Below are 115,343 nucleotides of genomic sequence, written 5' to 3'. Positions count from 1 at the left end.
TGACTTTAGAATATCAGCATGAATTTGAAGGTTACCCATGTGGTGGTACATGTAAGTATTTTGTGCTGCACCATCTATTGAAATTTTAAGATCTTTGTCATCCATACTACGGATAGTGATTCGCTGGTTCAGCGAGTGTGCACCACCGACATCAATGCCAGGAATAGAGCGCAGTAAATCAGAAATATGGTCTGCTTGTTTATCCGCAATTTCTTGTTCTTTTAAATACAGTGCAGAAGTTTTTACCGCAGTTGACCAAACTTCTATTCTTTCAATTTTACCTGCATCACCTGAGTCAGCCAAAGCTGGTGCTGATAGTACCCCCGCGAGTGCTAAAGCGAGGGTTGAAGGGCGAAAGCCTAACTGCTTAGTGCGAGAAACCAACATAAGTATCCTTTAAATTTTGATGTTAATACGAATCACTCGTAATATTGTACACTTTTACTTTTGTTGCATTTTGAATATTAGTTATGCAAAATCGTCAATCTATTATGCGTTTTAGAAAATTGTGGCACTTACTATGGAAGGGAATATTTCCAACGCTGAGCTCAACAACAAGTTGTTATTGGCGAGTGGATTAAACTGCCGTATCAACGGCTTTGATATTGAGCAACTTATTGCGATTGGTCGACTCTCTTTTTTGCCATTGAGCGATGATCTTCAACTTCATACCTGTCAATGTATCGAGCAGCAGCAAACTAGCAGCTGTGCAGAATTGCAACCAAGTGTGAACATTACCGTATTGCTTAAAGGTGTTGTGGAATTTAGAGTTGCGAATAAATATTACCGTTTCAGCGCTGAAAACGCACCTCAGGCATTTGTCAACCTCATCACTCAGCCCGAGCCTTTCACTCGCTATCTGCAAAAACACCAAGAAGTCGAAAAGGTCACACTGAGCGTCAGTCCTCGATGGCTCGTTGCGAGACTGTCGCAGCAATATCAATCTCTATTTACCACCACGAAAGTGATTGAGTTACCGCTACAAACAAAAGCAATTTCGCTGTCACAACAACTGCTTCAAACCCCAAAACAACCAAGCTTAGCTGAACGTTTGGAGTGTGAAGGTGTTGTGATGCAATGGTTGAGCTGCTTTCTTCCTCACTTGATAGACAGTAGTAACCAGAGCCACGTGATGTATAAACAGCCCTTTCACTCAGATATTGAAGTCAAAAAAAATAAGATCATCGATTTATTGTCGGAAGGAAAAAGTGTTGAGCAGGTCGCATTAGAGCTTGCTATGAGCTTAAGCAGCTTACAGCGTTTCTTTAAACGCAGCTTTAACACAACACCAAAACAGTACGTTAAACAAAGCAAGCTCAATAAGGCACGACATGCGTTGTTAGTTGAAGGCTTGTCGATTGGAGAAGCTGCATACTTGGCACATTATGACCATGTTGCCAACTTTATTGCTGCATTCAAAAAGCAATTCGGTGTCACTCCGATGCAGTTTGTAAAAGCGCATCGCAGCGACACTCTGGGAGCAACTTCAGGATAAAGTAACTAGTCGAGTTGCTTTAACCATGTTTTTTGATTTAATAGATAAATCCCTGCCACCAAGACTGCAACTGAAGCGATAGTCATTGCTAGATAAATAAAGAATAACTGAAACCCTAGACTGGCTATCATCGGTTCAAACAACACAGGGCTAATAAATTGCCCGGTAAAGTAACAGGTTGTCATAATCCCCATCGCTTTTCCTCGCATCGGTGGCGGAACAAATTCGAATAGCCAAACTACAAGGTTTGGTCGAATAAGGCCAAGACCCGCGCCGATTACAAAGCTAGCGCAAACAATGCTACTAAAAGTATTTACAAAACCAAGTAACGAAAATCCAGTTGCAACAATAAGCCAGCCAACTAAATGTGCTTGCTTAATATTCAAGTACTGTCTAACACGACCATAACCCATAGAGACGCATGACATCGCGAATAAAAAGCCCGCTATTACTAAGCCTATAGTGCTGGCTGATGCTTGCTGAGCAGACAAATAAAAAGGCAAATGAATCGTTAATCCATACAGTACAATAATTTCTACCAGTGCTAGTGTACAGCACAGCAAAAAGGTTCGGTTCATCCAACTACTTGGTAGTGATTGAGTTTGTGGTGGCAGGCTAACTGGCGGCACCTTTACCCAAAGCCATACCCCTGGTAGTACCAAAAGTGCGAGTGAGTAAATAGCAAAAACCCAAGTCCAATGCTGCTCTGCTAAAAAGCCTGCAAGCGCCAAGAATAGTACGCCACCAAAGCCACCAAAGGCAGCTTGCAATCCCATAAACTGAGAAAACTTGGGCCCTTCGAAGTATCGTCCTGCGATCGTTGTGCCACTCACCATAATAAAAGCAACGGCGACTCCCATCATCGCTCGACTACCAAGGATCAGCCACAACGAATCCTGCCAGTAATAACCTAGTCCACCACTAAGTACGAACAATATTAGTGCGTTCACTAGTAATTTTTGACTATTCCATTTGTCGACTAAACTTCCTGCAATTGGTGCACAAAGTGCTATCACGAGACCAGGTAATGCTAAGGTCATTTTGGTCCAAAATGCGGCATGTTCAATACCTGAGAAAGCCACTGTCATCGCTGGTAATGCTGGCGCTAGAGTCGCACTAGCAAGCACCGTCATGGTACTTGCTAACAGCAAAAACCAAGTCGCTAATCGCGTTTGATTCATGCTGGACCTCCAATACGCTTGCGAGCGCTCGCCACCGCTTTAAGGTAATCCTCAAAAAGCTCATGCTCATCAAACCGAGTGCTACGCCCTGCTTTCACCACTAAATCACCAGCCACCATTACCGAATCTACATCAAGACTTGACCCTGTAACAATAAAAGTTCTCAGTGGATGACCAGAAAGCTTGTATCGATAGTCATCATTGTTCACTAACACTAAATCTGCCTGCTTACCCACTTCAATCGAGCCAATTTGTTGCTCCCACCCCAACGCTCTTGCTGCATATAAAGACGCTGTTTTTAAGGCTAAGGTAGGTGGGCAGGCGGTATTACAATTTTGTGCTTCGTTGTGCCCAAGGTGTGCCCCCCGCATGGCTTCACACATACCACCAATAAACGAGATATCGCCATCGGTACTGCTAGAAACCCATACACCATCTTTTAAAAAACGCCCTATCTGCCCAGTTTCACTGATTGTTGCCTCACCAAGCATGCCGTAGTGCGCTGGTGAATGGCAGATATTAACACCCGTTTCAATAAGGCGTTGATACTCATCCTCGCTTGCATAAGCTGTGTGCACAGCTAATAGCTTGTCAGTAAGTAATCCCATGGCATCAAAGCGCGCGATAGGCGAGCGACCAAATACGCGTTCAACTTCAGCACGTTCATTTTTTAGCGGCGCTAGGTGTGTGGCATAGGGTACTTGGTATTGCTGGGCGATACTAGCCAGTGCTTCTAGCTGTTTGTCAGAACTACCAAAAGCCCCCATCACGGAAGGCATCGCCCCCACAAGCCCTGAGCTATGATTATCCCAAGTTTCGATAAGTGATAGCCAATCCGCTGTTTGTAGCTCGGTATCAGCGATGATAGTGGGTGTCGACTTATGCGCTTCCAGCATTATATCCGATCCCCAACGACTCACCCTTAACCGCATACCTAAATCAATCGCAGCAAGCGCCATTGCGTCAGCTTTATTTGCCGAACCAACATCCCCCAGCGCAGTTGTACCCGAACGCAGTTGCGTCCACATACTCCAACGGGCGATGGCTAGACCTTCCTCTAGCGTCAACTTATCTCCCACAGTGGAGATAAAGCCAAACATGGAACCTAGTGCTTGAATATTGCCACCATTTGAATACGCAGTGGCCTCTAAGTGGGTGTCATCAGGTGACTCAGCATTTGGCGCGACAAAACTTTCATGCCAATGAGGATTTATAAGCCCTGGCAGCATTAACTTACCTTGACCATCAATCCGTTGATCGAAGTTACTAGGTTGTTCTCCATCCTCACCCAGCGCTTCAATATATTTGCCGTGAACAAGTAACCAACCTTTTGGGTAAACAGTATCTCTTGTGTCTGCAGTGTAGATAAAAACATTATCAATTAGCGTGCGCAGTGCATTGTTCTGCGGCTTGTTACAAACCGCTTTTAAGTTTTCAAGTTCACCAACCTGAGCACTACCAAATGCAGCACTTCCTGAAGCGCCAGCAAGTGCTGCAAAGCGCTGTGTCGACAAGCAAGAACAAACCATTAGCTGGCATCCTGAGGATCAAAAAGGCCTGCTTCTTTCATCGCTATTAGTGATGCCTTAACTGCGGCTATTGTTTCGTTGATATGCGCTTCAGTATGTGCGCCACAAATAAAATTCACTTCACGGCGCATAAGCACACCACGTTTTGCCATTTCAGCTAGAAAAGGTACTGCAAACTTTACGTGCTCTTGCGGATCTTTGGCAAATAAGAACATCGGAATAGGGTCATAACCAACTACTTTGAGTGGCACACCTAACTGCAGTGAAACCTGATTAACCTCTGCTTTTAAAATTGCGCCAAGTCTTGCTATATGCTGAGTGAATTCAGTGCGTTGATATTCCTTTAATACAGCATCACACACTGCTAGCGAGAGCATTTCGCCACCAAAAGTAGTCGATACTTGCAGCTCATTGATCCGCGACATCAACTCACGCTTGCCTGCCACAGCAGATAAAGGCATCCCCGCCGCAATACCCTTAGACAAGGTCACTAAATCAGCCTGAATACCGAAGTATTCTTGCGCACCGCCGGGTGCTAATCTAAAGCCAGTTACCACTTCATCAAACACCAAGATCACACCGTGTTCACTGCAAGTATTTCGTAACTGTTCTAGGAATGGTCTTTCTAAGACGCGATTATATGGAACCGATAGCAACACCACCGCAAGTTCATCTTTTCTTGCAATGATCTTTTCAATGATTTTTGGTTCATCTGCAGGAGTAAATAATAGCATGCGATGAGTTAACCCAGCAATAACAGCCGGTACCCCGGGTGTGTCAAACATGTACTGATCATGCCAACCGTTATAACCTACCGTCATAATTTCATCTCGACCTGTCACGTGACGGGCGAGTCTTACCGCTGCAGAGTTAGCATCTGCACCCGTTTTAAAAAAGCGAACTTGTTCGGCATTTGGGATCACTTCAATTAAGGTTTTCGCCGTCTGCACTTCGATAGGTGTAGGCAACGAATGAATAATGCCGTTGTGCAAGTGCTCTGTAATTGTATTGACAACAACAGGGTGATTGTGACCTAAAGTATTGGCCGCTAAACCACAAATAAAGTCGATATATTGATTACCATCAACATCGGTGACAATGGCTCCCTCTCCCTTGCTCAGATAAACCGGGAAAGCCCCTGGTGCAAATTGCTCTGGCTTTTTCATCATTGATTGAGTAAAACCCGCGATCACTTGTTCACCTTCGGTTTGAAGTTGCTGAGATTGTGTCAAAGAAAGTGTTTGATTATTCATATATTCCTCGAAAATTAATGTCCTAGTGTCGCCCCACCATCAACCAACAGATTAGCCATGGTGATGTGTCGAGCTTGGTCACTGAGTAAAAACAAAATACTGTTTGCGATATCCGTCGCTGAGGCGATACGACCTAGTGGAATACCTAATTTGAATTGCGTTAAATCGCCTTGAATGGTTTGCTCAGCACCATTTTCATCGCGCCATAGCTGCTGCTGCATTTGAGTGTCGGTAGACCCCGGCGCAACTAGGTTACACCGAATGTTAAACGGTGCGACTTCTAGGGCTAGCGTTTTAATCATCGCACTCAAGGCCGCCTTTGAAGCGCAATAACTGCCCATATTCACTCTAGGTGTGCTAGCTGCATTACTGCTCACAGCAACGATGGCACCACGCTTTCTTATCCGCATCTTATTCGCCACCGCCTGACATAAATAAAATGGCCCATGGCAATTTACGGCAAACGTATCAAGCCACTGGGCATCGCTTTGTTCTAGCAGCGTTCCCATGTGCAAAATACCAGCGACACTGGCAACATACTCTATTGCACCGAGCTGGATTTCAATTTCCTCAACTACGGTTTGCACAAGGTTTTTGTTCGTAACATCAAGATGGATTTGGAAGTGATTAGCCGTTACTTCTTGGAGTTGACTCGCGGCAGTAGCAATATCTGCCGCAACTACAATCGCTCCGCGTGCTAATAGTTGCTCGACCAGTGCTTTACCTATGCCCTGATAAGCTCCCGTCACCAACGCGATACGCCCTGTAAATTCACATTCATTGGACATCTAGTACACCTCATCCATGATTTCATGTCGGCGTTCATGATAGGTTTCTTCATCCTGACCGCGACGCCAATATGGAATGGCATACAGTTGTTTTTTTGATAACCCAAAATCTTGAATAAGCTGCTTACGACACGCCAGTACTGCACCATTTTCGCCAGCAATAAAAGCACTGATAGAAGTCACACCTGAGGGTATTGCAACATTTGCAATTGCTCTTGCAAGTTGTTCACAGTCACCACTTTGACGCAGCAACCAATGAATATTGACACCTGATGGTGCAGTAATAGTATGCTTATCATCTAATGAATCTATTTCAATAAAGACTTCAGCTCGTCGCTCTGCCTCAAACCCCTCGAGCAGCGCGCTAATCGCCGGAACAGCTGTAAGGTCGCCTGCAAGCACGTGCCAATCCGCATCCGCTAGCAATGGATCTGGCCCACCGGGCCCTGCAACCCCAAGTTCAGCGCCAACGTCGGCATTGACCGCCCAGCCAGATGCTGGACTGTGGGAGCCGTGCACTACAAAATCAATATCCAATTCATTGCTGTCTGGTCGATAAGCTCGCACCGTGTAAGCCCTTGTCACCGGGCGATCCGTCGGCCAAACAATTTTACCGCTATCATCACGTGTTGGGAGTGATAATGTGCCGGTTGTTCTATTTGCGAAGAATAGCTTGATATGCGCACCATCATAACCGCTTGGGAAGCCATGTAACGCTTCGCCAGAAACGGTGATCCTCAACAAGTGTGGCGTGATATAGCGCTTAGCTACACAAAATACACGGCGAGGACCGCTAGGTGGAACTGGTTGTCGCTGCTTCATGACAACTCCTCTTTCGATTCAGAAAATTTAGCCTGTAATGTCTGCAGTCGTTTATACGCTTCAGGATGGTGTTCAATTTTTAGCAAGTTGCTGGTAAAGGCATAAATGAGGTAGCGCGCTAAGTCGGCCTTTACAAAAGACTGCAAACTCGCATCGTGTTGGAGACTTGCTGAGATAAAACTCTGATTGCTCGCAACCAATGTCGTCGCTTTTTGTGATTGCTGCGGCTGACTTGTAAAGAAACTTGCAATCGCTAGGTCTTCTTCATCTTGTGACTGTTCAAGAACAGCCAACCAGCTCAACAAAGATTCCACTTTGAAAACAAAACCAAAATCGATAAGCCATTGATACAATTCCGGTAACGACACTAAAGTTTGCGGTGTCACGTTAAAGACAGCCGCAGTAGTAGGCGTTAAAGTTTGTGCGCTGACAAATTTGGCAACTCTATCTACAGGCGTCCACGGCTCAGACACAGCAAGCTCAGGCAAACGATGAAACTTAAGTCCAGAGCGCAAGATGCGCCATACCAAGTCATTGTGGTTAATATAGCCACTTTGTTTGGCCCCCGTAACTCGTGCTAAGCGATATACTTGTGCTGCTACCCCCTGCTGGATCGCAATTTCAACCATCGCTTCCGCAACCCATTTTGATTGCTGATAACCATCGTGAAGGCCACTATGATAAGGAATAAACGCCTCATCAAGAGGCTCTCCGGACTGTGGTGCAACCGCAATAGTCGAGACGTGATTAAATGGCAAACTAAAATATTTCGCGAACATCAATAATTCAGCTGTCGCATCTGTATTTGCCACTTTTAAGCTACTGTAATCACGTAACACAGAGGTATGCGCTGCATTGTGTAATATTCGAGTCACGCGCATGCCCAGCTGTTGATAGTCAGCATCACTCAACCCAAGTTGTGACGCGGCAATATCTCCAAGTAACAGCGTTACCCGAGAACTATCTATTTCACCAAGGTTTTGCACGTCGAAGGCTTGCTGTAACCGTTCGAACCCATGCTCTATGTTATTAGCTCTTACACTACAAATTACACTTAGATCCGGCTTCGCAAGTAAATGCGCCAGTAACTGCGCACCAACAAATCCCGTTGCACCGGTCAGCAACACCGTTTCCTCACTAGTTTCAGTTAGTGTATGCGGTTGAACCTGCAACAGCTTATCTCTAAATTGAGCAAGGTCTGCTTTTATCGTTGTCGCGATATCCACGTTCGTCTTGTGTGCTAATTCATCACCAAGCTGAAGTGCATTGCACAAGTCGACGAGTTTAGGATGCGCAAATAAAAATGCGACATTCACCGTTTTATTAAGTAGTTGTGTTAGCCGCCCTGCAACTTGAATACATTGGAGTGACTGCCCCCCAATGCTGAAAAAGTTATCAGCTAATCGGACATTACTCACGCCCAGAACTTCCCGCCAAACGGCAGCTATCTGTGTTTCAAAGTCACTCATAACCTCAGCGTCACAGGCGGTATTTTGCTGCTCAGATAATCGCTTGCGATCGATTTTATTGGCCGGTGTTTTAGGTAAAGCTTCATATTGATAAAGCTGTGCAGGTAACATTGGAGCGGGTAACTGCTCACTCAGCACTGTGCGTAAATCATTTAACGCCCATGCGGTGGTACTCACTATATGCGCCGCCAAAGCAGTTGCACTACCTTGCGCATTCTTAACCACAGTCACCGCGGCTTCAAGAATGGCAGGAACACTCAATAGCACAGCTTCAATCTCACCAATTTCAATCCGGTAGCCACTGATTTTTAACTGGGCATCGACGCGGCCAAGATATTCAAGTTGCCCACTTTTATGCATCCGCACAATGTCTCCGGTACGGTAAGCCGCTATGCTCCGCATAGCTTGCGGATCCCAAAATGAAACAAACGCAGCAGCAGTTTGCTCGGTCAGACCCAAATAACCGCTCGATAAACCCACGCCCGTAAGCCAGAGCTCTCCGCGCTCGCCAAATTTTGCTATCTGGCCTTTTTCACGCATTACCACAGCACCGCGTCCGGGTAAGGGCAAACCAATTAAGCTTGGATTTGTTGTTTTACTGAGATCAATGGCAGTCGCAACGACTGTAGCTTCCGTTGGGCCGTAAGTGTTAAGTAAACGTACAGACTGTTTAAACTGCTCACGCCACGCTTCTACACGCTGACGATTAACCGCCTCTCCACCTATAATGATGGTATGAATTGACACAGGAAGCATACGGCGAGTCGCGCACAGGTGTCGACAAAGCTCATGCCAGTAAGCGGTAGGTAAATCGAGTATAGTAATACGTTGGTTTTCTAGTTCGGCAAGAAAATCCTCAAAAGACTCCAACATGGCGTCATTACGCAGTATCAACGTCGCACCGGCCGTCAAAGTAACAAAGACTTCTTCAATACAGGTATCAAAATGAAAGGGCGCAAACTGTAATACTCTATCTTGAGCGCCTACTTGGTAGGCCTGACGTGCGCCACTAACAAAACCTGCCAATGCGTCGTGGCTTATCTGCACCCCTTTAGGCTTACCCGTGGAACCTGAGGTATAGATTAAATAGGCTTGTTCTAGTAAAGGAAGTATTGATGGGGTGGCAGCCAACGCTTCAAGCTGGGCATTTGCAAGTTCGCTTGCAATATTAAGCTGTGTAACGCCAGCATCGCGGATCTCAGCTAACCCTTCACTACTATCATCCACTAATGCTAGGCATGGCTTAGCATCAGCGATAATACTACGATTACGCGCAGAAGGAGCCTCGTTATCAATAAAGACGAAGCGGTGCTGCGCAGCAAATACGGCCCACATTGCAATCACTGTATATTGGCTACGAGGCAGTACGAGTAATACGGTACCATCAACGACGGAAGCATTGACTCTAAGGCGTTTTGCTAACCATAGCACTTGCTGTACTAACCGCTCATAGCTAATAGCATGTCCATCTATCGTCTGAACCGCTATTGATTTAGGCGACTTCCTTGATAACTCCAACAAACAACTAAGTACGTCACTCTGCGCCACAGGTGCCGGAGTCTCACTTATCGCAAAGTCCCGATTGGTAACGCGTAATGGCATTTGCAAGTCCACAGCAACAGTATGGAGAAACTGCAACGTTTCACTTTGTATACTCAACAACTCAGCTTTACTATAGCCACTTTGGTTACCTTCAATCTCGAAACGAATACTGCCGTCCATTTGCTTGATAAAAATAAATGCAATGTCCTCAACAGGCCCAGCAGACACAGTATGACTTGTCACCGCTTCACCTTGGCAGGTTTCATGACGTTCAAAAGGTAAAATATTAACAACTGCACCAAACAATCTTGTTGGCAATTGCAAGATCGCAGCTTCAGCTTTTAAATCTTCATAACGATATCGAAAATGCCTTCTAGCTTGACGCAATTGCTCACTGACCTGACGGATTAAACCTTCAAAACTATCAACAAGCACAAAGTCCACTGGAACCGGTACAATATTCATATGCATGCAGGGCGTATTCGCGGCTTTTGATGCCATACGATTGGCAACAGGCATGCCCATGATCGTTTTCGCCACCCCAGTGCGTTGATAAACAATAGCGCTAACCGCGGTTAGTAATAGTTCAGACCAGTTGGCGTCGACCGAATTGGCTCGAGTCTCTAATTGATTGAGCAAGGTTGCTGATAATTGCGTCGTAACCTTTTCCTTGTCCGCCTCTGTATTTAACACTTGTGTTGTCAGGGCTGCGGCATTATCCAGACCTTGCAGCTGCTGTTGCCAATACAGCCTATCCTGCTGATACCACTTGCTTTGACGGTACTGACTATCTTCAGTGATGACAGCTTGATATTGAGTTTCATCAGCCGTAACTTGAGCCCCCTCATAGGCCTGAATCACTCGATTAGAAACCAGCGCAAAACTAAAGCCATCCATCGCAATATGATGCGCACCAAGTGCCCAATAGTAGTGGTTAGTGGCAAGTCGGATTAACACATGACGATATAAGTCGCCATTGGCTAAGTCATAAGGCTGAGTTTGCCACTTTATCAAAAGCTGCTGTGCTGCAAACGCTGCATCATCGCTTTCTGACAAGTCGATATAGTCGCCCAACTTTGCCACTCGCTCAGCTTCACTGAGTAATTGAGTTGTCGGCACGCCTTGATGTTCTATAAAGCGTACATTGATTGCCGTTGTACTTTGTAGCACTCTTGAAGCAGTTAACAGCCAATCTTCAGCATTTATTGGCACGTTTAACTCAACATACTCAGCAGTGTTATAGCGCGTACTAGTAGGCTGTTTTGCCTGCCCAAGCCAAATCCCAAGTTGCGCAGCGGTTAAAGGCCAATTACTCATGCAGGTTCCATCGCCAGCGGTGCTTTGCCCACTAGAATTTCATACCACTCATTAAGTGTGGTGCTTTCTGCAAGTTCAGCTAGCGTAATATCGATGCCTTGCGCCCGCCACTGATCAATCAATGTCATTACGCGAATGGAATCTAATCCGAGATAGAGTAAATTTTCTTCGGGATCAACCTCTTCAACATCAATGCAAAGCAATGCTGCAATCGCCTCCTGCATCGAGCCCAAAGATAACTTCTGTTGTGTATTTTGTGGTGTGCACGCAGCGATAACCTCGTCCAACAACTGCACCTGCCCACAACGAGACGAAACATACTCCATCGCATGGAGATGTTCTGCTTCACTAAAATCTGCGACAGCATCCGCAACAACGAATGCTTTTATGTCATACATAAAGGCGTCTAATGCCGTAGATAAGATACCGATATGGGCATAAATCCCACAGATAATAAGCTGGTCTCGACCTTGTGCCTGCATATCCTCAAGTAGGGTACTACGTTTAAATGCGCTGTAACGCCACTTGGTATAAACCTTATCATCGGCAGTTGGAGCAAGTGCAGGTAAAATGCTTGTGTCTTGCTCAGTCAGGCCAGTTCCCCAAAAATCGGTTAGCAGCGCTCTATCTTTCGGATCTTGATTTGCGGGCTGTGCAGTATACACAACTGGGACACCAGCAGCTTTGGCTGCCACGATTAAACTATTAATTTGTTGGATCAAAGACCGCATCGGTGCTTGCCTTGTATCATAGAAATTCACAAAATAAGATTGCATATCGTGAACCAATAGCACCGCTTTACTCGGGTTAATTTGCCACTCAGTGCGATTTTCCGGGCGGCTTGATGGTAATGGATATGAAGAAATACGTGGGATTGCCATGAGTTTATCCTATTGAGTATTATGCAGTTTGTGATGAGGTAAGTAGATTAGCGATATGCTCACGCAACGCGCGTTTGTCGATCTTTCCAACTTTCGTTTTTGGTAGTGACGCAATAAATTCAAAGCGGTCAGGATACTTGTAATCAGCGAGCCCACGACCTCGAACAAAGCGATTGAGCATTGCCCTTGTGAGTGGTTGGTCAAGCTCTTCTCGCGGCACGACAAATGCGCATATACGCTCACCCAGCAGAGGATCTGGCATTGCAACAACTGCACAATCATGAACCGCAGGATGTGCCAATACTTGGTTCTCGACTTCTTCTGCTGCGACCTTTTCGCCACCTTTATTGATTTGATCCTTATCGCGGCCCTCAACAATTATGTCGCCCGATGCAGTTTGTTTAACCACATCACCACTACAGTAAAAACCATCTTCAGTAAATGCAGCTAAGTTATGAAGTTCAGCGTTTAAATAACCACGAAATGTATAAGGTCCTTTAGTCGTTAATAACCCAGCCTCTCCTTGAGGTACTGGTTGATTATTCTCGTCGACGATACGGATTTCGTCAGCTGCACTCATTGGTCGACCTTGTGTATGATGTCGCGTCCATTCGTCATCATCGAGACGGGTATAGTTGACAAGCCCTTCCGCCATGCCAAATACCTGCTGCAACGTCACAACAAGCTCTTTTTCCATTCTGGCAGCGAGGGTGGCACTGAGCTTAGCTCCACCGACTTGGAGCACAGTCAACGAGCTTAGGTCATAGTGTTGTCGCTCTCGAGAATCGAGCCACAACGAAACCGCAGGGGGAACCAAAGCGGCCCAATTTGGTTTATGGGCCTCGATCAGCCTAAAACAGCTGCTTGGTGAGGGATCTGGAGCACAGATCACTGTACCACCAGCGTAAAACACTCCCAATGCGCCGGGTGAACTAAGCGGAAAATTGTGTGCGGCAGGTAGAGCGCAAAGGTATCGCGTTTGTTTATTCCATTGACACACTTCGACACTTTGGCGAACACTATAGTAATAATCATTGTGGGTACGAGGGATCAACTTAGGTGTACCTGTGCTTCCCCCCGACAATTGAAAGAATGCCACATTGTCCGCTTGATGCTTACGAAAAGGCAGAGAATCAAAATGCTCAAAGCATGCAGAAGCATGCAGCTTTTCACCAAGCTCTTTCGCCCAAGTACTTTGACCACGCAGCAGCACATACTGTAGCTGTGGTGTACACGCTTTTAACTGTTCAAAGAATTGACTATCACCAAACAGAGAATGCTTTGTGTCCGCAATAATCAACTTTGGCTGCAGAGCAGCTGCGTAATGTGTTAACTCGACTTGGTTATGATTCATCAAAGCATTAACAGGTAACACCGCCAGCTTTTGTAAAGCAAAAAATACCACATAGAATTCGTAACAATTAGGCAATTGCACAATCGCGGTGTCACCGGCACAAAGTCCTTGCGCAGCCAAATAACTCGCCAGTCTCGTCGCCTCTTTTTCCAAGCATGCATAGGACTTCTCGATATCGTTATCGATAACGGCAATTTGAGTCGGATTTTCTTGTACTTGACGCTCTAAGATCTGACTTAACTCTTCATCTATCCAATATCCAAGATTGCGATATCGCTCTGCATCCTCAACAGGCCAACTAACACAACTTTTTAACATAAATACAACCTTATGAAATTTCCTATGTGGGTTATTTCGTTATGCAAAATCCATTCGGCGTTTAGAAAAAATAATGAAATTAAAAATATCACTTAATTATCAAGATATTAAAAACAAACACCGAGAGCTAATTTGCCACTAGCCCCCTAATGACGATTGCCCCTAAGATTAATTTAGAAAAATTTAAAATAATTCTCATAACTGTTCATATTTTTACCTGCGCACCTTTTAATGACACAAACGTTACAAACAAGTAAATTAAAATTCGATTTAGCTATTGACAAAAACCCGATAAAAAACTTAGGATCTAATTGAGAATTATTTTCATTATTAATCGTAGAGGGATAAAATGGCAGCAGTGTTGCGCTCAGATAATACGGTAGATGTTCGTCGTTGGGCCGATATAATTGAAGTACAAAGGGAGAAATTGACTGCATATTTAACCTCAATTCTTCACTGCCAATACCTCGCAGAAGACGCTTTACAGGAAACGTATATTCGTCTGTCAAAAATGCCTGATGAACAAGAGCAAGCCATTAGCAATCATGTGGCTTACTGCTATCAAACAGCAAGAAATATCGCAATTGATATGGTAAGGAAAAAATCAAAGGAAAGCTGGGTTAGCTTAGACAGCGCACTGCCAGGACAATACACTGACAAGCAAGTCAGTGCTGAAGAAACCTTAATTGAGCAAAATCTAGATGGTCGTATGATGCAAGCGGTAAGCTCTCTATCAAAACGCCACCAGAACATTCTAAGCCTGTATAAACGTGGTGATTACAAGCAGAAGGATATTGCCAAGATATGTGCAATTTCACCGACGTTAGTGAATTTTATAATTCAAGAAGTGATTGTTACGTGTCAAACCGTATTAGCACACTAAGTATCTAAACCAGCTTGAACGCGTAATTTGGCAGCAATAAAATCAGGGTGAGCAACATAAAACAGCCCGGCTATTTTCCGAATGATATGGTCTTCATGGCTGTCGAGTACACCATCTGCATAAGCAACGTGCCACAATAGCTCAATGACCTCGATGCGCTCAATGTCGCTAGTGTGATTATTCACTTGCTTGGCAAAAGAATACATATCTACCGCCTGTTCCACCAATTGCTGTGCTTGCGTTATCAGTGCACTCACTTGTGGTTCAGGCAATTCACAACGTGTTTTGAGTAGCTCCGCAATTTTATCGAACTCCGACTGTTGTAGTTTGCCGTCCGCTCGCATCACTTCAACCAGTAATGCAGCAAGCGCGGTATTAAAGTCGATTTCTTGTTTCGGTGACGACTCCTGCAAGCTTTGAAATAGTTTTTTAAGTTGGTTAAGCAAGTGGCTAATCTCCCATGTGATATACTGTAAATGTAGCAGACTAAAAGGACAGTTATGCGTAAGTTATCATTGAGACTAAATTCATTAAAGCTAAGTTCCCTAGTCGTAGGTGCAACACTGCTCTCGGCATGCCAATATACACCGGTTCCACGAGGCGAACCTGAAAAGCTCTATGACTTTGACCACAAAGTACATTATGAGCAAACCACCTATAACGATGACCACTTTCGACTGGCAATTAAGCCAGATAGTTATGCGCATTTTAGGCAACAAAGCGTATTTTTGCTGCGCCATGCCAAACGCTTATGCCAAGGCAGTAACCCACAATTGACATTACTCGGTGGCGTCCAAGGCTTTGATAAGATGCCCCTAGAACCAAGACCTTACCAGAATGACTTAACAGTAGACGTAAAGTGTGTGGCCAAATAGCCACACATTTTTGTTAGCGCTATAAATCTTTTTCAGTAACCCGCTCTGGGTTTAGTCTTTATACCAGTTGTATTAAGTAAATGATCTATTTTGAAGCGGGGAAATAGTTTTAGTAGCTAGGCAAAAATTTTGCTATTTAGTTATTCTAAATGAGAAATTTTTAACGAAGCTAATATGCTATTTCACCCTTCAAATTGATTAGAGAATTAATTCAATTGGTATCGTATCCCCAAGGTGCTGCTGGTGCGGTTACCGGTTTTGTTAAATCAAAGTCCACTCGGAACTCTCGCCCTTCACGCACTAAACGATAGGTAAACTGCTCTGGATAGATATACATCTGCCATGTATTTCCGACTGACTGTGGGATCCCTTGCTGGACAAATAACTGTTTTGAGTATTCATCAGCAGGGAACGACTGCACGCTATTAAATCCCGCATCTAGGGTATGACCACCATACATAGTAGAAACATCGTCACTGCCATCTTCATGGCGGTGATCGTGCTTTAAGCTCAAACCACTCCCTGTTTTGGTGATGATCCAAGTTCTTGAAGCATCTTTTCCTACATGAAATGGGACTTGAAGTTCAGCGTCGCCACATTTACGAACGTGCATCACAAGACGCGCATCGCTAAAGCTGCTTGGACCTTGATTATCCACCGTTACTTTGCCTTCGTAGGCTTTACCACAGTGCGCTTTAATAGCGTCAAAAAATGCATCGTGGCTTGGGATGGAAACCAGCGGGGCAGGACGCGCGGAGGCTGCGCAGCTCAAGGTTGCGAGTAGCGCTAAAGTTAATTTTTTCATTGGAGACACCTAAAACAAATAAAGCCAGAGCTTAATCAGCTTCTGGCTTGGTGGCAAAATTATTCGACCAAATTTAGTAAACCGCTATTATTGCCAAGGTCTTGTCGTAGCAAGCTGCTGCTCAAAGGCATCAATTTGGGCATTTAATAATTCGGTCTCACCGATAAAGTCAAGGCCACTCAAGAGGCGTGCTTTGATGTCTTCTCGCACCTCAAAGTCAATTGGTGCAATACCCGCTCCGCTTATCTGCTGCGCTTCTAGGTCAATACTCAAATGCACTTGTGATTGTTGCTCACATGCATCGAAGAGCGTATCTAACGTGCTGGCTGATAACGCAATGCAAAGCATTTGGTTATTACCACAATTGTTAAAAAAGATATCGGCAAAGCTCTCGGCTAAGATCACGGTAAAACCATATTGTTTTAGTGCCCAAGGAGCATGCTCACGAGACGAGCCACAACCAAAGTTGTCACGCGTTAACAAGATTGACGCGCCCTGATATTGTCGATAGTTAAGCACAAAGTTCGGATCTGGCTGGCCATCTTCAAGATAGCGCCAATCATAAAACAGCGCTTTATCAAATCCATCGCGGCTGGTTGAAGTTAAAAACTGCTTGGGAATAATTTGGTCTGTATCAACATTGTTTTTGTCTAGTGGCGCAACTAGGCCCTGATGAAACACGCTCATGACGCCTCTCCTCGAATATCAGTAAAGTGACCTGCAATTGCCGCTGCGGCAGCCATTGCTGGACTCACCAAATGCGTACGACCACCTCGCCCTTGGCGCCCTTCAAAGTTCCGGTTTGAGGTCGATGCACAGCGTTTTTCTGCGCCAAGACGATCATCGTTCATCGCCAAGCACATAGAGCAGCCCGGTTCACGCCACTCAAACCCGGCAGCTTTGAAAATATCGGCTAAGCCCTCTTGTTCGGCTTGCTGCTTTACTAATCCAGATCCCGGGACGATTAGCGCTTCAACGCCTGCCGCTACGTGCTTGCCCGCCACCACTTGTGCCGCGGCACGCAAATCTTCAATACGGCTATTGGTGCAAGAGCCAATAAATACGGTGTCGACTTTGGCATCGCTTAGCCTTTGCCCTGCTGTGAGGCCCATATATTTCAGCGCGCTGCGCATCGCATCCGCTTTGACTAAATTAGGTTCATCGTCAGGGTTTGGTACTAAGTCATTAATACCAATGACTTGCTCTGGACTGGTTCCCCAAGTTACTTGAGGTTGCACACTATCAGCATCCAGCTCCACGACACGATCAAATACAGCATCCGGGTCGCTATGCAAGGTTTTCCAGTAGTGCACCGCAGCATCAAAGTCTTCGCCTTGAGGTGCAAATGGGCGACCACGTAAATACGCAAAAGTTTTCTCGTCAGGTGCGATCAAGCCAGCTTTCGCCCCCATTTCAATACTCATATTACAGAGCGTCATCCGCGCTTCCATCGACAGCGCTTCGATCCCCGTCCCGCAAAACTCAGCCACATAGCCAGTACCACCAGCTGTGCCTAATTGCCCAATCACAGCGAGGATCAAGTCTTTTGCAGTCACGGTCGGACGCAAAACGCCATTCACCTGAATTTTTAACGATTTGGCTTTTTTCTGCTGTAATGTTTGCGTGGCCAGCACATGTTCAACCTCTGATGTACCAATACCGTGAGCCAGCGCACCAAATGCACCATGCGTTGAGGTATGGCTATCGCCACATACAATCGTTGTACCTGGCAAAGTGATCCCTTGCTCAGGTCCCATTACGTGCACTATACCTTGGTTAATTGAATTCAAATCGTAGAGTACAATGCCGAACTCTTCACAATTTTGTGCCAACGCTTGTAGCTGGTTTTTGCTCACCTCACTGGCAGCATCAATCGAACGGCTCTTGGTCGAGACATTATGATCCATTGTCGCAAAGGTTTTTTCTGGACACCTTACCGGACGATTCTGCTCTCTTAAGCCCGCAAATGCCTGCGGTGAAGTGACCTCGTGTACTAGATGACGGTCAATGTACAAGAGATCGGTTTGCTCGTTTAATTTAGCAACCACATGGGATTGCCAAATTTTATCGTATAATGTTTTTGCCACTTGCTCTTACCTTTATTAAACCCTGTCGACGATCGCTTGCGCGACATCCATAGTAGTAAATCCTGCTTGAGGATAGATATCCGGTGTACCTACACCATCTTTCACCGCCTCTGCTACTGCCTTTTCAATTGCGCGTGCCGCTTCGTCTTGCCCCAATGAATAACGTAGCATCAGCGCGGCACTTAAGATTTGTGCGATTGGGTTTGCCACTCCTTTACCGGCGATATCTGGTGCTGAGCCGCCCGCTGGCTCATATAAGCCAAAGCCCGATTGATTTAGACTTGCCGATGGTAATAACCCCATGGAACCCGTGATCATTGCACATTCATCAGAAAGGATGTCACCGAACAGGTTGTCGCACAGTAGCACATCAAACTGGCTTGGTTGTTTTACCAACTGCATCGCAGCGTTGTCGATATAGATGTGATCAAGCGCCACATCTGGGTATTCTTTCGCGACTTCATTGACCACCTCACGCCACAGTACACTGGTTGCCAGCACGTTGGCTTTGTCTACAGACGTCACATGATTGCTTCTAAGTCTCGCTGCATCAAAAGCAAAACGGGCGATGCGTTCGATTTCTTTGCGCGAATAGGTTTGCGTATCAAACGCCGACTCGCTTTCGCCCTCACCTTGGCGACCTTTTTCGCCAAAATAAATCCCGCCAGTAAGCTCACGGACGCATAAAATATCAAAACCTTGCTGGCTAATGTCACTGCGTAGTGGAGAGGCGGCGCTCAATGCGGGCAATAGCTGCGCAGGACGCAGATTACAAAATAGCTGAAAGTGCTTTCTAAGCGGTAATAAGGATGCCCGCTCTGGTTGCTCATTTGGTGGTAAGTGCTCCCACTTAGGCCCACCCACAGAGCCAAACAGAATCGCATCAGCGGCTTCACACGCGGCTAATGTCGCTGCGGGTAAGGCTTCGCCAAATTGGTCTATGGCCGCACCACCAATCGCTTGTGGTGATTTTTCTAAAGCAAAGTTGAACTTAGTCGCCACTTTATCCAATACCAGCTCAGCGGCTTGCATCACTTCTGGACCAATTCCATCTCCAGCTAGTACTGCGATTTTGTAGTTTGTTTGACTCATCCTGCTTTCCTTTGTTGTTTTAGGCTAGATACTTTTTGTGCTCTATCAATTAGGTTATATACTCGGATCATCGCTCTCACTGACGCTTCAACAATGTCGGCTGCAAGTCCCACACCGTGATATTGCTTACCATCAAACTTGGCAATAATATCGACTTGGCCCAGTGAGCTTGCCCCCTTACCCGTCGCATCAAGGTTATATTCCACCACTTCCACCGCCATGCCAGTAATACGCTCGATAGCTAAAAACGCCGCTTCTACAGGACCGTTGCCGGTTGCTGCTTCTTGCTTAAGCTCACCATTCAAGGCAATCCCCACAGTCGCGCTCGCGATGGATTGAGAGTTAGAAGATGCATTGACGAACTGTAATTGGTAGCGCTCGTCTTTATCTTTTATTTGGTTGAAATAAATCATCGCTTCAAGGTCATAGTCGTAAACCGTGCCCTTTTGATCGGCTAATGCTAAGAAGCTTTCATACAGGCTATCCATATCATAATCCGATTTCTGATAGCCAAGCTCGGTAAGACGATGCTCGATAACATGCCGGCCAGAGCGTGAAGTCATATTTAACTGATTACTCGGCACGCCAACGGTTTCTGGTGCCATGATTTCATAGGTGTTTTGTGCTTTTAAGACGCCGTCTTGGTGAATACCCGAGCTATGTGCAAAGGCACTTTCACCCACAATTGCCTTGTTTGGCTGCACCGGCATATTGCAGATTTTAGCAACTTGGCGCGACGCGCGATAAATCTCTTCGCTACGAATATCGGTGTGTACTTTTAGGTGGTCTTGGCGCATCTTCATGATCATCGCCACTTCTTCTAGTGAGCAATTACCTGCACGCTCACCAATACCATTGATGGTACATTCGATTTGTCTTGCACCGGCTTGTACCGCCGCGATTGAATTTGCCACCGCAAGTCCTAAATCATTGTGACAATGGACACTTAATCTGGCTTTGTCGATGTTAGGCACATTATTTCGAATATGGTAAATCATCGCTGCATACTCGTCTGGTGTGACATACCCTACGGTATCAGGCAAATTAATCGTAGATGCACCGGCATCAATCGCCGCTTCAACAATACGACACAGATCAGAGTGTGGCGTACGGCCGGCGTCTTCACATGAAAACTCAACATCATCAGTGTACTTTCTGGCTTGAGTAATGGCCTTAATCGCCATGTTAGTCGCATCATCTAGACTCATTCTTAACTTATGTTCTAGGTGCAGAGGGCTGGTTGCGATAAAGGTGTGAATGCGGCGCTGTTCAGCGCCTTTAAGGGCTTCACCACACGCGTCGATATCTTTACTAACCGCACGCGCAAGGCCACAAATCGCCGGACCTTTTACCTCGGCAGCAATGCGTTGTACCGCACGAAAATCAGCCGGACTTGATACTGGAAAACCCACTTCCATAACATCCACATTGAGACGACTAATGGTATGCGCCAGCTGTATTTTATCTTCTTCTGTTAAGCTGGCTTTTAACGCCTGCTCACCGTCCCTTAATGTTGTATCGAAAATCCAGACTTTATCTTGCATACCCTTATCCTCAGCCAAAAAAAACCCCGCAAGTGCGGGGTGTCTACAGTAAATGTCGCTCAATTCGCGCAATTACACCCCACCCCTCTGGTTTACCAGTAGGAGGTTAAGAAGGAGTGAAATACGCGCAGTCATTTTCATTGAGCTAAGTGTTCCTGTTGATGAATTGGTTATGTTTTAACATGCTTTAAAAGCGACAATCAAGCATAAATTATCCCAAAAACAGAGTTCAAACCTCGACTTATTGGAAACTTAAATCACAATAACGCCAGTTTTAGAAAATATATTTCAAGATCAGAAGTGAACACAGATAGGATATGAAGTGAGCAGGGTTATTTTGAATTTTAATTACCAATAAAAAAATAGCCAATTTAGGCTATTTTTTTATTGGTTCTGGATGTTTTGCATAACCAGAGGCACCTTTTGCGATATACCGCAACTGCCACTTCAAACGCTCGGTCAGTTCAGCGCGCTGTGGGGGATCTTGATCCAAAGCCTCAGCACCAGAGCTAAATACTAAGGTGACCATTGCTTCAGCTTGCATGTGGGCGTGATGGGTATCTACTCCCGTTTCTGTTTCAAGGTAATGAGCAAGCTCTAAGATAAAATGTTTGATTTCTCTAGCAACGGCGGCACGAAACGCAGGCGAAGTACCCGAACGTTCACGCAGTAATAAACGAAACTGGTTGCTCGACTGCTCAATAAATTCCATGAAGGTGTGCACAGAAGTATTGATCACGCTACCACCTTTAGCGATGCGACGTCTTGCTTGGCGCATTAATTGTCGCAAGGTTAAACCCGCTTCATCTACCATAGTCAGCCCGAGCTCGTTCATATCCTTAAAATGACGATAAAACGAAGTAGGTGCGATACCCGCCTCTCGTGCGACTTCACGCAGGCTTAAATTCGAGAAACTATGCTCAGCACTTAGTTGATTAAATGCCGCTTCGATAAGCGCTTGACGGGTCTTCTGTTTTTGTTGGGCGCGTACACCAGCCATGGACTTTCCCCAATTCGCTTCGAAAAATAAGAACAATAAACCGCAGTCTAAACCTTGACGCAGCAAGAATGAAATACTATTTTAGCGTACAGTTGTACGCTGAAACTAGATTTTGAGATTAATTGATGAAAAAACCACCCATTTTATGGACCAATGTGCTGTTCTTTAGCTTATCGTTTTTAGCTGCGATCACTTTGGTGCCTTGGTATGGCTTTGAATACGGCTATACCACCAGCCATTGGGTAGCTTTTGTTGCCTGTATGTTTTACGCCGGTCTGTCGATCACCGCAGGGTATCACCGTTTATGGGCGCATAAAGCCTATGACGCCCATCCTGTGATTCAAGTTATTTTTGCGTTGGGTGGCGCATTCGCGTTACAAAACAGTATATTACATTGGAGTAGCGATCACCGCGTACACCACGGCCAAGTCGACGACCCAGTAAAAGATCCGTACGCCGCAACACGAGGCTTCTGGTATAGCCATATCGGTTGGATGCTGAGAGATTATCAAGGCGAGGCTTACGGTGATTATAATAACGCCAGAGACTTACAACGTAACCCTATCGTGATGTGGCAACACAAGCACTATATGAAATTGGTGTTACTTACGAATATCGGCATCCCGTTAGTGCTAGGCTTACTACTCGGTAATGTGTTTGGCATGTTGTTACTTGCGGGCGTACTCAGACTCGTACTCAGTCAACATTTTACTTTCTTTATCAATTCACTGGCGCACATTTGGGGTAGTCGTCCTTACACCGAAAAAAATACCGCGCGAGACAATGGTTTGCTAGCTCTTTTCACTTACGGTGAAGGCTACCATAACTTTCATCATATTTTTGCCAGCGACTACCGTAATGGCATTCGCTGGTATCACTATGACCCAACTAAATGGCTGATCCGTACTTTTGCAGCACTAGGCCTTGCCAGTAAGCTAAAACGCACTCCGGTTGAACGCATTGAAAAAGCCAAGGCGGAGACCTTGTTGAATAAGACTAAAGTCAGTCTCGCAAAATTGCCTTTGGCGCAAGATAAGCTTACATTGTTACAACAAGAGTATGATTTACTTCTTAAAAAGCTTCAAAACTACTGTACTGTGCAAAAGCAGGTACTCGAAGCGAAGAAAGAGGCAGTACTTGCACAGTGCGAACATTCCGCACTGATGCAACAATATAAAGAGCTAGAACAAGCTTGGGAAAGCCAAAAACAAGCTTGGATTGCACTAAATTCGAGGCTACTGAAAACGGCATAATGTTCAGCGGCCTCAATAACTAAAGGGGTGAGGCCGTGAGCAAAAAAGCTGCAGAAAAAACCGAAACTGTTCCACAATCCTATCAATACGATGCCATTATTATAGGCACCGGACCTGGCGGCGAAGGCGCCGCCATGAACCTCTCTAAAAGTGGTAAAAAAGTCGCGGTTATCGAACGCCAGCATGCGGTTGGCGGTGGCTGCGTTCACTGGGGCACCATTCCCTCAAAAGCGCTTCGTCATTCTGTCAGTCGTTTAATTGAGTATAAAGCGAATCCACTTTATCGTTTTACTGAGCGCCCGCAGCGCCATACCTTTCAAGATATTTTGCACCATGCCAGTGATGTGATCTCAAAACAGTCAACATTGCGTTCTAGCTTTTATGGTCGTAACCGCATTCACTTATTTCAAGGCGATGCCAGCTTTGTTGACGCGCATACAGTACAAGTCATTCACCAAGATGGTTCGCAAGAGCTACTCACCGCTAAAACCATTGTAATAGCCACAGGCTCGCGCCCATACCGCCCACCAGGCGTTGATTTTAACCACCCTCGCGTCTACGACAGCGACACTATTTTAAGCCTTGAGCATAATCCTCAGCGCGTATTGATATACGGCGCGGGGGTCATAGGCTGTGAATATGCCTCAATCTTTAAAGGACTGGGCGCAAAGGTAGACCTCATCAACACCCGCGACCGCTTATTGGCCTTTATGGATGCCGAGATCTCTGACGCACTCAGTTACCATTTTTGGAATAATGGTATTGTTATTCGCCATAACGAAGAGTTTGCGAAAGTAGAGACTCATGACAAAGGGGTTATTGTGCATCTACAGTCTGGCAAGAAAGTACGTGCTGACTGTATTTTATGGGCCAATGGCCGCTCGGGTAATACCGAAACACTCAACCTCGCTAGCGTAGGTCTAAAGGCTGATAGCCGCGGCCAGCTTAAAGTCAACGAACACTACCAAACTGAAGTGGATAATATTTTCGCTGTAGGAGATGTGATTGGCTATCCCAGCCTAGCCAGTGCAGCGTTCGATCAAGGGCGTATTGCGGCCAATGCAATTGTGCATGGTGCCTGTGATGATCGTTTGATCACTGACATCCCTACCGGCATTTATACCATTCCAGAAATGAGCTCTGTTGGTAAAACTGAGCAAGAACTCACCGCTGCGCGCATTCCCTATGAAGTGGGCCGTGCCCAGTTTAAACATTTGGCTCGTGCACAGATCACAGGCACTGAAGTCGGCAGCTTGAAAATTTTGTTCCATGCAGAAACCAAAGAGATATTAGGTATTCACTGCTTTGGTGAACGTGCATCCGAGATCATCCATATCGGCCAAGCCATTATGGAACAAAAAGGAACGGGTAATAATATCGAGTACTTTATCAATACTACCTTTAACTACCCAACAATGGCCGAAGCCTATCGCGTTGCAGCCTTAAACGGCATTAATCGTCTACTGGACTAACGTATCGTATGGCATGAATAAGCGTGACACCTTGGGCGTCACGTTTATTGTTATAAATTAAAACGATACTCCGCACTGAGTCGCCACACATTATCGCTTTGCTTGGTCTTTCCGTTAAAGGCCTCGCGGTTTGCAACTGTGGTTGTCAGACTCAAAAACTCACCGCCCACCAGCCAATTGCTATTAATTCGATACTTCACTGTAGCGGTCAGTGCATGGCCATCACTTTGGTTTGGGTCGAACTGCCAATCATCTTTGTCGATGACTTTGAACTGCTCCCCCCGCATGGAAAAGCGCCAGTCATCGCGCTGATGTGTGAGTAGCAAAAACCAACTATTAAAGTCATTATCAACGCCGCGATTGACACCCATGGCGGTATTACCCAGCATGCCTTGTGCGAGTATATGCGTCTGCGGTGTTAACTTGTAACGCCAAGCTACACTAATAAATTTAGTGTCCCACGCATACTGACCGGTTCGGTAGTTGATCTTACTTGGATCGCCATTATTATCGTACCAATAGACATTGATCTCACTACGGTTTGAAAAGTCGCGATGATACCCAACATAATAACCAAATCGCCCATCTACTTCCGAAAACGGTTCAACATGCTGTGCTTGATGTTGTAGCTGCGGTGTATTCAACGACTCTACAGCAGCAAAGGGGAGACTTTCGTTAAACACCGACTGCCTATCATGCACGGTAAAGCCTCGCCATGCGAGTAAAGTGCCAGCCGGATCATTCCCCTTAAAAACACCAAACACACCTTTGAATCCCTGACCTCGGCTACGGCGCGTCTGCGGCTGCTCAATCGCGACTTCACCGCCAAATACCCGCACTTCCTCACCTATCCAAGCGTTAATGGCCGAATACTGGTATGTATAGGGTGATGACCAGCCAATATCTGGGTTCTCAATAGAAAACTTCGGATAAAAGCCGCCCGCTCGAACAATAAAGCGGCGACCATTTTTAGGTAGTGTTCGATATTGCAAATACAGTTCTGTAAAGCCGAGCTTGTCATCTGGGTCTGGCACATACTGTGTTACCCCGTGCAAAGACCAAGCGCTAGCAAAATCTACACGCCAATCAATAGCGCCACGGCTAAGCGTAATATCTGACTCCCCTTTCCCAAAACGCGTAACGCCCCATCCAGGCTGATACCAAGCTTTACGATTATCATCATGCTGCCAGGTCGTTTGCAGTTGCCCTTGCCCAGAAATCTCGACGGCACCTGCTTGCCCTATCGCGAATAATGCCAGAGCGGCGCTTAGCTTAGTAATCATCGAAGCCATCGGAGAAATCCTGAAGTGGAGCAACCAGTGTTTGCTTAATTTGATAGGTAATTGCTTGAGTGTTGTTTACGACGGAGAGCGGATGCTGTTCTATTTTGTCTATATTTTCGAATCTTTCATGCCATACATTCAGCTTTAGTGCGCTGGCTTGCTGAGCACCTAGGTCGATTGATACTTTGCCGCTGCTATCCGTTACCGCAAATAATGGGCTATCTACAACCACGATATAACCCAGCATCCAATCGTGAATATTGCAGCCAAGCTCAACCACACCGGTTTGATCAAATAATACCTGTTTCGGGTCATCGCGATACAACTTAAGCTCGAACGGCTTTGCAGCAGAGAACGAATAGACGTGATGGAGAATGGGATCTAAATTTGGAAACGAGACTTGGGTGCCAGCTTGCACCATCAAGATATGGGGCACAAACGCTTTATCCTTTTGCTCCATTTTATAATCTAGCGTTGTTCTTTTGTTATCAAAGCCATTTCCTTGCAACCACACCGCGGCATTCGCGAGTGGCTGTTTATCAGCATCGACAATTTGCACTTCAAGGGCATTGACTAGACCGGCTTGTAGCATTGCCATCACAACAGCAATACGCCCAAAAATTGTTAGGTTTGGCATAAGCAGTTCAACCTATCCTTATTATTTTTCTTAGCTTGTCTACACTAGACCGAGCGGAATAATTATTACATTCATCGCATTTACAGCATGAATACGTATGCAACTTTTACGTGAACGTTAGCATACAACAGTAAGCTTAGCTGATGTGCAAAAGAACACGAATTTTCGTGCCGACAACAAGAAGGAAAAACTATGCGCCCCATGTCACTTTCCCTGATCGGATTAAGCTTGTTTACGACTACGAGCTTTGCCGCATCTTTAGCTGTGAGTTCGCCAGATGGCAAAATCACTTTTACCTTGAGTGATGATAATAGCCAGCCGACCTATCAAGTCAGCTTTAACGACAAAACCATTATTCAACCGTCTAAACTTGGTTTTGATTTCGCAACAGCTGCATCGATGCGCGATGGCTTAAGTATCACCACACATCAGCGTAATAGCGTCGATAGCAGTTGGCAACAGCCTTGGGGCGAAGCCCGAGTGATACAAGATAAGCACAATGAGCTTGCTGTCACCTTTGCTAAGCAGGCAGACAAATCGCCGCAATATACTGTGCGTGTAAAAGTATTTGATGACGGTGTCGGCTTTCGCTATGAGGTTGCTCAAAATCAAGCGCTTTATATCACCAGAGAATTAACCGAATTCGCCTTTGCACAAAGTGATAAAAGTACCGCGTGGTGGATCCCAGCTCGTGGCTGGAATCGCTATGAATATGTATACAACACCACACCACTGCACGATGCCCCACATGTGCACACCCCATTTACTTTAAAGAATCAAGACGGGGTTCATATCAGTGTGCATGAAGCGGCCCTAATTGACTATGCGGGCATGACCTTAAACCAGCGTCGCCCAGGAACATTTGTTGCCGATCTAACACCTTGGTCAGACGGCGTTGCTGTCAAAACCAATGGTAAGTTCAATACACCTTGGCGCACCCTGCAAATAGGCGATGAAGCCACCGACTTGTTGAACTCTCACCTTATTTTAAACCTCAACGAACCAAATAAGCTCGGTGATGTATCTTGGGTTGAGCCGGGTAAATACATCGGCATTTGGTGGGGCATGCACATCAACAAAAATACCTGGGGCAGCGGCGATAAGCATGGAGCGACTACGGCGCGTACTAAAGAATATTTGAGCTTTGCCGCTGACAATGGCTTTGATGGCGTATTGGTTGAAGGGTGGAACATAGGCTGGGACGGCGACTGGTTCTTCAACGGTGATGTCTTTAGCTTTACCGACGCCTATGCTGATTTTAATATTGATGAAATAGCCAAGCACGGAGAAAAAGTAGGTGCACGCCTAATAGGTCATCACGAGACGTCTGGTAACGTCAGCAACTATCGCAACCAAATGGAGGCGGCCTTCGCACTCTACGAAAAAGCAGGCGTTCGCCAAGTTAAAACCGGTTACGTAGCCGATGGCGGCAACATCAAACGCATTGATGCCGAGGGTAATGCCAGATTCGAATGGCACGACGGTCAATTTATGGCAAATGAGTACTTAGACAACGTCAAACTCGCGGCTAAACACAGGATCAGTATTAACACGCATGAACCAATCAAAGATACCGGCCTGCGTCGCACCTATCCAAACTGGATTGCGAGAGAAGGGGCAAGAGGGCAAGAGTTCAACGCATGGGGCACGCCACCAAACCCACCAGAGCATGTGCCAATGCTTGCCTTTACCCGCATGTTAGCAGGCCCAATGGACTTTACTCCGGGTATTTTTGACATGGGCTTTAACGGCCTTGGCGATAAAACCAACCGCCCACAAACCACTCTCGCCAAACAATTAGCGCTTTATGTTGTGCTTTATAGTCCAATTCAAATGGCGGCCGATTTGCCAGAAAATTACCTCGCTAAGCCAGACGCCTTCCAATTTATCAAAGACGTACCCACCGACTGGGAGCACAGTATCGCACTTGCAGGAGAAGTGGGTGACTATGTTGTCTTTGCCAGAAAGGAGCGCAAGCATAAACAATATAGTGGTAACGATTGGTTCTTAGGCGCAGTAACTGATGAGGAAGCGAGAGAAATTCCTATTACTTTAGATTTCCTTGAGTCAGGTAAAACCTTTGAAGCGCAAATCTACGCGGACGGTAATAAAGCCGAATGGAAACAAAACCCGTATGAAATGAATATTTACCGCAAAAAGGTAACAAGTGCCGACAAGCTGACATTAAAACTGGCTGCCGGCGGCGGCGTTGCTATTCGTTTTAAAGCGCTTTAAACATAAGGTGACTACCCAGCAGCTGGGTAGTCACCGCTTTGGGCTGTACATTTAGTAAACTATACAGTAGGGTAAAATAGTCTATTAAGACATTCTTATTTCAAAGGAAAATAATATGAAACTTACCCTAGCAAAGAAAAAACTAAAACAATTAGACTATCAACAAAGTAAACTTGCCGTAATACTCACACCGCAAGCAGCCGGTGGTAGAGGACCAGAAACCGGCGTTATGTGCGAAACGACTAATAACGATTACTGGTGTCAACGTCCAAGTTCACCGGCTGTTACCTGCAGCGTAATGGAACGCTGTTTATAAGCATTTCCCACCATATATAGGCTAGATATTATAAAAATATGTAGTTAGCCTATTTCTCAGTCAAACTCTCTATATGCTCAACAGCCAGCTTTCACTCGCCGCCGAGCTGAGTTATAAGTAATAATTTACTGACATTGATAGCTTGGTGTTACACCATTAGCAACTTCCCATTTCGCCGTTAATAGCGACGCAGGGCCATTACTGTCATGGGATAGCTCCCAATTCATAATGCCACCAGCATTGAGCTTAGCGTACTGCGTTTTTGCGCGGATCGTCGGGATACCATTGTAGTAGCTGCTACCATCACTATCGCGACAGGCATTGGCATGGTTCTCTTGTAGTAAGGTGCGATACGCTTTCCAAGTAGGTCTTGCATAAAATGGTACGCCTAATACGGTTTTTTCTTTACTGAGCCCACGACCTTGCCAGTAAGCTATTGAGTCTTTGGCGTATTGCATAGAAGCATGATCAGTATTGTTCGCGTCGTACGCCATCAAATTTAAAAAGTCGATATCTTGGAATACAGATTCCAACACGCCACCACCGGTATAGCCAAGCGCCACCACAGCTGCCGTCAAGAATTTACCTCTGGCGCGTAACTCAACGCTTAGTTCCTTCATCAGTAATGCATAGTTATTTGCTGAAGCACCGGGATCTGGATATTCCCAATCCATATCAACACCATCTAGATTATGCTGCTCTACAAACGCAATGACCTCTTGCACGAAACGGGCTCTACCTTGCTGTGAACTGGCGAATGTCTCGAATGCACTATCGTCCCCCCCGTTCCAGCCACCAATGGCAATCCCCACTTTCACATTGTTGGCATGAGCCGAATTTACTAGCGCTGTCATTTTGCTTAAATTTTCAAGCGGTCTCAGTGTGCCATCTGCATTGGGTAGTAAAAATGAGTAATTGATATGGGTGAGTTTATCAAACTGAATATCACTCACTGCACCTTGCCAACTTGGGAAGTAGCCGACAATTTTAAAATTAGGATCGCCAGGAGGAACCTCGTCAGACACGACACTGAAGTTCACCGCACTCGATTCACCTCGTGCCCCAGACACATCAGTTGCATAGACAGTTAATGCGCGATTACCTAGTCCCTGCGCTTGCCACATCACCTCATAAGGTGCACTGTTGTCAGAGGCGACAAGCGTGCCATCGAGATAGAATTCAACACTGTCGATTGCCGTGTCTTGCGGATGGCTTACTGCCGCCGCTAGGCTAACTGATGAGCCCACTAACACTCGTGCGTTACTGCTTGGGGAAGTGACCGAAACTAAAGGCAATGGCGTTACCGGATCGCAACTGCCATTGGCTTGCCAGACATCATAAGTACTGGAATTTTGCGCTGGGTTTTGGTTTTGTGTCCACCATTTCGCGGTGTATTTAGCTGACTGATAGGTGACTGCGTTGCCACCTGTATATACTTGCTGTGATTGCCATTGCGTTAAGTTGCTACAGTCAACCGCCAGTGCAACTTCCATCGCGCCCAAGAGCGGAAGTGCAATTAATAAATTTGTATATTTCATTACCTTTTTCCATGTTGTATGTCGGCTAAAGCAAGTCGTGCCGAGTTTAAATAAATGTTAACTTGCGATTCTTAGCCTACCAGCATGGACAAATTTCGTACAACGCAACTCACTACGACCTTAGTCTAATGAAAATAGAAAATACTTCTTTTCTTTACACCAATTATTCATCCGTGATTATGCTAGTTTATAAAATCTCCATACGATGATTTTTCTAACCAAGCTTTAAACTGTGCCAGTAGCGGTGCATTTTGTTGCTCTCTCGCCACCGGCTTTTCTTGCAGGCTCACGGCCTTTGTTGCGTTTTCAACTCGGTATAGCTTTTGAGTATGATTAAGCGTCCAACCTGCTTTTCCGGTTTTACCCCTTAGCCTGCATATCTGCGACTGCTTTCTCACGTGTGATCAACAACCAACAAAGGTGGCTGTTGCTTGCTACGCACGCAACTTAGTACGCTGATTATAAAATGTCTTGGCGTTGATCTCGTGCTGCAGGAGAAATTCGGTGACGGATAGTGTGCTTTCTGCTTGTAGCTCTATTAGCAGCTGCTCTGCTTGACGGTTTTGGTTTAGGCATTGTAAGCTCCAAATTGAGATTAGAGCGTTACTTTATGAGCCTGAAGCTTCAGCACTAGGTGTGGTTTGGGTGATGCTTACTTCTATATTATCCTTTGTTTAAGAAAAACACTGCCTTTCTTTATACTTGCTAGCTCTTTCTTGATATTGACACGTTTTAGCCATCGGTCATAACCATCATACTGAGCTTTAAAGTTACACCGACCGTGTAATATTCTATAGTTGTCGACAAAGGCTATATCACCCGCCTTAAGTGCGAGTCCAAAAGTATTCACCTCTAGATTGTTACAAAGAGAGTTAAGCGCATCGGCATACTCACCCTGAGCTTCATCCATAAAATAGCGATCAAGTCTGAGGAATGGTCTGCTCTTATCACCAAAGAAAGGAGCAAACTTGATCCCTTTGCTCATTTCTTCGTTAACTTTTTCCCGGGCTGCCTGTATTTCACCGTCATCAAAAAGACCGTTGTTATATTTTTCTAAATGTGAGTTATCAGGACGAATGATATATTCCTGATGAAACAACAACTCCCTATGCTCAGCCGAAAGTGCATCCAACTTAGGTTTTGAGAAGGTCGTATTTATTTCATTAGGATTACGAATACACATTAATCCGATAAAATCAGCTCTATGCTCATGAAAGGCATCTTCTATATGCAAAGTAATGACTTCGTCAGATCCTGAGCTGATCTGTTCCTGCTCATGTCCCTTTATCGGAAAAATATCATGAACAAACCTGCCATCTTGCTGAGTTGCCCAACCAAAAACATCCCCAATCGCAGCGCTTAATAAACAAAAAAGAAAGCACTCTTTTTTAGTCGAGACGTTAGGGTTGGTTTCAAGATCTAGGGGGGTGAGTCCTACCTTTTCCTGATCAATGGGAAAGCCGGAAATTACAAAAATCTCCTCACCTGTCCTTTGCTTAAAAGGGATTAATGCTTCCAGCACCCTTCCCGGCAATTTTGTCGCCAACTGCTGTGATTGCTCAAGAAATCTCGGGTCGCTTTCATTCTCATATAAATTTTCAATTTGATAAAGCAAGGTCTCAATAGTATCTATTTCACTACTTGTTAAAGTCACAACTTTAACCATTTCTTCTTTGTACATATTATTAATCCATTATTCCAAGTTTGTCAGCTACAAATACATCGGCTAAATCAACCAGGTTTTCTAAAGCTTCGATATACAACTCCATCAGCAAATCAATCTTCTGGACATCGATTAATCCATCCCAGTAATTCACTTCAGAAATAGCTTTTGAACCATCAACATTTACAGAAGTAAAAAAATCTATAGCATGATGAAATTTGTCACTTGCGTACTCGACATTTACATGATTCCTTTTATGATTCTTATCACCCATTTTGGAATGGTGAAATTGTACATAGTTAAAACATGCGTATGCACTTCTATCTCTGATACTGTTTAAAGGAAACAAGGCATTGCCATTGCTCTCAACATCAATTAACTTCGTTTGCAATAACTCCAAGGCAGGCAAAAGTTCTTCTTTCCCCATAGCGCAGTGCATAGGTACAAAATTCCAAAACAACCCTAATGCATGTACAGGATCAGATAGTCTTTCCGAGCGGCCTGAGGTAACGACATCTATGGTGATGAGATTTTGCTTTAACAAAGCGCTTAAGGCTTTGTAATAAGAGAATAAGAACAGAGTTTTGAGCTGTTTGTTATTAGCTTGCGCGAAAGATTTTAGTTTACTGAATAATGGACTATCGATAACTAAGCGTTTCGAGCAATAGACCAGAGGCTCTCTCCCAAATGTTACTCTAGGCATAGTTTCGGCTTGTTCATGTTGACCTCGCCAAAACTCTTGCTTCGCTTTTGATTGTGACGCTTCGACCTCCAGAGCCACACGCTCTTTGAAAACGTTGACAGCAGCATGCTGTAGTTGCAGCTTGTCACCGGTTTTTACCCTTTCATAACACTCAAACATCTCATTGATAAAACTGACAAAGCCCCAGCCATCATCAATCGCATGATGTGTTGAAATTAAGAACTTCCAGTCACTGTTACTCACTTTAAAGAGCCGATAGCGTACCATCAAACCTTTACCGTCAAAGGTGTAAGGACGTTTAGCATCTTCGGCAATAAACTCTTCCAAAAACGCTTGATGCTCATCTTTATTTTTTGATGTTAAATCGAATATTTCCAGAGGAAGTTCGACTTCACGATAAACAAATTGCAAATATTGCTGACTATCGGCACAAAAGCTGAAAGTAGTTCTTAATATTGGATGCTTCTGCATCAGAAACGTCAATGAGATTGCAAGCGCCTCAGGGTTAAACTCAGGATCACTAAAAGAAAAAAGCTGCTGGGGGGCATATACGCCACCATATTTTACCCCTTCAATATGCTTCTCTATCATCAAAGATTGCATTTGCGTAGCTGGATAAACATCTTCTATCTCTGAGGGGCAATCTGCCAGATAGTCCGATATTTTTCCTAACAGAGCAAGTGGCGCCGCATCGCCCTTTTTCCCCCGATCAGTCACATACGTTTGCAGGTGTTGCGCAAGTCCGCCAACGGTTTGATGGCGGAAAACATCTTGGGCACTAAAATGCATATCCACTTTGGCCGCGGCATGCACTAATTGCACGACCCTCATGGAATCCCCCCCTAAGCTAAAGAAGTTATCCGTGATACCAAGCTCTTCAAGCCCCAACACTTCTTGCCAGATCCGGCATAAGGTTTTTTCTGTCTCTGTACTTGGTGCGACATGCTCATCTCTTAATAATATATTCTCCGGCGCTGGCAGCGCCTTACGGTCAACCGTGCCGTTGGCCGTCAACGGAAAAGACTCCAACACCACAAAGGCCGAAGGCACCATATAATCCGGCAGCCCCGCCCGCATATGCTCGGCAAGCGCCGCCAACGAGCAGCTTTGCCCTGGTTCGAATAATAAATACCCCACCAACCGTTTGTGCTGCCCCTCGTCCTGCCGCGCTAACACTAGCGCCGCTTTTACCGCTTCCAGTGCCAACAATCTGCCTTCGACTTCTTTTACCTCAACCCTGAAGCCACGGATTTTTACCTGCTCATCATCCCTGCCGACAAAATGTAGACTGCCGTCCGCCCGCCGCACCGCCTGATCGCCGGTGCGGTATAAACCTTGCCCCACTTCCTCTGTAAAAGGATGTGCCAAAAACTTCTCTGCCGTTAACCCCGCACGTCCGGCATAACCTAATGCCAGTCCTTTACCGCCAACGCACAATTCCCCTGCAACACCATAAGGCTGCAATTGTTGTTGCTCGTTAAGCACATACAACCCGGTATTGGCCAGCGGCTGCCCCACTGGCACCGTGTCCGCATCCGCTAACACCAGCTCCGTGGCACGGCAGTAACTGGCATCTATCACCGATTCTGTCTGCCCGTAAAGGTTAAAACATTCTGTATTTTCCCCGATAACCCTTTTTAAACGCCGCAGATCCCGTCCGTACCAGGCCTCACAGCCCACTGAAATATACGCCATCGCATCCAGCTTTTGCCCGCTTTCAAGCAAATGATCCGTCAAAGCGCGGATCACCGCCGGAACAAAGTCGCCATAGGTGATCTCCCGGCTTTGGATCATCTGATACAGCTTATCCGGCGAAAGCAGTACCTCTTTCGGGCAAATCTCCAGCCGTCCGCCGCAGCCGAGGGCTTTCATCATATCGCCAAGCAGGATATCGACTGACAGTCCCGCCATTTGTAATACCACAGGCGGGCGCTTTTCCAAGTCAAACACCCGGTTCCAGCCATCCTGGCGCACAAGCATCGCCTGATGCTGCACCATGATCCCCTTAGGTTGCCCGGTAGAGCCCGAGGTATAGATAACATACGCCAGATGACGGGGCGCCAGTCCCAGCGAAGATACCGGCAGGTTATCCGCCGCCATCTTCGTCAGCGCCTCCTGCAGTGCACCATCGTCCAGGCACAACACCTGTCCGCAACAGTCAGGTAGTTGCTCCCGAACACTGTGCTGCGTCAGCACTAACGTGACGCCACTGTCGCTGAGCATATGCCTCAGCCGCGTTTGCGGGTAGCTGGGATCTAAAGGCACATAAGCGCCGCCAGCCTTGAGGATTGCCAAAATGGCAATCACCATGTCCACTGAACGTTCGACGCTAAGTCCCACTAAGGTATCCGGCTTCACCCCTTGTGCTTTCAGGTAATGGGCCAGCTGGTTGGCGCGGCGGTTCAACGTCTCATAACTGAGACTTGTCTCTTCACAGATCAGGGCGGTTTTCTTTGGATGGGTATCGACCTGACGTTCAAATAATTCATGCAGACACAGCTCCGAGCGGTACTTAGCTGCGGTATCGTTCCAGGTATCCAGTAACTGCTCACGCTCCTGTGGCGTCACTAATTCATGGGCATAAACATCCAATTCAGGGGACGTTAAAAGGGAGGACAACAAAACCTCAAAATGTCCCGCCATACGTTCGATGGTTTGAGCCTTAAAAAGTGCACTACTATATCCCCAAGACAGAAATAGACCTTCACTGCTTTCTTTAATATTTAGAGTCAGATCAAATTTAGCAGTGCCCTCTCCTTCTTCTTCGACCCCGGACAGGCTAAGCCCAGGTAAAGACAAGCGACTTTGGGCATTGTTTTGTAGCGCAATCATCACCTGAAATAATGGAGTGTGGCCTGGGCTGCGCCCGGGTCGCAAACGTTCGACGATTTGTTCAAACGGCACTTGCTGATGGGCATAAGCGTCAAGCAGCATGTTTTTACTTTGTTCTAACAGCGCATGAAAACTCGGGTTATCAGATAAGTTACTCCGCAGCACCAGAGTATTGACGAAGAAACCGATCAAACCGGCTACTTCCACCTGCTCCCGGTTTGCCACTGGCGTGCCGACAACGATATCCTGCTCATTGCTGTAGCGGGCTAATAACACAGAAAAAACGGCATGCAATCCCATAAACAACGTGGCGCCTCGTTCTTGGCATATGGCCATCAAGCGCTGGTGTGTCGCTTGTTCTATCCTTGAGACATGGAGATTACCGGCAAAGCTTTGCACTGCCGGTCTGGGGTTATCTAGCGGCAGGCTGTGCAGAACCGGCAAGTCGGCAAGCTGCTTTTCCCAGTAAGCCAGCTGTTCATTCAGCACAGCTCCCTGCAAGTAGTTGCGCTGCCAGTGGGCATAATCGCCGTACTGGATCGCCAGCGGCGGCAAAGGGTTGTCCAGCCCCTGAACATAAGCCGTATATAAACGGCTGAATTCATTCACCAGTATGCCCATAGACCAGCCATCGGAGGCGATATGATGCATGGTCGCCAACAAGATATGCTCCTGAGGGGCTAATTTAAGTAACTGCACTCGCAACATTACATCCCGGCCTAGATCAAAAGGCATGATTGCTTCTGTTGAAACGATTTCAGCTATACGCTCGTTCCGCCGATCTTGTGAAAGCTCGGATAGATCCGTTAAAGACACTTGAAAGTCAACACCTTCCCGGACCTGTTGGACCGGCTCGCCGTCGTCGCCGGCAACAAAACAGGTGCGCAGGCTTTCATGGCGTAACAGGATAGTGGCAAATGCCCGTTGCAAGGCGTCATTATCAAGGATGCCGCTAAGCTTTATAGCGCTGGGAATATTGTAGTGGGTACTACCACCGTCTATCTGATCTTGTAACCACAAGCTTCGCTGTGAAAAAGAAAGTTCAAGAACCTGCTCACCATTAATTTTCTTTATCTCAGGTACAGCACTCGCGCTTGTAGTTTTCGCCTGAATTAAATCAACAAGCGATGCTTTATGTTTTTTTAATAAGGTGATGAGTTCAGTGGAAAGCAGTTCCTTCCTTCCTTTAACGCTTAACTCCCCGGAAACATCAAGAGATAAATAAATCTCTTGAGATTTTAATTCTTTTAATAATTCTTTTAGGGATCCCATTAAAACGAGTCCAATTCATCCATAATTAATACTAAGTATCACAGATGATACTTCCATGAATTTACAACAAATCAACACCCGATAAACAATATAACAAGATTAAACATCAATCAAAAAAAATTTGCAAAAACTTTAATATTAATAAGCAAAAGCACTTTCAAGTTGATTGAAAAGCTCTTGAATATTTCCTTCCTCGAACCCTGTTTCTGTCTCCTCCCGCTGGATAAATTCGTACATCATGCCCGAATTTTTCTCTCGCTTGGTAAATATTTGCAACAAGCCTTTTCCTTTAATGATATTGGTCGAAAACTCTAACCCCTTTTTGGTTAATGCCCTGGCAACTTCTTCTATATCTTCAACCGTTATAGCGACATGCTGAACTCCCGGACCATATTCATCTATATATTTACAAACTTGAGATTCCGGCCCTGTTCCCTGAACCAAAACCACAGAAAAGTTACCCACGGTCAATTCAGCAGATTTCATTCCCGAGAAAGCACCTTTAATTTCTCTTCTTTCCAGAAGCTTAAAGTTTAATATTCCTTGATAAAAAAATAATGCTTCATCCATATTTTTTACCGCTATTGCAATGTGGTCTATTTTAGCCGCACATCCAAAAAGATCTTTCATTCAAACTCCCCTTCTTACATCTATTAAAAATTTAAAACACATATTCATCATTCAGGGCGTCGATTGCACTCGCCCCCAACAAGCGCATATTTACACTTAATTGTTCAAAAATCATTTCTTGCAGCTGCGCTAAGCCTCTTTCTCCATAAGCTGCCAAGGCATATAAAAACGGTCGCCCCAAAAAAGTAAAGCAAGCACCACAACTAATTGTTTTTATTATATCTTCACCACTTCTTAGTCCGGAATCCAACATAAGAAACTCTCGGTCAAACTCTTTGCTAAATACCTGGTTTAATAAAGTAATAGGAGCCGGTACCGAGTCCAATTGCCTACCACCATGATTGGAAATAATGACAGCATCCACTCCCATTTTTTTTGCGGTATGGGCATCACTCACCGACATAACTCCCTTTAAAATTAACTTTCCCTGCCACTTATCTCGGATCTCATCAATAACCGCCCAGTTCAACTCCCCCCCAGTTTGTATGGACATTAATTCAGAGAAGCTTAAATTGGGTTGGTCTTCAATTAGGTTTTGGTAAAGGGGGAAAGTCAGTTTCCCCGAGACCAGATGCCTAAACAGCCATGCAGGATGCGTGACTGAGTCAATAACATTTGAAGCCTTGAGCTGGTAGGGGATCCTCAGTCCATTATACCTGTCCCTTCGTCTTATACCCGGAACTGGCGCGTCGACTGTCACTACTAACACCGGGCATTGATGCTTTTGCGCATGGCTGATCAATACATCCGTCTGTGACTTTATTTTCGAAAGGTACAACTGAAACCAAGGTGAAACCCCAGACTCCTTTACTAGCACATCAAGAAAACTATTCGAAGCCGAGCTAACAATATAGGGAATATTGTATTTAGCCGCCGACTTCGCCAGCATCATTTCCGCTTTAGGATGAACCAGGCCACACAACCCCAATGAAGCAACTCCGTATGGTGCTGCATACGATAACCCCAAAATATCAGTATTTAACAACCCCGGTCTCGTTTGACTTCCCATACGGGGAATCAGCTGAATATTTTTAAACCCCGCAGTATTCCCTTGAAGGGTTTTCTCATCTCCCGCGCCACCATCAATAAAGTCCATAACAAATTTTGGCAGCTTCCTTCTGGCAGCCTTCCTGAAATCGGAGTAACAAGTATACTGATCTAGTTTCATATCATCTCAGTTAGCATGTTAAATTTCCTTGTACCATAAGACAGTATCATCAAATATGCCTCTAGAGTTTAAGTTCGATTTCATCTTCATGTGCTGACTCACCCCGGGAATAAAGCAAGTCGTCAATATATTGCTGGCTATCGAGGAAATCAGCGATAAGAGCCACGGTTTGCAATTTAAAGATTTCTTTTAGCGGCACTTCAATACCGGTTTTAGCTTTTGTTTTTGACAATACACGCATGGCCATTAAGGAATGTCCTCCTAACTCAAAAAAGTTATCCTGAATACCGACACGTTCAATTTCGAGAACATCCTGCCAGATTTCACACAGGATTTTTTCCATCTCGGTGCCGGGCGCTATATATTCAGCGCTTGATACCTCAGTGTCAGGATCTGGCAAGGCTTTGCGGTCAATCTTGCCGTTAATATTGAGCGGTAAGTTATCCAGTAACACAAATGCCGATGGCACCATATGCTCAGGCAAGCACTCAAGCAAATGCCGACGCACGACCGCAATAAGCTCTTCTTCCCCTTTAGATGCCACCAAATAAGCAATTAAGCACTTATCACCCTCACGTATATCCCTAGCAATCACCACAGAATCTTTAACCCCTGGACAGAGCGACAATGCATGCTCAACTTCTCCTAGCTCGATCCTGAATCCGCGGATTTTCACCTGATGATCGATGCGGCCGATAAACTCTAACTCACCGTCTGGTAACCATCGAACCAGATCTCCGGTACGGTATAAACGCTCGCTCGAGCGGAGATTTTGCGCATCAAAGTAAGGGTTAGTGACAAATTTTTCTGCTGTCAGTTCGTCCCGGTTTAAGTACCCCCGGGTAACTCCGGCCCCTCCAATATACAATTCTCCCGCCAGTAGTGGGGGACATAGCTGCTGCGCTTCATTTAGCACATAGAGGTTGGTATTTTGCAACCCGCGACCTATGACGGCACCCGTATGATTTAATGTTTCCGCAGACACCTCTTTATAAGTCGTTAATATGGTGGCTTCTGTTGGCCCGTAGAGTTCAATAACCTTAGCCCGGGAAAAAGACGCTTTAAGACGCTTGAGTAGACTTACAGGCACATAATCGCCACCGACAAACAATGCTCTGACATTTGCGAAGCTTTCATTGTTTTTATTTTTAAAATCAACAACCTCACTCATCAAACTAGGTACAGCATGTAACAAAGTACATTGTCCGGTGACCTGAGAAAATTGCTCCAGATTAAGTAAAACGTCTTTATCAACAAGAATAGTTTTTCCGCCACTTATCAGGGTCAGAAAAAGTTCAAAAAGTGAAATATCAAATGCAAAGGACGCGAAACAAGCAAAAGTATCTTCGGTTGAGACTTCAAAAGTTGAAATCAAACCAGCTAGCAGGTTAGATAAATTCCTGTGCTCGACCATAACTCCTTTTGGCTGCCCAGTTGAACCTGAGGTATATATCACATAGGCTAGGTGTTGCAACGACAAGCCCAATGAGGATAACGGCAAGTTATTATCCGGCATTGTCGCTAGCGCAGCCTGCATGCTTTCATCGTCCAGGCAAATAACCCGTACAGTGTCTACCGAAGAGGTGTTAGATATCTGTAGCTGGCTCAGGACAATTTTCACACTGCTGTCATTAAGCATATAACGCACGCGTGCCTCAGGATTAGCAGGGTCGATAGGAACATAGGCAGCCCCCGCTTTCAGCACCGCCAGTATACCTACAACCATATCCAAAGAATGTTCAATACAGAGTCCGACCAGGGTGTCCGGTTTAACACCTTGTGCTACCAGATAATGCGCCAGCTGGTTGGCGCGCTGGTTTAACTCCCGGTAACTGAGGCAAGTTCCGTTATATTCTAGGGCCTCTCTTTCGGGAGCTTGTGCCGCCCGAGCTTCAAATAATTCATGCATACACATATCTGATGGACACTGTGCTGCCGTTGCATTCCAGTCAACGAGTAACTGCCTGCTTTCCTGCTCGGTTACCATGCCTAGTGAAAAAACATTTTCATGGGGTGACTGTAACACGGCGGATAATAAGCTTTCAAAATGCCCCGCCATTTGTGCTATGGTTTCACTTTTAAATAAGGCGGTATTGTAGCCCCAGCCAAGCCCTAGTCCATTAGCACTTTCCACGATATTCAGGGTTAGATCAAATTTGGCGACCCCTTTATCTGGCATTTCTATCGCAGACAAGGTTAATCCAGGCAGAGACAAATGGCCTTGTTCATTGTTTTGCAACGACAACAAAACCTGGAATAAAGGATTATGGCTCAGGCTTCGCATCGGCTGCACTCGTTCGACGACCTGCTCAAAAGGAACTTGTTGGCGGGCATAGGCATCAAGTAGCTTAGCTTTACTGCCGGCCAGTACCTCAAGAAAACTCGGCTCGCCAGATAAGTCACTACGCAACACTAAGGTGTTGACAAAAAAACCTATCAAGTCAGATACTTCTGAAGGCTCCCGGTTGGCCACCGGGGTCCCCACCACAATATCACGTTCATTGCTGTAACGAGATAACAATATAGAGAAAACCGCATGCAGCCCCATAAATAAGCTCGCCCCTAGCGATTGGCACAGGGCTGCCAAATGCCCATAACTTACTTTATCGATTGTTGAGAAGTGTACGTCACCGTCAAAGCTCTGGATGGCCGGTCTCGGATAATCCAATGGTAGACTATGCACTTCAGGCAAGTCCGACAATTGTCGCTGCCAATAATCGAGTTGCTCGTCCAGCACAGCCCCTTGCAACCAGTCTCGCTGCCAATGGGCGTAATCGGCATACTGAATGGCAAGCGGTGCTAGAGGATCCGCTTCTCCGTTCACAAAAGCGCTGTATAGGCGGCTAAACTCCTTAACCAGTATTCCAGTTGACCAGCCGTCAGAAGCGATATGGTGCATAGTGAGCAGTAGAGCATGTTCTTGATCACTCAGTTTAAGTAATTGTACTCTCAACATTAGATCTCGGCTCAGATCAAAAGCCAGCCCCGCTTCTTTCGAAGCCTCTTCAGTAATTTTTCGCTCGCGCTCCTGTACTGACAGCTTGGATAAGTCGGTTATGGGAATAGTAAAGCTGACCTTTTGCTGGATCACTTGCAGAGGTTCGCCTTCATCTCCAGAGCAAAAGCAGGTACGTAAGCTTTCATGGCGCTCGACTATGCAGCTAAAGGACTGTTGCAGAGCCACCAGATCTATAGTGCCTGTCAGTTTTAAAGCCGCAAAAATATTGTAATGGCTACTGCCTTGTTCGAGTTGATCCAAAAGCCATAAACGCTGCTGCGAAAATGACATTGGATTTTCAATACCCTCAGCCCGAGGACTTATCTTGGGCAACTTAGTCTCTTTCACCTCTGGCTTGGACGCGACTTGTTTAAGGTAATCGATTATCGCTTGTTTCTGAACAATAATTGCAGACTTTAGCTCGTCAGGAAATTCACCCTTTTTAACTTTATATTTTAGGTTTTCCCCGTCCAGATAAAGGAAAACTCCACTATCCAGCGCTTGCTTAAAAATATTTTCAGCTAACAACTTATAAAACCCCTTCTTCTAATTCTTCTTCCTTATACGAGTCGATAAGGTTTTCATTTTCTTGTAGTTTCTGCTTTGAAAGCAATATATCTATACTAGCTGCCAGCTCGGCGACAGAAGATAATTCAAATACTTCCCTGATGGAGAACCCTGAATATTCGATGTCGAAGGCTTCTTTGATTTGTGTTACCAAACTAATCGCCATTAGTGAATGCCCACCTAAAGCAAAGAAATTGTCCATAACACCAACTCTATCGACTTCCAATACCTGCTGCCAAATAGAACACAACATGGCTTCAGTGTCTGTCTTGGGAGCAACATACTGTGCACTTGATACTGAGCTCTCGGGCTCTGGCAAAGCATCGCGGTCGAGCTTACCGTTGACCGTTAACGGCAAAGCCTCAAGAACAATAAAAGCCGCCGGCACCATATAATCAGGCAGCGCCTTACGCAGCTGTTCACGCACCGCCTCGATAAAGGCTGCTTCATCCTTCAGGCTCTTACCTGGGACCAGGTAGGCCACCAAGCGGTTGTCATTATTTCCTGCTTCGCGGGCAAGCACCGCTGCTTCCCTAACTCCTGCGTCTCCCACCAGGCACTGTTCTATTTCACCCAGCTCGATACGTAAACCGCGCACCTTCACCTGATGGTCGATACGGCCAATAAATTCCAACTCCCCATCTGCCCGCCAGCGCACTAAGTCGCCACTGCGGTATAAACGCTGGCAGCTGTTGCTGTCCTTAGCGTCAAAATAAGGGTTGGCCACAAATTTCTCCGCTGTCAGCTCATCTCTGTTCAGGTAGCCTCGGGCAACACCCGTACCCCCGATATAAAGCTCACCCACCACCCCAGTCGGCACCAGCTGCTGGCGACTGTCCATCACATAAAACTGGGTATTGGCCACAGGCTTGCCGATATGAGGCATCACTTCCCCGTCAATTACAGCATAAGAGGCATTAATGGTCGTTTCAGTCGGGCCGTATAGATTCAGCGCTTGGCGGTCATGACGAGCCCCGTAGGCCGCTACCCTGTCCCATAACGCTTTACCTAACGCTTCCCCGCCTATCATCAGGTGCAAATGGCCCCTATCTCCCTGCTCCAAGCAATCCAGCATCACCGGAACCAGTGCCGGTGTCAGGTTCAATACTTGAATATCATGTTGCGCCGTCAGAGCTAGCAGTTGCGACGGTTCCAAGGCTTCTCGCTCACTTGCAACCACTAGGGTATTGCCTGAGCACAGGGCTAGAATCCCTTTAACCGAGGCATCAAAAGCAAAGCTGCCGTGCCACAGCCAATTGCTATTTTGCGCACCCAGCTGTTCAAGTTGATGTTCAAAAACCTGACGGAAGTTCAGCAAATTCCTTTGCTCAATAACAACCCCTTTAGGCCGTCCAGTTGAACCTGAAGTATAAATCATATAAACAGCGCTATTCGGACCCAAATCACCAATAATCTCTGGATTGTCTTGTGCCTGCTCAGCAAAGATATCCTCTTTATCCAGATAAAGGGTCTCTACAGCCTGCTCTTGAGGCAGTGTCAGCCATGACTGGCTTAGAACCAGTTTGACGCCGCTGTCGCTAAGCATATAAGCCAGTCGTGCCTGCGGATAAGCCGGGTCAAGCGGCACATAGGCCCCACCAGCTTTGAGGATCCCCAGAATGCCGACCACCATATCCACCGAACGTTCAACACAAAGCCCGACTAATGTCTGTGCTTTCACCCCTTGTGCTTTCAGGTAATGGGCAAGCTGATTAGCGCGGCGGTTTAACTCACCATAACTGAGACTTGTACCGTCACAGATCAGGGCTGTTTTCTCTGGATAGTGGCTGGCCTGCTCCGCAAAGAGTTCATGGAGACAGAACTCCGATGGGACTTCTGCCGCGGTATCATTCCAGGTATGGAGTAATTGCTGACGTTCACTTTCCGGTAACAGCTCACGACTGTCGAGTATAGCGCTGGAGCTTTCTCTGAGCGCTTCAACCAGACCTTTCATTGCCCCCTGCATATACTCTATCACCCGCTCCGTCGCTATATCGGCAATACCTTTTACCGTGATATGAAAAGCATCACCGAAGTCATCCACCGATAAACTTAACGGGTAGTTGGTTCTTTCCTGTCTTTTCAAAAACTCTACCGTAAAAGATTGCGCCGGTAAGTCCGTTTTCCCCATTTCTATTCCGCCTGAGCCTGAATGTCGGTAGTTGAAAACCGAGCTAAACAAAGGCATGCCATTACTCAGACTTGAACAACGTTGCGCCATAGATAAACTTGCTTGTTCATAGGGTAAAGAGTCCAGCAAACTGGTTTGCACTTGTTGCACCAGGCTTTGGGCGTTTGTACAGGCAAGTTTTACTCTTATTGGCAAAGTATTAATGAACACGCCAAGCGCCTGCTCTGCCCCTGAGGTTCCCTGCAAGCGACCCGACATTACTGTACCAAAGACAACATCATCTTTACCGCTGCAAGCCGCCATAACCCTCGCCCAGCCAGCATGAAAAATTGCTGCAGGGCTGATCTGTATGTTTTTAGCTATTTCCCTAAGTTCTTCTCCTAGAAGCGTAGGAAAAGCTTGCGAGAACTCGGTAATATCATTGCCTTTACCTTGCACATTTATCAAATTAAACGGCAAGCTTGGTTCGCTGACATCCGACAGCATATTAGTGAAATATTGCTCGGCATCATTTTCCTTTTCCTGATGCAGACTATGGGCAATAAATTCTCGGTACGGTACCGGAGTCAGAAGTTGCTGTTGTAAACCCTGACTATATAATTTCAGCTCTTTTTGAATCACTTCAAAGGCAACATGATCGGAAATAATATGATGCCATTGCAATAATATATAACGCTCATCGCTATCACCCTGACTAGCAACGATAACACGCAATAATGGACCACTCTTGAGATCCATTTGACGCCCTTGTGACTCGCTGTATTCCTGAAGATAAACCAATGGGTTCTGCTGCTCTATTGTGGTTGTCAAAACAGCTAATTCGACCTGCTTTCTTACCACTTGTACCGGCTTTCTTACCCCTTCCCAGTGAATAGAAGTACGCAGTACGTCATGGCGCTTAATTAAGAAGTCTAATCCGTCAATAAAAGCCTGTACCTGATGTAAATCCGGAATCTTCAAAAATGCAGATAAGACATAAGGATCATTTTCCGGATCCAAGGTATGGTGAAACAATATGCCTTGTTGCAAGGGACCTAAGGGGTAAATGTCCTGTATGTTCCCAACGCCACCCGGAATTTGTGCAACCAACTGTTCTATTTCTCCCTCATTTAAGTTCACTAATGGCAGCATTTGAGGAGTTAATGCTACACAGTCCGCAGGTATCAGGTTAGGCGGAGCCTTAAATAAACGGGTATCATCTACAGATTCCTCCTCAATTAACTTTGCCAACGCTGCCAGAGAAGGGGTCGAAAAGAGTTGACTCGCACTCATCACCAGGTTTTGTTGCTGCAACCGGGAAATCACCCGCATAACGAGTAACGAATGTCCCCCCAGCTCAAAAAAGTTGTCCAGAATACCAACCTGTTCAACTCCTAGCACCTCCTGCCAGATCTCGCATAAGATTTTTTCCATCTCGGTTTGCGGTGCGATATAGTCGCCTGAAAATTCCCCTTCCGGCTCAGGTAGGGCATGGCGATCAACTTTACCGTTGGCAGTTAGCGGCAAAGAGTCCAGCACCATCAAGGTCGAAGGTACCATGTATTCAGGCAAAGCCTGTAGCAAATGATGACGGACCTTGTCGAGAAATTCGACTTCATCCTCTATCTCCTGATCTGTCACCAAATAGCCTGTCAGGTGTTTGTTGCTTTTACCTGTTTCTCGAGCGTTCACCACGGCTTCCCTAACTCCGCTGCACTCTGCCAAGGCATGTTCTATCTCACCTAGTTCAATACGAAATCCCCGAATCTTCACTTGGTGATCTATGCGGCCGATAAATTCCAGCCGCCCGTCTTCTAAGCGACGCACCAAGTCCCCTGTACGGTACAAACGCCGATAGCCGTTGCTGTCCTGCTTATTAAAATAAGGATTGGCAACAAATTTTTCTGCCGTCAATTGCTCATGGTTAAGGTAGCCTCGGGCCAGACCTGCACCGCCGATGCACAATTCCCCCGGCACACCGACTGGCGCCAAGGTGTTTTTATTCAGTACCAGCCCGTGGACATTGCCCAGCGGCAGCCCTATATTGGGTAAGTCTCCAGATATTCGGGTCCAGTGGGTGTTTACAGTACATTCCGTCGGGCCGTAAACATTCACCGCTTTACGCTGATATTGCTGCTGCCAGTCACATAACCTGCTCCACAAACCCGGGGAAATAGCCTCACCGCCAATAATCAAGTTAGGTAAACAGCTTTGCAGGCCTGAGTCAAACCAGGCTTCTACCATTAACGGGGTACAGTCAATCACGCCGCACTCAGCAAAGCTTTGTCCAATGATTTGCGGATCGAGGTTGGCATATTTAGGTAAAATGCGAAGTGGTATGCCAGACATCAGCTGGGATAAGCCCTTAACCGAGGAGTCAAAGGCATAGGAAGCATTTAAGCCCCAGCAAGTACCGGTCGGCACGATCTCCATGTCTTGTATTTCAGCTGCGAGATTAACTACTCCCTGGTGCTGCACCAGCACCCCTTTAGCCTGGCCAGTTGACCCTGAAGTATATATCACATAGGCCAGATGATGAGGAGCTAAACCCAATGAAGAGACCGGTAGATTATCCGATGACATGCTTGAGAGTCTGGCTCGAAGCGTTTCATCATCCAGGCACAGAGAGTGAGGCTCTAAAAAGGGTAATTCTGCCACTATTTTACTTTGAGTGACGACTATTGCCACAGCACTGTCTTTGATTATATAGGCCAAACGAGACTCGGGGTAAGTCGGATCCAGTGGCACATAAGCTCCGCCAGCTTTAAGGATCGCCAGTAAGCCTATAACCATGTCCATTGAACGATCCACACAGAGACCAACAAGGGTATCCGGCTTCACACCTTGCTGTTTCAGGTATCGGGCCAATTGATTGGCACGGCTGTTTAGCTGGTCATAACTAAGCTTGCCCGTTTCGGTGATCAGGGCCGTTTCCTGAGGGTGCGCTTTGGCATACCTTTCAAATAACTCATGAATACATGCCTCCTGCACACTACCTATGCGGGTTCTTTTTGTTGTGTCAAGCAATGCCCTACACTCTTCGTCCGGTAACAAAGACAGAGTATCAAGGATTACAGCGCTATCAGTTGACAGAGCTTGAACCAAGATCTCTATGGCTTTGTGCATATAGGCCATGACTTGCTGTGCAGAAATATCGTCAACAACTTTAATATTGAGGGTAAAACCCTCACCTAGATCATCAACGGATAAACTGACCGGATAGTTGGTTCTTTCCTGACCGGAGATTTCTTCAATACCAACGGATGAATCTTGCCCCTCTTTTGCCAAGGCTTCATCATCGACGTCTGTACGTACCTGGTGGCGATAGTTAAGGATTGAAGAAAATAAAGGGACATTGCTCTTAAGTCCTGAGCAGGCTTGCGCCATGGACAAGCTCGCCTGTTCATATGGCAACAAATCCAGCAGAGATGTCTGAACCTGCTGCACCAAAGTGGCGGCATCGGCTCCGGCGGATTTGACCCGCACCGGTAAGGTGTTAATGAAGACGCCGAGCATTTCCTCAGTCCCGAAAGTCCCTTGCAATCGTCCCGACATTACCGTACCAAAGACCACGTCACCTTTACCACTGCAAGTGGCAATTACCCTAGCCCAGCCAGCATGGAACAGTGCCGCCGGCGTGACTTGTATCTTTTTCGCAACCTCCCTTAGTTGGATAGACAAGTTTTGTGGCAGTGCCTGAGCCAGCTCAGTAACATTACTGCCTTTCCCTTGTATATTATGTAAGTTAAAGGGTAAGGTCGGCTCAGTGATATCACCTAAAGTCTGTGAAAAGTAAGCCTGGGCATCATTAACCTGCGCCAGGTGCAGAGCATGGGCGATGAACTCCCGATAAGGAACGGGCGGCTGTAACTGATCACTAATGCCGCCAAGGAAATAGGCCAATTCCTTTTCACAAATTTGCAGGGAAGTGGCATCTTCAATAATATGGTGAATTTGCAACAACACATGCCGCTCTGCCTCACCTTCGGCTGTAGCTACGGTGACATTTAATAATGGCGCCCGGCGAAGATCGACTTTTATCCTTTGGCTCGCACTGTATTCCTCTAGCGCATTTAACGGAGACTGGTCTTTACCTACGCGAATTCTGCCAACCGATAATTTTGCCTCACGCTGTACGATTTGTATCGGTTCACCTACGCCCTGCCACTGCATAGACGAGCGGAAAACATCGTGGCGGGCGATCAAAAACTCTAAGCCTTCAATAAAAGAATTAACCGCCGCCTCATCGTCTAGTTTAAACAATATCGGGGTTACATAGGGATCATTTTCCGGGTCTAGGGTATGGTGGAATAAAATCCCCTGCTGTAATGGCCCCAGTGGGTAAATATCCTGGATATTTTCCGCCCCGCCCGGGACCTGGGCCGTTAAATGCTCAATCTCCACTGGAGTTAAATCCACTAATGGCAACATCTCGGGAGTTAACTGCTGGCATTGGGCCGGGATTAGATTCTTCGGCGCCCTGAATACGGCAACGTCTTTTTCCTGGTGCTCGCTCATCGCCACCGCCAGTTCTTCCAGAGAGCGGGCCGCAAAAAGTTGCCGTGCCGCCATCGCCTTACCTTGTTGCTGCAGCCGTGAAATCACCTGCATCACAAGTAAAGAGTGACCGCCTAATTCAAAAAAGTTATCCCGAATGCCAACTTGTTCAACACCCAATACTTCCTGCCAGACAGTACACAAGATCTTTTCCATCTCGGTACGGGGAGCAAGATATTCTTTTCTCGAGAACAGCATATCCGGTTCAGGCATAGCATTGCGGTCGAGTTTGCCATTTGCGGTTAACGGCAGACTATCGAGTAACACAAAAAATGAAGGGAGCATATATTCAGGCAACTGGCGGCCCAAGTAATGGCGGATATCTTCGATAAAGGCGGCATCATCACTCCCTGCTTCGGGGGCAACGAGGTAACCAATCAAGCGGCTATCTCCTTGCACTAACTCTCGGGCCAGAACGACGGCTTCCTTAACGCCGGGATATGCCGCCAGCGCATGCTCTATTTCTCCCAATTCGATCCTAAAGCCACGTACTTTCACTTGATGGTCTATGCGCCCCAGGTATTCAAGCGTACCGTCCGCCAACCAACGCACCAGATCCCCGGTACGGTACAATTTTGGGCTGCTGCTCGGTTTGTGCTTATCGTAGAAAGGGTTCTCGACAAACTTTTCTGCCGTCAATTGCTCACGCTTGATATAACCCCGGGCTAAGCCAATTCCCCCGATATACAATTCCCCGGCAACACCCATTGGGGCAAGATGTTGTTGCTGATCCATCACATACAGCTGGGTATTGGCAATAGGTCGGCCGATAGGGATGCTCGCTGATAACGCTGTTTCCCTGCAATTCCAGAAGCTCACGTCTATGCTCGCTTCCGTTGGTCCATATAAATTATGTAACTCAACATTCGGACACTGCACCAAGACATCGTCGACATGATGTCTACTAAGGGCTTCTCCACTACAAAAGATTTGCTTTAACGAACGGCAATCCCCCAGCAGGCCAAAAGCCAGCATGCTTCCCAGCATAGAGGGAACAAAATGCACTTTGGTGATGTTTTCTTGTGCCATCAGCGAAGACAAATAGGCTGGATCTTTGTGTCCTTCAGGTTTAGCCAAAACCAAGCTTGCGCCTGTGGTAAGCGGCCAGATGAATTCCCAGACGGAGACATCAAAGCTAAAAGGCGTTTTTTGTAAAAATCTGTCCTGGGGAGTTGATGTATATTCCTGATCCATCCAGTAAATACGGTTCGACAAGGCTTGGTGTTCAACCATAACCCCTTTCGGCTTCCCGGTAGAACCCGAGGTATAGATCACATAGGCTAAGTGGTGAGGACATAAACCAAGTGACGAAACTGCCTGGTTATTCTGCGGCATGCTGGCTAACTCATCACGAACTTTGTCATCATCCAAACATAATGCCAGCGGCGCCAGTAAAGGTAATTCAGATAAAAACCTCTGCTGGGTGATCACGATTCCCATATCACCATCATCCAGCATATAGGCGATTCTGGCCTCAGGGTATGACGGCTCCAAAGGGACAAAGGCGGCTCCAGCTTTAAGAATCCCTAACAGGCCGATCACCATATCAAATGAACGTTCGATGCACAGACCAACCAGAGTATCTGGCTTGACACCTTGCGCCTTAAGGTAATGGGCTAGCTGATTAGCCCTGAGGTTTAACTCATCATAACTAAAAGCAACCCCTTGATACACTAGGGCTTCTTTTTGTGGGTTTTGCTCTGCCTGATGTTCGAATAGTTCGTGGATACAGGTTTGCGACGGAAAATCTGCCTGTGTATCATTCCAATCGCATAGGATCTGGCGGCGCTCCTCATCGCTAACTAGCTCCAGGGCAAAAACACTTTCTTCCGGCAAGCGCAATAACTCTGCAAGTAACAGGTTAAAGTGCTGGCTCATTCCCTCAATGCTTTCCCGCTTAAAGAGATCGGTATTATAGTGCCAGCCTAGGTGAAGACCGTCCTGACCTTCAAAAATATTCAAGGTCAGATCAAACTTGGCGACATTCATGCCTCCCTGGTGATCCAGATACTGCGCCGTTAACCCCGGCAGAGATAAATTGCCCTCATCATTATTTTGAAATTCTATCATCACCTGGAATAACGGGCTGTGACTCAAGCTGCGTTGGGGCTGCAGCCGTTCTACGATTTGTTCAAAAGGCACCTGTTGGTGGGCATAACCTTCCAGCAACATAGTTTTACTTTGCCTGAGCAGTTCATTGAAGCTCGGATTGCCGGACAGATTGCTGCGCAAAACTAAGGTATTAACAAAAAAGCCTATCAGCTCGGCAATTTCTGACTGCTCACGGTTGGCCACAGGGGTGCCCAATACTATGTCCTTTTCATTGCTGTAGCGGGATAATAATACCGAAAACGCCGCATGCAGGCCCATAAATAACGTGGCTCCCTGCCTCTGGCACACGTCCTTTAACCCGTCTAAAGTGTCCTTAGCTATAGTTGAGACATAGACATCACCGGCAAAACTCTGGATCGAAGGTCTGGGGTAATCCAACGGCAATCCGTGTACATCAGGCAAGTCTGCCAGCTGCTTTTCCCAATACCCCATCTGAGCGTCCAGCACCTCTCCCTGCAGCCATTGGCGCTGCCAGTTAGCATAGTCTGCATATTGGATAGCCAGGGGAGGTAAAGGATTCTCCTGCCCTTGGACATATGCACTATATAAATGGCTAAACTCATTCACCAATATACCCATAGACCAGCCATCCGAAGCAATATGATGCATGGTTACCAGCAGAACGTGCTCCTGAGATGAAACTTTAATTAACTTGGCCCGCAGCATTAGATCCCGGCTAAGATCAAATTCCAGCGCAGCTTCTTCGGTGACTAGGATACGAATCTGGGTTTCTCTTTCCCCCTCGGCTACCCCAGATAAATCGGTTACTGGCACATCAAACGGTTCAGCCGCCTGAATCACCTGTATCGGCTCGCCATCTTCACCGGCTGCAAAGCAGGTACGCAGACTTTCATGGCGTGCCACTACACTGGTAAATGCCTGCTGAATGGCAATCAGGTTTAAGTCGCCGGTAAGCTTTAAGGCCGCGGGCATATTATAAACTTCAGTGCCGCTATCTATCTGTTCTAACAGCCACAAACTTTGTTGGGAATAAGAGGCTTTTAACACTTGCTCACGAGATACCCGGACAATGTCCATCCCAGGTTTAGTCGAATCAAGATATTCTATGATTTGCCCTTTTTTTTCTTTTAATTGTGCGAGCAGGGTCTGAGTCATAGCCCCTTTAGCGGCATTGATTTGCAGTTTACCGTTCTGTACTTTTAAATATATCTTTTTTTCGTGTAGAAAATTAATAAAATCAATAACGTTCATATTTCAAAAAAATCCAATTCTTCACTGTTATTATCAGGATCATGTTTACCAGTTAATGCATCAATATGCTGGGCCAAGGCGCTTAAATTACCCATGGTAAAGGTATAAGTAACAGATAGTTTCACATGTAAGCGCTTTTCTATTTTTGCCAGCAGCTTCATCACCAATAAGGAATGCCCCCCGAGTAGGAAAAAGTCATCCAGCACACCCACCCTGTCTATCTCCAACACCTCTTGCCAGATACCTGACAAACCTTTTTCTGTTTCCGTCTGCGGGGCCACATATTCCGGCCTCAATGCCTCTATATCGGGTTCAGGCAAGGCATTACGGTCGATCTTGCCATTAGCGGTTAACGGCAAATGCTCTAGCAACACAAAGGCGCTGGGCACCATATAGTCAGGTAAGGTTTTACGCGCATGCTGACGCGCTTCTTCGATTAACCGCGCTTCATGACTATCTGCACCCGTGGCAACCAGATAGCCTACCAAGCGTTTGTCATTTCCTCCCGCTTCGCGGGCGAGCACCACCGCTTCTTTAATCCCATCGCACTCTTCTAGGACATGTTCAATTTCCCCCAGCTCAATGCGATATCCCCTCACCTTTACCTGATGGTCAATACGACCCAAGTACTCCAGCTCACCGCTGGGCAGCCAACGCACAAGGTCCCCTGTTCGATACAAACGTTTACTGCTGTTACTGCCCAAACCGTCATAAAATGGATTGGTAACAAACTTTTCATCATTCAGTTCTGGCCGGTTCAGATAACCCCGAGTTAATCCCGCTCCGCCTATGTATAGTTCCCCACTCACCCCTTTTGGAGCTAGCTGACCTGATTGCGTTAACACATAAAGCTGGGTATTGGCTATTCCGGTGCCTATGCTCGCCCGCCCCTTAGCTGTTCGCAATTTATAGGTGGAATAGGTGGTATCTTCTGATGGCCCGTATAGGTCATACACAGAGCTAAAACCAGCCTGATATAGGCTGTCAACCAAGTCTTGCTTTAATGCTTCTCCCGCCAGATTTATCGTTTTTAATTTTACTGGCAGCTTTTTCCCAGAAAGTAAAACCTTAGCCGCCGAAGGCACCGTGTTGACTAAAGTAACCTTGTCTAGGGCATCTGTCTCAAAGAAGTTAAGAATATTCTTAACTATCAAAACCGAACCTCCGGCGGCCAGAGGTGCAAATATTTCAAAAATCGACAGATCGAAGCACATGGAAGTTGAAGCCAGCACGCACCCTAAGGTTTCTCGGCTATAAAAATCCAACGCCCAGGCCAACAGAGCTGCAGTGTTTCTGTGCTCGACCATAACCCCCTTGGGTTGCCCGGTAGAGCCTGAGGTATATATCACATACGCCAGATGCTCAGCACATAATCCCACAGATGATACCGACAGATTATCCGACGGCATGGCCGTTAATCTTATTGCTAGCTGTGCATCATCCAGACACAGGGCCCAACTCTCAAGAAACGGTAAGCTGTCCAGCACCTGGCTTTGTGTCAACACAATATCTACGCCGCTGTCACTGAGCATATAGGCCAACCGGGATTCAGGATAGTCAGGATCTAGAGGCAGATAAGCGCCGCCAGCCTTGAGGATGGCCAGAATAGCGACCACCATATCCAAAGAGCGTTCGACACACACCCCTACTAAGGTCTCGGGCTTCACCCCCTGTGCTTTCAGATAATGGGCTAGCTGGTTGGCACGACGGTTTAAATCGTCATAGGTTAAAGAAGCGCCATTGCAAAGCACAGCCTCCTGCTCGGGGTGGAGTGACACTCTGGCTTCAAAAAACTCATGAATGCACCTATTTGATGGCCAATCAGTCTCGGTATTATTCCAGCCGTGCAGCAGTTGTTGCCTTTCTTGCTCGGTCACCAGCTCATGGCCAAAAACATGCCTGTTCGGCGATTGCGACAGGGCAGATAACAGGACTTCAAAATGCCTCGCCATCTGCTGTATGGTTTCCTGATTGAATAAGTCGGTATTAAACTCCCAGGCCAGTTCGAGCCCTTGCGCTTTTTCAAGAATATTTAAGCTCAGATCAAATTGCGTGCTACCGACACCTTTAAGTTTTAACTCTGAAACCTCAATCCCCGGCAGCACCAAGCAGCTTTCATCCTCTTGCTGTAACGTCATCATCACCTGAAACAAAGGGCTGTGGCTCAGACCTGATTTAAGCTGCTGCTGTTTGATAACACATTCGAAAGGGAGCTGTTGATGCTCATACGCTTGTTGGATGGTTTCGCGGCTCAGGGCCAATACCTCAAAAAAATCAGGATCGCCAGCCAAATTGCTGCGCAACACCAAAAAGTTCATCAAACCGCCTATAAGACCCGCAGCGCCTGAATGCTGTCGGTTATCGGCCTGAGTACCTATCACTATGTCATCGATATTGCTGTAGCGGGACATTAATATCGAAAAAACGGCATGCAGTCCGGCAAAGAGACTTGTCCCCTGCTCCCGGCACAAGGCTGCCAACAGCTCATGACTGGCTTGATCTAAGGTAGAGACATGGACATCCCCGTTAAAAGTCTGTATCGCCGGCCTGGGATGATCCAGTGGTAAACCATGAACAAGAGGTAATCCCTTAAGCTGCTGTTCCCAGTAAGCAAGCTGCTGGTCAAAAACACCAGTTTGCAAACCATACCGCTGCCAGCGGGCATAGTCTGAGTACTTCAGGGTGATCGGCGTCAAAGGCTTCTCTTTTCCCTGCTCACTGGCCGAGTACATAACACCCAACTCATTGAGTAGTACTTTCATGGAGCTGGGATCGCAGGCCATAGCATGGGAGATCACCAGTAAAATATGCTCATCGGCGGCTACTTTAAGCAAGTGCGCCCGCAGCATCAGATCCCGAGCCAGATCAAAAGGCCTCCCTACTTCGGCGGATAGCAAAGTGGCAATTTCGGCCTCCCGTGCTCCTGCAGCCATATCGGATAAATCTGTCACTGGCATTTCCAGAGAAAGTGCCTGTAGGAACACAGGTATAACCGAATCATTTTCTCCAACTTGAAAACATGTGTGCAGGCTTTGATGCCGTACCAGCAGAAGGTCAAATGCCCGTTGTAAGCTAGCTTGGTTCAAGCTGCCGCTAAGTGTTAAGGCCACGGCAAGGTTAAGATGATGACTGCCGCCGCTAAGCTGATCCTGAAGCCAGACCCTTGACTGGCTAAAAGACAGTTCATTGTCGCCCCCTATCGTCTCTCCATAAGCCTGTCCGATAAAAGAGCTAAGAGCGGTTGACCCCATTTTATTGTTATTATTTATATTCATATTTCAAAAAAGTCCAAGTCCTGCTCTTGTTCATCGCAATTGGCATTACCAGCTACAGCATCAAGATGTAATGCTAATGATTTCAAGTTATCCAGCATAAAAACATGTGATACAGCCAGTTTTATTTCGAACTCTTGCTCAATGGCAGTCAATAACTTAACAAACAATAAGGAGTTTCCACCAAGTTCAAAGAAATTATCCATAATTCCGACTCGTTCCACCTCCAGCACTTGCTGCCAAATGCTGCATAACGCCCGTTCCGTATCCGATTTAGGGGCTACATACTCCGCTCTGGATAATCCAATATCTGGCTCCGGCAGTGCCTTAACATTGACTTTACCATTCGCTGTCAACGGCAAAGCTTCCAGTATCATATACGCCGACGGCACCATGTACTCCGGTAAAGCCTGACGGATATGCCCCTTAACATCCTCTATCAAGGCCCCTGTTTCCCTTTCACTGTCGCCAACCACTAGATAAGCGACCAGCTGGCTGTTGTTTTCTCCATTGTCCCGAGCCAACACTAGGGCTTCCTGAATGTCACTATGAGTTGCTAGAGCATGCTCTATTTCACCCAGCTCTATACGAAAGCCCCGTACCTTCACCTGGTGATCTTTTCGTCCCAAATATTCAAGCTCACCTCCCTCCTGTCGGCGCGCCAGATCGCCGGTGCGGTAAAAGCGTTTCACACCCTGTCCCGGTAAACACACAAAACGCTCAGCACTCAACTCTTCCCGATTTAAGTAACCCCGGCTAACCCCGTGGCCGCTGACATACATTTCACCACCAATACCGTCCGGTACCAGCACTTGTTTTTCATTCAACAACAGAATATCTAGATCTGCCAGTGGCTTACCTATCAGGCTCGCACCCCGACCTTGCGTCAGATCTTGTTCCCGAATACGTCGATAGGTAACATGCACTGTGGTTTCGGTGATCCCATACATATTGACCAACTCTGGGGTGTTATCGCCATGGCGCGCCACCCAAGGTTTAAGCTGAGTGAAATTCAGGGCTTCCCCGCCAAAAACCACATAGCGCAGCGCCAGTGGTTCATCCCGACGGCTGTCTTCGGCAATCAACAGGTTAAAGGCGCTCGGGGTCTGGTTTAAGACCGTCACTTTTTCCTGCACCAACAACTGGTAGAAATCTCCGCTCGAGCGCGATACCCAGTAAGGCACTATCACTAAACGACCGCCATAGGCCAACGCTCCCCAAATCTCCCACACCGAGAAGTCAAAGGCGTAGGAATGGAACAGGGTCCAGACATCAGCTTCACTAAAGTCAAAATGCGCTTGTGAGGTGCCTAGTAGGCGGGTCACATTGTTATGCTGTACCAGCACCCCTTTAGGTTGCCCGGTAGAGCCTGAGGTATAAATAACATAAGCCAGATGATGGGACGCAAGGCCCAGCGAAGATACTGACAGGTTCTGCACCGACATGTCCGACAACTGTGCCTGTACGGCTTCGTCATCCAGACACAGGGCCTTATCCGCCAACACCGGTAATTGCGCCAGCACCGCTTGTGAAGTCAGCACGGTTTGCACACCGCTGTCTTCAAGCATATACGTCAGGCGGGACTGTGGATTGGCTGGGTCAAGCGGTACATAGGCCCCGCCTGCCTTGAGAATAGCCAACATACCGACCACCGTCTCCAGCGAGCGCTCAACGCAAAGTCCCACTAAAGTATCCGGCTTCACCCCCTGTGCTGTCAGGTAGCGAGCTAATTGGTTGGCGCGGCGGTTTAACTCGCCATAACTAAGACGGCTTGCTTCATATACTAGGGCTATTTTCTCCGGGTGGCGCGCTGCCTGCTCTTCAAATAATTCATGCAGGCAGCTCCTTGACGGGGTTAAGCACTCAATATCCTGACTGCTTGCAAGCAGCTGTTCACGCTCCCGGCTGGTCACCAATTCATGACTGAACACATCTCGCTCAGGTGACTGCAACAGGGCGCTCAGCAACACCTCAAAGTGCTCCGCCATACGCACTATCGTCTCATCTTTAAAGACAGCCGTATTAAACTCCCAATAGAGCCCGAGGCCACCAGCCTCCTCTGCCATATTCAGGGTCAGGTCGAACTTCGCGGTTTGTCCGCCGCCTTCCACCATCGACAACTCTAATCCCGGCAACGATAAGCTGCCCTGATCATTGTTTTGCAGCGATAGCATCACCTGAAACAGCGGGCTGTGACTCAGGCTGCGCTCGGGCTGCAAACGGTCAACGATTTGTTCAAACGGCACCTGCTGATGGTCATAGGCATCGAGCAAACAGCGCTTGCTCTGCCCCAGTAAATCATGAAAACTTGGACTGCCCGATAAATCGCTGCGCAGCACCAGCGTATTGACAAAAAAGCCTATTAGCTCGGCAATTTCTGATTGCTCCCGATTCGCCACCGGCGTGCCGACCACGATATCCTGCTCGTTACTATAGCGGGATAATAAAACCGAAAACGCAGCATGCAGCCCCATAAACAAGGTGGCGCCATGGGATTGACACAAGGCCGTCAAACGCGCGACATCGTTTTTATCAAGATTGCTGGCATGAACATCACCGGTAAAGCTTTGCACCATAGGTCTGGCATAATCCAACGGCAGGCTATGCACCACAGGCAAGTACGACAGCTGATTTTGCCAGTAGTCCAACTGCTGCTCTAGCACGTCGCCTTGCAGCCATTGGCGCTGCCAGTAAGCATAGTCGCCATACTGAATGGCCAAGGGAGCCAGAGACGCTTCTTCTCCCTGAACATAAGCGCGATACAGCTGGCTAAACTCATTCACCAATATGCCCATGGACCAGCCATCTGAAGCGATATGGTGCATGGTCACCAGCAAAATATGCTCTAGATCGGAGACTTTTAGCAGTCGCGTCCGAAGCATTAAATCCTGGCTCAGGTCAAAAGCGCTGACCGCCTCTTTAGCGATCACTTCAGCAATTTCAGCCTCGCGGATCCCTGTCGTTAGTGTCGATAGGTCCGTAAACGGGATATCAAAAGTGTCCGCTTCTTGGAGCACCTGGATTGGCTCGCCGTCATCGCCGCCAATAAAACATGTACGTAGGCTTTCATGACGCACCACGATAGCGCTAAAGGCCTGCTTCAAGGCGTCCTGGTTGAGGGTGCCAGTCAGTTTTAACGCCGCCGGCATATTGTAATGGGTGCTGCCGCCGTCGATTTTATCCAGCAGCCATAGCCTTTGCTGTGCATAAGACAGGGGTAAGGCTTGCTCTCGGGACACCGGCAGAAGTGGCGGACCTTGCAGTCCCCGGTCACAGCTGTCGATAAAGGCCGCCAGCGCTGCCAGCTTAGGCTGGTTGAAAATCTCCCGCAGCGGCAAAGTCACCTCAAAGGCTTCGCTGCAGCGGGCGGCCAGTTTTATGGCCAGCAGGGAGTGGCCCCCCAAATCAAAGAAATTATCCCCAAGCCCGACACTTGCTATGCCCAGTAGCCGCTGCCAGATAAGCGCCAAGGTTTTTTCGGTCTCGGTCCGCGGCGCACTATATTCAGCAGTGAATTTATCAAGATCCGGTTCCGGCAAAGCATGGCGGTTGAGCTTACCGTTGACCGTTAACGGCAAAGCCTCAAGAACAACAAAAGCCGCCGGCACCATATAATCAGGCAGCGCCTTACGCAGCTGTTCACGCACCGCCTCGATAAAGGCTGCTTCATCCTTCAGGCTCTCACCCGGGACCAGGTAGGCCACCAAGCGGTTGTCATTATTTCCTGCTTCGCGGGCAAGCACCGCTGCTTCCCTGACTCCTGCATCTTCCACCAAGCACTGTTCTATTTCACCCAGCTCGATACGTAAACCACGCACCTTCACCTGATGGTCGATACGGCCAATAAATTCCAACTCCCCATCTGCCCGCCAGCGCACTAAGTCGCCACTGCGATATAAACGCCGGCAGCTGTTGCTGTCCTTAGCATCAAAATAAGGGTTGGCCACAAATTTCTCCGCTGTCAGCTCATCTCTGTTCAGGTAGCCGCGGGCAACACCCGCACCCCCGATATAAAGCTCACCCACCACCCCAGTCGGCACCAGCTGCTGGCGACTGTCCATCACATAAAACTGGGTATTGGCCACAGGCTTGCCGATATGAGGCATCACTTCCCCGTCAATTACAGCATAAGAGGCATTAATGGTGGTTTCTGTCGGGCCGTATAGATTCAGCGCTTGGCGGTCATGACGAGCCCCGTAGGCCGCTACCCTGTCCCATAACGCTTTACCTAACGCTTCCCCGCCTATCATCAGGTGCAAATGGCCCCTATCTCCCTGCTCCAAGCAATCCAGCATCACCGGAACCAGTGCCGGTGTCAGGTTCAATACTTGAATATCATGTTGCGCCGTCAGAGCTAGCAGTTGCGACGGTTCCAAGGCTTCTCGCTCACTTGCAACCACTAGGGTATTGCCTGAGCACAGGGCTAGGATCCCTTTAACCGAGGCATCAAAAGCAAAGCTGCCGTGCCACAACCAGTTGCTCTTTTGCGCATCCAGCTGTTCAAGCTGATGTTCAAAAACCTGGCGGAAGTTCAACAAATTCCTTTGCTCGATAACTACCCCTTTAGGCCGCCCAGTTGAACCTGAGGTATAAATCATATAGACAGCGCTCTTAGGCCCCACATCACCAATAATCTCTGGATTGTCTTGTGCCTGCTCGGCAAAGATATCCTCTTTATCCAGATAAAGGGTCTCTACAGCCTGCTCCTGAGGCAGTGTCAGCCATGATTGGCTTAGAACCAATTTGACGCCGCTGTCCCTAAGCATATAGGTCAGTCGTGCCTGCGGATAAGCCGGGTCAAGCGGCACATAGGCCCCACCAGCTTTGAGGATCCCCAGAATGCCTACCACCATATCCACCGAGCGTTCAACACAAAGCCCGACTAACGTCTGCGCTTTCACCCCCTGCGCTTTCAGGTAATGGGCCAACTGATTCGCGCGGCGGTTTAACTCACCGTAACTAAGACTGATACCATCACAGACTAGAGCGGTTTTCTTCGAAAAACGATCAGCCTGCTCCGCAAAGAGTTCATGGAGACAGTACTCCAATGGTACTTCTGCCTCGGTATCATTCCAGCGCCCAAGTAACTGTTCCCGCTCCTGCGCCGTCGCCAGCTCATGGCTAAAGACATCCTGCTCAGGTGCCTGTACCAGAGCGGATAACAAGACCTCAAAATGCTCCGCCATACGCGCTATTGTGTCGCGCTCAAACAAAGCGGTATTATAGCCCCACCCTAAACCTAGGCCATCCTCACTTTCAACCACATTTAGCGTTAAATCATACTTTGCACTTTCCCCTTCCCGAGCCTCCACTATAGAGAGGTTGAGATCCGGCAAGGATAACTGACCGTCGTCATTGTTTTGTAGCGCCAGCATCACTTGGAATAACGGGCTGTGACTCAAGCTCCGCTCCGGCTGCAAACGTTCAACAATTTGTTCAAACGGCACCTGCTGATGGGCATAACCGTCCAGCAGCATGTTTTTACTTTGCTCTAGCAGCGCCTGGAAACTCGGCTTACCGGATAAGTCGCTCCGCAGCACTAAGGTATTGACGAAGAAACCTATCAAACCAGCCACTTCTACCTGCTCTCTGTTCGCCACCGGCGTGCCAATAACAATATCTTGTTCATTACTGTAACGGGACAGCAACACCGAAAATGCAGCATGCAGTCCCATAAACAAAGTGGCCCCCTGCGCCTGACACAAGCCAGTCAAAGCCTTATAAGTACTTTTATTGATATGAGTGATATGGAAAGCACCTGCAAAGCTCTGCACCGCAGGTCTGGCGTGATCTAATGGCAACGCATGCACCACTGGTAAACCGGCAAGCTGCTTTTCCCAGTACCCTAGCTGTTCATCCAGCACCGCTCCTTGTAACCAGTTGCGCTGCCAGTAAGCATAATCGCCGTACTGGATCGCCAGAGGCGCCAGCGGATTTTCCTGCCCTTTGGCATAAGCCGTATACAGGCTGCTAAATTCATTCACCAGTATACCCATCGACCAACCGTCCGAGGCGATATGGTGCATGGTCACCAGCAAAATATGTTCCTGCTCGGCAACTTTAAGCAAGTGCGCCCGCAGCATTAAATCTCGGCTCAGCTCAAAGGCCGCGGCCGCCTCTTTGGCAACAGCTTCATCAATCTGTGTTTGTTGCACGGTTTCAGGCAGCACAGACAAATCCGTAAGCGGCACTTCAAACGCCTGCGGCGTATTAATCACCTGAACTGGCTCGCCGTCATCGCCGACAACAAAGCAAGTCCGTAGGCTTTCATGACGTCCTACAATTGTACTAAAGGCCTGCTGCAGCGCCTGACTGTTCAGACTACCCGTTAATCTTAACGCCGCAGGCATATTGTAATGGACACTGCCGCCGTCTATTTTATCCAGCAGCCACAACCTTTGCTGGGCAAAAGATAAAGGCAAAGCCTGCTCCCGGGAAACCGCAGTTAACGGCGGACGCATACCACCTGAGTGCTCACCGGACAATAAAGCCGCCAGATCCATTAACCTCGGCTGCTCAAAGACCTTCCGCAGCGCCAGTGTGACCTCAAAAGCTTCACCAATACGGGCCACCAGTTTAGTAACCAGCAGGGAGTGCCCACCCAGATCAAAGAAGTTGTCTGAAATACCAACCCGCTCAAGCCCCAGCACCTCCTGCCAGATCCGGCATAAGGTTTTTTCTGTTTCAGTGCGCGGCGCAATATACTCGCCGCCTAATACATCCCCTTCCGGCGCCGGCAGCGCCTTACGGTCAACCGTGCCGTTGGCCGTCAACGGAAAAGACTCCAACACCACAAAGGCCGAAGGCACCATATAATCCGGCAGCCCCGCCCGCATATGCTCGGCAAGCGCCGCCAGCGAGCAGCTTTGCCCTGGTTCGAATAATAAATATCCCACCAACCGTTTGTGCTGCCCCTCGTCCTGCCGCGCTAACACTAGCGCCGCTTTTACCGCTTCCAGTGCCAACAATCTGCCTTCGACTTCTTTTACCTCAACCCTGAAGCCACGGATTTTTACCTGCTCATCATCCCTGCCGACAAAATGTAGACTGCCGTCCGCCCGCCGCACCGCCTGATCGCCGGTGCGGTATAAACCTTGCCCCACTTCCTCTGTAAAAGGATGTGCCAAAAACTTCTCTGCCGTTAACCCCGCACGTCCGGCATAACCTAATGCCAGTCCTTTACCGCCAACGCACAATTCCCCTGCAACACCATAAGGCTGCAATTGTTGTTGCTCGTTAAGCACATACAACCCGGTATTGGCCAGCGGCTGCCCCACTGGCACCGTGTCCACATCCGCTAACACCAGCTCCGTGGCACGGCAGTAACTGGCATCTATCACCGATTCTGTCTGCCCGTAAAGGTTAAAACATTCTGTATTTTCCCCGATAACCCTTTTTAAACGCCGCAGATCCCGTCCGTACCAGGCCTCACAGCCCACTGAAATATACGCCATCGCATCCAGCTTTTGCCCGCTTTCAAGCAAATGATCCGTCAAAGCGCGGATCACCGCCGGAACAAAGTCGCCATAGGTGATCTCCCGGCTTTGGATCATCTGATACAGCTTATCCGGCGAAAGTAGTACCTCTTTCGGGCAAATCTCCAGCCGTCCGCCGCAGCCGAGGGCTTTCATCATATCGCCAAGCAGGATATCGACTGACAGTCCCGCCATTTGTAATACCACAGGCGGGCGCTTTTCCAAGTCAAACACCCGGTTCCAGCCATCCTGGCGCACAAGCATCGCCTGATGCTGCACCATGATCCCCTTAGGTTGCCCGGTAGAGCCCGAGGTATAGATAACATACGCCAGATGACGGGGCGCCAGTCCCAGCGAAGATACCGGCAGGTTATCCGCCGCCATCTTCGTCAGCGCCTCCTGCAGTGCACCATCGTCCAGGCACAACACCTGTCCGCAACAGTCAGGTAGTTGCTCCCGAACACTGTGCTGCGTCAGCACTAACGTGACGCCACTGTCGCTGAGCATATGCCTCAGCCGCGTTTGCGGGTAGCTGGGATCTAAAGGCACATAAGCGCCGCCAGCCTTGAGGATTGCCAAAATGGCAATCACCATGTCCACTGAACGTTCGACGCTAAGTCCCACTAAGGTATCCGGCTTCACCCCTTGTGCTTTCAGGTAATGGGCCAGCTGGTTGGCGCGGCGGTTCAACGTCTCATAACTGAGACTTGTCTCTTCACAGATCAGGGCGGTTTTCTTTGGATGGGTATCGACCTGACGTTCAAATAATTCATGCAGACACAGCTCCGAGCGGTACTTAGCTGCGGTATCGTTCCAGGTATCCAGTAACTGCTCACGCTCCTGTGGCGTCACTAATTCATGGGCATAAACATCCAATTCAGGGGACGTTAAAAGGGAGGACAACAAAACCTCAAAATGTCCCGCCATACGTTCGATGGTTTGAGCCTCAAACAAATCAGTATTATATTCCCAGGCTAGTATCAGGCCGTCTGCTGCTTCTGAGATATTCAGGGTCAGATCAAATTGGGCGATCCCCGGCCCCTGTTTTTGAACTTCAGAAAGCTCAAGTCCCGGCAGCGATAAATGACCCGTTTCATTGTTTTGCAGGGCAATCATCACCTGGAATAACGGGCTGTGGCTCAAGCTACGCTCGGGTTGCAAGCGTTCGACGATTTGTTCAAACGGCACTTGCTGATGGGCATAAGCGTCAAGCAGCATGTTTTTACTTTGTTCTAACAGCGCATGAAAACTCGGGTTATCAGATAAGTTACTCCGCAGCACCAGAGTATTGACGAAGAAACCGATCAAACCGGCTACTTCCACCTGCTCCCGGTTTGCCACTGGCGTGCCGACAACGATATCCTGCTCATTGCTGTAGCGGGCTAATAACACAGAAAAAACGGCATGCAATCCCATAAACAACGTGGCGCCTCGTTCTTGGCACATGGCCATCAAGCGCTGGTGTGTCGCTTGTTCTATCCTTGAGACATAGAGATTACCGGCAAAGCTTTGCACTGCCGGTCTGGGGTGATCTAGCGGCAGGCTGTGCAGCACCGGCAAGTCAGCAAGCTGTTTTTTCCAGTAAGCCAGCTGTTCATTCAGCACAGCTCCCTGCAAGTAGTTGCGCTGCCAGTGGGCATAATCGCCGTACTGGATCGCCAGCGGCGGCAGAGGGTTGTCCTGCCCTTGGGCATAGGCCGTATATAAACGGCTAAATTCATTGACCAAGATCTCCTGGGACCAGCCATCGGAAGCGATATGATGCATGGTCACTAGCAAGATATGCTCTTTAGCTGAAATTTTCAGCAGCTGCGCCCGCAACATCAAATCCCGTGTCAGATCAAACCGCTTCCCAGCTTCCGTTGAAACGGCTTCGGCTATTCGGGTCTGTAGCGCTTGCTGCGAAAGGGCGGACAGATCCGTCAGCGCCACCTCAAAGCTGTCTAACTCACGGATCAGTTGTATCGGTTCACCATCGTCGCCGGCAACAAAATAGGTGCGCAGGCTTTCATGACGTAACAGGATAGTGGTAATCGCCTGTTGCAGAGCGTCCTCATTGAGGGTACCGGTCAGTTTTAACGCCGCCGGCATATTATAATGGGCGCTGCCACCGTCGATTTGATCTAACAACCATAGCCTTTGTTGGGCAAAAGACAGGGGTAAACTCTCGTTTCTCGACACAGGCTTTAATTGAGCATACTCAAAGGAGGTTTCTAGCTCCTGTAACTTCAAGGAGGCAATGATCTGCGTTTTATTCTCGATGATAAGCTCTTTAAACTCTTTGGTAAGCGCCCCTTCTGGAGCCTTATAGGCTAAGTTTCCATCCTTCAGGTAGAGGTGAATGCCTTTAGTGGCTGCCTTTAATATGATATTACTTACCATTAGAATAATCCCTCTTCTACATTTTCATTTTCAGCCAGCGTATCGAGGTTGGCATCATTTAAACTTACGGCATCTATGTATTGTGCAATACTTTGGACATTGGCTTCTGATAACAGTATGGCAAAAGGCACAGTCACACCGAATCCGGCATTCATTTTTGCTATTAATTTTGTTGCCAATAAAGAGTGTCCGCCAAGCAAGAAGAAATTATCCTTGATACCGACTCGCTCAACTTGCAGGGTTTCCTGCCACAAGTCACACAGGCTTTTTTCTGTCTCGGTTTCGGGAGCGAGATATCCTTCATCAATCATCCCCATTTCAGGAATAGGCAGTGCCCTACGATCGACTTTCCCGTTTACAGATAACGGCAGTTGCTCCAGATCGACAAACACTTTAGGTACCATATACTCAGGCAGATATTGAGATAAATAAGACATGAGCACCTCTGTCTCAAGGTTGTTATTGTTTTTAGAAACAATATAACCGACGAGGTATTGATTCTTTTTACCGTTAATTTCTAGTTCAACTACATTTACTAGCGCTTCTTTTATACCAGTATGAAGGTTTAACACCGACTCTATTTCATTCAGCTCGATTCTATAACCCCTTAGCTTGATCTGATGATCAGTACGGCCATGCAATTCCATATTGCCGTCGGGAAGAATTCGTCCTAAGTCGCCGGTTTTATACATGCGGGCCCTTTCACCATTGATATTAGTTTCAATAAAGGGATCATCAAAAAAGGCCTGTTCGGTTTTCACGGGATCATTCTGGTAACCATAGGCAACCCCAACTCCGCCGATATAAAGCTCGCCAACAACACCTTCAACAACAGGCTGCTGTTGTGCATCCAGAATATAGAACCTGTTATTGTCAATAGGAACGCCGTACGGAATACTGCTTAAATGCTCTACCTTACCCGACACACGATAAAAATTAGACCAGACGGTTCCTTCTGTCGCTCCCCCTAAACTGATAAATTCGGAATTGGGGAACCAGTGTTTTGCAGCGGAAGGCAGCATAGTTGGGATCCAATCACCGCTTAAGAAAATCAAGCGTAAATGATGCCCAAGGAGCTCGGCTTGTCTTTCATCCAGGTCGCTGACCAGATGGTTTAACGTACTGGGTACCGAATCCCAGAAAGTGATTTTTTCAGTAATTATTATTTCATAAAGAGCTTCAAAATTATGCAACTGTGATTGTTCCACAATCACAATACGCCCTCCGGCCGCTAGGGTGCCAAAGATGTCATAAACGGAAAGGTCAAAGGTCACCGAGGTAATAAAAAGCATCACATCAGACGAGGTGACAGTGAATTCTGTGTTCACCCAGCTAATGAGATTTACCGCCTGATGATGCGCAATCCTGACCCCCTTAGGTTTACCTGTGGAACCGGAAGTATAGATAATATATGCCAGCTCGCCGGCATCTTTTGTCAGACCCGGGTTTTCTATTGAAAATGTCGCGTAATTTTCTTCTTGCAGATAGAGGTGATGCGCATTGGTGGCTTGCGTTGGTCTGTCAAATATAACCAGTTTCAGCTGTGCGCTTTCCTCTATTGCTTGGATTCTTGCCTCGGGATAATCCGGCTCCATAGGCACATAAACCGCTCCTGCTTTTAATATAGCTAACAGGGTGGCAATCATGTCAAAGGATCTTGACATCACCAGACCCACATGATCGCCTGATTGTATGCCTTTGCCGATCAGCATCCAGGAAATCCGGTTCGCTTTAGCGTTCAACTCCTGATAGCTATAACTCTTACCATTGTGCCTTAAAGCTATTGCATCAGGTGCTTTAACCACCTGCTCTTCAAACAAGGCATGCATTGTTTTTGTATAAGCATAGGCTTTATCGGTTTCGTTAAACTGAGTGTTTTTTGTACCTACAGATTCCACTAAATCCGTTGAGCACAACTGTGCTTCACTGCTCGCCATCAACTCTAGTATCTGTAGGTAGAGATTTAGGGCAAGCTCTACTTCTTTGGCATCAAAATATTCTTCACTATACTTTATCTGTATCGCCATGCCATGCTGACCATTTTTATGCACTTCCAGATCGAACTTGGTATTGGTCATCTCAGAGCCATTGATGGCAAACAATTCCTTCTCAGAGTTAATTAACATATTGCTTTCTGCAGCCGGCATCAGCTCAGGAAAGTCGGTGAAATTGAAAATGACATCAAACAAGGGATTGCCGTTTGCATCATTTTCCCCGGCTAGCCTGGCGATATCTGCCAGGAAAATTTCATGCGCTTTGACCTGGCGAAGAAAATCCCGAACTTGGGTAATTAATACATGTTTATTAATTGAAGTATGTGCACTTAAACGCAGTGGAATAGTATTAAGAAAACAGCCAAGAACTCTGTCGGTATCCTTGATCTCGGGCCGGTTATGGGTCACAACACCAGTCAGGATTTCCGAGTCTCCGGTAATCAGGGACAATAGATACACATGTGCGGCCAAACAGATTTCTTTTATCGTATAACCTTTACTCTGCGTCAGCTGCTGCAATTTACGCAGCAATGAGGCATCGACCTCACCTTTGACCGCCGTCATCATTTTAGAGCTTGAAATCGGCTTACCGGCATAATTAAAAGGTAACTTCATGCGGTTATAATTTTGTAAGTAGTCTTTCCAGAAGACCTGTGTCTGATCGGAGCAGCTACGATACAAGTTAATCGCGACATAATCCCGGTAAGTGGACTCAGGCGCTGGGATCAAGTCCCGGTGACCATCTTTCAAGCGGGCATAATTAGCCAAGAGTTCAGACACCATAAGATTTAAACTCCACCCGTCCAAAATAGCATGCTGTACTGTCAGGATAATACATACTCGGCCTGAGCTTAGGGAGAAAAGCTTCACCCTCCATAACAACTCGTTGACTTTGAAAGTAAACTTATTATTTAGATCTTTCCGACAATAGTCCTCTATCTGTTGCTTTTGAATGTCTGGCGCAGCATCGGATATGTCCTCGATGCCGATATTTAACTGTGATTTCCTATGTACAAATTGCACCGGCTCATCAAAACCATTAACGGCAAAGCTCGTTCTTAAAATAGAGTGTGCCTGACATATATATTCGAACGCCTGATTGAAGAGCGCTAAATCAAAGTCCACCCATTCCAGTACAAAAGGAAATTGATCATGATAGATAGGCACTTCAGGTTGGGTCTGGGCGAAATAGACCATACTTTGCTGAATAGCACTTAGCGGAAATAAGGTTTCACAATCGTCTGGCAACTGCTGCTTCAAAACAGCATGGTTTTCAATATTATGTCTGAATTTATCTATCTCTTGTAATCCCTGCTCCAACTGCTGCTGAACAATGCCAGGCTGACCGATTGCTAGGGATCGGGATAATTCCCGCACCGTGCTTAAGGCAAAGATATCTTTTACCTGTATGTTTGCATTTAACTCACTGTTGATCCGAACCACCAACTTAGTCGCTAATAAGGAATGGCCGCCTAACTGGAAAAAGTTATCCATAATTCCGACTCGTTCCACCTCCAGCACTTGCTGCCAAATGCTGCATAACGCCCGTTCCGTATCCGATTTAGGGGCTACATACTCCGCCCTGGATAATCCAATATCTGGCTCCGGCAGTGCCTTAGCATTGACTTTACCATTCGCTGTCAACGGCAAAGCTTCCAGTATCATATACGCCGACGGCACCATGTACTCCGGTAAAGCCTGACGAATATGCCCCTTAACATCCTCTATCAAGGCCCCTGTTTCCCTTTCACTGTCGTCAACCACTAGATAAGCGACCAGCTGGCTGTTGTTTTCTCCATTGTCCCGAGCCAACACTAGGGCTTCCTGAATGTCACTATGAGTTGCTAGAGCATGCTCTATTTCACCCAGCTCTATACGAAAGCCCCGTACCTTCACCTGGTGATCTATTCGTCCCAAATATTCAAGCTCACCTCCCTCCTGTCGGCGCGCCAGATCGCCGGTGCGGTAAAAGCGTTTCACACCCTGTCCCGGTAAACACACAAAACGCTCAGCACTCAACTCTTCCCGATTTAAGTAACCCCGGCTAACCCCGTGGCCGCTGACATACATTTCACCACCAATACCGTCCGGTACCAGCACTTGTTTTTCATTCAACAACAGAATATCCAGATCTGCCAGTGGCTTACCTATCAGGCTCGCACCCCGACCTTGCGTCAGATCTTGTTCCCGAATACGTCGATAGGTAACATGCACTGTGGTTTCGGTGATCCCATACATATTGACCAACTCTGGGGTGTTATCGCCATGGCGCGCCACCCAAGGTTTAAGCTGAGTGAAATTCAGGGCTTCCCCGCCAAAAACCACATAGCGCAGCGCCAGTGGTTCATCCCGACGGCTGTCTTCGGCAATCAACAGGTTAAAGGCGCTCGGGGTCTGGTTTAAGACCGTCACTTTTTCCTGCACCAACAACTGGTAGAAATCTCCGCTCGAGCGCGATACCCAGTAAGGCACTATCACTAAACGTCCGCCATAGGCCAACGCTCCCCAAATCTCCCACACCGAGAAGTCAAAGGCGTAGGAATGGAACAGGGTCCAGACATCAGCTTCACTAAAGTCAAAATGCGCTTGTGAGGTGCCTAGTAGGCGGGTCACATTGTTATGCTGTACCAGCACCCCTTTAGGTTGCCCGGTAGAGCCTGAGGTATAAATAACATAAGCCAGATGATGGGACGCAAGGCCCAGCGAAGATACTGACAGGTTCTGCACCGACATGTCCGACAACTGTGCCTGTACGGCTTCGTCATCCAGACACAGGGCCTTGTCCGCCAACACCGGTAATTGCGCCAGCACCGCTTGTGAAGTCAGCACGGTTTGCACACCGCTGTCTTCAAGCATATACGTCAGGCGGGACTGTGGATTGGCCGGGTCAAGCGGTACATAGGCCCCGCCTGCCTTGAGAATAGCCAACATACCGACCACCGTCTCCAGCGAGCGCTCAACGCAAAGTCCCACTAAAGTATCCGGCTTCACTCCCTGTGCTGTCAGGTAGCGAGCCAATTGGTTGGCGCGGCGGTTTAACTCGCCATAACTAAGACGGCTTGCTTCATATACTAGGGCTATTTTCTCCGGGTGGCGCGCTGCCTGCTCTTCAAATAATTCATGCAGGCAGCTCCTTGACGGGGTTAAGCACTCAATATCCTGACTGCTTGCAAGCAGCTGTTCACGCTCCCGGCTGGTCACCAATTCATGACTGAACACATCTCGCTCAGGTGACTGCAACAGGGCGCTCAGCAACACCTCAAAGTGCTCCGCCATACGCACTATCGTCTCGTCTTTAAAGACAGCCGTATTAAACTCCCAATAGAGCCCGAGGCCACCGGCCTCCTCTGCCATATTCAGGGTCAGGTCGAACTTCGCGGTTTGTCCGCCGCCTTCCACCATCGACAACTCTAATCCCGGCAACGATAAGCTGCCCTGATCATTGTTTTGCAGCGATAGCATCACCTGAAACAGCGGGCTGTGACTCAGGCTGCGCTCGGGCTGCAAACGGTCAACGATTTGTTCAAACGGCACCTGCTGATGGTCATAGGCATCGAGCAAACAGCGCTTGCTCTGCCCCAGTAAATCATGAAAACTTGGACTGCCCGATAAATCGCTGCGCAGCACCAGCGTATTGACAAAAAAGCCTATTAGCTCGGCAATTTCTGATTGCTCCCGATTCGCCACCGGCGTGCCGACCACGATATCCTGCTCGTTACTATAGCGGGATAATAAAACCGAAAACGCAGCATGCAGCCCCATAAACAAGGTGGCGCCATGGGATTGACACAAGGCCGTCAAACGCGCGACATCGTTTTTATCAAGACTGCTGGCATGAACATCACCGGTAAAGCTTTGCACCATAGGTCTGGCATAATCCAACCGCAGGCTATGCACCACAGGCAAGTACGACAGCTGATTTTGCCAGTAGTCCAACTGCTGCTCTAGCACGTCGCCTTGCAGCCATTGGCGCTGCCAGTAAGCATAGTCGCCATACTGAATGGCCAAGGGAGCCAGAGACGCTTCTTCTCCATGAACATAAGCGCGATACAGCTGGCTAAACTCATTCACCAATATGCCCATGGACCAGCCATCTGAAGCGATATGGTGCATGGTCACCAGCAAAATATGCTCTAGATCGGAGACTTTTAGCAGTCGCGTCCGAAGCATTAAATCCTGGCTCAGGTCAAAAGCGCTGACCGCCTCTTTAGCGATCACTTCAGCAATTTCAGCCTCGCGGATCCCTGTCGTTAGTGTCGATAGGTCCGTAAACGGGATATCAAAAGTGTCCGCTTCTTGGAGCACCTGGATTGGCTCGCCGTCATCGCCGCCAATAAAACATGTACGTAGGCTTTCATGACGCACCACGATAGCGCTAAAGGCCTGCTTCAAGGCGTCCTGGTTGAGGGTGCCAGTCAGTTTTAACGCCGCCGGCATATTGTAATGGGTGCTGCCGCCGTCGATTTTATCCAGCAGCCATAGCCTTTGCTGTGCATAAGACAGGGGTAAGGCTTGCTCTCGGGACACCGGCAGAAGTGGCGGACCTTGCAGTCCCCGGTCACAGCTGTCGATAAAGGCCGCCAGCGCTGCCAGCTTCGGCTGGTTGAAAATCTCCCGCAGCGGCAAAGTCACCTCAAAGGCTTCGCTGCAGCGGGCGGCCAGTTTGGTGGCCAGCAGGGAGTGGCCCCCCAAATCAAAGAAATTATCCCCAAGACCGACACTTGCTATGCCCAGTAGCTGCTGCCAAATTTCACTCAAGCGTATTTCCGTCTCCGTTTGCGGAGCGATATACTCTGCCCTTAAAGCCTCCATATCCGGCTCCGGCAACGCATGACGGTTTACTTTGCCGTTGGCACTTAGCGGTAAAGCATCCAAGACAACAAAAGCCGCCGGCACCATATAATCTGGTAATACCTGGCGTAAATGCCCACGTACTTGCTCAATCAATTCCGCATCCTGCTGCCCTGCTTCACTACTCACCAGGTAGGCCACCAGCTGTGTATTGTTGTCACCGATTTCACGAGCAAGTACCACGGCTTCTTTGATCTCACTCTGCCCTGTCAGTGCATGCTCAATTTCCCCCAATTCAATCCGAAATCCCCGCACCTTCACCTGGTGATCCGCTCGCGCTATAAAGACCAAAGAGCCATTCGCCAGCCAGCGCACCAAATCCCCTGTGCGATAGAGCTGTTTACTGCTGCGGCTGTTCTTTTCATCATAAAAAGGATTGATAACAAACTTCTCTGCCGTCAATGCCGGATGGTTCAGGTAACCTCGGGCTAATCCCAGTCCCCCTATATATAGCTCTCCGACTACGCCCACCGGCACAGGGTTCAAGGCAGCATCGAGCACATAACATTGCTTGTTGTGCAAAGGCTTTCCTATCGGGATCGCCGGGTCCACTTCATCGCCAAAATGATGGGCTGAAGCAAAAACCGTGGTTTCCGTCGGCCCGTACACATGAGTAAAGGCAATGCTTGGATAGCGCTGAACAGCCCTTTCAACCAAGCCGGGATCCGCCTTTTCACCACCAAACAAGACGTTTTTCACCCCGCTATCCCCTAAGGTGTCATTGAGGATCATTTGGTTAAATAATGCGGTTGTGGTGAAAAAGGTATCTATACCATTGGCCGTTAATGCCGATTTAAATGACCCGCTATCTAAAATATGATTCTTCCCAAGCAGGCTCACGGTCTTACCATTTAACAGCGAAAAGAATAAATCAAACACAAAACCGTCAAAGGCATAAGACGATAGGCTGGCTACATGCTCAACCTCGGACACCGCCACATAGCGGTTATTCACAGCAAAAGCAGTCACCGACTCATGCGCTACCATTACCCCTTTGGGCTGCCCAGTAGAGCCTGAAGTATAAATCACATAAGCTAGATGAGAGGGCGTTAATCCCGAGACGATTAGACTCTGTACTGGCATAGTCATCAGTTCGGCCTGTAATGCTTCATCGTCTAGGCATATCACTTGGCCATCAAATACAGGTAATTGCTTCAGCACACTTTGCTGGGCCAGTACCAGAGCGACGTTCGTGTCGCTAAGCATATAGGCCAGTCGTGCCTGCGGATAAGCCGGGTCAAGCGGCACATAGGCCCCACCAGCTTTGAGGATCCCCAGAATGCCTACCACCATATCCACCGAGCGTTCAACACAAAGCCCGACTAACGCCTGCGCTTTCACCCCCTGCGCTTTCAGGTAATGGGCCAACTGATTCGCGCGGCGGTTTAACTCACCGTAACTAAGGCTCATGCCATCACAGACTAGAGCGGCTTTCTTCGGAAAACGATCAGCCTGCTCCGCAAAGAGTTCATGGAGACAGTACTCCAATGGTACTTCTACCTCGGTATTATTCCAGCGCCCAAGTAACTGTTCCCGCTCCTGCGCCGTCGCCAGCTCATGGCTAAAGACATCCTGCTCAGGTGCCTGTACCAGAGCGGATAACAAGACCTCAAAATGCTCCGCCATACGCGCTATTGTGTCGCGCTCAAACAAATCGGTATTAAACACCCAGCTCAAGGTCAACCCATCCGGTTTTTCAGCAACATTTAAGGTTAAATCAAATTGTGACACGTCACCCTGGTTTAAATTTAACTGAGATAAACTTATTCCCGGTAATGACAAATTGCCTTGTTCATTATTTTGCAGCGCCAGCATCACCTGGAATAACGGGCTGTGGCTCAGGCTACGCTCAGGCTGCAGCCGTTCGACCACCTGCTCAAAAGGGACCTGTTGATGGGCATAGGCATCCAGCAACATTTGTTTGCTTTGTGCCAGAACATCAAAAAATCTGGGCTCACCGGATAAATCACAGCGCAGTACTAAGGTATTGACAAAAAAGCCGATCAGATCCGCCACTTCCATCTGTTCACGGTTGGCTACTGGCGTCCCAACCACGATATCCTTTTCATTGCTGTAACGAGACAACAACACAGAAAATGCGGCATGTAGCCCCATAAATAAGGTTGCCTCTCGGGTTTGGCAAATTTTTTTTAAACTTGCTAACTCGGTTTTAGCAATACAGGACACATAGGTTTCACCACTAAAACCTTGAGCTAAAGGCCTAGGCTTATCCAGCGGCAGGTTATGTAATGCAGGCAAACCCGAAAGTTTATCTTGCCAATAAGCCAGTTGCTCGTCCAGCTTATTAGACTGCAGCCATTCCCGCTGCCAGTTGGCATAATCGGCATACTGGATAGCAAGTGGCGTCAGGGGACTCTCTTCTCCCTGCACATAAGCGCTATACAAACGACTGAACTCGTTTACCAGTATCCCCATTGACCAGCCGTCTGAAGCAATATGATGCATGGTGACCAGCAAAATATGTTCCTGGGAGGATAATTTAAGTACCCGTGCTCTCACCATAAAATCCCAGCTTAGATCAAAGATGGCTTCGGCTTCGGCGGAAGCGGCTTGATCAATCTGTGTTTGTTGCACCTCTTTTGGCAGTGCCGACAAGTCCGTTAGCGGCACGTCAAAACCGCTTTTCTCCTTGATAATTTGTACAGGCTCACCATCATCTGCAGCAACAAAACAGGTACGCAAGCTTTCATGGCGCTCCATTATGTCCGCAAATGCCCGTTGCATTGCTCTTTCATCAAAAACACCACTGAGCTTCAAGGCCATCGGCATATTATATTGGTGGCTACCACCGTCGATTTGATCTAACAACCATAACCTTTGCTGGGCAAAAGATAGAAACTCATAATCCCGATTAGACTTAATCGTCAGGGAATGAAACAGTCGAAGAATATTTTCTTTTTGCTGTTTGAGAAGAGCGATTTGTTCTGCCTTCAACGCACCTGGCATGGCCTCAACTTTTAGTTTCTCGCCAACCAGTTTTACTTCTATGCCGTTTTTTAATAATTCTTTTAATTCGGTTAACAGTGTCATAGTTCTATTTCTTCTAATTCATCCTGATTTGAAATCATCTTATTTCTTTGTGGTATGACGATTTGCGTTTCATCAAATAAGTTGTTTCCTATAAGTTTTGCCTGCTTTTCTATGGTGTTGTGCTCGAAAAAAACCTTAATAGGGAAGTTAATTGCAAAAGTTTCATTAATTCTGGCCACCAGCTTAGTTGCCAACAGCGAATGGCCGCCAAGCTCAAAGAAGCTATCGGTGATACCTACTTTTTCTAAACCCAGCACCTGCTGCCAAATTTCACTCAGGCGTATTTCCGTCTCCGTTTGCGGAGCGATATACTCTGCCCTTAAAGCCTCCATATCCGGCTCCGGCAACGCATGACGGTTTACTTTGCCGTTGGCACTTAGCGGTAAAGCATCCAAGACAACAAAAGCCGCCGGCACCATATAATCTGGTAATACCTGGCGTAAATGCCCACGTACTTGCTCAATCAATTCCGCATCCTGCTGCCCTGCTTCACTACTCACCAGGTAGGCCACCAGCTGTGTATTGTTATCACCGATTTCACGAGCAAGCACCACGGCTTCTTTGATCTCACTCTGCCCTGTCAGTGCATGCTCAATTTCCCCCAATTCAATCCGAAATCCCCGCACCTTCACCTGGTGATCCGCTCGCGCTATAAAGACTAAAGAGCCATTCGCCAGCCAGCGCACCAAATCCCCTGTGCGATAGAGCTGTTTACTGCTGCGGCTGTTCTTTTCATCATAAAAAGGATTGATAACAAACTTCTCTGCCGTCAATGCTGGACGGTTCAGGTAACCTCGGGCTAATCCCAGTCCCCCTATATATAGCTCTCCGACTACGCCCACCGGCACAGGGTTCAAGGCAGCATCGAGCACATAACATTGCTTGTTGTGCAAAGGCTTTCCTATCGGGATCGCCGGGTCCACTTCATCGCCAAAATGATGGGCTGAAGCAAAAACCGTGGTTTCCGTCGGCCCGTACACATGAGTAAAGGCAATGCTTGGATAGCGCTGAACTGCCCTTTCAACCAAGCCGGGATCCGCCTTTTCACCACCAAACAAGACGTTTTTCACCCCGCTATCCCCTAAGGTGTCATTGAGGATCATTTGGTTAAATAATGCGGTTGTGGTGAAAAAGGTATCTATACCATTGGCCGTTAATGCCGATTTAAATGACCCGCTATCTAAAATATGATTCTTCCCAAGCAGGCTCACGGTCTTACCATTTAACAGCGAAAAGAATAAATCAAACACAAAACCGTCAAAGGCATAAGACGATAGGCTGGCTACATGCTCAACCTCGGACACCGCCACATAGCGGTTATTCACAGCAAAAGCAGTCACCGACTCATGCGCTACCATTACCCCTTTGGGCTGCCCAGTAGAACCTGAAGTATAAATCACATAAGCTAGATGAGAGGGCGTTAATCCCGAGACGATTAGACTCTGTACTGGCATAGTCATCAGTTCGGCCTGTAATGCTTCATCGTCTAGGCATATCACTTGGCCATCAAATACAGGTAATTGCTTCAGCACACTTTGCTGGGCCAGTACCAGAGCGACGTTCGTGTCGCTAAGCATATAGGCCAGTCGTGCCTGCGGATAAGCCGGGTCAAGCGGCACATAGGCCCCACCAGCTTTGAGGATCCCCAGAATGCCTACCACCATATCCACCGAGCGTTCAACACAAAGCCCGACTAACGTCTGCGCTTTCACCCCCTGCGCTTTCAGGTAATGGGCCAACTGATTCGCGCGGCGGTTTAACTCACCGTAACTAAGGCTCATGCCATCACAGACTAGAGCGGCTTTCTTCGAAAAACGATCAGCCTGCTCCGCAAAGAGTTCATGGAGACAGTACTCCAATGGGACTTCTGCCTCGGTATTATTCCAGCGCCCAAGTAACTGTTCCCGCTCCTGCGCCGTCGCCAGCTCATGGCTAAAGACATCCTGCTCAGGTGCCTGTACCAGAGCGGATAACAAGACCTCAAAATGCTCCGCCATACGCGCTATTGTGTCGCGCTCAAACAAATCGGTATTAAACACCCAGCTCAAGGTCTGGCCGTCTTCCTCTTCAACCAAATTCAGCGTTAAGTCAAATTTGGCATTTTTACCGCCAGCGCCCCCTAATGTCGTCAATTCTATGCCCGGCAAGGACAACTGACCGTCGTCATTGTTTTGTAGCGCCAGCATCACTTGGAATAACGGGCTGTGACTCAAGCTCCGCTCCGGCTGCAAACGTTCAACAATTTGTTCAAACGGCACCTGCTGATGGGCATAACCGTCCAGCAGCATGTTTTTACTTTGCTCTAGCAGCGCCTGGAAACTCGGCTTACCGGATAAGTTGCTCCGCAGCACTAAGGTATTGACGAAGAAACCTATCAAACCAGCCACTTCTACCTGCTCTCTGTTCGCCACCGGCGTGCCAATAACAATATCTTGTTCATTACTGTAACGGGACAGCAACACCGAAAATGCAGCATGCAGTCCCATAAACAAAGTGGCCCCCTGCGCCTGACACAAGCCAGTCAAAGCCTTATAAGTACTTTTATTGATATGAGTGATATGGAAAGCACCTGCAAAGCTCTGCACCGCAGGTCTGGCGTGATCTAATGGCAACGCATGCACCACTGGTAAGCCGGCAAGCTGCTTTTCCCAGTACCCTAGCTGTTCATCCAGCACCGCTCCTTGTAACCAGTTGCGCTGCCAGTAAGCATAATCGCCGTACTGGATCGCCAGAGGCGCCAGCGGATTTTCCTGCCCTTTGGCATAAGCCGTATACAGGCTGCTAAATTCATTCACCAGTATACCCATCGACCAACCGTCCGAGGCGATATGGTGCATGGTCACCAGCAAAATATGTTCCTGCTCGGCAACTTTAAGCAAGTGCGCCCGCAGCATTAAATCTCGGCTCAGCTCAAAGGCCGCGGCCGCCTCTTTGGCAACAGCTTCATCAATCTGTGTTTGTTGCACGGTTTCAGGCAGCACAGACAAATCCGTAAGCGGCACTTCAAACGCCTGCGGCGTATTAATCACCTGAACTGGCTCGCCGTCATCGCCGACAACAAAGCAAGTCCGTAGGCTTTCATGACGTCCTACAATTGTACTAAAGGCCTGCTGCAGCGCCTGACTGTTCAGACTACCCGTTAATCTTAACGCCGCAGGCATATTGTAATGGACACTGCCGCCGTCTATTTTATCCAGCAGCCACAACCTTTGCTGGGCAAAAGATAAAGGCAAAGCCTGCTCCCGGGAAACCGCAGTTAACGGCGGACGCATACCACCTGAGTGCTCACCGGACAATAAAGCCGCCAGATCCATTAACCTCGGCTGCTCAAAGACCTTCCGCAGCGCCAGTGTGACCTCAAAAGCTTCACCAATACGGGCCACCAGTTTAGTAACCAGCAGGGAGTGCCCACCCAGATCAAAGAAGTTGTCTGAAATACCAACCCGCTCAAGCCCCAGCACCTCCTGCCAGATCCGGCATAAGGTTTTTTCTGTTTCAGTGCGCGGCGCAATATACTCGCCGCCTAATACATCCCCTTCCGGCGCCGGCAGCGCCTTACGGTCAACCGTGCCGTTGGCCGTCAACGGAAAAGACTCCAACACCACAAAGGCCGAAGGCACCATATAATCCGGCAGCCCCGCCCGCATATGCTCGGCAAGCGCCGCCAGCGAGCAGCTTTGCCCTGGTTCGAATAATAAATATCCCACCAACCGTTTGTGCTGCCCCTCGTCCTGCCGCGCTAACACTAGCGCCGCTTTTACCGCTTCCAGTGCCAGCAATCTGCCTTCGACTTCTTTTACCTCAACCCTGAAGCCACGGATTTTTACCTGCTCATCATCCCTGCCGACAAAATGTAGACTGCCGTCCGCCCGCCGCACCGCCTGATCGCCGGTGCGGTATAAACCTTGCCCCACTTCCTCTGTAAAAGGATGTGCCAAAAACTTCTCTGCCGTTAACCCCGCACGTCCGGCATAACCTAATGCCAGTCCTTTACCGCCAACGCACAATTCCCCTGCAACACCATAAGGCTGCAATTGTTGTTGCTCGTTAAGTACATACAACCCGGTATTGGCCAGCGGCTGCCCCACTGGCACCGTGTCCACATCCGCTAACACCAGCTCCGTGGCACGGCAGTAACTGGCATCTATCACCGATTCTGTCTGCCCGTAAAGGTTAAAACATTCTGTATTTTCCCCGATAACCCTTTTTAAACGCCGCAGATCCCGTCCGTACCAGGCCTCACAGCCCACTGAAATATACGCCATCGCATCCAGCTTTTGCCCGCTTTCAAGCAAATGATCCGTCAAAGCGCGGATCACCGCCGGAACAAAGTCGCCATAGGTGATCTCCCGGCTTTGGATCATCTGATACAGCTTATCCGGCGAAAGCAGTACCTCTTTCGGGCAAATTTCCAGCCGTCCGCCGCAGCCGAGAGCTTTCATCATATCGCCAAGCAGGATATCGACTGACAGTCCCGCCATTTGTAATACCACAGGCGGGCGCTTTTCCAAGTCAAACACCCGGTTCCAGCCATCCTGGCGCACAAGCATCGCCTGATGCTGCACCATGATCCCCTTAGGTTGCCCGGTAGAGCCCGAGGTATAGATAACATACGCCAGATGACGGGGCGCCAGTCCCAGCGAAGATACCGGCAGGTTATCCGTCGCCATCTTCGTCAGCGCCTCCTGCAGTGCACCATCGTCCAGGCACAACACCTGTCCGCAACAGTCAGGTAGTTGCTCCCGAACACTGTGCTGCGTCAGCACTAACGTGACGCCACTGTCGCTGAGCATATGCCTCAGCCGCGTTTGCGGGTAGCTGGGATCTAAAGGCACATAAGCGCCGCCAGCCTTGAGGATGGCCAAAATGGCAATCACCATGTCCACTGAACGTTCGACGCTAAGTCCCACTAAGGTATCCGGCTTCACCCCTTGTGCTTTCAGGTAATGGGCCAGCTGGTTGGCGCGGCGGTTCAACGTCTCATAACTGAGACTTGTCTCTTCACAGATCAGGGCGGTTTTCTTTGGATGGGTATCGACCTGACGTTCAAATAATTCATGCAGACACAGCTCCGAGCGGTACTTAGCTGCGGTATCGTTCCAGGTATCCAGTAACTGCTCACGCTCCTGTGGCGTCACTAATTCATGGGCATAAACATCCAATTCAGGGGACGTTAAAAGGGAGGACAACAAAACCTCAAAATGTCCCGCCATACGTTCGATGGTTTGAGCCTCAAACAAATCAGTATTATATTCCCAGGCTAGTATCAGGCCGTCTGCTGCTTCTGAGATATTCAGGGTCAGATCAAATTGGGCGATCCCCGGCCCCTGTTTTTGAACTTCAGAAAGCTCAAGTCCCGGCAGCGATAAATGACCCGTTTCATTGTTTTGCAGGGCAATCATCACCTGGAATAACGGGCTGTGGCTCAAGCTACGCTCGGGTTGCAAGCGTTCGACGATTTGTTCAAACGGCACTTGCTGATGGGCATAAGCGTCAAGCAGCATGTTTTTACTTTGTTCTAACAGCGCATGAAAACTCGGGTTATCAGATAAGTTACTCCGCAGCACCAGAGTATTGACGAAGAAACCGATCAAACCGGCTACTTCCACCTGCTCCCGGTTTGCCACTGGCGTGCCGACAACGATATCCTGCTCATTGCTGTAGCGGGCTAATAACACAGAAAAAACGGCATGCAATCCCATAAACAACGTGGCGCCTCGTTCTTGGCACATGGCCATCAAGCGCTGGTGTGTCGCTTGTTCTATCCTTGAGACATAGAGATTACCGGCAAAGCTTTGCACCGCCGGTCTGGGGTGATCTAGCGGCAGGCTGTGCAGCACCGGCAAGTCAGCAAGCTGTTTTTTCCAGTAAGCCAGCTGTTCATTCAGCACAGCTCCCTGCAAGTAGTTGCGCTGCCAGTGGGCATAATCGCCGTACTGGATCGCCAGCGGCGGCAGAGGGTTGTCCTGCCCTTGGGCATAGGCCGTATATAAACGGCTAAATTCATTGACTAAGATCTCCCGGGACCAGCCATCGGAAGCGATATGATGCATGGTCACTAGCAAGATATGCTCTTTAGCTGAAATTTTCAGCAGCTGCGCCCGCAACATCAAATCCCGTGTCAGATCAAACCGTTTCCCAGCTTCCGTTGAAACGGCTTCGGCTATTCGGGTCTGTAGCGCTTGCTGCGAAAGGGCGGACAGATCCGTCAGCGCCACCTCAAAGCTGTCTAACTCACGGATCAGTTGTATCGGTTCACCATCGTCGCCGGCAACAAAATAGGTGCGCAGGCTTTCATGACGTAACAGGATAGTGGTAATCGCCTGTTGCAGAGCGTCCTCATTGAGGGTACCGGTCAGTTTTAACGCCGCCGGCATATTATAATGGGCGCTGCCACCGTCGATTTGATCTAACAACCATAGCCTTTGTTGGGCAAAAGACAGGGGCAACGCCTGAGTCCGGGAAACCTGTATCAAAGGCGGATGATTCTTCCCCTGCTTTTGAGCTGATATAAATTCTGCCAGGCTCGCCAGAACAGGCTGTTTAAAAATATCCCGCAATTTAATTTTCACATCGAATGACTCGCTAACCCGAGCCACCAACTTAGTGGCCAGCAGTGAGTGCCCTCCCAATTCAAAAAAGTTGTCCGTGAGGGCAATCCGTTCAAGCCCCAGCAGCTCTTGCCAGATAACGCTTAAGGCTTTTTCTCCTTCGGTTTGCGGGGCGCTGAAGCCGTCGTCTGACATTTCATTGCTCGGCTCAGGTAAAGCATTGCGATCAAACTTGCCGTTGGCGGTTAAGGGGAAAGACTCCAGTACCACAAAATCCGAAGGCACCATATATTCAGGTAAAAGTTTACCTACATGCTGGCGCACTGCTTCAATCAGGCCACTCTTATCGCTTTCGGCATCTTCGGCAAGCAGGTAGCCCACCAGGTGCTTCCCCTTTTCCCCTGCGTCACGGGCAAGTACGACGGCTTCCTTGACACGGCTAAAATCTGCCAAGACATGTTCTATTTCAGCCGGCTCGATGCGAAAGCCCCGGATTTTCACCTGATGATCGGTACGGCCGATAAATTCAAGACGGCCATCTGCCAAGCGACGCACCAAATCTCCGGTGCGGTACAGACGCTGGCAACTATTGTTGTCTTGTTCATTAAAATAAGGGTTGGTGATAAATTTTTCAGCCGTCAGCTTATCCTGGTTCAGATAACCCCGAGCCAACCCGATACCACCAATACATAGTTCACCCGGCACGCCACCTGGCGCTAAGGTATTTTCATTCAGGATCAATGCCCGAACATTACCCAGCGGATATCCAATATGGGGCAAGTCGCCGGATATCGGCGTCCAATGGGTGTTAACGCTACATTCTGTTGGACCGTATACATTCACCGCCTTGCGTTGATACTGCTGTTGCCAGTCACATAGTCTGGCCCATAACTGGGGAGAAATAGCTTCGCCGCCAATGATTAAGTTAGGTAAAGTACTCTCTAGACCCAAATCAAACCAGGCTTCCACCATTAACGGAGTACAGTCGAGAACACCGCACTGTCCAAAGGTTCTCCCTATAGTTTGTGACTCCTGATCGGCATATCTGGGTAAAATACGCAACGGCACACCCGACATCAACTGGGATAGACCCTTAACCGAAGAATCAAAGGCATAAGAAGCGTTTAACCCCCAACAAGCACCTTCCGGCACTATATCCATCCTCTGTATTTCTGCGGCAAGATTGACAATTCCCTGATGCTCGATCAAGACCCCTTTAGCTTGTCCGGTCGAGCCTGAAGTATAAATGACATAGGCTAGATGAGAAGCAGTTAGTCCCAGCGAAGATACAGGCAGGTTATCTTCCGACATATTTACAAGCTCGGTTTGCACTGACTCTTTATCCAGACATAGGGCGTGCGCAGCCAATGAAGGCAAGTCAGCCAAGACCCGCTCTTGGGTCAATACGGTATCCACACCGCTATCCTTAAGCATATAAAGTAGGCGTGATTCAGGATAGCTCGGATCAAACGGCACATAAGCACCCCCAGCTTTGAGGATCGCCAATATACCGATAACCATATCCATAGAGCGATCGACACAAAGACCAACTAAGGTATCCGGTTTCACCCCTTGCAGCTTAAGGTGATGGGCGAGTTGGTTGGCACGGCGGTTAAGCTCGCCATAATTCAGACTACCCTCTTGCGTTATCAGGGCGATTTTATTTGGCTGCGACGCAGCTTGTGCTTCAAATAATTCATGAATGCACAGCTGTGGAACAACACTCGATACCCTGTCTTTGCCAGCATTGAGGAGCAGACGGCGCTCTTGTCCGGTGACCAGTTCATGGGCGAAAACGTCCTTCTCCGGCGACTGCACCATGGCGAGCAATAAAGTTTCAAAATGACCGGCCATCTGCTTTATGGTCTCTATATCAAAGAGATCGATATTAAAGCCCCATTTAAGTTGCAGCCCCTGCTCACTTTCAATCACATTTAAAGTTAAATCAAACTTGGCGGTACCTACCCCTTGATCTTCCATAGCCGATAAGGTTAATCCGGGTAGGGACAGACTGCCTCCATCATTGTTTTGTAAGGCCAGCATTACCTGGAATAAAGGCATATGACTCAGATTACGCTCCGGCTGTAGTCTCTCTACTAAAAGCTCAAAAGGCACTTGTTGGTGAGCATAAGCATCCAGCAACATCTGTTTACTTTGCGCCAGCAGCTCCCGAAAGCCCGGATTGCCAGACGTGTCACTGCGCAGTACCAGGGTATTAACAAAGAAGCCGATCAAATCTGCTACTTCCAACTGCTCCCGATTGGCTACTGGCGTGCCTACCACTATGTCATTTTCATTGCTGTACCGTGACAAAAGCACGGAAAATGAGGCATGCAGCCCCATAAATAAGGTTGCGCCCTGGGCCTGGCATAATTGCATTAATTTTCTCAGGCAGGCTTTATCCACACTAGAGTAATGCACATTGCCGGCAAAACTCTGCCTCGCAGCTCTGGGGCGATCAAGCGGCAGATTATGGACCACAGGCAAGCCCGCTAACCGGTCTTGCCAAAAAGCCAACTGTTCATCCAGTCTAGGTCCCTGCAGATAGTTACGTTGCCAGTGGGCGTAATCGCCATACTGGATGGCAAGTGGTATTAGGGGATTATCTTCTCCCTGTACATAAGCACGATATAAACGGCTAAACTCATTCACTAATATACCCATAGACCAGCCGTCTGAGGCAATATGATGCATAGTTACCAGCACAATATGCTCCCGAGAAGAAAGCTTAAGCAACTGCGCCCGCAGCATAAGTTCCTGGCTTAGATCAAAAGTTCGTGAAGCTTCAGCAGAAACCGCAACAGCAAGTTGTACTTGCTGCTCCCCTGCCGTAAAAGTGGATAAATCGGTTACTGGTACATGGAAAGTAAAATTCTCCTGAATCTCTTGCCGCGGATCGCCATCTCCCATTGAAATAAAACGAGTGCGCAAGCTTTCATGGCGCTGGACCACAGTGAAAAAAGCCCGCTCCAGCGCCTGAACATTTAATTTACCCTCCAGCCTCAGAGCACCCGACATATTATAATGGGCACTTCCGCCGTCGATCCGGTCCAGTAACCATAACCTTTGCTGTGCATAAGACAGGGGTAAAGCAAGCTCTCGGCAAACAGGTGTTAGTTGCAGCCGATTTGGATCGCGCTCATAACCGGATAAAACAGCTGCAAGCTCAGCCAATATGGGTCGGCTGATAACCTCACGCAACGGCAATGAGATATCAAAAGTTTCATTAATTCTGGCCACCAGTTTAGTCGCTAATAAGGAATGGCCGCCTAACTGGAAAAAGTTATCCATAATTCCGACTCGTTCCACCTCCAGCACTTGCTGCCAAATGCTGCATAACGCCCGTTCCGTATCCGATTTAGGGGCTACATACTCCGCCCTGGATAATCCAATATCTGGCTCCGGCAGTGCCTTAGCATTGACTTTACCATTCGCTGTCAACGGCAAAGCTTCCAGTATCATATACGCCGACGGCACCATGTACTCCGGTAAAGCCTGACGAATATGCCCCTTAACATCCTCTATCAAGGCCCCTGTTTCCCTTTCACTGTCGTCAACCACTAGATAAGCGACCAGCTGGCTGTTGTTTTCTCCATTGTCCCGAGCCAACACTAGGGCTTCCTGAATGTCACTATGAGTTGCTAGAGCATGCTCTATTTCACCCAGCTCTATACGAAAGCCCCGTACCTTCACCTGGTGATCTATTCGTCCCAAATATTCAAGCTCACCTCCCTCCTGTCGGCGCGCCAGATCGCCGGTGCGGTAAAAGCGTTTCACACCCTGTCCCGGTAAACACACAAAACGCTCAGCACTCAACTCTTCCCGATTTAAGTAACCCCGGCTAACCCCGTGGCCGCTGACATACATTTCACCACCAATACCGTCCGGTACCAGCACTTGTTTTTCATTCAACAACAGAATATCCAGATCTGCCAGTGGCTTACCTATCAGGCTCGCACCCCGACCTTGCGTCAGATCTTGTTCCCGAATACGTCGATAGGTAACATGCACTGTGGTTTCGGTGATCCCATACATATTGACCAACTCTGGGGTGTTATCGCCATGGCGCGCCACCCAAGGTTTAAGCTGAGTGAAATTCAGGGCTTCCCCGCCAAAAACCACATAGCGCAGCGCCAGTGGTTCATCCCGACGGCTGTCTTCGGCAATCAACAGGTTAAAGGCGCTCGGGGTCTGGTTTAAGACCGTCACTTTTTCCTGCACCAACAACTGGTAGAAATCTCCGCTCGAGCGCGATACCCAGTAAGGCACTATCACTAAACGTCCGCCATAGGCCAACGCTCCCCAAATCTCCCACACCGAGAAGTCAAAGGCGTAGGAATGGAACAGGGTCCAGACATCAGCTTCACTAAAGTCAAAATGCGCTTGTGAGGTGCCTAGTAGGCGGGTCACATTGTTATGCTGTACCAGCACCCCTTTAGGTTGCCCGGTAGAGCCTGAGGTATAAATAACATAAGCCAGATGATGGGACGCAAGGCCCAGCGAAGATACTGACAGGTTCTGCACCGACATGTCCGACAACTGTGCCTGTACGGCTTCGTCATCCAGACACAGGGCCTTATCCGCCAACACCGGTAATTGCGCCAGCACCGCTTGTGAAGTCAGCACGGTTTGCACACCGCTGTCTTCAAGCATATACGTCAGGCGGGACTGTGGATTGGCTGGGTCAAGCGGTACATAGGCCCCGCCTGCCTTGAGAATAGCCAACATACCGACCACCGTCTCCAGCGAGCGCTCAACGCAAAGTCCCACTAAAGTATCCGGCTTCACTCCCTGTGCTGTCAGGTAGCGAGCCAATTGGTTGGCGCGGCGGTTTAACTCGCCATAACTAAGACGGCTTGCTTCATATACTAGGGCTATTTTCTCCGGGTGGCGCGCTGCCTGCTCTTCAAATAATTCATGCAGGCAGCTCCTTGACGGGGTTAAGCACTCAATATCCTGACTGCTTTCAAGCAGCTGTTCACGCTCCCGGCTGGTCACCAATTCATGACTGAACACATCTCGCTCAGGTGACTGCAACAGGGCGCTCAGCAACACCTCAAAGTGCTCCGCCATACGCACTATCGTCTCGTCTTTAAAGACAGCCGTATTAAACTCCCAATAGAGCCCGAGGCCACCGGCCTCCTCTGCCATATTCAGGGTCAGATCGAACTTCGCGGTTTGTCCGCCGCCTTCCACCATCGACAACTCTAATCCCGGCAACGATAAGCTGCCCTGATCATTGTTTTGCAGCGATAGCATCACCTGAAACAGCGGGCTGTGACTCAGGCTGCGCTCGGGCTGCAAACGGTCAACGATTTGTTCAAACGGCACCTGCTGATGGTCATAGGCATCGAGCAAACAGCGCTTGCTCTGCCCCAGTAAATCATGAAAACTTGGACTGCCCGATAAATCGCTGCGCAGCACCAGCGTATTGACAAAAAAGCCTATTAGCTCGGCAATTTCTGATTGCTCCCGATTCGCCACCGGCGTGCCGACCACGATATCCTGCTCGTTACTATAGCGGGATAATAAAACCGAAAACGCAGCATGCAGCCCCATAAACAAGGTGGCGCCATGGGATTGACACAAGGCCGTCAAACGCGCGACATCGTTTTTATCAAGACTGCTGGCATGAACATCACCGGTAAAGCTTTGCACCATAGGTCTGGCATAATCCAACGGCAGGCTATGCACCACAGGCAAGTACGACAGCTGATTTTGCCAGTAGTCCAACTGCTGCTCTAGCACGTCGCCTTGCAGCCATTGGCGCTGCCAGTAAGCATAGTCGCCATACTGAATGGCCAAGGGAGCCAGAGACGCTTCTTCTCCCTGAACATAAGCGCGATACAGCTGGCTAAACTCATTCACCAATATGCCCATGGACCAGCCATCTGAAGCGATATGGTGCATGGTCACCAGCAAAATATGCTCTAGATCGGAGACTTTTAGCAGTCGCATCCGAAGCATTAAATCCTGGCTCAGGTCAAAAGCGCTGACCGCCTCTTTAGCGATCACTTCAGCAATTTCAGCCTCGCGGATCCCTGTCGTTAGTGTCGATAGGTCCGTAAACGGGATATCAAAAGTGTCCGCTTCTTGGAGCACCTGGATTGGCTCGCCGTCATCGCCGCCAATAAAACATGTACGTAGGCTTTCATGACGCACCACGATAGCGCTAAAGGCCTGCTTCAAGGCGTCTTGGTTGAGGGTGCCAGTCAGTTTTAACGCCGCCGGCATATTGTAATGGGTGCTGCCGCCGTCGATTTTATCCAGCAGCCATAGCCTTTGCTGTGCATAAGACAGGGGTAAGGCTTGCTCTCGGGACACCGGCAGAAGTGGCGGACCTTGCAGTCCCCGGTCACAGCTGTCGATAAAGGCCGCCAGCGCTGCCAGCTTAGGCTGGTTGAAAATCTCCCGCAGCGGCAAAGTCACCTCAAAGGCTTCGCCGCAGCGGGCCACCAGTTTGGTGACCAGCAAGGAATGTCCCCCTAACTCAAAAAAGTTGTCCTGGATACCAACCCGTTCAAGCAACAGTATTTCCTGCCAGATCCGGCATAAGGTTTTTTCGGTCACGGTTTGCGGTGCAACATACGCACCGCTTAAGGAGCTTGCTTCAGGCTCTGGTAGAGCATTACGGTCGATCTTGCCATTAGCGGTTAACGGCAAATGCTCTAGCAACACAAAGGCGCTGGGCACCATATAGTCAGGTAAGGTTTTACGCGCATGCTGACGCGCTTCTTCGATTAACCGCGCTTCATGACTATCTGCACCCGTGGCAACCAGATAGCCTACCAAGCGCTTGTCATTTCCTCCCGCTTCGCGGGCGAGCACCACGGCTTCTTTAATCCCATCGCACTCTTCTAGGACATGTTCAATTTCCCCCAGCTCAATGCGATATCCCCTCACCTTTACCTGATGGTCAATACGACCCAAGTACTCCAGCTCACCGCTGGGCAGCCAACGCACAAGGTCCCCTGTTCGATACAAACGTTTACTGCTGTTACTGCCCAAACCGTCATAAAATGGATTGGTAACAAACTTTTCATCATTCAGTTCTGGCCGGTTCAGATAACCCCGAGTTAATCCCGCTCCGCCTATGTATAGTTCCCCACTCACCCCTTTTGGGGCTAGCTGACCTGATTGCGTTAACACATAAAGCTGGGTATTGGCTATTCCGGTGCCTATGCTCGCCCGCCCCTTAGCTGTTCGCAATTTATAGGTGGAATAGGTGGTATCTTCTGATGGCCCGTATAGGTCATACACAGAGCTAAAACCAGCCTGATATAGGCTGTCAACCAAGTCTTGCTTTAATGCTTCTCCCGCCAGATTTATCGTTTTTAATTTTACTGGCAGCTTTTTCCCAGAAAGTAAAACCTTAGCCGCCGAAGGCACCGTGTTGACTAAAGTAACCTTGTCTAGGGCATCTGTCTCAAAGAAGTTAAGAATATCCTTAACTATCAAAACCGAACCTCCGGCGGCCAGAGGTGCAAATATTTCAAAAATCGACAGATCGAAGCACATGGAAGTTGAAGCCAGCACGCACCCTAAGGTTTCTCGGCTATAAAAATCCAACGCCCAGGCCAACAGAGCTGCAGTGTTTCTGTGCTCGACCATAACCCCCTTGGGTTTCCCGGTAGAGCCTGAGGTATATATCACATACGCCAGATGCTCAGCACATAATCCCACAGATGATACCGACAGATTATCCGACGGCATGGCCGTTAATCTTATTGCTAGCTGTGCATCATCCAGACACAGGGCCCAACTCTCAAGAAACGGTAAGCTGTCCAGCACCTGGCTTTGTGTCAACACAATATCTACACCGCTGTCACTGAGCATATAGGTCAACCGGGATTCAGGATAGTCAGGATCTAAAGGCAGATAAGCGCCGCCAGCCTTGAGGATGGCCAGAATAGCGACCACCATATCCAAAGAGCGTTCGACACACACCCCTACTAAGGTCTCGGGCTTCACCCCCTGTACTTTCAGATAATGGGCTAGCTGGTTGGCACGACGGTTTAAATCGTCATAGGTTAAAGAAGCGCCATTGCAAAGCACAGCCTCCTGCTCGGGGTGGAGTGACACTCTGGCTTCAAAAAACTCATGAATGCACAAACAACTGAGGGAACTTTCCGTTTGGTAGTGGTTTTCGGTTAACAGCAATGCCTTCTCTGCTGGCGTCAAGATATCAACATCTGATAAAAGGGTATCTGGGCAGCTAAGGAAAGATTGTAATAAAAGTAAAATACGCTCGGATAATACCTGAATTTCCTGCTCTACAAAACACGCCAACGAATACTCGAACTGAAGCTCAACCTGTTCCGCTCCACCATCCCATAATGTAATAGCCAACGGTGTTTTGTGATGGTTATGGCTGACATAATTCAATTCGCCCTGGTATGAATCAAAGAATAAGTCTCTGTAATCCAGCTGCAAGAAATTAAACATAATTTCATAAATGGCATTGCCATGTGCCGTTATTCCTAAATCACGGCTTATATGGCTGATAGGATACTTTTGATGCCTGAAATCAGATTTTTGTTGACTGGCAATTTTGCTGACCAAGTCACGAAAAGTTTGCCCCGGTTCAACCTCCACGCTAAATGGATTTACTCCGGTAAACACACCTATCATTTTTTTCTCAGCAAAGTTTCCCCGGTTATGTGCCGGAATACCAAAACACAGACTTGATGCTGAATATGCTGAAAAAAAATATTTGCTCAAAACGCCCAAAAAAATATGAGAGATACTTACTTTGAACTCTTGTGAAAGACCTTTAATTTGCCGGTAAAAATCTCTGGAAAGAGGCAATTCAAAACGACGGCTGGGACAAGCGCGGGAATGAGCAAATTCACTGGCGTAGTTGGCCCGAATTATACTGCTATTATCCTGATGATACCGAGTCTGCCAGTAAGCTCTATCTTTGAGATATCGCTGGCTTTTTAGATACTTTGCATCTTTGAGCAGGACAGTGTTTAAAGCTAGGGGCGTTATAGTCGTATCTTCATCGCCGCTACACTGATTGTATAAACGGGATATTTCTTTGGCCCAGTTGGAGAAACCCCAACCATCCATGATGAGATGATGTGCAAAACCAACATACCAATATTGATCTTCTTCAACTTTAACCAGCCAAGTTTTAAACAGGGAAGTATCAATAAAGGGTAAAGGGGATTCAAAAACTTGTTGAAGCCAGCTTTTCGCTTTCGCTAAAGCATCAACGTGCACTGAAAAATCGATAAAGACCAAGTCGGTCTCGCGTTCGTCACTGATATATTGATAAACCTCATCAGCGTCATAATTTACTCTAATACCGAAAGCGTCGTTGCCATTAATTACTTTTTCATGAGCCCAGTTGATCTTTTCAAGATCCAGCTTACGGCATTTTATATAGCCGCCAATATTATAAACTGGAGAATTTTCATTTCTAAGCTGGTCCCAAAAGATATCTGACTGGGGTAATGATAAAGGAAGCCTTGTCCGTGGTTTATTCATATTTATTCTTCTAATTATGTTATTGATAAATGCTTAATAATTATTGCTCAGAGTGTGCTTAAGCCAAGCTAGCACTGGGTTTTCGGGACAAAAAGGGCTTAGCTTGAAAATTACGCCAAAGTGTTAAAAGAAACTTGGCAAACAAAACCTAGAGAATAAGTTTTTAATTGGATATGCAGGTGAGCCGAAGAGGTTATGTAAGGAAAATGCTACTAGCACACGAGGGGTTTTATTAGAAAATCTCACAAGAGACTTAACTTTATTACAGTCCATCACTACGTCTAATTTGTTCATCATCCATACAACCCAAACTTAACATAAAAATAACCCAGAAGAAACAATCATAAACCAATCATTCAAAAGAATAAAGGGTGGGATTGTATGTTTTTTATCAAACCCTCAACCCGGATTCAAATTTAATAATCTGGTCGGCAAGATGGAAATAGCGATCGTCATGGCTGATAGCAACCACTGCTTTTCCTTTCTGTTTAAGCTCAGGCAATATTTGTTCATAAAAGACTTTTCTAAACACTGCATCCTGATCTGCGGCCCACTCATCAAAAACATATAAATCTTTATCTTCCATCACCGCCACCAATAACGCTAGGCGTCTACGCTGGCCATCCGATAATTTAGTCGTAGAAAACCTGCCATTTTCAAATTTAATCTTTCCATCTAAAGCCAGATCTTTGATTAATTGATGGATTTTTGCATTCACTTTCGGGCATTGCAGATCTATGCCATGCAGGGTTTTAAATAAATAATAATCGCTATAGATAGAACAGATCGTCTGGCGATAGCTATTGATGTTACTTCTGTTGATTTGCACATCATCAAAACAGACATGTCCCGTAGTCGGGTAATAATGCTGGGTGATAACTTTACTTATCGTAGACTTACCTGAACCGTTACCGCCGACAATAAAGGTGATCTGCCCTTTTTTAATCGTTAAATCAACAGGTCCGGCTTTGAATGCATGCTCGTCGTTATAGGTATAAGTTACATTTTTTAGCTGTATCTGCTGCCAGCAAGGCAATTCAAGCTCTTCGTCAAAACTGTCTTCGTCCACCATTTCAGCATAAATTTCCTCCATCCTTTTATAGGACACATTTGCGCTGATAAAAACAGGGATAGCTGACAAAATAGCACCAACTGGGCTGGAGATATAAAGTAAGATCATGATGATGGCAATGAGCTCTGAATTGCTGACCTGTTCATAGTTAACGTAAACAAATGCCAGCAAACCAATTGCAAAAAAGCCGATCATGTCGCCGTAATTCATGGCTGAAGTTAATACGGTCTCTGCCCTGATATTGGTAGATTCAATTTTTGATTCCACCGCCAACAACTCATCTTTGATAAAGTTGTCCTTCTTTTTTCTATTCAGCTTTAATTCCTTTGCCCCTAAAATCACGCCGCGAAAGCCTTCCTGTAATTCATCCATTAATTCCCTCGCTCGCAACATATATTTACGTCCGATAAAAATAGGAATTTGATAGCTGATAACACCGACCAATAACGCTGAACAAACAAAATAGAATACTTTTGAGTTTTCAATCCAGATATAAAACATCATACCGGCGACGGTTGCCAAGCTAACTAGCATTGGGGGCGCCATACTCGCGCCATCTACAATCCTTCTGACATCCATAGTCATGGTATTGATAATGCGCGGCGAACCGATCTTTTCCAAGACATCTATTGGCGAGCTGCTAACACGCTGATATAAATTCTCTCTCACCTTCATCGTCAGGTTAAGGGAAACCGCCGTCAGCATAATTTGAGATACAGTTCTAAAAATTAAGATCAGCAGACAAAGAGAGAAAAAAGCGAATGCGATTGGCAGATTAGAAATCTGATAACCGAATAATTCTGCTGGTGCAGAATCGGTATACATGATCCCGGGCAGTTCATCCAGGCTCGACAACACCAGGGGGATCAAGCCGACATAGAGAATCCCTGCACTTACACCTAACATCAGAGAAATAAACACCTTATTAGGGGCATTTTTACCAAATTCACTCATGATCTTCATTATTTCCCCTCCACATGACTTGACTGTGAGAGAGGAACAGGCCGCAAGATGATGGGTTTCCCGGCTAAGGAGGCCTTCATGGAGTGTAGCTCATTTACGTCGAACGAACTTAGCATATCGTCATAAAACTGGCTGAATACATTGCCGGACTGTCCGGTAGAATTTGTCATTAGATGGTTAGTATCATATGACATTTCAATAACTTGCCTAAAGGTTGCACCAAGAGATTGGATATAACCTTCCGATTCGTCGAAGGCATAACTAGCGACATTAATAGTGTTGGCAGAGCCGTTGCTCGCAGCTTCTCTTTCAAAAACATGGTCCAAGTGCTTGAACTGACTAAAAGGTTGGTGCTTATAGGTACGCCGACTAAATTGCTGCCAACGCCAATCGTCTATATTACTGCCGCCCAGTTTGGTTAATTCGTCTCTCACATCTTTTAGCGCCAGCGATATGATATCTTTGCAAGTTTCTTCTTGCGCAGTAGCAACATTATCACACCAAAAAGCATCAACGGTTAATGCTCTATTGACGATATCAATCTCTAGCCCCTTGATGATTTGCTCGGTCAGCGCCATAAGCCCAGACGAGCCATAGTATTGAGTAAACTCATCTTTAAACAACCTTAATTTAAGATGGCGTAAAAATGACATGTAAATCGCGGCGGCATTACTCTTTTCGCTAAAGTCCCGGTTCCAGCGATAAAGGGATATTAATAATTCATCTTGAGTATCTTGCTCCCGAATGATGCTTGCTAGTGTTCGGAGTAAACTTTCAGCGCTTAAGTCAAACAGGTCATTCTGCATTTTGGCAACATAAGCGACATCTATTTTTTCATGCTTCGCTACCTTTTCATTAATGAGATCGGCTATTCTTTCAGCCCTTGCAGGATCCGCCCAATCGTTAGAGATAAAATGAAGATAGTCATCACTGACACTTTTATTATTAGCATTAACAATAAAACCTCGAGCCGGGTTATATTCATAAGGCATATCGGCCCAATCAAGATAACCATTCCATGAGAAATGATCACTGGATGTCGGTAGCATACCAAAAGAGCTACTGTTTCTGACCGGTATTTTCCCTGCCGCGCTGATACCTATATTATTGTTTTTATCTGCATACAAGATATTTAAAGAAGGTGCCACATGCAGACTTAACGCTTGTCGGAATTGTTGCCAATCCTGAGCATAATTCAACTTGTATAGAGCTTCAAAAGTCGTATCGCCAGCTTCAAGTGCAGACCACTGCAACGAAAGAGTCTGGCCAGAAGCACCGATAAAGTCACTGACCACAGGTCCGTAAACAGAGCTGAGCACCCTCATTTTTACCGGTTTAATTTTCTTTTTTAGTATCTCAGGAAAACCCGGGGCAATATGAATCACTTCTTGCCGCTCTTCAAATTTGAGCCATTTACCCCGAGCTTGATAGAAACTTCCCTGATCAGGATTCATTCTCAAAGAGACAAGATCCTGAACATCGGCAGGTAAACTTGTCCCCCCCCAGGAAATATGCTCATTTGTGCCAAACACAATGATCGGCATACCTACCAAAGTCATACCACTGGCCGTTATATTGTCCCCTTTTAACTTTGCGGCATACCACACAGAAGGAATTTGTAGGGCCAGATGGGGATCATTGGCCAGAATCGGAGAACCGTTTGCCGTTAACTTTCCTGAAATTACCCAAGCATTACTACCAACATTTTTACCACCAAGCAAGTGTTGCTGGCTGACATTGACAGCGATATCCGCTATTGATGCTGATGCAAAGGCGTAATTATTATTCGAGGTGACGACATCGGGAAATAAGCTCGCATAATGCTGTTCGGATAACATTTTTTGCGAAATCTGTCGCTGGGATTCGAGAAAAGCGTTGCCTCCAAGGGTTAACGCAAATAGTTTCCCCATAGCAATGGAATCAGCAGGCGACCAGGGTTCAGGGAGATAATCAAACAGCTCAAATTCAGCTGGTAATTGCTCAGCTTGATTGATCCACGCATTAACTCCCTGCGAATATGATTCCAGAGCTTGTTTAGCTCCGGCTCCCAACCTTTGCTGAGCTCGTTCAGAGGCACGGTAAAGCCCTAAAGTTCTCATCCATTTATCCGTGTCCAGCTGGTCAATACCAAAGATTTCACTTAAGCGCCCCTGAGCCAGTCTTCGGTTATGCTCCATCTGCCAGAGCCGATCCTGAGCTTGAATAAAGCCCATGGCAAAAAACACATCATTATCACTCTTACCAGTGATCGCCGGAATACCAGCTTCATCTCTAACAATGACCACTTCATCGTTAATGCCGTTTAATAATACCGGCTGCTCTGCGTCAGAGACACTTTCGCACAGCATATTGTAGCCAGTGAGAAATACAGCAAAAAGCGGAGTAATAATGAATAAACCAAAGCGAGAAACTATCGGAAATCTAGTTAACATCCCATTAATACCTACTTAATTTTCCAATACTCAAACCCAATACTTGGCTTAAGTCCAGCATATAAAACCAAATAAAGGTTGCGCGAATTAAGCCTTTTAAGTTGCTATACCGTAAAATAGTGGTTAAAGATACTAGCACATTAGTCAACTGAAAATACAAACATTTTTATAGTGAACTTCACAAAATGCTAAAATCCCCCTTAACTGACTATAGCCAAAATCAAGTTAAAAGCACGGAGGCAAAGGAGCTGGCAGTATATCTATTATCTCCTGATTTGATGGCTTTTAATTATGTAATATTCATGTTATAAAATCAGTTTAAATATCAAAATTAGGAATATTTTCAGCCAATGGACGTCATTAGATCCCCCGCCAAAAAAAACAAGAAGAAATCCATCATATTTCTGCTGAGCCTTATTTTCCTTGGGGTCTTATATGTATCGGCAAGAGGACAATCTGACAGCATACCTAACATTGAACGAGACAAACTCATCTGGGGCACTGTTCAACGGGGAGATTTGCAAGTACTCGTTGGCGGCTATGGTGTCTTACGTTCTAAAAAGCAAACTCTTATCACTTCCCAGACTCCGGCTACGGTGAAAGAAATATATTTGCGCCCCGGAGCAAAAGTTGAGCCAGACAGTGTGATTATGCAACTTAATAATCCTGAAGCACTTAAAAACCTAGAAGCAGCTAGAATAGCCTTAGCAAAAGAAAAAGCGAACCTGAGAAGGCTAAAACTCAGTAACCGTCAGAAATTATTAGCAGAGAAATCCAAGCTCGCCGAATTGAGCTCTGAATATGAGGTGGCAAAACTGAAAAAAATTGCCGAACAGAAGCTGGTGCAAAACGGTATCGTCTCCAGTATAACCTACCAAACCACAGTGCTGAACGTAGAACAAATGAAATTGCGGGTTAATTTACTCGAAGAAGCTTTGGAGCAATACAAAGCAGTAAACCAAGAGGTTGAAAACATTCAGCAAGAAGCAATCAATGAATATGCCAATTTATACCGTAGCGCAGCCGAGCAAGTCGAACAGTTAACGGTTAGAGCCGGCCTGGCGGGTATTTTACAACGCATGCCTGTTGAATTAGGACAAAGTGTCACCGCTGGCCAGGAATTAGCCTTAGTCGGCAGCAAAGATGACTTATTGGCGATGATAAAAGTCTCTCAGTCAAATGCGGACCAGCTGCAAATTGGTCAGCAAGTCAGCGTGAAATCAATACAAGACAAAATGGCCGGAAAAATAAGCCGAATCGCTCCACAAGTCAATGAGGGGACCATCGAGGTTGAAATTACCTTTGACGCTCCAGCGCCACCTTCGGCTCGCCCTGAATTAAGTGTCGACGCAGAAATCGTTATCACCACTTTAAGAGATACCCTCTTTATTGAACGCCCCATCAATGCCCAAAAAGGTAGCCAAATGGAATTATTCAAATTAGACCCTGAAAACGAATGGGCTGAGAAAAAGTTGATCAGCTTTGGCAATGAATCGGGCAATCAAATAGAAATATACGGTGGTGCGGTAGAAAATGATCGGTTGATTTTGTCCAATCTGACAAATTTCAAAGATGCCGATCGGATTCACATTTTAAATTAACACAGTCAATGAATAAGATTATCTACTAGCCCGCTTAAGGAGAATTCCTATGGCATCTAAAACTAGTTAAAAAGGCCCTGAAAAATCTGTTCTGTGCTCAAGTCACCAAAGGGCTACACATTCTCGAGCAGATTAGCCAATGTAATATAACAATTATTATAAAGAAAAAGGAAAGATAATGAGCAAGCCTATTCTTACCATGAAGGGGATCAGTAAGGTTTATCGCACGGGGGAAATGGATACCTATGCACTTAAAGACATCAATTTAACCATAAACCAAGGAGATTTTATTTCAATCAGCGGTCCTTCCGGCTGTGGTAAGTCAACCTTGCTCTCCTTATTGGGCTTACTGGATGTGCCTGATAGCGGTCAGTACTTCATCGGTGATCAGGACGTCTCCAATCTTTCATTAACGGAAGCGGCTTATGTTAGATGTGAGAAACTCGGTTTTGTTTTCCAGTCATTCAATTTAATTGACGAACTCTCTTTATTTGAAAATGTTGCTATGCCGTTGCGTTATCGAAGAGAAAAACTGAGTGAGAAAGCGATCCAAGAAAAGGTAATGCATAGCTTAAGCACAGTGGATATGACCCACAGATCTGCACATAAGCCAAATCAACTGTCCGGGGGACAGCAGCAACGGGCAGCGATTGCCCGGGCACTTGTTGGCTCGCCGACGCTTTTATTGATTGATGAAGCTACCGGAAATCTGGATTCTAAAAACAGCGATCAGGTTATGGAGATGTTCATTCGGTTAAATGACGAAGGAACCACCTTGTGTATGGTTACTCATGATACCCACTGTGCTGATATGGCGAAAAGAAGGCTAGATTTACTTGACGGTAAACTTGAAAACTCATCGATAGTAGAGCAGATTTCTGTATGAGCATGATCAGGGAATTTCAACTCGCCCTTAACTCTTTATCCCGAGTGAAAGGCTACAGTGCAGCTATTATCTTAACTTTAGGGATTACTCTTGGCGCTTTAGTCGCTATTTTTATGGTTAATTACCAGCTACTTTCGGCCCCCTTACCTTATGATAATCAGGACAGGTTGTTTATCTCCAAAGGCAGCTCATTTAGGGATAGTGAAATAAAACTCAGCGACACTTCACCATATCCAGCGCTTATAGATGCCTATAGCTTCAAAGATACTGATTTCGAAAAAAAAGCCTTAATTAATTTTAATGTCGATGTTATTCGCAACTTCCCTGCCTCTCCCAGAGTTAACCTGAGCTATATTACGCCGGAATACCTGGATATGCTCCAAACCCCTTTTGCCCTTGGCCGGAATTTCAATGCCCAGGAAGGACTAGGAGCAAAAGCACCAGTTGCCGTCATCAGTTACGAAGCCTGGGATAAGCTATTTAATAAACGCCAAGACACTATTGGCCAAACGTTACGTTTTGGCGAGGTAAACTTTAAAATCATCGGTGTCACCGCGAAAAATTTTGTTGAACCCGAGCTTGTGTCCGTTGGCAGGTTAACCGATGTGTGGTTAGCCTGGGACTTTAACTTAACCGAAGAGGGTTGGCGCCACTCCTGGGGGGGACAATTATCGAACCATCACCTTATCGGACTGTTAAAACCAGGGGTAAATCCAGAACAGGTATCCCACCAGTTAACGAGCCGATTAAATAACCGCTATCGTCAAGAGCTGGCTGGACGCTCATTTTTTAAATCATCGAGTATAGATTTCGTGCTCACTTCTTTTCGGGAAAAAATTATTGGCGACAGTTATCAGCAAACCCTGTTGCTCTTTACCGGTGTTTTTCTGTTATTGATGATCGCTGTCGCCAATACCATGAATTTGATCTTGGCGAGAGCGGCGAACAGACAGAGGATCATGGCCATTCAAGCAGCTTTGGGTGCACAAAAAAGCGATTTGTTCCGATCCATCTTAATTGAAATGTCCCTGTTAATGTCTGCCACCGTTGTATTCTCTCTGATTTTTTCCTATGCTGGCATAGACCTGATTAAACAGCTGAAACTCGATTGGCTGCCAAGAGCAAATGAATTGAGTTTTAACTGGCTCTCCATTGTTTTTTCAACCTTGGTCTCCGGGCTGATCGCATTAGTCACAACCATCCTAGTTAACAGGCAACTTGACTACCGCAAGCTAAGCCAGATGATGCAAAGCGGCGGTAAAGGCACAGCGCTGCAAGTATCGAAAAAGGTACGAAACATATTAATACTGAGTCAGGTTGCCCTTGCTACCACTATGCTTTGCGTCGGCGTACAGGTTTTTCATCAGTCAATAAGCAATATCATCCAGCCGTCAGGTCTTGCCACAGATAACGTTTATCAGGTTAAAGTCGATATCGGTATCACAAGACTTGCCTCCACCAAAGTGCTGGAAGATAATTTAAGAGCCACTCGCAAATTGTTTACCGAGAACCCTAAAATCAGCAGTGCCAGTATTGCCATGGGTTTTCCACTGTCGGCATCAACGGATGAGTATTTTTTCAGTTATTTATCCGAAGATGCCGAATTCCAAAAACAGCAGCAGGGCGTGGTTTCATTAATTGATGAGAACTATCTGGATATACTACAATTTGAGCTGATTAAAGGCAGAAATTTCACCTCCAGTGATTATGATAATGTTAAGAATGTCATAATAATCAATCAGGCTTTCGCAGATAAACTAGCACCCGGGGATAAGGTGATAAGCAAACGCTATTATTGGCTTAATGCGCCAGGAAATTCCCCCTATGAGGTGATTGGTATTGTCAGGGATCTGACCTTGCCCAACACGGAAGAGCTACCTAGGGTATTTATTCCTTATATGGCATTTGATTTCCCTGAGTTCTTGCTAGAAGTCTTGCCCAAGCAAAGCCTGTCAGCCATCGAACTGAACCAAATGATGGCGAAAGTAAACAAAGAGTTTAAAGTATCAAAATTAATTGATATTAAAAATGCCCATGACAGGCTAGTTCATCATGATAAATTTCTTGCCAGTGCTGCCGCAGTATTGACCCTGTTGACAATATTTCTAGCCTCTGTAGGGGTTTACGGAATATTAACCTACAGCATCCAGCTACGCCGCTCTGAGTTAGGAATTCGTATGGCAATTGGTGCCACACCCGCAACCATTTACATAGAAATCATACGTGAGAGTTTTATCACTGTTTTGGCAGGACTTGCTGCGGCAGGAGTAATACTTGCCGGACTCTGGCTATGGCTGGAAAACACCTCATTTGTTGACGAACTAAGTGTCTGGGGTGCTCTATTTCCCGTGCTGTTGATCATAATATTAACGGCTCTGGCCAGCTTATTTTCGGTATGGCAAATAATCAGCAAGCCGGCTATTCACTCTTTACAAAATGCGCAATAGCAGACTGACAACTGTAACCAGAGAACTTCTGGGTGATCCGGTTACAGTATTTACAACATAGAAGTAGGGATAAAACCATGCCTAAGGTTAAAGGTGTCATATCATGTTTACGGTGCCTTTATCATTTTATCCCTTGCCAGGTTTGTATGCGTTAAATAAAGCTATATTTTCATAAAAAAACTCGATAACATTTATCTTTAAAATCACAGCCTTATCTGTTTTTTTATTTGAACAGGCCAGTCCAACAATTTTTTGAAGGAAGAGATACCATTATGTCGAAGATGTTGGTCAAACTTTATTCTATTTTTTTCATGTTCACTTTAACAGCTTGTGCCCCCAGCACAGTTCATCTTCATAGCTATAAAGTGCCTGATGCCAAAAAAAACGAAATAGTAATGGCATTGAAAGCAACTGGATTTAAGGTTTTGATAAGCGAACGCAAGCCACCATTACTGGCTTTGGGCAGCTTCATTATTTATCCAAAAGATAATGGCGACAATGACGATTTAGTTAAAATTCTCAATATCATTAATGAAAAGGGATACTCTACAGGATTAATTGCCAAAAACAGGGTCAGAAATCACGAATACTGGGACAGTAACAACATTGGCCTTTATCTGGTAGAAACCGACGGCCTGATGTCTATGCAGGAGCAGTTGGCTGCTGAGTTTGCAGTTGATATTTCAGAAGTCGAATTTACAAGCACGAACTGTTCCAAGCTCTACAGACTCACTTTTGACAAAGGCGGAAATGCAATGGTTAATAAAATACCGTTGCTCTGGTCAAGAAATGGAGATACTTTGAGCATTTCACAACAAGGTAACAGGCAAAAATTTACCTATTCGAACAAATATGAAAGAAACGGGGTCGCAAGAGAGCTGGTTATGCAATTAGAACCCTATGAAAACAGCGAGCTTGAAAACATTGAATACTTGAATTGCAAATATCAAAGCCGTACCCCGCTGATTGAATAAGGACGACTGGCTCCCAGCTTTCGACTGCAAGATAAGCGTACGGGATCATATTGTTCATTTCTGCTAACGATTAACCAATATCTGGCAGATTACTGAGCAGGTTGCCAAAGCTTCATCTCTCACGGGGCATAGATACTGGTCTGGCGATTGAATTATCTTTAACCGCAACCTCCATCCACTAATGTTTTTCTCAATAAGGAAATGGTATGTCACAAGCTCAAGTCATGAACTTTCTGAATGAAGTTGCCATGAAATTCCCAGATGCAATATCTTTTGCCGCAGGCAGACCCCATGCAAAGTTTTTAAATCACTCTAATTGGGAAAGGCATCAGGCCGTTTTCACTGATTATATTGCCGAACAGAGGGGAATTAGCTTTGCAACAGCAGCCAATCAAATTTGCCATTATGGGCCAAGCGCAGGTATCATTAACCCGATAATACAAAAATATCTGGCAAACGATGAAGATATACAGGTGGATGAAGCCAACATAGTGATCACTAATGGCTGCCAAGAAGCCCTGCTGCTGGCCTGCCTGAATGAACTTAAAGCACCTTCGGATTGCGCCCTAACAATAGATCCGAGTTATGTCGGGTTCTCCGCTATGGTAAATACCCTAGGCAAGCGTGTAGAACCATTAGAATTGCACAAGCTGACCGATATTCAGCAAACCCCTTTTCAATTTAACTGGGACTACTTGAAAGAGAAAGTCGCCCAATTAAAACAACAAAATATTACCGCAAAACTTCTTTATATCAATCCTGATTTCAATAATCCCCTCGCCTACCAATTATCGCTACGAGAACGCCAAGAGCTGCTCAATATCTGCCACGAATTGAATTTGCGCATTATAGAAGACGATCCCTATTCCAGATTCAGATTTACCAACAGTCGGCAGCCATCTTTAAAAAATCTGGATAATTTTGGCCTCGTATACCATATAGGCTCCTTTTCCAAAACCTTCTGCCCCGGTGTACGTATAGGTTACATTGTGCCTCCTAATGAAGTCATAGCCCAGGCATTGGCCACCATAAAAAGCTTAACCTCGGTCAATACCAGCTCGATATCACAAAGTGTGATCGGCGGCTGGCTGATAGAGCAGCAATACTCCCTCAACAATTGGATGAAGCCTATAAACCAACATTATTCCAACCAATGCCATGCCATGCAAACTGCCCTGACGGAAAACTTCCAACATTATGAAGATATTAAGTGGAATAGCCCTAGCGGTGGTTTCTTTTATGTAATTAAAACTCCATTTGATTTTACCAAAGAGCACGTCACAGCTTGTGCCAAACAAAATAAGGTCATCTGCATGCCGGTCAGTTTTTTCTCTCTATCCCCTCAGATTTGGGATCGCTATGTAAGGCTTTCATTTAGTTATTATGATCCGGATAAAATTCATGAGGGAGTAACAAACTTCAGCCGGTATTTAGCCAGACATAGCTAAGCTCTTTTTATTTCTTGCTAAACACAAATATTAAAGAGCTACCAGTAACAACATCAGCACAAATTGGTGAAGCCTGTCGGCAGGGCAATGTAGCTAGGGCTTGGTATGTCCATTTTCGGCCTCTCAGGGTATACCTATAGCTCCAATTTTAGTACAGCTCATTAGTAGAGTTATGCTACCTCAAGATAATCCGTTGGGGTTTAATCTCTCAGTGCGTCGTTAGGCCATTCATAATTATAAATATCTAACCATTCATCTATAATGTCACGAACCTGCTGAAGTGACTCAAACAGAGATAAATCCAAGACTTCTTCTCGATAGCTGCGATTAAATCGCTCTACATATCCATTCTGATATGGACTTCCTAGTTTAATAAACTCAAGTCTCATGTACTTTTGAGCAGCCCAATTTTTCAAAGCGATCGACGCAAATTCAGGAGTATTATCCACCCGAACTTATCTTGGCTTCCACGCCATGTAATGACACGTTCCAACACTCAGATAACGCGCTCAGCCATGAGGCTTTTATCAACCTCAATAGCTGACACTTGACGGTTGTAGTCATCAAGCACGTTCAGTGTTCTAAAACGATATCCGTAGTTGAGCGTATCGCTAATAAAGCCACTCTTTATGCTTGTTCAGAGCCCTTAACTGCCTCTGAAGCGCATGTTGGTATAAACACTGAGACTTAACCATGCCACCTCACGAGCAAAAGCCACGCTGACTCCAAATCAAGCTCGCAAGTACTTGACTCAAGCTCTGTGTCTACTTGTTTACGGCTGGAGATAATTTCCTAAGCATTGGGTGTTTTAGACTAAGGGTCGCAAACATATCTTTGAGTTTACGGTTTTCATCTTCAAGCTCTTTTAAGCATTGAACATCATGGGCTCCATCCCATCATATTTAGAACGCCACTTATAAAATGTGCTCTGACCAACACCATGTTTACGACACATCTCTGGCACTGGAACACTAGTCTCAGCTTCTTTGATCATGCCCACGATATGTGTTTCAGTAAACTTACTTTTTCGCATCGTAAAATTTCCTTCTTCTGTTGATAGAAACTCCCCAGCGGTCTCTTTGTATATCCAGACAATAGGCAATCTCGACTTTTACCTACATAAATTCATTTTAAGGATGCAACGTAATACCTTTCACTACGAAAATTAGCGCCTTCCTCTTCTATTAATGGTTAATACTCCCACTTACTTTAGCTCTAGTGATTAACTCATAAATATTCATCCAAACTAACCGCGCCACCTGATTGAGGAACCTTGTTATCAATTTAATCAAACACGTCCCCATGATGACCAAAAATGCTGGTCATAAAACTTTATGCTGGTTCTGACAGTTTAACCTTATCTAAAAAACAAGGCTCAGACATACCGGTCAGTACTAAACGCTCTCCCGTAAAAGACTCTCGACCATGAGCAACCAGCATATTGTCCACCATCAGCACATCTCCAGCTTGCCATGGAAAAGTGACTTTTTCTGCTTCATAAGCCTGAATTAAGGTTTCAATGACTTCTTGCTCTATCGGCGAACCATCACCATAAAAGGTTTGATTAGGTAATTCTTGATCACTAAAAGAATCACGCAGGAAGTGCTGCATGTTGGGATCTAAAGTAGCCAAATTAAAAAAAGTGCAATGGTTAAACCAACAATTTTCATTGGTTGCAGGGTGCTTAGAAGCTATTGGCCTTAATTGCCTGGTAGTTAGGGCAATATCGTCCTCTCCCCATAAAAAATCAATTTGATTATTGCGACAGTAGTTCTCAACTTGCTCTTTGTCTTCAGTTTGATAGCAATTCTGCCAACTAACATACATGTATTTCATGAAGTTTCGCTGGTATAAATAGCCTTTCTCAATAAATTTATTTCTGATGGCTTCGGGAATACGTTGGAAAACTTTCCGAGTATCCGCTAGTGGAGTACAGCCTCCGGATTCTGCCGCAGTGTGGCAATTAAAATAGATATGTAACGGGAAAGTCAGATTAAATGATTGTTCTGTATGCAGGAAAATTTCATGTTCCTTGGGCTGCGAAGTCGATGTATAAATATTTCCAGAAACAGCGTCCCTTGGTGAAGAACGTTCCATATATTTAATAGCTTTAGAGCTGGTGGCTTCAATAACTTGCTCAAATGCTTCTGCCGAGTCAACATCAAAACCTCGAAACAACACGGCACCATATTGTTCTTTTTTAGCAGTAATATATCTTTTGTTTTTCTCAGCCCATTCAACCAAGTTTATAGATGTATCTTTTGCTGTAATAACAAGTGGCAAGCTTTGCTCCGGTGAAATAAAACTTGTAGTTATGGAACGCTCGGCTTCTTCTGTAATAACGTTGTTCATGTTCACAATACTTATCCTTAGAGGTTGTTGATTTTTGTCTGAAAAATAGATGGTACAGCAACAAGGTATAATGGTTTCGCTAAAAGTCAAACATATCCCATAAATGGATGTTGCTATGCCTAGAACGATGTTAACAGATAAAATGTGAGCGTTTCTTAAAGAAATTCTACGTGAAATAGGTCGTGTTTATAATAAGTAGAGCATAGGTCTACCTTAGAAGACATACTGTATCGAATGAGAGCTGGTGTTCAATCACGTAATTTTCCGAAGAAATCTGGCCTATAAAACGCTGGTTTCAGACGCTTGAACCTCTAGTCGAAAAAGGATATTGGACAATATTTTTAAAAAGCCGTCGTCAATTAGTGATGCCCAATGGCTGCTTATGGACGGAAGTCTTGTCAAAGCCCATTCTGGTCGCAGTAGTGCTAATAGCATGACTGATGAAGCTCTGACAATACGACAATAATTCATCTGCTGGTTGTTAGTAGCGGTCTACATGTTCACTTTGAGCTCTCAGGTGGGCAAGTGCATGATGTTGTTCATTCGAAGAGCCTTATTAAACAGTCACCTAGAGCTTAGCTTTCCAGAGCAGTAAACTGTTAGTATCGCAGTATGGCGGTGCCAGTCACAGTGTATCGTACTTTCATCATCTGCTTTTCTTACAGGCTTGCGACCTTTCTTGCAGCTTCAACACGGTATAGTTTTTGAAGATGGTTAAGCGCCTAATCTACTTTTTTGCTGTTTGACCTTTAGCCTACCTGTCTGTGGCTTCTTTAAATTTACGTCTTCCGTGTGCTCAACAACCAAAAGACAACTATTGCTTGCTCTATACGCAACTTAGTACGCTAATTATAAAATTTCTTGGTACTAACTTCGTCCTGCAGGCAAAAATCAGCGACGGATAACTCGCTTTCTACTTGTTGCTCTATAAGCAGCCAGACATTATAAGCTCCAAGTTTTACTTTATGAGTCTGGCGCTTCAGGGGCTAGATGAGGTTTGGGTGACGCTTACAATCAGCCTAATATCGTTCAAACGGAAGATGATCTAATGGCTAAGCGAGTGCAACAGAAACACAATCAGCTCAAAGCGATCAGTAATAGTCCTGATCACCCGAGCTGGGAGATCACCGCTGATAATGCCGACAGTCACTGCATTGCAGGGCGTGTTGTTTGGTGTGATCGCAGTATCTAAACTGCAATGTCACTATCAGTGTGATGCTGGAGCATCACACTGATTTAGCCAGCTTTTCCTGCACATTGGCTGTATTCACAAATTGACTCAACACCAATGAGCACACCGCAAGTGCAGCACCAAAGTAAAATACTAAGGATTGATCGTATAACCATACTAAGCCAAAGCTTGCTGGGATCACTACTGCTGCAATATGGTTAATGGTAAAGCTAACCCCTGCCGTTGCTGCGATGTCTTCTGGCCGAGCAATTTTTTGAAAATAAGTTTTGAGTGCAATGGCCATCGCAAAAAACAGATGGTCGATGACATAAAGCGCTGCTGCAAAGCTTGCTGAATCTACTAATGCATAACCAATAAATACAAAAATGAGTCCCACATATTCGATTGTCAGTGTTTTACGCTCACCAATATGCCCAATCATTTGACCAATCTTGGGGGCGATAAATATGTTTATCAAATGATTCAACATATAAAGCGCGGTGATCTGTGCAACATCAAAACCAAACTTTTCCACCATTAAGAAACCCGCAAACACCATAAATATTTGTCTTCTCGCGCCCGAGAAGAAAATCAAGGCGTAATATAGGCTGTACTCTTTTCTCAAAATGAGCTTTTTATGCTGCGTAGTATGCATTTCAAAGGTTGGAAAGCCGATAAACATAAATAGCGCAATGATAAAGCCAACCCCTCCAATAAGCAGATACATCCACTGATAGTCTGCGGAGAAGTAGCTAAAACCCAGCCATATAACTGCATAGGCGATCAGAGAGGCAATGGATTTAATAGAGAGCAAGATACCAAGTTTGGCCGGTGCCTCATCTTTATTGAACCATTGTAAACTGAGTGATTGATTCAATGTCTCGAAATAGTGAAAACCTATCGACATTAACACTGTAGTTGCATACAAACCATAAATAGTAGGCAACAAGCCGGTAATGGCGACGCCAAGCGACAGCAAACATAAACTGATCAGTGCGAAGGTCTGCTCCTTTAACACCAATAAAACAAATACCGCTGTAAACGCTAAAAACCCGGGGATCTCACGCAAGGATTGCAACATTCCCATATTAGCGCCATTGAAGTTTGCGGCTTCAATCGCAAAGTTATTGAGCATGGCCATCCAGCCTGCAAACGTAACGGCCATAATTACGGTAGCAAGCACTAAGAAATTAAAAGGACTTTGCCATCCTTGAGAAGCATTCTTCATGATTATCTCCACATAAAGCACAACTATTAAAAAGTTATGGCTATAATATGGCTACACGTTAATTTCTGATATACATAATTATGCCAAGTTCTTTATCAAAACAGACAACTTCTCCTTGGCGTATTCAGCCCAAATATAAGCGCTTCTTAAAGCCAACCCTTGGTCGACCAATTCTGCCAAGAGCGGTAAAAAAAGCGGAGTGGGAGCATGTTCAACGGCACCAACATGAGTGGGGGCAGCTTGCATATACAAGCAATGGAGTCATCACAATTGTAACTCCTGAAGGCACTTTCGTGATCCCTCCCGACCAAGCTTTGTGGCTACCTCCGGGCCTTCCGCATGAGACGTATTGTCGCTACGGTGGAGATTTTCGTAGCGTCTATATCGACAATAAATACACCGAGTTGCTAGGGAATAAAGCAAAGCTAATTGCGGTAGATGAACTACTGAAGCAATTTATACTGGAGATCTGTACTTGGCAGGAAGAGTACCACTTAGATGAAAAAACAGAGCGATTTATTACGGTCTTTATTGATAGATTAACATCAGCTACAACGTGCCACTTTTTTATTCCAAGTGCACAGGATGCTCGGATCTTACCCATTGTGACCGAGCTACATATAAATCCAGGATGCAAAATAAGCTTGGAGGCCTGGAGTGATCAAGTCGGCGCATCAACCCGGACACTCAACCGCTTATTCCACAAATGTTTTATGATGGGCTTCAGTGATTGGCGCCAAAAACTAAGAGCTATCAAAGCGATTGAACTTTTGAAAGATGGATACTCTCAGCAACAAGCAGCTGAATATTTGGGTTTTGAATCTACCGCCGCATTTAGCAATGCGTTTAAAAAAGTCTTTGGCAAACCGCCGGGGCAATACCTCAAGAAATAACATCTTTCAAGATTACTGCGATTGCCAGTACCCCAACTAACCATACATTGCTTAATGTAAAAAAGGGCATATCAATGTATGCCCTTTTTATGTTCACATTCTTTATCTAAGCCTTAATGACGCCTAAATTAGAATTGATAAGTGATTGCACCGTAGTACATACGACCAATGTTATCGTAACTCGCAGTCCCAACACCGGTTCCTGTGGTGTAACCAGGCAAGTCTCTGTCAAATACGTTGTCTACCCCTAATTCAAGCGTAATACCATTCTCGAAACTGTAACCACCACGAATATCCGTGATGAAATAGGTACCATAGCCCATCAAACTATTTGGATCGGGGTTTTTCTCAAGCTCTTGCTCGGTATATCGACTTACTTCATCTAAGTAGCGAGTCTTTGAACCGAACTGCCAATTACCTACTTTATAACCAAGAGAAAGCATTGCCTGCCACTCAGCTTCACCCTCAGTGCCAGCATTTTGAATAAAGTCAGTCGGGTCAACTTGGAATGGATACTCTTTTCTACTAATTAGGTAAGTACCGATCAAGCTAGTTGTCATACGCCCTTCAAGTAGGTCAAAGTCGTAACCAAATTCGAAATCAACACCTTCAGCACTTTGCTTTGCTACGTTTTGTGTGATTGAGCGAATATTTCTCAGCTCACCATCAGCATCGCGCGTGATCAAAGCACAGAATTGGTTATCTATACCTGTAAGTGAATCAACACACTTGTCTAGAATATCTTGTCCAGCTACCGCATCGATTGCGTCGTCAATTTCTATTTTCCAGTAATCTAGTGTTACGGTGAAACCTTCTATCGCCTCTGGAGTGTACACTACACCATAAGTAACACTATCTGACTCTTCTTCTTTTAATTCAGGGTTACCACCAGATAATCCAGGAATAGAAGAAACTGTCGCTATAGCATCAAAATCTACAGGGATCCCTAGCGCATCACAGTTTGCTCTACGGTTTGCATCCTGGACTTGTCCCTTTTGACAAGGATCGGTAATGCTACTGAAGAAAGTTTCGCTCTGAGGGCCGTATAATTCTGTGATGTTTGGTGCACGCATAGCCTGAGACTTTGTAGCACGAATACGCAACTCATCTGTCACAGTCCAGTTGATACCGGCTTTCCAACTTAAAGTGTCACCAATCGTTGAATAATCAGCAAAACGTGCGGCCAAATCAAATGATAAGTCCTGAGCTAGCAATACATCAGATAGTAATGGAATCGAAATCTCTGTAAATGCTTCTCTTACCGTGAAGTCACCATGCTCCTCTTGGATTGCATTCAAGAATGTTGCACCTGTTGCCGCGAAAGCGTCAGGTAGCGAATCACTTTCTTCTTTACGATATTCAACACCAAAGGATACCCCAACATAGCCAGCAGGTAGTTCATAGATAGCGCTATTACTGATGTTAGCGTTGAATACGGTTTGCTTGATGGTAGATTCACTAATACTTGTGGTATTAAACCAAGCGGCAGCTTCGTCGCTCACGGCACCATAACCAAAGAGGCTCGTTGGCACACAACCTGCAGCACGAGCTTCCATATCACGACAGACGATATCACCGTTTGCTAGCTTAATTGCATCTGCAGACTGTTTAACACGTGCTTTAATCGTATTGCCGGCATTAGTCTGAGACGTTTCTGTTTTACCATATACAGCCGAAACATCGAAATCCCAGTCGTCAGCAACCACACCTGTTGCACCAACTACAAATCTAGTTGTTTCTCGCTCATTAAACTCATATCGACGCCCAGCATCTTCCATAAAACGGTGCATAGCAAATTGTTCCACACCTTTACTATCCATCAACTGAGCAAGTGATTCATGGATATAAGCATTATCACGTTTGATAATAAATGCACCCGTTCCACGACTATTGCCATATTCAAAAAATGATGGTTGGCCAATGGAGTCCGCTTCTGATTTAACATATTTCGCTGAAGCATATGCGTTAATATCAGTCGTAATATCGTAGTTGGCTTTGATATTTACATTGGTATTTTCAAAAGTGGGTTGCAGTTCTGTGTAACGAGTTAAATCAAGAATGTCACAGTCACCAGAGCACTTCCCGTAATCGCTGTAAGTTGTACCAAGTTTTTGAGGTCTGACACTGCCATCTGGGTTAAAGATATACCAAACATCTTGGTCATTTTCTACTAAATAGAAGTTACCTTCTTTAGCATCGTCAAACCAACCGCCATTAGGAATAGTTAGTTTATCTGGTACACCATCGTGAACATAGTTACCGTTTTCGTCTCTATAATCTTTATCTGCTGGGTTTGACACACTAGTGATAGGCGCACGAGTTTGAGCCCTATCTTTTGCTGTCATACCATCTTGTTTCACATGAGAAACAGAGATACCAACATTACCTTTACCACCATCAAAGTCTACACCGTAAGACAGGCTGAACTTTTCGTTTTCATAAGGGCCTTCTTCAGCACTACCTTTAGATACACTCAGGTCAAACCCTTGAATGTCTTTTTTCAAGATAAAGTTAACAACACCTGTTACAGCATCTGCGCCATATACAGCAGACGCGCCACCAGTAATGATTTCTACACGCTCAATCCAGTTTGATGGAATATTGTTTACATCGACTGCAGAAGAACCAGGACTGCTTCCTACGTGACGCTTGCCATCAACAAGCACCAAGGTTCTAGCAGTACCCATACCACGCAAATCTAGCATGCTCAATCCAGCAGTACCGATATTTCTTCCGCCATTCGCGAGAGAGTAAGTGTTTGCAAGTGCAGGCAAATCATTTAACGCTTCACCAATATTCGTTACACCACTTGAGAGCAGTGACTCTCCACTGATCACCGTAACTGGTGCGGGAGCAATAGCACCTTCTCTTAAAATACGAGAACCTGTTACCTGAATTTTTTCAACTTCTTCCACATTGGAGTTTTGTTCCGCAAGCACACTTGTCGAGATAGATGCAAGCGCACAGCTTACAGCAAAAAATACAGGCGTTCTTTTGATTACTGGATTACTTTTGTTCATCTCTTACTTTATACCTTCATTTATAAGTATTATTCTTTACGACCCAATAGATAAACTATTTTTTTACAATAGAAAAATCAAGATAATTTTCTCTATTATACAAAAAATAACTATGCAGTTAAATTGAATTTAAAACCAGGAATTGGAAATTTAAAAGAAAATAAAACCCTTAAAATCACAAAAATGTTAAAACCATATATTTTTAATTAATTTAACTTTACATTTCAACAACTAAAAAAGAATGACCAATTGAACAAACAAGTAATGAAAAATAAATCAAAAATGTTACAAGTTATTTAAAATTACATTCAATAAATAAATTTCACTTACTATTGAAAAGCAAATAGATACCTGCATCATTTAAAAAAACTCGCTCACCAACGCCTATAACCTTTACATAGTGATGAGCCTAGAAGCAAGAACACTAAATTAAAAACTATCCCATTTTATTCAAAAAAATATTCAACACTCGCAGTTCTCAGCCACACAAACTAAGCCGCTAAAAATCAATCTGACTGAACCTAATACAACATGCTTTCAAATGCTTAGCGGATAAACCACCTCCGATCATGCTGCACTGTGCTGATCTGGTGGTGGGAGTGAGTGTGGGAGTAGGAGCGAGTTTACCTCGCGAGATTTTTAAATCACACATAGCAAAAAACCGCCGCGTTGCTGCAATTGGTTTTGATGTACATGGGTGCTCCATACTATTCTGAGCCGAAGCTTTTATTGCAACCTATCGACGGGTGAACCACCTCCTACCATGTTGCACTATGCTGATACTGTGGTAGGAGCGAGTTCACCTCGCGATGTGTTGATTGGCTTGCGAGGTTTTATATCTCAAATCTCTACACCCCAAACAGCAAAAAACCCGTCGTATTGTTGAAACGGGTTTTGATGTACATGGGTGTTCCACATTATTCTTGAGCCGAAACTTTCATTGCAAGCCATCGGCGGGTAAAGCACCTCCTACCATGTTGCACAATGCTGATACTGTGGTAGGAGCGAGTTCACCTCGCGATGTGTTGATTGGCTTGCGAGGTTTTATATCTCAAATCTCTACACCCCAAACAGCAAAAAACCCGTCGTATTGTTGAAACGGGTTTTGATGTACATGGGTGTTCCACATTATTCTTGAGCCGAAACTTTCATTGCAAGCCATCGGCGGGTAAACCAGCTCCTACCATGTTGCACTGTGCTGATACTGTGGTGGGAGTAGGAGCGAGTTTACCTCGCGAGGTTTTTAAATCTCAAATCTCTATACCACAAACAGCAAAAAACCCGTCGCATTGCTGCAACGGGTTTCTCTTATTTGGCCCTGGCGATGTTCTACTTTCACATGGGTAATCCACACTATCATCGACGCTGTTTTGTTTCACTTCTGAGTTCGGCATGGGGTCAGGTGGGTCCAAAACGCTATAGTCACCAGGAAATTCTGTTCATCAATGAAGTCTCCCTCATCAATGTAAATCTGGAAAAAGCTATTAAATTCTTTTGTCTACTTTAGTCTATTAACTTCTGTCGCTTATAAACCACTTTGGCGTTGTATGGTTAAGCCTCACGGGTAATTAGTACGAGTTAGCTTAATGCCTCACAGCACTTCCACATCTCGCCTATCAACGTTGTAGTCTTCAACGGCCCTTCAGTTGACTCTAAGTCAAAGTGAGAACTCATCTCGAGGCCTGCTTCCCGCTTAGATGCTTTCAGCGGTTATCAGTTCCGAACGTAGCTACCGGGCAATGCAATTGGCATCACAACCCGAACACCAGCGGTTCGTCCACTCCGGTCCTCTCGTACTAGGAGCAGCCCCTCTCAATTCTCAAACGCCCACGGCAGATAGGGACCGAACTGTCTCACGACGTTCTAAACCCAGCTCGCGTACCACTTTAAATGGCGAACAGCCATACCCTTGGGACCGACTTCAGCCCCAGGATGTGATGAGCCGACATCGAGGTGCCAAACACCGCCGTCGATATGAACTCTTGGGCGGTATCAGCCTGTTATCCCCGGAGTACCTTTTATCCGTTGAGCGATGGCCCTTCCATTCAGAACCACCGGATCACTATGACCTACTTTCGTACCTGCTCGACGTGTCTGTCTCGCAGTTAAGCTTGCTTCTACCATTACACTAACCGTACGATGTCCGACCGTACTTAGCAAACCTTCGTGCTCCTCCGTTACTCTTTGGGAGGAGACCGCCCCAGTCAAACTACCCACCAGGCACTGTCCTCAACCCCGATTCAGGGGCCTAAGTTAGAACATCAACACTACAAGGGTGGTATTTCAAGGTCGGCTCCACAGAAACTAGCGTCTCTGCTTCAAAGCCTCCCACCTATCCTACACATGTAGGGTCAATGTTCAGTGCCAAGCTGTAGTAAAGGTTCACGGGGTCTTTCCGTCTAGCCGCGGGTACACAGCATCTTCACTGCGATTTCAATTTCACTGAGTCTCGGGTGGAGACAGCGTGGCCATGGTTACACCATTCGTGCAGGTCGGAACTTACCCGACAAGGAATTTCGCTACCTTAGGACCGTTATAGTTACGGCCGCCGTTTACCGGGGCTTCGATCAAGAGCTTCGCCTAAGCTAACCCCATCAATTAACCTTCCGGCACCGGGCAGGTGTCACACCGTATACGTCATCTTACGATTTTGCACAGTGCTGTGTTTTTAATAAACAGTCCCAGCCACCTGGTCACTGCGGCTCTCGTTTGCTTACAGAGCAAGTCTTTCACAAACAAGAGCGTACCTTCTCCCGAAGTTACGGTACAATTTTGCCTAGTTCCTTCACCCGAGTTCTCTCAAGCGCCTTAGTATTCTCTACCTGACCACCTGTGTCGGTTTAGGGTACGATTCAGTATGAACTGAAGCTTAGAGGCTTTTCCTGGAAGTAGGGCATCAACAACTTCACCACCTTAGTGGCTCGTCTCGACTCTCAGCCTTAGCAACCCGGATTTTCCTAAGTCACCAGCCTACAGCCTTTCACATGGACAACCA

51 protein-coding genes and 2 rRNA genes (2 of these 53 only partly in view) are annotated in these 115,343 nt (G+C 46.7%); 14 read left to right on the top strand and 39 right to left on the bottom strand.

All coding sequences use genetic code 11. The features are described 5' to 3' along the window. Positions 1-387 carry the start of a TonB-dependent receptor domain-containing protein gene (locus tag CTT31_RS00795; protein WP_039494760.1) on the bottom strand. 1,758 nt of this gene lie to the left of the window's left edge, so only the first 387 of its 2,145 coding nucleotides appear in the window; the start codon lies at positions 385-387; its stop codon lies beyond the left edge, outside the window. A 133-nt stretch (positions 388-520) separates the two neighbouring features. Between CTT31_RS00795 and CTT31_RS00790 the strand changes: the two genes are divergently transcribed. Next, on the top strand, positions 521-1,495 hold the full coding sequence (locus CTT31_RS00790) for a helix-turn-helix domain-containing protein (protein ID WP_039494761.1): 975 nt from the start codon (positions 521-523) through the stop codon (positions 1,493-1,495). A 5-nt stretch (positions 1,496-1,500) separates the two neighbouring features. Here the strand turns inward: CTT31_RS00790 and CTT31_RS00785 are convergent, their stop codons facing one another. Genes CTT31_RS00785 through CTT31_RS00750 form a run of 8 tightly spaced genes read right to left on the bottom strand, consistent with a single transcriptional unit; the run spans position 1,501 to position 13,949 of the window. Beyond that, a complete protein-coding gene (locus CTT31_RS00785; protein ID WP_017219316.1) occupies positions 1,501-2,676 on the bottom strand; it encodes an MFS transporter in 1,176 nt (391 codons plus the stop codon). Further along, entirely contained in the window at positions 2,673-4,205 is a 1,533-nt protein-coding gene (locus CTT31_RS00780) for an amidohydrolase family protein (RefSeq protein WP_260491780.1), read from the bottom strand. Before CTT31_RS00780 ends, CTT31_RS00785 begins: the two co-directional genes overlap by 4 nt. Then, complete coding sequence (locus tag CTT31_RS00775; protein WP_211859014.1) at positions 4,205-5,458, bottom strand: aspartate aminotransferase family protein; 1,254 nt, start codon at positions 5,456-5,458, stop codon at positions 4,205-4,207. The genes CTT31_RS00780 and CTT31_RS00775 overlap by 1 nt, the downstream gene beginning before the upstream one ends. Positions 5,459-5,472: 14 nt before the next feature. Further along, a complete protein-coding gene (gene dhbA / locus CTT31_RS00770; protein WP_039494764.1) occupies positions 5,473-6,246 on the bottom strand; it encodes a 2,3-dihydro-2,3-dihydroxybenzoate dehydrogenase in 774 nt (257 codons plus the stop codon). After that, positions 6,247-7,068 (bottom strand): siderophore-interacting protein, encoded by an 822-nt coding sequence (locus tag CTT31_RS00765; RefSeq protein ID WP_211859013.1) that lies wholly within the window; start codon positions 7,066-7,068, stop codon positions 6,247-6,249. Continuing rightward, positions 7,065-11,396: an amino acid adenylation domain-containing protein gene (locus CTT31_RS00760; protein WP_260491779.1), complete on the bottom strand. Its 4,332-nt coding sequence runs from the start codon at positions 11,394-11,396 to the stop codon at positions 7,065-7,067. The genes CTT31_RS00765 and CTT31_RS00760 overlap by 4 nt, the downstream gene beginning before the upstream one ends. Beyond that, on the bottom strand, positions 11,393-12,277 hold the full coding sequence (locus CTT31_RS00755) for an isochorismatase (RefSeq protein WP_211859011.1): 885 nt from the start codon (positions 12,275-12,277) through the stop codon (positions 11,393-11,395). Before CTT31_RS00755 ends, CTT31_RS00760 begins: the two co-directional genes overlap by 4 nt. A gap of 19 nt (positions 12,278-12,296) precedes the next feature. Beyond that, positions 12,297-13,949 (bottom strand): (2,3-dihydroxybenzoyl)adenylate synthase, encoded by a 1,653-nt coding sequence (locus CTT31_RS00750; RefSeq protein ID WP_045989422.1) that lies wholly within the window; start codon positions 13,947-13,949, stop codon positions 12,297-12,299. Positions 13,950-14,298: 349 nt separating this feature from the next. Between CTT31_RS00750 and CTT31_RS00745 the strand changes: the two genes are divergently transcribed. After that, positions 14,299-14,832 carry an RNA polymerase sigma factor gene (locus CTT31_RS00745; RefSeq protein ID WP_211859009.1) on the top strand — a complete coding sequence of 178 codons (534 nt, stop codon included), beginning with the start codon at positions 14,299-14,301 and terminating at the stop codon, positions 14,830-14,832. On the opposite strand, the gene CTT31_RS00740 is transcribed toward CTT31_RS00745, so the two are convergent. Further along, positions 14,829-15,278, bottom strand: a complete 450-nt coding sequence (locus CTT31_RS00740) for a tellurite resistance TerB family protein (protein ID WP_260491778.1) — start codon at positions 15,276-15,278, stop codon at positions 14,829-14,831. The genes CTT31_RS00745 and CTT31_RS00740 overlap by 4 nt on opposite strands. 54 nt (positions 15,279-15,332) lie before the next feature. Here CTT31_RS00740 and CTT31_RS00735 point away from each other — a divergent pair, with 54 nt between their 5' ends. Continuing rightward, positions 15,333-15,707 (top strand): hypothetical protein, encoded by a 375-nt coding sequence (locus CTT31_RS00735; RefSeq protein ID WP_039494777.1) that lies wholly within the window; start codon positions 15,333-15,335, stop codon positions 15,705-15,707. A 211-nt stretch (positions 15,708-15,918) separates the two neighbouring features. On the opposite strand, the gene CTT31_RS00730 is transcribed toward CTT31_RS00735, so the two are convergent. From CTT31_RS00730 to fabR, 6 genes are all read right to left on the bottom strand, one after another. Further along, positions 15,919-16,512: a hypothetical protein gene (locus CTT31_RS00730; protein WP_260491777.1), complete on the bottom strand. Its 594-nt coding sequence runs from the start codon at positions 16,510-16,512 to the stop codon at positions 15,919-15,921. An 87-nt stretch (positions 16,513-16,599) separates the two neighbouring features. After that, positions 16,600-17,199 (bottom strand): 3-isopropylmalate dehydratase small subunit, encoded by a 600-nt coding sequence (leuD, locus tag CTT31_RS00725; RefSeq protein ID WP_260491776.1) that lies wholly within the window; start codon positions 17,197-17,199, stop codon positions 16,600-16,602. Next, complete coding sequence (leuC, locus tag CTT31_RS00720; protein WP_260491775.1) at positions 17,196-18,599, bottom strand: 3-isopropylmalate dehydratase large subunit; 1,404 nt, start codon at positions 18,597-18,599, stop codon at positions 17,196-17,198. Before leuC ends, leuD begins: the two co-directional genes overlap by 4 nt. Before the next feature lie 15 nt (positions 18,600-18,614). Then, positions 18,615-19,691 (bottom strand): 3-isopropylmalate dehydrogenase, encoded by a 1,077-nt coding sequence (leuB, locus tag CTT31_RS00715; protein WP_045989497.1) that lies wholly within the window; start codon positions 19,689-19,691, stop codon positions 18,615-18,617. Further along, positions 19,688-21,235, bottom strand: coding sequence for a 2-isopropylmalate synthase (gene leuA, locus CTT31_RS00710; RefSeq protein ID WP_260491774.1), 1,548 nt, complete (start codon positions 21,233-21,235; stop codon positions 19,688-19,690). The genes leuB and leuA overlap by 4 nt, the downstream gene beginning before the upstream one ends. 376 nt (positions 21,236-21,611) lie before the next feature. Then, positions 21,612-22,235: an HTH-type transcriptional repressor FabR gene (gene fabR / locus CTT31_RS00705; protein ID WP_010374371.1), complete on the bottom strand. Its 624-nt coding sequence runs from the start codon at positions 22,233-22,235 to the stop codon at positions 21,612-21,614. Positions 22,236-22,360: 125 nt separating this feature from the next. Here fabR and CTT31_RS00700 point away from each other — a divergent pair, with 125 nt between their 5' ends. Next, positions 22,361-23,488: an acyl-CoA desaturase gene (locus tag CTT31_RS00700; protein ID WP_211859003.1), complete on the top strand. Its 1,128-nt coding sequence runs from the start codon at positions 22,361-22,363 to the stop codon at positions 23,486-23,488. Between the two features lie 35 nt (positions 23,489-23,523). Beyond that, positions 23,524-24,960, top strand: coding sequence for a Si-specific NAD(P)(+) transhydrogenase (gene sthA / locus CTT31_RS00695; protein WP_102055852.1), 1,437 nt, complete (start codon positions 23,524-23,526; stop codon positions 24,958-24,960). Positions 24,961-25,010: 50 nt separating this feature from the next. Here sthA and CTT31_RS00690 read toward each other — a convergent pair whose 3' ends face one another. Continuing rightward, positions 25,011-26,252 carry a hypothetical protein gene (locus CTT31_RS00690; protein WP_211859002.1) on the bottom strand — a complete coding sequence of 414 codons (1,242 nt, stop codon included), beginning with the start codon at positions 26,250-26,252 and terminating at the stop codon, positions 25,011-25,013. Beyond that, positions 26,233-26,880 (bottom strand): methylamine utilization protein, encoded by a 648-nt coding sequence (locus tag CTT31_RS00685; RefSeq protein ID WP_260491773.1) that lies wholly within the window; start codon positions 26,878-26,880, stop codon positions 26,233-26,235. Before CTT31_RS00685 ends, CTT31_RS00690 begins: the two co-directional genes overlap by 20 nt. 201 nt (positions 26,881-27,081) lie before the next feature. Here CTT31_RS00685 and CTT31_RS00680 point away from each other — a divergent pair, with 201 nt between their 5' ends. Beyond that, the gene (locus CTT31_RS00680; RefSeq protein WP_260492383.1) at positions 27,082-29,115 is read left to right on the top strand and encodes a glycoside hydrolase family 97 protein; all 2,034 of its coding nucleotides are present in this window, start codon (positions 27,082-27,084) and stop codon (positions 29,113-29,115) included. 115 nt (positions 29,116-29,230) lie between these two features. Continuing rightward, positions 29,231-29,431 (top strand): hypothetical protein, encoded by a 201-nt coding sequence (locus tag CTT31_RS00675; RefSeq protein ID WP_211859000.1) that lies wholly within the window; start codon positions 29,231-29,233, stop codon positions 29,429-29,431. A gap of 125 nt (positions 29,432-29,556) precedes the next feature. On the opposite strand, the gene CTT31_RS00670 is transcribed toward CTT31_RS00675, so the two are convergent. The 14 genes from CTT31_RS00670 to CTT31_RS00605 all read right to left on the bottom strand — a co-directional run bounded on the left by CTT31_RS00670 (position 29,557) and on the right by CTT31_RS00605 (position 96,328). After that, a complete protein-coding gene (locus tag CTT31_RS00670) occupies positions 29,557-30,969 on the bottom strand; it encodes a glycosyl hydrolase family 18 protein (protein WP_211858999.1) in 1,413 nt (470 codons plus the stop codon). A gap of 182 nt (positions 30,970-31,151) precedes the next feature. After that, positions 31,152-31,367, bottom strand: a complete 216-nt coding sequence (locus CTT31_RS00665) for an IS66 family transposase (RefSeq protein ID WP_260491772.1) — start codon at positions 31,365-31,367, stop codon at positions 31,152-31,154. 260 nt (positions 31,368-31,627) lie between these two features. Next, a complete protein-coding gene (gene gntD, locus CTT31_RS00660) occupies positions 31,628-32,650 on the bottom strand; it encodes a guanitoxin biosynthesis L-enduracididine beta-hydroxylase GntD (protein WP_211858997.1) in 1,023 nt (340 codons plus the stop codon). Positions 32,651-32,654: 4 nt separating this feature from the next. Further along, positions 32,655-37,439 carry a non-ribosomal peptide synthetase gene (locus CTT31_RS00655; RefSeq protein WP_260491771.1) on the bottom strand — a complete coding sequence of 1,595 codons (4,785 nt, stop codon included), beginning with the start codon at positions 37,437-37,439 and terminating at the stop codon, positions 32,655-32,657. A gap of 138 nt (positions 37,440-37,577) precedes the next feature. Next, positions 37,578-38,069, bottom strand: a complete 492-nt coding sequence (locus CTT31_RS00650) for a VOC family protein (RefSeq protein WP_039490816.1) — start codon at positions 38,067-38,069, stop codon at positions 37,578-37,580. 31 nt (positions 38,070-38,100) lie between these two features. Further along, the gene (locus tag CTT31_RS00645) at positions 38,101-39,237 is read right to left on the bottom strand and encodes an alpha-hydroxy acid oxidase (RefSeq protein WP_211858995.1); all 1,137 of its coding nucleotides are present in this window, start codon (positions 39,235-39,237) and stop codon (positions 38,101-38,103) included. 61 nt (positions 39,238-39,298) lie between these two features. Continuing rightward, positions 39,299-42,763, bottom strand: coding sequence for a non-ribosomal peptide synthetase (locus CTT31_RS00640; protein WP_260491770.1), 3,465 nt, complete (start codon positions 42,761-42,763; stop codon positions 39,299-39,301). Between the two features lies 1 nt (position 42,764). Beyond that, a complete protein-coding gene (locus CTT31_RS00635; RefSeq protein WP_260491769.1) occupies positions 42,765-52,793 on the bottom strand; it encodes a non-ribosomal peptide synthetase in 10,029 nt (3,342 codons plus the stop codon). After that, entirely contained in the window at positions 52,790-56,068 is a 3,279-nt protein-coding gene (locus CTT31_RS00630; RefSeq protein ID WP_260491768.1) for a non-ribosomal peptide synthetase, read from the bottom strand. Before CTT31_RS00630 ends, CTT31_RS00635 begins: the two co-directional genes overlap by 4 nt. Next, complete coding sequence (locus tag CTT31_RS00625) at positions 56,065-65,922, bottom strand: non-ribosomal peptide synthetase (RefSeq protein ID WP_260491767.1); 9,858 nt, start codon at positions 65,920-65,922, stop codon at positions 56,065-56,067. Before CTT31_RS00625 ends, CTT31_RS00630 begins: the two co-directional genes overlap by 4 nt. Then, a complete protein-coding gene (locus CTT31_RS00620) occupies positions 65,922-75,818 on the bottom strand; it encodes a non-ribosomal peptide synthetase (RefSeq protein ID WP_260491766.1) in 9,897 nt (3,298 codons plus the stop codon). Before CTT31_RS00620 ends, CTT31_RS00625 begins: the two co-directional genes overlap by 1 nt. Beyond that, a complete protein-coding gene (locus tag CTT31_RS00615) occupies positions 75,815-91,861 on the bottom strand; it encodes a non-ribosomal peptide synthetase (RefSeq protein WP_260491765.1) in 16,047 nt (5,348 codons plus the stop codon). The genes CTT31_RS00620 and CTT31_RS00615 overlap by 4 nt, the downstream gene beginning before the upstream one ends. A 391-nt stretch (positions 91,862-92,252) precedes the next feature. Then, the gene (locus tag CTT31_RS00610; RefSeq protein WP_130125699.1) at positions 92,253-93,896 is read right to left on the bottom strand and encodes a cyclic peptide export ABC transporter; all 1,644 of its coding nucleotides are present in this window, start codon (positions 93,894-93,896) and stop codon (positions 92,253-92,255) included. Beyond that, positions 93,896-96,328: a penicillin acylase family protein gene (locus CTT31_RS00605; RefSeq protein ID WP_211858988.1), complete on the bottom strand. Its 2,433-nt coding sequence runs from the start codon at positions 96,326-96,328 to the stop codon at positions 93,896-93,898. Before CTT31_RS00605 ends, CTT31_RS00610 begins: the two co-directional genes overlap by 1 nt. A gap of 350 nt (positions 96,329-96,678) precedes the next feature. Here CTT31_RS00605 and CTT31_RS00600 point away from each other — a divergent pair, with 350 nt between their 5' ends. The 5 genes from CTT31_RS00600 (at position 96,679) to CTT31_RS00580 (ending at position 103,684) form a co-directional block, all read left to right on the top strand. Then, a complete protein-coding gene (locus tag CTT31_RS00600) occupies positions 96,679-97,929 on the top strand; it encodes an efflux RND transporter periplasmic adaptor subunit (RefSeq protein ID WP_249122438.1) in 1,251 nt (416 codons plus the stop codon). Positions 97,930-98,107: 178 nt separating this feature from the next. Continuing rightward, a complete protein-coding gene (locus CTT31_RS00595) occupies positions 98,108-98,815 on the top strand; it encodes an ABC transporter ATP-binding protein (RefSeq protein WP_039491551.1) in 708 nt (235 codons plus the stop codon). After that, positions 98,812-101,262 (top strand): ABC transporter permease, encoded by a 2,451-nt coding sequence (locus CTT31_RS00590; protein WP_260491764.1) that lies wholly within the window; start codon positions 98,812-98,814, stop codon positions 101,260-101,262. The genes CTT31_RS00595 and CTT31_RS00590 overlap by 4 nt, the downstream gene beginning before the upstream one ends. A gap of 272 nt (positions 101,263-101,534) precedes the next feature. After that, entirely contained in the window at positions 101,535-102,236 is a 702-nt protein-coding gene (locus tag CTT31_RS00585; protein WP_211858986.1) for a hypothetical protein, read from the top strand. Between the two features lie 206 nt (positions 102,237-102,442). Continuing rightward, entirely contained in the window at positions 102,443-103,684 is a 1,242-nt protein-coding gene (locus CTT31_RS00580; RefSeq protein WP_193522629.1) for an aminotransferase-like domain-containing protein, read from the top strand. 200 nt (positions 103,685-103,884) lie between these two features. Here the strand turns inward: CTT31_RS00580 and CTT31_RS00575 are convergent, their stop codons facing one another. From CTT31_RS00575 to CTT31_RS00565, 3 genes are all read right to left on the bottom strand, one after another. Next, positions 103,885-104,133: an integrase core domain-containing protein gene (locus CTT31_RS00575; protein WP_211858985.1), complete on the bottom strand. Its 249-nt coding sequence runs from the start codon at positions 104,131-104,133 to the stop codon at positions 103,885-103,887. Positions 104,134-104,549: 416 nt separating this feature from the next. Next, positions 104,550-104,717 (bottom strand): transposase, encoded by a 168-nt coding sequence (locus CTT31_RS00570; protein ID WP_211858984.1) that lies wholly within the window; start codon positions 104,715-104,717, stop codon positions 104,550-104,552. A gap of 299 nt (positions 104,718-105,016) precedes the next feature. Next, entirely contained in the window at positions 105,017-106,036 is a 1,020-nt protein-coding gene (locus CTT31_RS00565; RefSeq protein ID WP_039491545.1) for a TauD/TfdA family dioxygenase, read from the bottom strand. 1,048 nt (positions 106,037-107,084) lie between these two features. Between CTT31_RS00565 and CTT31_RS00560 the strand changes: the two genes are divergently transcribed. Continuing rightward, positions 107,085-107,228 (top strand): hypothetical protein, encoded by a 144-nt coding sequence (locus CTT31_RS00560; protein ID WP_260491763.1) that lies wholly within the window; start codon positions 107,085-107,087, stop codon positions 107,226-107,228. Between the two features lie 34 nt (positions 107,229-107,262). Here CTT31_RS00560 and CTT31_RS00555 read toward each other — a convergent pair whose 3' ends face one another. Continuing rightward, positions 107,263-108,435 carry an MFS transporter gene (locus tag CTT31_RS00555; RefSeq protein ID WP_260491762.1) on the bottom strand — a complete coding sequence of 391 codons (1,173 nt, stop codon included), beginning with the start codon at positions 108,433-108,435 and terminating at the stop codon, positions 107,263-107,265. A gap of 80 nt (positions 108,436-108,515) precedes the next feature. On the opposite strand from CTT31_RS00555, the gene CTT31_RS00550 reads away from it, so the two are divergent. Next, complete coding sequence (locus CTT31_RS00550; protein WP_211858982.1) at positions 108,516-109,328, top strand: AraC family transcriptional regulator; 813 nt, start codon at positions 108,516-108,518, stop codon at positions 109,326-109,328. Between the two features lie 128 nt (positions 109,329-109,456). Here the strand turns inward: CTT31_RS00550 and CTT31_RS00545 are convergent, their stop codons facing one another. The 3 genes from CTT31_RS00545 to CTT31_RS00535 all read right to left on the bottom strand — a co-directional run. Continuing rightward, positions 109,457-112,348 carry a TonB-dependent receptor gene (locus tag CTT31_RS00545; protein WP_260491761.1) on the bottom strand — a complete coding sequence of 964 codons (2,892 nt, stop codon included), beginning with the start codon at positions 112,346-112,348 and terminating at the stop codon, positions 109,457-109,459. A gap of 1,316 nt (positions 112,349-113,664) precedes the next feature. After that, positions 113,665-113,778, bottom strand: a 5S ribosomal RNA gene (gene rrf, locus CTT31_RS00540). Positions 113,779-113,895: 117 nt separating this feature from the next. Then, a 23S ribosomal RNA gene (locus tag CTT31_RS00535) occupies positions 113,896-115,343 on the bottom strand (it continues 1,436 nt past the right edge of the window).

It is taken from the genome of Pseudoalteromonas maricaloris (assembly GCF_024746855.1).
Classification (GTDB): domain Bacteria; phylum Pseudomonadota; class Gammaproteobacteria; order Enterobacterales; family Alteromonadaceae; genus Pseudoalteromonas; species Pseudoalteromonas maricaloris.
This window is presented reverse-complemented; position numbering and strand designations above follow the sequence as displayed.

What these genes read in the sequence shown, in the direction of transcription:
- CTT31_RS00790 (WP_039494761.1), top strand. Translation starts at nt 521, where the DNA reads ATGGAAGGGAATATTTCCAACGCTGAGCTCAACAACAAGTTGTTATTG.
- CTT31_RS00785 (WP_017219316.1), bottom strand. Translation starts at nt 2,676, where the DNA reads ATGAATCAAACGCGATTAGCGACTTGGTTTTTGCTGTTAGCAAGTACC.
- CTT31_RS00780 (WP_260491780.1), bottom strand. Translation starts at nt 4,205, where the DNA reads ATGGTTTGTTCTTGCTTGTCGACACAGCGCTTTGCAGCACTTGCTGGC.
- CTT31_RS00775 (WP_211859014.1), bottom strand. Translation starts at nt 5,458, where the DNA reads ATGAATAATCAAACACTTTCTTTGACACAATCTCAGCAACTTCAAACC.
- dhbA (WP_039494764.1), bottom strand. Translation starts at nt 6,246, where the DNA reads ATGTCCAATGAATGTGAATTTACAGGGCGTATCGCGTTGGTGACGGGA.
- CTT31_RS00765 (WP_211859013.1), bottom strand. Translation starts at nt 7,068, where the DNA reads ATGAAGCAGCGACAACCAGTTCCACCTAGCGGTCCTCGCCGTGTATTT.
- CTT31_RS00760 (WP_260491779.1), bottom strand. Translation starts at nt 11,396, where the DNA reads ATGAGTAATTGGCCTTTAACCGCTGCGCAACTTGGGATTTGGCTTGGG.
- CTT31_RS00755 (WP_211859011.1), bottom strand. Translation starts at nt 12,277, where the DNA reads ATGGCAATCCCACGTATTTCTTCATATCCATTACCATCAAGCCGCCCG.
- CTT31_RS00750 (WP_045989422.1), bottom strand. Translation starts at nt 13,949, where the DNA reads ATGTTAAAAAGTTGTGTTAGTTGGCCTGTTGAGGATGCAGAGCGATAT.
- CTT31_RS00745 (WP_211859009.1), top strand. Translation starts at nt 14,299, where the DNA reads ATGGCAGCAGTGTTGCGCTCAGATAATACGGTAGATGTTCGTCGTTGG.
- CTT31_RS00735 (WP_039494777.1), top strand. Translation starts at nt 15,333, where the DNA reads ATGCGTAAGTTATCATTGAGACTAAATTCATTAAAGCTAAGTTCCCTA.
- CTT31_RS00730 (WP_260491777.1), bottom strand. Translation starts at nt 16,512, where the DNA reads ATGAAAAAATTAACTTTAGCGCTACTCGCAACCTTGAGCTGCGCAGCC.
- leuD (WP_260491776.1), bottom strand. Translation starts at nt 17,199, where the DNA reads ATGAGCGTGTTTCATCAGGGCCTAGTTGCGCCACTAGACAAAAACAAT.
- leuB (WP_045989497.1), bottom strand. Translation starts at nt 19,691, where the DNA reads ATGAGTCAAACAAACTACAAAATCGCAGTACTAGCTGGAGATGGAATT.
- leuA (WP_260491774.1), bottom strand. Translation starts at nt 21,235, where the DNA reads ATGCAAGATAAAGTCTGGATTTTCGATACAACATTAAGGGACGGTGAG.
- fabR (WP_010374371.1), bottom strand. Translation starts at nt 22,235, where the DNA reads ATGGCTGGTGTACGCGCCCAACAAAAACAGAAGACCCGTCAAGCGCTT.
- CTT31_RS00700 (WP_211859003.1), top strand. Translation starts at nt 22,361, where the DNA reads ATGAAAAAACCACCCATTTTATGGACCAATGTGCTGTTCTTTAGCTTA.
- CTT31_RS00690 (WP_211859002.1), bottom strand. Translation starts at nt 26,252, where the DNA reads ATGGCTTCGATGATTACTAAGCTAAGCGCCGCTCTGGCATTATTCGCG.
- CTT31_RS00685 (WP_260491773.1), bottom strand. Translation starts at nt 26,880, where the DNA reads ATGCCAAACCTAACAATTTTTGGGCGTATTGCTGTTGTGATGGCAATG.
- CTT31_RS00680 (WP_260492383.1), top strand. Translation starts at nt 27,082, where the DNA reads ATGTCACTTTCCCTGATCGGATTAAGCTTGTTTACGACTACGAGCTTT.
- CTT31_RS00675 (WP_211859000.1), top strand. Translation starts at nt 29,231, where the DNA reads ATGAAACTTACCCTAGCAAAGAAAAAACTAAAACAATTAGACTATCAA.
- CTT31_RS00670 (WP_211858999.1), bottom strand. Translation starts at nt 30,969, where the DNA reads ATGAAATATACAAATTTATTAATTGCACTTCCGCTCTTGGGCGCGATG.
- gntD (WP_211858997.1), bottom strand. Translation starts at nt 32,650, where the DNA reads ATGTACAAAGAAGAAATGGTTAAAGTTGTGACTTTAACAAGTAGTGAA.
- CTT31_RS00655 (WP_260491771.1), bottom strand. Translation starts at nt 37,439, where the DNA reads ATGGGATCCCTAAAAGAATTATTAAAAGAATTAAAATCTCAAGAGATT.
- CTT31_RS00650 (WP_039490816.1), bottom strand. Translation starts at nt 38,069, where the DNA reads ATGAAAGATCTTTTTGGATGTGCGGCTAAAATAGACCACATTGCAATA.
- CTT31_RS00645 (WP_211858995.1), bottom strand. Translation starts at nt 39,237, where the DNA reads ATGAAACTAGATCAGTATACTTGTTACTCCGATTTCAGGAAGGCTGCC.
- CTT31_RS00635 (WP_260491769.1), bottom strand. Translation starts at nt 52,793, where the DNA reads ATGAACGTTATTGATTTTATTAATTTTCTACACGAAAAAAAGATATAT.
- CTT31_RS00630 (WP_260491768.1), bottom strand. Translation starts at nt 56,068, where the DNA reads ATGAATATAAATAATAACAATAAAATGGGGTCAACCGCTCTTAGCTCT.
- CTT31_RS00625 (WP_260491767.1), bottom strand. Translation starts at nt 65,922, where the DNA reads ATGGTAAGTAATATCATATTAAAGGCAGCCACTAAAGGCATTCACCTC.
- CTT31_RS00620 (WP_260491766.1), bottom strand. Translation starts at nt 75,818, where the DNA reads ATGACACTGTTAACCGAATTAAAAGAATTATTAAAAAACGGCATAGAA.
- CTT31_RS00615 (WP_260491765.1), bottom strand. Translation starts at nt 91,861, where the DNA reads ATGAATAAACCACGGACAAGGCTTCCTTTATCATTACCCCAGTCAGAT.
- CTT31_RS00610 (WP_130125699.1), bottom strand. Translation starts at nt 93,896, where the DNA reads ATGAAGATCATGAGTGAATTTGGTAAAAATGCCCCTAATAAGGTGTTT.
- CTT31_RS00605 (WP_211858988.1), bottom strand. Translation starts at nt 96,328, where the DNA reads ATGTTAACTAGATTTCCGATAGTTTCTCGCTTTGGTTTATTCATTATT.
- CTT31_RS00600 (WP_249122438.1), top strand. Translation starts at nt 96,679, where the DNA reads ATGGACGTCATTAGATCCCCCGCCAAAAAAAACAAGAAGAAATCCATC.
- CTT31_RS00595 (WP_039491551.1), top strand. Translation starts at nt 98,108, where the DNA reads ATGAGCAAGCCTATTCTTACCATGAAGGGGATCAGTAAGGTTTATCGC.
- CTT31_RS00590 (WP_260491764.1), top strand. Translation starts at nt 98,812, where the DNA reads ATGAGCATGATCAGGGAATTTCAACTCGCCCTTAACTCTTTATCCCGA.
- CTT31_RS00585 (WP_211858986.1), top strand. Translation starts at nt 101,535, where the DNA reads ATGTCGAAGATGTTGGTCAAACTTTATTCTATTTTTTTCATGTTCACT.
- CTT31_RS00580 (WP_193522629.1), top strand. Translation starts at nt 102,443, where the DNA reads ATGTCACAAGCTCAAGTCATGAACTTTCTGAATGAAGTTGCCATGAAA.
- CTT31_RS00570 (WP_211858984.1), bottom strand. Translation starts at nt 104,717, where the DNA reads ATGCGAAAAAGTAAGTTTACTGAAACACATATCGTGGGCATGATCAAA.
- CTT31_RS00565 (WP_039491545.1), bottom strand. Translation starts at nt 106,036, where the DNA reads ATGAACAACGTTATTACAGAAGAAGCCGAGCGTTCCATAACTACAAGT.
- CTT31_RS00560 (WP_260491763.1), top strand. Translation starts at nt 107,085, where the DNA reads ATGGCTAAGCGAGTGCAACAGAAACACAATCAGCTCAAAGCGATCAGT.
- CTT31_RS00555 (WP_260491762.1), bottom strand. Translation starts at nt 108,435, where the DNA reads ATGAAGAATGCTTCTCAAGGATGGCAAAGTCCTTTTAATTTCTTAGTG.
- CTT31_RS00550 (WP_211858982.1), top strand. Translation starts at nt 108,516, where the DNA reads ATGCCAAGTTCTTTATCAAAACAGACAACTTCTCCTTGGCGTATTCAG.
- CTT31_RS00545 (WP_260491761.1), bottom strand. Translation starts at nt 112,348, where the DNA reads ATGAACAAAAGTAATCCAGTAATCAAAAGAACGCCTGTATTTTTTGCT.